We start from the raw sequence: 111,058 nt of genomic DNA on the forward strand, positions 1-111,058 counted from the left end.
TGTGGGAGGGGGCTTGCCCCCGATTGCAGTGGATCAGTCAACAGATACAGTGACTGTCCCACCGCTATCGGGGGCAAGCCCCCTCCCACATTTTTCAGCAGTGTGCTTTAGTTTTTCACCACTTCTTCAAGGGTGAAGCGGCCTAACGGGTTCTGCAGGAAGTTGCTCACATTCTTACGTGAGATGTTGATGTACGGGCTGTAGTACAAGTCGATCCAGTTCACATCCTGTTTCGCCAGTTTCTGCAATTCCACATACATCTGCTCACGCTTGACCGGGTCGGCCTCGATCCGTGCCTGGGCCACCAGGTCCTTGACCTTGTCGTTCCTGTAGCGGGTCATGTAGTTCTGGTTGGTGTCGTGGCCCAGCACGAAGGTGGTCTTCTGGTCCGGGTCGAGGATGTCGTTGGTCCAGTACATCACCGAAATATCGTATTCACCGTCCACCAGCATCTGCCAGCTCTGGGTCGGATCGACCTTTTGCAGGTTGGCGGTTACGCCGACCTTGGCTAACTGGTCCTTGATGATCACCGCAATCTGCTCGTCGGCTTCGTTGCCGGCGTTGACCACGTAGTTGAGCTTCAAGTCCTTCGCACCGGCCTGCTCCAGCAGCTTCCTGGCGGCGGTGGGGTCATACGGGCGCTGCAGGTTGTTGGCGTAGTGGTACAGCGAGCCCTTTGGAATGTAGGAATAGGCCACAGTGCCCTGACCGTAGGTGGCGGTCTTCACCAGCGATTGTTTGTCGATGGCCATGTCCAGCGCCTGGCGCACTTCCGGCTTGGCCAGCAACCCGTGGGCGTGGTTGATCAGCAGGTGATCTTCACGTGTGGACGGGTCGGCGTGGATCACCACGTTCTTGTCTTTCTTCAGCTCTTCAACCCGCGAGAACGGTACGAAGATCGCCGTGTCCAGCTCATTGTTCTGCACCATGCGCATGCGCGTGTTGTCGTCGGTAACGGAGACCCACTCCACGCCATCCAGGCTCACGTTCCTGGCCTGCCAGAAGTTCGGGTTCTTCTTCAGGATCACCCGATCGCCCTTGCGCCACTCGTCTACGGTAAACGCGCCGGACGTCACCGGGTTTTCCGAGTAGGCGTCTTCGCCCATCTTGGTCATGGCTTTTTCCGACAGGATCGACACCGTCGGCGACGCCAGTTGCGAGAGGAAGGCGACAGCCGGGGTTTTCAGCGTGACCACCAGGGTTTTCGGGTCCGATGCCTTGGCCGTGTTGATCAAGTTGAACGGATCAGCCCACAGCGAAGCCTTGTTGTCGCGGATACGCAGCAGGCTGAACGCCGCATCGTCGGCGGTAATGGCCGAGCCATCGGAGAACTTCGCGTCACGCAGTTTGAAGGTGTAAGTCAGGCCGTCCTTGGAGATATCCCAGCTTTCAGCCAGGCCCGGCTCCATCTTGGTGCCCAGGTTGTCCACGCGTACCAGGGTGTCGTAGACGTTGGCGAAGACCCAGGTGTCGCGGTTTTGCGCGCTTTTGATCGGGTCGAACGTGGTGCTGTCTTCACGGCAGCCGATGGTCAGGACACCGGCGGCCTGGGCGAAACCGGCGGTCAGCGACCAGGCGGTCAGTGTAGCGGCGGCGAGCAACTTCAAGTGGCGCGATTGCATGTCATAACTCCTTGTTCATGAATGGCAGGGATGGGTCAAAGCAAAGGTTCTTCAAGCACGCAACTGTACCGATGCTCGTGCAGGAAATGGGTCGGCGGCAACACCACGGAACACAGGGCGCGGGCATGCCGGCAACGCGGGTGAAAGGCGCAGCCTGTGGGCAGATTCAGTGGGCTCGGTGGTTCACCCGGCAAGGGTTCTGTCGGCAATGGCCGATGCGGATCGATCTCGGGAATCGCCTGGATCAACGCCGCCGTGTACGGATGACGTGGCGCCGTGAAGACCGCCTCCACCGGTCCTTCCTCGACAATCTTGCCCAGGTACATCACCGCCACGCGGTCACACAATCGGCGCACGATGGCCAGGTCATGGGCGATAAACAGGATCGCCAGGTTCATGCGCTGTTGCAGTTCCAGCAGCAGGTTGATGATCTGGCCCTGGATCGACACATCCAGCGCCGCCACGCACTCGTCGGCGATGATCAGGCGTGGCTCAACCGCCAGCGCCCGGGCAATGCCGACGCGCTGGCACTGGCCACCGCTGAGGGCGGCGGGTTTGCGACTGGCGAGTTCGGGGCGCAGGCCGACCAGGTCGAGCAGTTCATTCACACGAGCTGCAACCTGCTCTGGCGCGACTTTGCGCTGCACGCGCAGCACTTCGGCAATGGTTTCGCCGATGGTGTGGCGCGGGTTCAACGCAGCGTACGGGTCCTGGAAGATCATTGCGGTTTCATGCCGCAGACGAGTGATGTCGATGGCGCTGCCATGGGCCATGTCGATGCCGTCAAACAACACCTGGCCGGCGCTGATCGGGTTGAGGTGCAGGATGGCGCGGCCCAGGGTGCTTTTGCCGCTGCCCGACTCACCCACCAGTCCCAGGGTTTCACCCGCCGCCAGGTTCAGCGACACGCCGTTCACTGCCCTCACCCACTGCTTGTTCAACCCGAACACGCCGGTGCCGGACGCGGCAAACTTCACCTCAAGGTCCTTGATCTGCAACAGGCTCATGGCTGCGCTCCCAACGGGTAATGACAGGCGACCCGAGCACCGTCCGGCAAGACCTCGGTGCACAACGCGCCAACCTGCGGGCAACGCGGGTTGAACCGGCAACCGGCGGGTAATGCATCCAGCAACGGCGGTTGCCCGGGGATCGTGCGCAGCAAGGCGTGACCGCTGCTGTGGGCGGGCTGGCAATCGATCAGGCCGGCGGTGTAGGGATGCTGCGGTCGAGCCAGCAAGTCGTATTTGCTGCCGTGCTCGCACAGCCGCCCGGCGTACATCACGGCGATGGAATCACAGGTTTGCGCCACCACGCCGAGATCATGGGTAATCATGATGATCGACAGGCCGCGCTGGTCGCGCAATTCCATCAACAGCCGCAGGATTTGCGCCTGCACCGTCACATCCAGGGCGGTGGTGGGTTCGTCGGCGATCAGCACTTTCGGGTTGCAGCCCAGGGCGACGGCGATCATCGCGCGCTGGCGCATGCCGCCGGAAAACTCGTGGGGGTAGTTGTCGACCCGCGCCTGGGGATCGGGGATGCCAACCTGGCGCAACACGTCGATGGCCTGCAATCGCGCGTCTTTTTTCGACGCGCCTTGATGCAGGCGGATGCCCTCGGCAATCTGCTCGCCGATACGCATCAGCGGATCAAGGTGGCTGCTGGGGTTCTGGAAAATCATGCCCAGTTGGCCGCCGCGCACGGCGCGCATGCCAGCGTCATCCAATGCCAACAGGTCCTGGCCGGCCAGCCGCACCGAGCCGCCTTGCACGCGCAGGCTGGGCGATGGCAACAGGCGCATCAGGCCACGGCAGGCCATGGTTTTGCCCGAGCCGCTTTCCCCTACCAGGCCGAGGATTTCGCCTTCGGCCAGATCGAACGACACCCGCTCGACCAGGGTTACATCGCGCCCCGCATTGTTGGCGATGACACTGAGGTCGCGCACTTGCAGCAGGCTCATGAGCGGTCCCCCAACACTTGCGCCACGCCATCGGCCAGCAGGCTGAAGCCCATGGCCAGGGTCACGATGGCCAGCCCCGGAAAGGTGCAGATCCACCAGGCCGTGGTGATAAAGGCCTGCCCCTCGGCCACCATGGTGCCCCACTCGGCGGTCGGCGGTTGCACGCCCAGGCCCAGGTAGCTCACGGCGGCGCCATTGAGCAGCACCAGCACCGCGTCAGACATGGAAAACACAATCGAGCCGAACATCGCATTGGGCAGCAGATGCCGGAACAGAATGCGCCCGTGGCCAAAGCCCAGGCTCTTGGCGGCCAGGGCAAACTCGCTTTCCTTGAGCACCAGGATCTGCGAGCGGATCAGCCGCGCATACGACACCCAGCCCACCAGCGCCATGGCGATGTAGAAACTCTTCAAGCCCGGCCCGAGGATAGCCATGATCGCGAGCATCAGCACCAGGAAGGGAAACGCCAGGATCACGTCGATCACGCGCATGCAAACGCTGTCGAAGCGCCCGCCGATATAGCCCGAGACCGCACCGATGAAGGTGCCGATCATGAAAGGGAAGATCACCCCGACAATGGCCAGTTGCAGGTCGATGCGCGCGCCCCAGATCACCCTCGAAAGGATGTCTCTTCCGTAGTTATCCGTGCCAAACGGATGCATAAGGCTTGGAGCGAGCAAACTGAAATCAGGGTTCTGCGCAATCGGGTCATACGGTGCAATCCACGGCGCAAACAGCGCAAGCGCCAGCCACACCAGCAGGATCAACAGGCCCCACGCCGCCGTCAGCCGACCATTGCGCAAACCGAAACGCAGACGCAAGCGCCACGGGGCAATCAACGGGCGGCTGCTCATTGCATCTTCACCCGTGGGTCGAGGGCCACCGTCACCACGTCAGCGATGAAGTTGACCACCACCGTCGCGCAGGCCAGCACCATGGCCACGCCCTGCACCACCATGTAATCGCGGGTGAAAATGCCGCGCACCAGCAATTGGCCGATACCGGGAATGGCGAACAGGCTTTCGATCACCACCGTGCCGCTGATCAGCCAGCCGATGTTCACCGCCAGCAGGTTGACCGCCGGCACCAGGGAATTTGGCAACACATGCCGACGAAAAACGGCGGTTTCCGACAGCCCACGGGCGCGGGCCGCGGTCACGTGATCGGCCTGCAACTCCATCAGCATGCTCGCCCGCAGGTTGCGCACCAGCACCGCCGATAACGCCAGGGCAATCGTCAGGCACGGCAGCACCATGTGATGCGCCTTGTCCAGCCAGGTGCGGCCGTAGCCGGACACCGGAAACAAGCCCCACTGCACACTCAGCAACAGGATCAGCATCAAGCCCAGCCAGAACGCCGGCATGCCCAGGCCAACCGTGGTGAACACGCGGATCAGGTTGTCCGCCCAGCCGCCCTTGTTGCGTGCGGCCCAGGTCGCCAGCGGCACCGCGATCAGCAGCGCCAGCACCACGCTGCCCAGTACCAGCACCAGGGTGGGCTCGATGCGCGTGACAATCAGCTTGAGGGCGTCGACCTTGTACAGCAGCGATTGGCCGAGGTCGCCCTTGAGCAGGTTTTTCAGGAAGTAGAAGTATTGCTGCCACAACGGCTGGTCGAGGCCGTACTGGGCGCGGATCTTCAGCAAGGCATCCGGCGTGCTGCGCGAGCCCAGCAAGGCGCGCGCCGGGTCGCCAGGGATCGAGCGCACCAGCACAAAGGTGATCAGGCTGATGCCAAACAGCACCGGCAGCAACTGCAGCGGCCGGGACAGCACAAAACGGTAGCGCGCCAGGTTCATCCGTCAGCCTCGGTGACGCGAGAGGAAGTCCAGCAGCACCGGGAAATATGCCTGGGGCTCTTCATAAAACGGCATATGGCTGCTGTTGGGGAACACATGCAATTCGGCGTGCCGGGCCGCCATTTTCATGCGCATGGCGCAGGCCGGGGTGAGTTCGTCGTGCTGGCCGGTGGTGATCAGGATCGGCATCTTGAACGCGGCCATCTCGGGGAGGCGGTTCCAGTCCTTGAGGTTGCCGATGTAGAGAAACTCGTTGGGACCCTGCATGGTTTCGTAAGGGCCCATGTTCCAGTCGTCGAGAGAGCGCCTGACCGGTGCAGGCCACTCGTCCAGCCGGCACACGTGGCGATAGTTGAGCAAGGTAATCGCGGCCTGGTACTGCGGGTGGTCGAGGGTACCCATGGCTTCGTGACGTTGCATCATCGCCACGGTTTCGCTGCCGAGGGCACCGCGCAGGCGCTCCAGTTCCTGGGACAGGTGCGGAATGTCGCCCACGGTGTTTTCGAGGATCAGGCTTTTCAGCGCGTCGGGGTAATGGATCGCGTATTCGATGCCGAGCCAGCCGCCCCAGGAATGCCCGAGCAAATGCACGCGGCCCAGGCCCAGGGCCTGGCGCACGGTTTCGACTTCTTCGACATAACGGCGGATTTCCCACAGCGAAACATCGGTGGGTCTGGCTGATGCACCCGTGCCAAGCTGGTCGAATGCAACCACTCGCAGGTTATGCTCCTTGAGCCAGCCATGGGCGTCGCGCAAGTAGTCACACGGCAGGCCCGGCCCGCCGTTGAGGCACAGCAGCACCTCATCGCCTTCGCCGAAGCTGTAGACCACGAGGTTATGGCCATCGACTTGCACGTTGTACTGCTGGTCGGGGGCAATTTCACGCCACATGCATACATTCCTTGTGTTGTATCGGCCTGGCAGGTAGCGGCCGTTGATCGGCCAACACTACCGAGGATGCCGCGCGTCCATAACCTAGTATTTCTTATAGGTTTGGCCTGGCAGTCCTTCGCCGGGGCGTGGCATTCTACTTGCCGCAAGTCGAGATTCAAATGAAATCGGGAGCAGAACGGATGCTGGCCAAGCTGACTGCCTTAAATCACCGTCTGATGCCGGGCAGGAGCCTGGACGAGCAGATGGACAACACCTTTATCCTTGCCCAACAGTTGGGCTTCGACGCCTTGGTGTACGACTACACCCCGGTGCCGATCGACCAGGATGGCGCATTGATCACCCCCTCGGTGCTGCAACTGCGCAACACCCCGGCCGACTGGCATGCCTTGTGGTGCAGCGAAGGGTTCTACCAGATCGATCCGGTGCAACACCTGGCTCTGAGCCGGGTGTCGCCGTTCGTGTGGTCCTACGACGTCAAGGCCGACACCCCCCTGCAAAAGATCATCGATCCCTGCCACGCGCCGGTTTCATCCTACCTGCATGACCAGCAATTGACCTGCGGCGTCAGCGTGCCGATCCACCTGCCCCGTGGCGGCTTCGCCTCGCTGACCGGCCTGCGCACCGGCAACGCCCGCAGCGTGTTGAAGGATGCGCAGCAGACCTTGTCGGACTTCAGCCTGATTTCCCATGCCTTGCAGGAAGCGGCCTACCCACTGTTCAGCAAAGAGCTGCGCACTTACCCGCATATCCACCTGACCAAACGCGAACGTGAGTGCCTCAAATGGGCCGCCGAAGGCCTGACGGCGGCCGAAATTGCCACGCAATTGAGCCGTTCGCTGGCGGTGGTCACCCTGCACCTGGCTTCGGCCATGCACAAGCTGGGGGCCAAGAACCGCGTGCAGGCGGTAGTGCGCGCCACCCATTACCGGTTGCTGGAAGACTGACTCCCCGGCAAAACCTAGCTGTTTTGCTAGTTACCTAAATTTCTGCCACGCATTATCGTGTCCCTGATCCTTTTTTCAGAGCAGGGTACGAAATGGAATTCATCGAAAAAATCCGCGAAGGGTATGCGGCGTTTGGCGCCTACCAAACCTGGTACCGCGTCACCGGTGACTTGTCGAGCGGTCGCACGCCCCTGGTGGTTATCCACGGCGGCCCCGGATGCACCCATGATTATGTTGACGCGTTCAAGGACGTCGCCGCCAGCGGTCACGCGGTGATCCACTACGACCAGTTGGGCAACGGCCGCTCCACCCATCTGCCCGACAAAGACCCGTCCTTCTGGACCGTGGGCCTGTTCCTCGAAGAACTCGACAACCTGCTGGACCACCTGCAGATCAGCGATAACTACGCGATCCTCGGCCAGTCCTGGGGCGGCATGCTCGGCAGTGAACACGCGATCCTGCAACCCAAGGGCCTGCGCGCGTTCATCCCGGCCAACTCGCCGACCTGCATGCGCACCTGGGTCAGCGAAGCCAACCGCCTGCGCAAATTGTTGCCTGAAGGCGTGCATGAAACCCTGCTCAAGCACGAAGCCGTCGGCAACTACCAGGATCCGGAATACCTCGCCGCGTCGCGGGTGTTCTATGACCATCACGTATGCCGGGTCATCCCTTGGCCCGAGGAAGTGGCGCGCACCTTCGCCGCGGTCGATGCAGACCCGACGGTGTACCACGCCATGAGCGGCCCGACCGAATTCCATGTGATCGGCAGCTTGAAAGACTGGAAGTCCACTGGCCGCCTGTCGGCGATCAACGTACCGACGCTGGTGATCTCGGGTCGCCACGACGAGGCCACGCCGCTGGTGGTCAAGCCGTTCCTGGACGAAATTGCGGATGTGCGCTGGGCGCTGTTTGAAGACTCCAGCCACATGCCCCATGTGGAAGAACGCCAGGCGTGCATGGGGACTGTGGTGAAGTTTCTGGATGAGGTGTGTTCGGCACAATACAAAGTGCTCAAGGCCGGCTGAATGCTCAAGCTGGATGCATTCCAATTGTGGGAGGGGGCTTGCCCCCGATAGCGGTGTGTCAGGCGCCAATCACTCAGTTGATACACCGTCATCGGGGGCAAGCCCCCTCCCACATTCAGGCCTCGCTAGCCTCGGGTTTGGTGACCTTCCTAGGCACTTCCGCCACCAACGGGATCTCCCTGCCCTCGGCATCAAACAACTTGCCGCCCTTGAAGTAATCCCCATCACGCAGTTCCGACACATCGCGAAAGCACAAGCTGCGTTCGGTCCCCGCCACGAAAACCGACTGCTGGTCCGAATTGCCGGCGGTGAAATGGTTGAACGCCAGGTTCAGCAGGATCGCCATGATTGCCGACGAGCTGATCCCCGAGTGGAAAATGGTCGCGAACCAGCTCGGGAAGTGGTCGTAGAAGCTCGGTGCCGCAATCGGGATCATGCCAAAACCGATGGACGTGGCCACGATGATCAGGTTCATGTTGTTGCGATAATCCACCTTGGACAAGGTGCGGATACCACTGGCCGCCACGGTGCCAAACAGCACAATCCCGGCCCCGCCAAGCACTGAAGTGGGCACCGCCGCGATGACCCGGCCCATGAAGGGCAACAAACCGAGGATCACCAGGAACAGCCCGCCCGTGGCCACCACGAAGCGGCTCTTGACCCCGGTCACCGCCACCAGCCCGACGTTCTGGGCGAAGGCGCTCTGGGTGAACGAACCGAAGATCGGCGCGAACATACTCGACAGCATATCGGCGCGCAGGCCGTTGCCCAGACGCTTGGAATCGACTTTGGTGTCGATGATTTCACCCACCGCCAGAATATCCGCCGAGGTCTCGACCAGGGTCACCATCACCACGATGCACATGGAAATGATCGCGGCCACATGGAAGGTGGGCATGCCGAAATGGAAGGGTGTGGGGAAACCGAACATCGGCCCCTGGGTCACGCCGGAGAAGTCGGCCATGCCAAGGAACACCGCAATCACGGTGCCGATCACCATCGCCAGCAGGATCGACAAGCGCGAGATGGTCGCGCTGCCTATCTTGCTCAGCAGCAACACCAGCACCAGGGTCAACGCCGCCAGGCCGATATTGGACATGCTGCCGAAATCGGCGGCGCGGCTGTTGCCGCCCATGGCCCAGCGCGCGGCAACGGGCATCAGGGTCAGGCCGATGGTGGTGATCACAATGCCCGTTACCAACGGCGGGAAAAACTTGGTGATCCGCGAGAACACCGGGGTTATCAATAATCCGATAAACGACGCGGCCATTACCGCGCCAAGAATCGCCGGCACACCACCGGCGCCATCACTGCCGACAATCGCCACCATGGTTGCCACACCGGCGAACGACACGCCCTGCACCAGCGGCAACTGACAACCAAAAAACGGCAGGCCCAGGGTCTGCAATAGCGTGGCCAGGCCACCGGCGAACAACGACGCGGCGATCAGCAGGCCGATATCCGCCGGCGACAAACCCGCCGCCTGGCCGACGATCAACGGTACCGCGACGATGCCGCCGTACATGGTGAGCACATGTTGCAGGCCGTAAGCCATGTTGGCGGCGACGCCGAGATTCTCATCTTCTGGCCGCTGCGGTGACGCCTTCGGGATAGTCATGGTGAGGGGTTCTCTGTTTTTGTTGTGCGGCCACTGTATGCAATGTTTGGACTGGATGTCCATAGAGTTGTATACAATCAATCGAACAAGTTACCCTCCGTCGGCGTTACAAAAACAATCCGGCCGTGATGAGCCAGAACGCCAAAGGACCCATAACAATGAAAAAGGCACTACAGGGCGCAACCGTCGCACTCACCCTCCTCGGCGGCGGGGAGGCCGTCGCGGTGGAATGGATGAACAACAGCGCAGGGTTTCGCTACGGCCAGCAGTTCACCAACCCGAACAACCCCGACGAATTCAGCAAGCGCATCTACAGTTTTACCCACGCCAGCGGCTACCGGTACGGCAGCAATTTCCTCAACCTCGATGTGTTCCTGTCCGACAGCCGCGACCCGCGCAAGGGTACGGATCATGGCGGGAGCGAGGTGTATGCGGTGTACCGTCACCAGTTGTATGCATCGCGGGTGTTCGATGTGCCGCTGGGCACTGGCCTGGTCAAGGATTACGCGCTGACGTTGGGGTTCGATGCCAACCGCAACAACAACTTCGCCTCAGCCAGGAAGCGCGCCCTGGTGATAGGCCCGACCTTGAAGTTCAACACCGTCGGCGTGCTGGACCTGAGCCTGCTGTACTACAAGGAAAAGAACCACACCGGCATCCCCGGCGCGCAGGAGTCGAACCACACGTTCGACGATACCTACATGCTCAACCTGACGTGGATGCGCCCGTTCGAGATTGCCAATCATGCGGCGAAATTCCAGGGTTTCATGAATTATGTCGGGGAAAAAGGCGAGGACTATCACGGTCGCGACACCGCGCCGGAAGCCCTGATGCGCACCGCGCTGATGGTGGCGGTGCGACCGGGCAAAAGCGTCAAGCCGAACCTGTACCTGGGGGTGGGTTACGAGTATTGGCATAACAAATTCGGCGTGGATGGCGGCCGGGGTAGCCGCACATCGACGCCGACAGTGAACCTGGAAGTGACGTTCTAGGCGGCTGCCAGCTCCGAATCCTTGGCCTTGGGCCGCGCCAGCCAGTACCCCAGCACGGCCAACGGCGCGGTCGCCAGCATCACAATCACGGTAATCAGCAGTGGCTGGTCAATCATTGACGACACCAGCAGGCTGCTGAGAAAGCACAGGCCCAATTGCAGCGTATTTTGCAGCGCCGCCGCCTTGCCGGAGTTTTGCGCAAACGGCATCAGCGCGTTCGCCACGACGATGGGGTAACTGGCACCGTTGCACAGCGCCATCAGGCAGAACGGAATCAGCAAGGTGGTAAGGCTCGGCACGGTCAAGGTCGCGACCAGGTACAACGCCACCATGCTGATGCAATACGCCAGCAGCAGCCACGGCAACAGCGTCTTGCCCTGGAAGTGCTGCAAGGCGCTGCGACAGCTGTAGCCACCGACCAGGAACGCCAAGGTCGGCAGCACGTAGCTCAGGCCGATGTCATTCGGACTGTAGCCCATGCCGCCCAGGATGAAGGGCGACGCCGTCAGCCAGGCGAAGAAACTGGCCGAGCACGCGGCAAAAATCATGACATTGCCGGTAAACACGCGAGACGTCAGTAACTGTCCATAACCCAGGCGCGAAGGTTCGCCCTTCGCGGCCTGACGTTTCTGCGCAGTACGCAGGAACAACGTCGGCAACAACAGCAACAACGACACACCCAGCAATACGCCGAAGATCGCCTGCCAGCCGAAGTGACTCAGCACCATCGCGCCCAACAGCGGCGCTAAAGCCGGTGACAACGACATCAGCGGCATGATGCTGGCAAACACGCGATGGGCCTTGTCGGCCGGGTAGCGGTCGATCACCAGGGCTTGCCAACTGACGGCGGCGGCGCATACGCCAATGGCTTGGATAAAACGCAATGCCAGCAACTGAGGCGCCGTTTCGACCCAGAACATGCCCGCACAACCGAGCACAAACAGGCTCAGCCCGGCGAGCAGGATCGGCTTGCGCCCCAGGCGGTCCGACAACGGCCCCCATAACAACTGCCCGACCGCAAAGCCGGCGAGGAAGATGCTCAAGCTGGCGCCTACTGCACCGGCGCCAATCTGCAAGTGCTCGCCCATGGCGCCGAACGCCGGTAAATACATGTCCATGGCGAGGTAACCGAGCATGCTCAGCCCCGCCAGATACCCAGTGAAACCAAAAGAATTTTTCATTGAAGCCTTGTTGATCCTGCCATCAAACTATTTGCTGACTGCCGCCCATTATGAAGCTGACAGTTTTGCTGTGAAGCGATAATAATTGGATACTCTTATCAATAAATTTGAAGGCAACCGCCATGTGGTCCGAATATTCGCTGGACGTTGTCGATGCAGTCGCGCGTCATGGCAGCTTCAGCGCAGCTGCCCAGGAACTGCACCGGGTGCCGTCGGCCATCAGCTATACGGTGCGTCAGATCGAGGAATGGCTGGCAGTGCCGTTGTTTGTGCGGCGCCACCGGGACGTCGAGCTGACGCCGGCCGGCCGGCTGTTTATCGACGAAGCCCGTGGCGTGATGAAAAAAATGCTCGGCACCCGACGCCTTTGCCAGCAAGTGGCCAACGGCTGGAGTGGCCAGTTGAAGGTGGCGGTGGATTCCATCGTCAAACCCCAGCGCTGCCGACAGTTGGTCATTGATTTCTACCGGCAGTTTCCCGAGGTCGAGCTGTTGCTGGAATACGAGGTGTACAACGGCGTGTGGGATGCCCTGGCGGATGAGCGCACCGACATTGTGATCGGCGCCACCAGCGCGGTGCCGGTGGCCAGCCGCTTCACCTTTCGCGACATGGGGTTGTTGAATTGGCTGTGTGTGGTCAGTGCGCGCCACCCGTTGGCCCGCGTCGAAGGCTTGCTGAGTGACGATCAACTGAGGCCCTTCGCTTCGTTGTGCATGACCGATACATCGCGCAACCTGCCCAAACGCGACACCTGGACCCTGGATAACCAGCGTCGGCTGGTGGTGCCGAACTGGTCATCGGCCCTCGATTGCTTGCGTGACGGCCTGTGCGTCGGCATGGCGCCGGCGCATCAGGTGCTGCCGTGGATCGAGCGCGGGGAATTAGTGGCGCTGCAATTGAGCCGGCCGTTTCCTGCCAGCCCGTCGTGTGTGGCCTGGGCACAGGACAGGCTGTCCCCGGCCATGGCCTGGCTGCTGGAGTATCTGGGCGATACCGAAACCCTGAACCAGGAATGGCTCAACGGGCCTGATCCAGTAGCCGGGTAATGGCCCGCACGATCATCTCGACCTCCTTGGCAGCCAGGGTCAGCGGCGGCAGCAGCCGAATGACCTTGCCCCGCGTCACGTTGATCAGCAGGCCGTGTTCCTGGGCCGCGCGCTGGGCCAGGTCACGATAAGGGCTCGCCAGTTCGATCCCGATCATCAACCCCTGCCCACGAATCGCCAGGACGTGCGGGTGCTCACCCAGTTCCACCCGCAACCGCGCCAGCAAACGCTCGCCCTGTAGCGCCGCGTTCTGCAGCAAACCCTGTTCTTCGATGATGTCCAGCACGGTGCACCCCACGCGACACGCCAACGGGTTGCCGCCGAAGGTGCTGCCATGGCTGCCCGGCGTAAACAACTGGGCCACACCGGCCCGCGCCAGGCAGGCGCCGATGGGTACGCCGTTGCCGAGGCCCTTGGCCAGGGTCATCACGTCCGGGACGATGCCTTCATGCTGGAAGGCAAACCAGGCGCCGGTGCGCCCAATGCCGGTCTGGATTTCATCGAGCATCATCAACCAGCCATGGCGGGTGCAGTGATCACGCAGGGCTTTCAGGTAGCCCGGTGGTGCCGGCAGTACGCCGCTTTCACCCTGGATCGGTTCCAGCAGGACCGCGGCGATCCGCGCGCCAAACGTCTGGGTGATTGCCTCAAGCGCAGCCAGATCGCCAAAGCCCACCTTGAGAAAGTCCCCCGGCAAGCGCTGGAAACCCAGGCGTACCGACGGCCCGTCACTGGCAGCCATGGTGCCGAGCGTACGGCCGTGAAAAGCATTTTCCATCACCACCACCAACGGTTCTTCAATGCCTTTTTTCCAGCCATGCAGCCGCGCCAGTTTCAGCGCTGTTTCGTTGGCCTCGGCACCGGAGTTGTTGAAGAAGGCCCGGTCGAGGCCAGACAGTTGAGTCAGGCGTTGGGCCAGCCGTTGTTGCCAGTCGATGCTGTAGAGGTTGGAGGTATGCAACAACAAGCCAGCCTGCTCGCTGATGGCCGTCACCAACCTGGGGTGCGAATGGCCGACATTGGTCACCGCCACACCGGCCACCGCATCCAGGTATTCACGGCCCTGCTGGTCCCACAGGCGCGTGCCCAGGCCGCGGGTAAAGCTCAGCGCCAGGGGTTGGTAAGTGGTCATCAAGCAGGCAGCGGTCATGGTGCGGCTCCAGTGCATCGTTGTGATGGCTTCAGTATCGTTAGCCACCTGAGCTGGATAAACTGCACATTCCTGCAATGACTTTAAACCAGGGCTTGATAATGGATCTGTTCCAGGCAATGTCGGTGTACGTGAAGGTGGTCGAGACTGGCAGCATGACCGCCGCAGCCCAAGCCTGCGGGATGTCGACCACCATGGTCGGCAACCACTTGCGCGCGCTGGAACAACGCCTTGGCGTCAGCCTGCTCAAGCGCACCACGCGCAAACAGAGCCTCACGGAATTCGGCGGGCAGTATTACCAGCGCTGCCTGGAAGTGCTGGGCTTGGTGGCCGACTCCGAGCAACTGGCCGAACAAGCCCATAGCGATGTCCCCAAGGGCACCCTGCGCATCACCGCGCCCCCCGTATTCGGCACCGAACGCCTTACACCGGCCTTGAGCGAATTTTCCCGGCGCTACCCGCTGATCAACCTGTACGTGGTGTTGAGCAATGAGCGGATGGACTTGGTCGACAGCGGCTTCGACGTGGCGATACGTCTTGGCGAACTGGAAACATCGAGCCTGATCGCACGGCCCATGCAGGACTACACCCTCACCCTCTGCGCGTCACCTGCTTACCTGGCGCGACGCGGCACGCCTTCGACACCCGAGGACCTCAGGCAGCATGACTGCCTGGCGTTCGCCTACCCGGCAAATGACAATTGGCGCGACACCGAAAAACTCTGGCGCATGACCGACGATAGCGGCGAGGTGGAAGTGCCGGTGTCCGGCTCATTGACCATCAACAGCTCGCAAGGCTTGCGCCAGGCAGCCGTCAACGGCATGGGCATCATCATGCTGGCCGATGCCCTGGTACAACCGGACCTGGAGAGCGGCAAACTGGTGGCCTTGTTGACCACCTATCGACTGCCCAGTCGCCCCATGCATCTGCTCTACGGCCAGGACCGTTATCGCCTGCCCAAGCTGCGCGCCTTCGTGGATTTCGCCATGGAAAAGTGGGCGCGCTAGAAGCCCACGCCCAACTCACGCAACTGCGCCGCCGTGCGCGCGGCAGACACATGGTGAGTCCGCTGCCAGCCCAGAGCGATGGCCGCTTCGATATTGCCTGCAACGTTATCGATAAACACCACTTCAGAGGGCTGGATATCCGGCAACTGGACCCGTACCTGGCTGAGGCGGGCGTGGTAGATCAGGCTGCGGGTGCCTTCGGCCAGGAAGCGACCGGCGTCCTGCTCGGTGTTCCAGGCCTGGGTGCAGATGTGGTCGAGAAACCATTGTCGCTCGTGATCATCGGCAATCCGCTTGCGGTACAGGTGCTGCGGGCTCCAATCAAACAGGACACCGCCGAATCAAAGACCACTGCACGAATTGTCATACGCACCTCCCAATTAATGTGCTGCATCTGTCTCACACCGGTGACCTGCGTCGGCAAGTAAGCAGGCGTAGGACCGCTCCGATAATTTTCCGGCTCACGCACAACAGATATCGCTGCAACTCCCATGCATTCAGGCCTGAACCTTCCGTTGCAGATCGGCTTCATACAGCCTGTAGTACTTCTTTCCCCCCCCCCGCGCACAAAATGTCTCTAGTGTCGCTCTGTGTAATCGAGGGAATGCGCTGTTCCGAAAGGAATCATCCAACATGCCGATATAACATGACTTGGAGCAACTCAATGAGCGACATCATCTCCCCTGTCATTTCACCTTCCGCGCTAAGCCTGCACACACTGCTGGGCGCTCAAGCCACTCAGTCGAGCGGCACCGTCCACGCGGCGAACAGCTCGGTCATCGACGCATTTGAACGCGTCAAGGAGCAGACGGGAATAGTACCGAGCCACCTTGTTCCCCTGCAGAACATCGCAGCGGCCACCAATTCCATCATTGGCGTACGCCCTGTAGAAACCGTGGCTACCGGGTTGATAGCGGCCGGTCATCCCACCAAGGACTTTCATATCAAAGGAAAAAGTGCCAACTGGGGACCGCAAGCTGGCCTGATCTGTACAAACCAGGCGTTCAGCAAGCTTGAAAAATTCAAGGAGGACGCCCCAGCAAAAGTGACCACCGCCAATGAGCAAATCCAGGCATGCATTCGCGACGGGCACGCCGTTGCGGTCCCCTTGAAAATCTCGGGCGAGCGTATCGGCGAACTGATAAAACTCGGGCACATTGCCCAGTTGGCAACAAGGCCCCACGAAGAAGCACTGCGTTTCAGTGCCCAAGGGCCCAGTCAACAGCAGTATGCATTTGAAGGTAGACGCACATCTGCGTCAGAAGACAGCTACCTCATCACCCATAAGGGAGTACCGGTTGAAGTTCTGGCGAAACACGTCGGTGGCAAGGCGTTGACCGCCGATTATGACCTGCACATGGTGGCGCCTCACATCAGCGATTTTGGCCCCCAGGATACAATCCCGGTGCCCGATGTAGCGCACAGTGTTTTCACACAACGGATCGACAGCTACAGGCATCGACACCCAGTCGATGGCTGTTTTCAGTTGCCCGAAGCGCTGCGTGCAGACTATGAAAGCGCCGCCCGTTTCTATCAAAAGGAAGACCCCGACTTGGGTAACGCCACGCCACGGATAAAGCAGATGATAGCGTTGATCAATCATCGATTGGTCGGTAACGGAGAGCGGGTGGTACACCACAATGCGGACTCCGGCAGCCCGGCGACGGACGTCGAGGCCAACTACCCGGCAACTTTCTTTCTGCCAGTCAGACTGGGACGGTTCGATGAAATCTGCATGATCAACGACAGCCGAGACATGGCGGAGCTGGTCAAAACAGCCAAGGACAGCGGCTATCACGCTCCGGTGAATCCGCTTTGGGAAAAAGAAATAGTGAGCATCAGGCGTTCTGACTTCGTCAAAGCCCAAAGGCGGTTCAACCAAGGCTGAACACGCCGGGGCGCCAACAAAACAGCAGCCTCATAATAGGGTTATGGAGACTGCTGTCGGCCCAGATCGTTACGCCGAGATCAGACCGTTAATCTTCACGGTAGGATTCACGTCAGCCTCGTAGTCCACGCCGTCGATTTCAAAGCCGAACAAACGCAGAAACTCAGCCTTATAGCCGGCGAAATCGCTGATCTCGTTGACGTTTTCGTCGGTGACCTGGTTCCACAGGGCCGCCACGGCGTCCTGGACTTTCGGTTCCAGTTCGGCCAGGTCGGCACGCAGGCGGCCGTCGGCGTCGAGCTTCGGCTCCTTGCCGTACAGGCTGTCCTTGAACAGGCCATAGACCTGCTCGATGCAACCTTCGTGGGTGCCCTGTTCTTTCATCACTTTGAACAGCAGCGACAGGTACAGCGGCATGATCGGGATAGCGGAGCTGGCCTGGGTGACCACGGCCTTGAGCACCGACACGCGGGCGTCGCCCTTGAGCGCGGCGAGGTTGTCGCGCAGGGTCAGGACTTTCTTGTCGAGGTCTTTCTTGGCTTCGCCGATGGAGCCGTTCCAGTAGATGTCCTGGGTCAGCTTCTCGCCAAGGTAGGTGAACGCAGTGGTCTTGGCGCCTTCGGCCAGGACGTCGGCGTCACGCAGGGCGTCGATCCACAGCTGCCAGTCTTCGCCACCCATGACTTTGACGGTGCCGTCGATTTCTTCCCGGGTCGCTGGCTCCAGGGTGGTGTCGACCACAACGCCTTTGTCGGTGTTGATGCCACGCAGGGTCACGGCCTTGCCGATCGGCTTAAGGGTGGAGTTGTGCACCACGCCTTGCGGGTCGGTACGGCGAGGCGCGGCCAGGCTGTAGACGACCAGGTCGATTTTGCCGAGGTCTTTCTTGATGGTTTCGATGGTCAGGCGCTTGATCTCGTCGGAAAACGCGTCGCCGTTGATGCTCTTGGCGTACAGGCCTTTTTCGACGGCAAACTTCTCGAACGCGGCGCTGTTGTACCAGCCGGCGGAGCTCAACTTGCCTTCTTCGCCTTCTTTCTCAAAAAACACGCCCAGGGTGTCGGCGCCACAACCAAACGCGGCACTGATGCGCGCGGCCAGGCCGTAGCCGGTGGAAGCACCGAGGACCAGCACCTTTTTCGGGCCGCCTTCGATGACGCCGTGTTGGGTCACGTAGTCGATCTGTTCCTTGACGTTCGCTTCACAGCCAACAGGGTGAGCGGTCACACAGATGAAGCCACGAACCCGCGGTTTGATGATCATAAAATTTCTGCCTCTTCCAAGGTGCCGAAGGCCAGTGGTGGCCATTCAACTTCAATCGTACCGGTCTATGACGTCCAAAAAACCGAAGCGTCACGATAGTCGCAAATCTTCTGTTTACAAAATCCACTCCACACAGCGCTGCCGGGGTTAAAAACTGTGTAAAGCCTTCACAATTTCGCAATATTTAAAACGCCTGGCGGCCGGAGAAAGCCCTATCATAAGGACATTGTTTCATAATGTTTCATACCTCCGCATCTCGCGATGTCCAGAGGACTGGAACTCGTGCACCTTCCCCGCTGGAGTTGAGCTTCATGAGTGCGAGTGTCAACCGCAAGAAAATAGTCTCGACCGCCTGGATCTTCGGCGTGCTGCTGGTTATTTATTGCTTCCCGGTCACCACCCTGGTGTTCCTGGGCCTGGTGCTGGTGTGTGGCGTCTACGACTTTTTGCGCAATGGGTTGTACGACCGCACGACGATCAAGAAATACTTTATCGGCAGTGGCCGCAACACCTGGCTGCTGGCCCCGTTCAACACCCTGTTCGACCTGTTGAGTTCGCCTAACCGCCACGTCTACAAGATGGCCGACCTGCCACCCGCCTGGCGTGAAGACCTGCAACAGGTGATCAACGATGCCATGGCCCACAAGGACGAAATCATCGGCTACCTGGATGAGCGCATGGCCGAAAAGAAACGCGGCATGCTGTTCTTCCAGTGGTATGGCCAGCCCATCGAGACCGCCCTGGACATTCCGAGACTGCGCGAAAAACTGTCGTTCGTGAAGACCATCGGCGTGTCAGTGTTCAACGAAAACCGCTCGACCTCCTTCCACTTCGGCCCGCTGCGCATGATGTTCCGCGTGCTCTACAACATGGCCCCGGCACCGCATCACGAGGGCGTCTACATCCAGGTGGGCCGGCACAAACACTACTGGCATGACGACCCGCTGTTTATTTTCGATGACACGCTGATGCACGCGTCTTTCAACAAAAACGATGCCAAGCGTTACTGCCTGTTTATCGATATCGTGCGGCCGACCCCGGTGCCCCGGGTGCTCAACGCCGTGATCGCTGGGTTTGCCGGGATGGCCTTTACCCTGCGTCGGGTTTTCTACAAAAACTGGAAGCTGATTCAGTGAGTTCTGCGGCATGATGGTGCTGGACGGTATTTGCGCTGGGCCTTGCGCCTGAGGTAAATAACCGTCTCGTGCGACCGAATTCGGCGCCCATCATTCTCAAGCCATCGCGGCCCCTTGCCGGTGCGGTGGCTGCGCTTTCAAGGAATCAGAATGCCCCAACGTCAAGTCATCAATGCCTCCGTCAGCCCCAAGGGCAGCCTCGAAACCCTGTCTCAACGTGAAGTCCAGCAACTGAGCGAAGCCGGTACCGGCAGCATCTACACCCTGTTCCGCCAATGCGCCCTGGCGATCCTCAACACCGGCGCGCACATCGACAATGCCAAGACCATCCTCGACGCCTACAAAGATTTTGAAGTGCGCATCCACCAGCAGGACCGCGGCGTGCGCCTTGAACTGCTGAACGCTCCGGCAGACGCCTTCGTCGATGGCGAAATGATCGCCAGCACCCGTGAGATGCTGTTCAGCGCCCTGCGCGATATCGTCTACACCGAGAACGAGTTGGACAGCCAGCGCATCGACCTGAGCAACTCCCAGGGCATCACCGACTACGTGTTCCACCTGCTGCGCAACGCCCGTACGCTGCGCCCGGGTGTCGAACCGAAGATCGTGGTGTGCTGGGGCGGGCACTCGATCAATACCGAAGAATACAAATACACCAAGAAAGTCGGCCATGAACTGGGGCTGCGCAGCCTTGACGTGTGCACCGGTTGCGGCCCTGGCGTGATGAAAGGTCCGATGAAAGGCGCGACCATTTCCCACGCCAAGCAGCGGATTACCGGCGGGCGCTACTTGGGCCTGACCGAACCGGGCATCATCGCTGCCGAAGCGCCGAACCCGATCGTCAATGAGCTGGTGATCCTGCCGGACATCGAAAAACGCCTGGAAGCCTTCGTGCGTGTAGGCCATGGCATCATCATCTTCCCTGGCGGCGCCGGCACGGCCGAAGAGTTCCTGTACCTGCTGGGCATCCTGATGCACCCGGACAACCGCGACCTGCCGTTCCCGGTCATCCTCACCGGGCCGAAACACGCCGCGCCGTACCTGCAGCAGTTGCACGCATTCGTCGGCGCCACCCTGGGCGAAGCGGCGCAGGCACACTACCAGATCATCATCGACGACCCCGCCGAAGTGGCGCGCCAGATGACCGCTGGCCTCAAGGCGGTGAAGCAGTTCCGTCGCGAGCGCAACGACGCCTTCCACTTCAACTGGCTGCTGAAGATCGACGAAGGCTTCCAGCGCCCGTTCGACCCCACCCACGAAAACATGGCCAGCCTGCAATTGAGCCACGCCCTGCCGCCCCACGAACTCGCCGCCAACCTGCGCCGCGCGTTCTCGGGGATCGTGGCGGGTAACGTGAAGGACAAGGGCATCCGCCTGATCGAGCAGAACGGCCCGTATGAGATCCACGGCGACCCGGCCATCATGAAACCGCTGGATGAGTTGCTACAGGCCTTCGTCGCCCAGCACCGCATGAAGTTGCCGGGCGGCGCGGCGTATGTGCCCTGCTACCGCGTGGTGCAATAAGCTAGCGCTGTACCGCCACACATTTGATTTCCACCAGCAGGCCGGGGTGCGCCAGTTCGGACACCCCGATTGTGGTCCAGGCGCAATGCCCACGTGGAAACAGGCGGTTTTTCACTTCACGGAAAACCGCCATGTGCTGGCTCATATCGACGTGATAAGTGGTCATGTCCACCACATCGTCGAAGGTGCAACCGGCCTCTTCCAGCACCTGCCGCAGATTCTCCCAGGCCGCGACGAATTGCGCCTCGGGGTCCTCGATCACCGCCAATGCAGCCGTACGCCCGACCTGACCGGCGCAGTACAACGTCTTGCCCACCTTGACCGCGGGCACGTAGCCGGCGCGCTCGACGATTGAGTGCATGGAGGGAGGGATGATGAGCTGGCGGTCGGTCATGGCTTGTATCTCTTTAAGCCCGGCAGGCGGGCACAGTTGGGACTAGTGTTTTACCTGTTCCGACTAACCCACACCAGATGAGCACCCTATGGACCAACGGATATTGTCCTCTGTCATTCCTTACCCTAAGGTAAGGAATATCACGATGGAGATCTTCAACATGGCTATCGCTACACTCACCTCAAAAGGTCAAATCACCATTCCTGTCCAGGTCAGGACTGCCCTCGGCCTGGAAACAGGGGATCGGGTTGAATTCGTAGAAATGGAAGATGGGCAGTTTTCCATCATTGCCGCGAGCAAAACGGTGCATGACCTCAAAGGGTTGATCCGCAGCTCCGCCAGGGCCGTCTCCATCGAAGAGATGAACCAGGCCATCGCAGCGCAGGGGGCAAAAGCCGGATGATCGGGCTGGATACCAATGTGCTGGTGCGCTACATCACCCAGGATGATCCCGTTCAATCCGCCAAGGCATCCGATCTGATCGAATCATTGACCACTGCCTCGCCGGGCTTTATCAGCCTGGTTTCCATTGTGGAGTTGGTGTGGGTACTGCAAAGCTGCTACCAGTCGGCCAAAAGTGATGTGGTGATGGTACTGGAGACCCTGCTGCGCACCCGCGAATTGACCGTAGAGCATGCCGAGATCATCTGGCAGGCGCTGCGCAAGTTTGTGGCGAACAAGGCTGACTTTGCAGACTGCCTGATCGAGCGCTGCGCCCATGCCGCTGGTTGCGAGTACACGGCAACCTTCGACCTCAATGCGATCAAGACCACAGGCATGAAGCGACTGGCCTGAACCGCAGCATTGCGGCAGCGGGCGGGCTTTGATACAAACCGTTTTTTACCTTGATCGAGAGAAAGACCGACGTGCGCACGTTTCTACTCGCAGCCCTGGCTATGGCTCCCACTCTCGCCCTGGCCGATGCCATCACCTGGCCCGATCTGCCAAAAACCTGCTTCGTCAGCGGCCGCTCCGCCACCAGTGCGGATGTCGACAGCGGTTGCGCCGCCTTCCTGATCAATGTGAAAGGCCAGGCGGCGGGGACGCCGATCAAGCTGGATATTCCCCAATACGCGATGCATATCGACGAAACCACCGGCAAGGAAACCCCGGTGATCCTCATCCAGGCGGAGGAAAACGGCGAGGTCAAGGCCGTGGGCTATCGGGAACTGGGCACCGACCAACTCGGTGCCGCATTGTTGCGAGAGGTTCGGCTGCTGGGTACCCACAAGCCGATCTAACGCTACTGGCCAATGAAACCTGGCCTCAGCGAACCCAGCCACCACCCTGCCAGTGATACCCGTCATTACGCTGCACCCAATGCGGATGCACGTAGCGATAGCCTTCGCGTACCGGCTCCCAGTGACCATGTACAGCCACATATCGCGCGCCGTCCCAGCGCCAATAACCACGCGACCATATATAGCCGTAGCGTACGGGTGGCTCGACTTCGATCACCTGCACCGGCGGCGGTTGCGGCGCGATGACTTCCACATACTCATGTTGCACCGGCCTGCGCTCATGCACGACGCGCTCTTGAACACACCCGGATGCCGCGACGACCATGGCCGCCAATGCCCCATAACGTAGCCACATAGAAAAACCCTCGGACGCTGACGCCCAGTACCTGCACCGCTAGAAAATGCCCCCTTGTTGCAGCCTCGCTCCTGCTTGGCTCTGGAGTATTTTTAACAGGTGGCGTCTGTCAGGTTGCTGAACCTGAGGGCGTTGCGTTCATGAGGTAGACGAAAGGCCCGTCGGGTACATGAATGCTCAAACCGGACCGAAACGCGCCAGCACTGCCTCGACAAATCGCCGCAACTTGGCGGTGCGCTGCCGATTTGCGGTGTAGACCAGATGCATTGGCCGGCTCGGGGCCTCGAAGTCCGGCAGCACCTGTACCAACTCACCGCGGGCCATTGCCGTATGCAAAAAATCCTGGGGGCCGAGAACCACGCCAAAACCGTCCAGCGCCGCCGACATCAATGCCCGGCTTTCGTTGATCTGCAGGCGACTGGTCACCTGTACGCTGTACAGCGTCGAGCCTTGATGAAATATCCACGCGCGGTCCGCCGGGCGTGACCAGAAGGCATAGCCCAGGCATTCGTGACGTTCCAGGTCTGCCGGCACCTGCGGCGTACCCCGCGCAGACAGGTACGCAGGCGAAGCACAGACCACCAGGCGATAAGGCGCCAGTGGCCGGGCTGTCAGGCCGGTGGTCGCCAATGGACCGATCCGGAAGGCTGCTTCATAGCCCTCTTCCACTAGGTCGACGAAGCGATCCGTCAGGTGCAGGTCGATTTCCACGTCCGGGTTATCGCGCAGGAATGCAGTAATCAGTGGCATCAGGCTGTAGGAACCGAAGGTCACAGGCGCGGTGATCTTCAGCTTGCCACGCGGCGTGTCATTCATGATTTGCGCCAGCGAGTCCGCAGCTTCGGCCTCCGTAAGGATATGTTTGCAACGTTCGTAGTACGCGCTCCCCAACTCCGTGAGGCTTTGCCTGCGCGTGGTGCGATTGAGTAACCGCGCACCGAGGCGCTGCTCCAGCGCGGCAACGTGTTTGGCCACCATTTGCGCCGACATGTGCAAACGCTCGGCGGCGCGGGCGTAGGAGCCCAATTCGGCGGCGATCACAAAGGCATTCATGCTCGATAGACGGTCCATCATTCCCTACTCCCAGTAACAACACCCACGCCATAGTGCATATTTATCGACATTTGGTTGCCAATCATCATAGCGGCTTCCCCTTTATCAGGAGCAAGACCATGAAGATTGGCGTGATTGGAGCCGGTTTTATCGGGCGCGCCGTGGCACAGCGGGCACTGGCGGCCGGGCATGAAGTGATGTTGAGCAACTCTCGCGGCCCGCAGACCATGAGCAGCGTGGTAAGTGGCATACGCGGCGTCAAAGTGGGCAGCGCAGAAGATGCCGCACAGTTTGGTGACGTGGTGCTGGTGGCGATTCCGTTTGAACACTACCGAAAAGTCCCGGCGCAGTGGCTGGCAGGCAAGACCTTGCTCGACGCCAACAACTACTACCCGGAGCGCGACGGTCATTTCCCCGCGCTGGATCGATTTGAAACCACCACCAGCCGACTGCTCGCCGAACACTTCACCCACTCAAAGGTGATCAAAGTGTTCAACGCGATTTTCGCCGCGGACATTACCGATCATGCTCGCCCCCACGGCGCACCTGACCGTCGCGCATTGCCGGTGGCCGGCGACGATGCTGTCGCCAAAGCGCAGGTGATCACCCTGCTCGACGAGCTGGGCTTTGACGCCGTCGATGCCGGCAGCCTGGATGAAAGCTGGCGGTTCGAGCGGGCCAAGCCCGCGTACTGCGTGCCGCTGGACCAGCCCGGGCTGAAGGCGGCCCTGGCCGCGGCCGAGCGTACGGTCGAACTGCCGCCGGTCGACCGCGAGCACACCCGCGCTTAAACACCGCCCCACAAAAAAGCCCGCTGACCGTTACCGGTTCAGCGGGCTTTGTGCATCAGCCTGGCTTACAGCGCCAGATCAGACGCCGGCTTGCTCGGCTCAGCCGCGGGCTTGGCAGCCTCGGTGGCCTTGGGTGCAGCCATTTGCGGAATCACAGGCGGCGTAGGCAGTTGCAGGACTTCGGCGGTGTAGGCCCATTCCTTGGCAACCGCTTCCGGACTGTCGTTCAGCTTGGTACCGTAGCTCGGTACGATCTGGTGCAGCTTGGCCTGCCACTCAGGGGTCGCGACCTTGTCCTTGAACACTTTCTGCAACACGGTCAGCATGATCGGGGCCGCGGTGGACGCGCCTGGCGATGCACCCAACAGGCCTGCGATGGTGTTGTCGGCGGAGCTGACCACTTCAGTGCCGAGTTTCAGGACGCCGCCCTGCTCCTCGTCACGCTTGATGATCTGCACGCGCTGACCGGCTTGCCACAGGCGCCAGTCGGATTGCTTGGCGTTCGGGAAGTACTCCTGCAGCGCCTTGAAGCGGTCGTCGTCCGACAGCATCAGTTGGCCAGCGAGGTATTCGACCAGTGGGTATTCACGAATACCGACTTTGGTCATTGGCCAGATGTTGTGGGTGGTGGTGCTGGTCAGCAGGTCCAGGTACGAGCCTTCTTTCAGGAACTTGGTCGAGAAGGTTGCGAATGGGCCAAACAGGATCACGCGCTTGCCATCCAGCACGCGGGTGTCCAGGTGCGGAACCGACATCGGTGGCGCGCCAACCGAAGCCTTGCCGTAGGCCTTGGCCAGGTGTTGCTCGGCAACGGTTGGGTTATCGGTCACCAGGAACGAACCACCTACCGGGAAGCCAGCGTATTCCTTGGCTTCAGGAATGCCCGACTTCTGCAGCAGGTGCAGTGCACCGCCACCGGCGCCGATGAACACGAACTTGGCGTCGGTTTCGGTCTTGGTGCCGTCTTTCAGGTTTTTGTAGCTCACACGCCACGAACCGTCGGCGTTCTTGGTGATGTCCTGCACTTCGCTCGACAGTTTCAGGTCGAACTTAGGCGTGGTCTGCAGGTGAGCGACGAACTGGCGGGTGATCTCGCCGAAGTTCATGTCGGTGCCCAGCGGGCTCCAGGTGGCCGCGATTTTCTGGTTCGGGTCACGCCCTTCCATCATCAGCGGAACCCACTTGGCGATCTGCGCCGGGTCTTCGGAGTACTGCATGCCAGCGAACAGCGGGCTGGCCTTCAGGGCTTCGTAGCGTTTTTTCAGGAACTTGATGTTGTCATCGCCCCACACAAAGCTCATGTGCGGTGTGGTGTTGATGAACGAACGCGGGTCCTTCAGCACGCCTTGGCGGACCTGCCAGGACCAGAACTGACGGGAAATCTGGAACGCTTCGTTGATCTCGACCGCTTTCGGGATCTCAACGTTGCCGTTCTTGTCTTCCGGGGTGTAGTTCAGCTCAGCCAGGGCCGAGTGACCGGTACCGGCGTTGTTCCAGCCGTTGGAGCTTTCTTCGGCCACGCCATCGAGGCGCTCGACCATCTCCATCGACCAGTCCGGCTCCAGCTCGTTGAGCCAGACACCCAGGGTCGCACTCATGATGCCGCCGCCAATCAGCAGCACATCGACTTTCTTTGCCTCTTCCGCCTGAGCGGAGCTGATCCCCAGCGACAAAGCCAGCCCCAGCAGGGCAGTGTTTACTTTTTTAAACATCAGTAGCACCTATGATAAAACGCCATCCGCCCTACCGCCCCTGATCATGGGCAACCCTCCATCACGATGCGCCAGGCAACGCACCGCGGGGTTTGCACATTCACGAGAGGGCCGCAGGGTGGGCACACAAGGCCGACGTATCGACCTCACTGTTTATGTCCCTTCTGCGCTGACTTTTTATCATTATTGGCTTCAGCTACCTGGGCGACAGCCAACCGCCGGGACGTATACGGATGTACGTACCCAGGAGAGACTAGACCAGGACGGCGCGCAGAATATCACGGCAAACGGCGTTTATGCGCCGTTTGGCCAATTGACAGCTCTAAATCGCGGCTTTTAACCCGTCGATGTCAAGCGCGGCAGGCGCGACCAGGGGTCACAGGCCTGGAACTCTGACGCAAACGGCTGTTCTAGACACCTTTGCCGCCGCTTGCGTAGCATCAGCGGCTCTCCTTCGTGCGCTCCATCCAACCAGAGTTACCCATGACTATCCAGCAAAAACCCGGGCATGTGCTGCCCGCGCGCAGCGCCGCCAAAATGGAAGCGGCCATGGCCGTGGGCGCCTTCGCGATCGGCACCGGCGAATTCGCCATCATGGGCTTGATGCCCGACATCGCCCACAATCTGAATTTGAGTGAACCGCAAGTCGGCCACGCCATCAGCGCCTACGCCCTGGGCGTAATGGTCGGCGCCCCACTGCTGGCCATCCTCGGCGCCAAGTTGCTGCGCAAACATATGCTGCTGTTACTGATGGGCCTGTATGCGCTGGGCAACCTGGCCACCGCCTTCACCCCGACCTTCGGCTCGCTGGTGGCCTTCCGTTTTATCAGCGGCCTGCCCCACGGCGCCTACTTCGGCATCGCCGCCGTGGTCGCCTCGAGCATGGTGCCCAACGACAAACGCGCCGGCGCCGTGGCCCGCGTGATGATGGGCCTGACCCTGGCCATGCTGCTCGGCAACCCCATCGCCACCTTCCTCGGCCAACACCTGGGCTGGCGCTCGGCGTTTGCACTGGTCAGCGTGATTGCCCTGTGCACCCTCTTACTGGTCTGGCAATTCGTGCCCCATCGTCACGACGAACAACGCAGCGACCCGCGCAAGGAACTGCGCGCCTTCACCAAGCCGCAGGTGTGGATGGCATTGTCGATTGGCGCGATCGGGTTTGCAGGGATGTTCTGCGTGTTCAGCTACCTGGCGCCGACCATGCTGGAAGTGACCAAAGTCTCGCCGCAGTGGATTCCCTTCGGCCTCGCCGCGTTTGGCGTCGGCGGCATCATCGGCAACATCGCCGGCGGCAAGCTGTTCGACCGCCTGCAATTTCGCGCCGTGGGTTGGATCATGGTGTGGTCGATGGCCGTGCTGATCTTCTTCACCTTCGCCGCCAGTTCGCTATGGAGCGTGCTGCTGGGCATTGGCCTGGTCGGCACCATGATCGCCATGGCAGCTCCCCTGCAAATCCGCTTGATGGACATCGCCCACGAAGCCCCGAGCCTGGCGGCGGCGTCGAACCACGCGGCGTTCAACCTGGCGAATGCGCTGGGACCGTGGTTGGGCGGGATGGCGATTACAGCCGGGTATGGCTGGACCAGCACCGGCTACATCGGCGCCGCTACAGCGTTGATCGGCCTGGGCATCTACCTCATCGCCCGCCGCATGAAGGGCGGCCACTGACGCCACACTTCCCGATCCAATGAAGATCCAACTGTGGGAGGGGGCTTGCCCCCGATGGCAGTGGGTCAGTCAACACACTCACGACTGCCCACCACCCCATCAATCATCATGCAACAACCCCGCCCCATACTCCCCATAACTACTCCCCAACCCACCGCCGCTAAAATTCATCTTGGCGGCTTTGCTGGGGCTATGGTCCCCAAACGCCTGGCACCCGCCTGAAAAACAAGGGTCGCTGCTCACGCCGGAAGAACCCGACGAACAGGCACTCAACAGCAACGTACCCGCAACCATCACGACTTTGACGAGGTTCGAAATCATGGTTTCAGTTCCCTGTGGAATGGAGGCGCCGAGGTCCTCTCTTGAAGAGGATCGTAGCCCTCAAAAACGCCGGGAATGATGAAACTTTGCTGGGTGACAGGAGGGGTTCAGGTTGCCGGTTGGGTGTTCGGAGGGAGCACTGATTTGATCGATATAGGGATTGCGTGATTTGTTAGGCAATGGGTGGTCTGAGGGGCAAGCCGAAAGAAGAGTAGGAAGGTTTCCGCGAATGCCCTTAGACCAAATCGATAAAACCATGATGCTCTGAATTAAGGTTAGTAGCTTCTGGATACACCTCGCGACGACCTGCTGATTCAAGCCAACGATCCACAGTGTAGGATGCCCACAACCATCCACCTTCGAGGTCGCCATGACTAGAATCTCCCTAACCCTGCCGGAAGACCTGTCCAACTCTCTTGCCGACTTGGCCAAAAGCAACGGCCAGACTGCGACCTACCTGGCGATGGACGTTCTTCGCGACTACATCGAGCATGAAAAAACGCTGACCGCCCAGATCGAGTTGGCCGTGAAAGAAGCCGACCAAGGCAAATTCGCCACCGACGATCAAGTGGCGGCCATGCGCGCTAGGCGCTGGAGTCGGAAGGCGGGTTGAGTGGCTTGAAAAAACGCTCAAAAATCTAGAAGACGAAGCAAACTATATCGCCCTCGAAAATCCAACGGCTGCTGACGACTTCTCCGATGCCATTTTCGCCAGCATCGACAAACTGGCTCAATTTCCCTCTATGGGTCGTGAAGGCAGGGTCAAAAACACCCGTGAATGGGCAGTCCCCAATTGGTCATATCTGATTCCGTATCGGGTACGCGGTGATCGCCTGCAAATCCTCGGCGTATTCCATACACGGCAGCGTCCACGTTCGAAATGGTAGTGGACGCAAATCTCGGCTCCCCGACACCCAACATACATCCCTGATAAACTGCGCGCCATTCACCCCGCTGACTCAGACGCCCCAATGCCCCTACAAATCGCCCCACTCTCCCGCCGCTTCTCCGTCGCCCCGATGATGGATTGGAACTACTAATTCCAGCCGCCCCTAGATACATAGTGTTGCGACTCGCTAACAGTTCTCCGTACCACTTTCGTACCGCCGCACTGCTGTCCCCCTTCAAAAAATATCAAAAAGAACGGTCAAAACAATCTTACGGATGATCCGTTCAAACTCGCTGCTATGCTCTGCGAAACGCTACTTTTCGAGGAATATCCATGAGTGATCTTTTGAACGACAGCCCTCAGGCGCTTCAGTGGCTTGAAGAAGCCGAAAGGAGACACTCGTCGGGTGCCTTCGGGACGATTGCGCGATCGATAATATGGTCGGATGCACGCAGTGAGGATGGTGAGCTCCTACTGGACCTAAACCCCCATGAGCTAGTCACTAGCGTGAACGAGGCTCCGTTCACCCTTCTCCATAATCATGATCCTGGACAGCCAAAGGGTGAGGTCCTGGAAAGTGCCTATTTTCAGACAGCATCAGGCAGAGCATTTGTCGCTGCCATCCTGGGATACTACTTTGGGGGAAACATTCTATCTTTCAGAGATCTGAAGCTCGATTTCACATCCCCAGCGCGACCACCGTTGAATCTTCCCGACTTGCCTGGAGACGTAAGAATTGAAATTGCGGCGGACCCCAGAGACGTCGAAAATACATGGCTAGATGAAGCTACGAGTGACGCCCCAGTAAGAATCAAACGCACTGCCCTATCACATAATGGAGATGGCTCCTCCCACCAACTGATTCTTATAGGAATTGCGTTCGCCCTTCTCGTCGGGAAGCCCTTCGTTACAGCTTTTGCGAGCGAAGCAGGCAAGGATAGTTATTTTGCGATCCGCGGTTGGATACGAAAACTGCTGAGTAGAATTGCTGACCGCCATAACCCAATACTGGATTTCCATTCACACCATGATGGCTGCCAGGTGTCTTTCATTTTTCGAGGCAAAGACGTTAAAAAGCTCTACCAGGCACACGACGCCTTATCTGATGCGGCGTCTCAGGCTGCGCTCTTGGTCTCGAGGTTAAAAGCCATGGGATTGCCTAGCCGTCAACTTGTGTATGAGTTCGATAAAGAAGATCTCCAGTGGGCTCCATCATTTGCAGTTCTAGAAGATGATCGAATCCTCACGGACAATCTTGCGCTCATCTCGATAGAACATCTACCCGACCAGTTGAGCCTTGGTTTGACCAAAAAAAAATCACTGGTTTCAGATTCAAAAAATAAGATCAATCCAAAAATTTGACCACGTCTCTTCACTCGATTCGTGAGAATAGAGGTTACATCAAACAAGGCTTAGCCAGGCTTAAGCGATATTATAGCTATCAGACAAAGCTTTTTATTTCGCTGTTTTTTTTAAAAAAACGGTCTGCTGCCGAATTTCAAAACTGAAAAGGACGTCCTATGAGAGTAGAGCAGGAATACAAAAAAACAGGCTATTTCTGGTTGCCTGAAAGCGAAGAAAATAAGATCCCTGGGGTGCTAACAATAAGTGACGGGGGAAGAATTGAACTAGAAATTGTAGGTCACTTCAATGATGATATTCAGGCCGCAACAGATAACGAAGAAATCAGTCGAATAATTGGTCATGTGGAGGGTGACGGCCTGGTAACTCTTAATGACTGCTTTTATACCGTTAAAAATATTGCGTTTGGTGGCATATCTAAATCGAGGGTGCTAGTTCACCAAGTGCTGAGTGGCGCGGCATGGGAAAAAGACGAACCTGTAACGTTTAATACGCTTTCCTTTTCTGTTGATTGTTTGGATGAATGGGTCGGTTTAAGCGGCATAAAAGTAGATACTGACTGGAACAAAAATACAGCAACTATAACTTATAGTGCACCAGAAGATATAAGTCTAATGCTAGACAACGGACTGAAGCTCGAAATTCGCTTCGCGTATACCTTACCTGGCGCACCCAAGTTCACTGAGGCAAAAATCACCCAGCGTGCTTATTTTTGGCTAGAGTCGGACAAACTACTTAATCTTAGCGAGTTCACGACATTAGTTTTCAAAATTACAAATTTTATGTGTTTCGCAACAAATGAAATCGTCACGATAAAAAATCTCGTTGCAACATCGCGTGAGATTCAGTTCGACTCCAGTACAGAAAAGCAAAGTCCCGTCCCGATATCCATCTACTACCAAAGCATTCCGTTCGCTGAAAAAGCTCCTAAAAAAAACTGGCATGAAATGCTGTTCAACTACAGGACTATTTCGGATGATGCTGAGAAAGTACTGAACAAATGGCTAAATGCTTATGAAGATTTATCTCCTGCATTGAATCTATACTTTTCGACTAAAGCGGGGGCTCATAAATATCTTGACGGTAAGTTTTTAGCTTTGGCCCAAGGGCTCGAAACTTACCATAGGAGAACTAGCACTGAAACACTGATGGAACCGGTAACGTTTGATTTGTTGGTAGAGGGAATTCTTAAAACATGTCCCGCAGATCATGTTGAATGGCTGAGAGGGCGACTGGCGCATGGAAATGAAATTAATCTAGGTAAGAGGCTGAAAAAAATCATCGAACCTTTTAAAAAACACTTGGGAAGTGGCAGTGACAGAAGTAAATTTTTAAGAAAAATTGTTGATACACGGAATTATCTAACGCATTACAGTGAGGATTTAAAGGGTAAAGCTGCCAAGGGGATGGAGATGTGGGCTATTTGCCAGAGAATGGAGGTTGTTTTTAATCTGCACTTTCTTAAAGTTATCGGATTTACTGAAGATAAAATAGACTCGGTGATCGAGAACTCCCATCCTCTAAAAAGTAAATTGCGGGAAGTTTAGTGCTTTGATAGTTAGCACTCACCATCCCCATAGTGAATTTGCCGGTAGGTATTCAGAACGCGACCTATGTTCAATGGCCCCCACACCAAGCCCCGCTCCGGCGGTTTTTTTTGCGTTTGGTGGATACCAGGGGTCTGGTCTACCATTCTCTCTGACCATAACTGCTAAGGACGAGAGACGTGTCGCTACCCATCACCGCCCGGCAGATGAATGCGCTAAGGGCGCTGCAGCGCAAGGATCCGGATCTGGGCGAGTTGGCCACCGCCATCGCGCTGGCCTTCGATGCCACAATGATTGAGAACCCGCAGATGGCGCGCTTGATCCTGGAGAAGACCTGCCGGCGCCTGGTCGCTCAGGAACCCGGCAGTCAAGAAGCCATGATCCAGCACTTGGTGACATTCGGTAAGTTGAATTGCCTGACGCCCACGCAGGTCAGAGACTTTACCGATCGAGTCAGGAGGCACAGTTAATCATTCACAAAGGAATTCACGAAAAAGCACTGTGCGCCTAGTTGAGGGTCGCGCGGATTTCGTGTGGAGCTGTGAACGAATCTGAAACTGTGTACCACTTCCCCCCGTAAATCATCACTTCCATCGGGCCGAACCTATCACCACGCTGACGCTCTGGCTCAAGGCTCTTGTCGATCCAATCCCGACACCACTGACAAGCACATCTTAGCGGTGACAGCGATGTGCGAGAGAGCGTTCGCGCATGATCATTACGAGTGCATAAAGAAGCGCGCGCAGGCGCCGCGTGTATAGCGGTTGCGTTTTTTTGGGTTCGGCATCGGAAAAAGGTAAGACAAGCAATTTCAGCTACTGAATCGGCTATAACCCTTGATTTCTAAGGCTTTGAGGGTGAAGCAGAAAGGTAATATACAAGTAATAAATAGGTTATATAATTACTTCTATGAAAGGTAATATCAAAACAAGATAAAACTCTTTAAAATCAACAAGTTAATAAAGCATTACTTCATAAATTACTAAAAATAACTTACTCAAGTAATTCACGAACCCCAATGAATTCGGGGCTTCCAGGCGTTTGCCTACCACCATATTTCCTAATTACTCTTTTCCGACGCTTTTCCTGAAAACACCTACAAGCATCACCACCCCCCTTCAGCAATCCCCCTACCCTCGCAGGGTTCCGCAGGTTTCCCCCCCTCCCAAAACGCCAACCAGACGCCCAGCCGGAGCCGCCGAGAGTGGTCCGCAGGGGCGCAGAAAAAACGACCCATTTAGCCCGCAGGCGAGGTGGGGGGACGACGGCGCGCGCCGAGTGCTGAAACATGCCACTGCCCCAGTTGTAGCACGTCAGTGGCCCTCATGTAGCACGCCAACTCCCCGGCCTGGCAGCGGTGAGCCTGGGCCTGTCCTGGCTGCGACTGCTCGGTAGGCGGAAGATGCTGAAAGCCCCGTGTTTATTGGTCCACTCAGCCCCTTACGCTTGCCGTGACATCTATAAAATGCTATGTTGAAATGGGTTTTTTCACGCTGCGAAAGAGCAAACTTTCATCCTTCCCAGCTGACTTTTCCGGCCCAATCTCAGCCTCCCCCCTACAGCTCGTCGCCTCAAATCGCGTCATGACCAAACGTCATTTACTGTATGTGTATACAGTATTGGATTCGTACCCATGAACAGTGATGAAGACACCCTCGGATGGCTTGGTCTCCCCACCCCACTGCAGATGTACCGACAGCATTGCCGTCTTCTGGAGAACGAGATCCAGGAACTCAATTTGCAACTACGCAAAGCGCGAGCAGACGTTTTCGGTATCAGTCAAATGCTTCTCGAAACCCAGGCGAAGAACACTGAGTTTGCGGGGTATCTGCGGGAACGTGGGGCCGAAGCAGCAGCAATGCGTAAGCAAATCGCCGACCTGACCACATTGTCCAATGCGAGCAGGCGGGAGGCGGACGAGATGCGGCGCATCGTCAATGAAATGAGACCTCGGCCGACCACGATTGTCTAAGGTCAAACGGAAAGAAGGTTTGCCATGTGCGGAAGACTGTCGCAGTACCGGGGAATCCACGACTTTGTTGCGGCACTGAGCATGCCCAATGCCCTGGCAAACTCGGTGGGTGATCAGCCGATCGAGCGATACAACGTCGCCCCAACGACCCACGTGGCGTTACTACACCTGCAAGGCGAGCTGCTACACGCCGATCCTGTGCGATGGGGGTGGCGCCCGCATTGGGCGAAAGACCGGGCCGCGCCCATCAATGCACGTGTCGAAAAGGTTGCACACGGCCCGTTCTTTAGGGCGATCTGGCCACACCGTGCGATCACGCCTATCGACAACTGGTTCGAGTGGGTGGATGAAGGCGGAACGAAGAAACAGCCTTATCTGATCCGCAGGCGGGACGGGGCACCGATCTTGTGCGCAGCCATTGGCCAGCTACCAGATGCTGATGAAGGCCCCGGCGAGCATGACGGTTTTGTGATCATTACGGCCGATAGCGCTGGTGGCATGGTGGACATCCACGACAGAAGGCCCGTGGTACTTACACCCGACCTTGCCCGCGAATGGCTGGATCCGGCAACACCGAAGGAACGTGCCGAGCAGATGGTGTTGCACCAGGGCGAGCCGTCCGAAACCTTTGAATGGTTCAAGGTCAGCACCGCCGTGGGCAACGTGAGAAATAAGGACGCCAGCTTGATTGAACCCGTTCCTTAGAACAGCCCGCCGAAGGCATCGGGCTCCCAATTCATGATGATCAGCTCCCCGCTGACCTCGGCTTTCCCCTGCCGCTGATTAGCGGTGCTGTATCGGATGTCCACCGTTTCGAAGTGGAATCCATCAAACACACGCCGAATATCGGGGTGGTCGTTAATGCTGACCATCACCTTGCCCTTGCAGCGGCGCATAAAGTCGGCCATTCGCTCGTAGTTTTCAAAAGGAAAGTCCACTCCATAGCCTGCGGTCTGCCAGTAAGGCGGGTCCATGTAGTGGAAGGTATGCGGCCGGTCGTACCGCTCCGCGCATTCCAGCCACCCCAGGTTCTCAACGTAGGTACCCGACAGCCGTTGCCAGGCAGCAGACAGGTTCTCCTCGATCCGCAGCAGGTTGATGGCAGGGCCGGTGGTGGCTGTACCGAAGCTCTGCCCGCTGACCTTGCCGGCGAAGGCATGGTGCTGCAGGTAGAAAAACCGCGCGGCCCGCTGGATGTCGGTGAGTGTTTCCGGCCTGGTCATCTTCTGCCATTCGAACACCTGGCGAGAGCTGAGCGCCCACTTGAACTGCCGCACGAACTCTTCCAGGTGGTTCTGCACCACGCGATATAAAGTCACCAGGTCGCCGTTGATGTCATTGAGGACTTCAACCGGCGCGGCCTGGGGCCGCATGAAGTAAAGCGCGGCGCCGCCGGCAAAGACTTCGACGTAGCATTCATGGGGTGGGAACAGCGGAATTAGACGATCTGCCAGGCGACGCTTGCCGCCCATCCACGGGATTATCGGTGTGCTCATAAGTGATCCTTGTTTCGACAATTGGATTCGCTTAGGCTTCGCACCCCCTGCGCAGTGGGGCGAGGCCTTGGTTGGAGCACTCGGCTGGTTCGAGTGTTTCAGCGTCGAACCGGTGTTGACGCACCGGTTCGTCGCCTCGTTTGCTGCGCAGGGGGTTTAGGCCCCCACGGGAATTTCATAGGGCTTGAAGCGCACGACCTCCTCCCCGAGCCAGTCATTCACCTGCGCCATACGCGCCTGAATCGGCTCCAGTTCATTGGCTGCATAGATCTGCGCCGCCTCCCTAATCGATCCAAACCCACCCGCGTTCTGCGGCACGATGCCCATCAACTGCGGCGGAATGCGCAAGCTGGCCAGCACGTCGTCGCGGGTCTGGTTTTTGATCGAGTTGAATTCGTCCTTCGCCGTAACTTCACTGACTGGGATGATCTGCAACCCATCCTTTTTACCGTTTGGCGAATAGACGAACAGATTACGGAAGTTGCCAGGCCCCTTGGAGTCCTTCAGCGCCTTGCGCAATGAGTCGACATCCGCTTCGTTCTGCGCGGCGTCGGTCATGTAGAGAATGAAGCCGGCGTGACTGCCGTTCTCGTAATACTTGCGGCGGAACAGCGTGGCCGACTCATTCAGCAACGCCGACTGCAAGGCGCTGATCCACTCGGGCAGGCCGTACACCTCCTGGTGCAGATCCGCTTCCCGCAGATGAAAAACGGTGCCCGGTTCAAACTCATGCTCCTCTTTCCAGCCCTGGACCATGAACTGCCGCCCGTCCTTGCCCGAGCGCATGTACTTCGCCAGCGGCGGTACCAACTCGCGCACCGGGCCGAGCATCGAACGCCGCCCTTCCAGATAGCCATTGCCCAGGCACAGGAAGTCCAGGGCGAACTGTTCGAACGCTGCCCGCGACAACAGCCGGTGCGGGATAAACGTCTTGCTCAATAAGTTGCGCTTGAACATCAGCCCCGAATGCAGATGCACACTGGAACCCACCGACCGCGCCAGGCCATCCAACGAAAGCGGCGGTTCGTACCATCGCCCGTTAAACCAGCACTCCAGATAATCGAAAACCTCCCGGCCGCTCAGCACCGGTGACGGGTCGCCAAAACTGAACGCTTCCATCTTAGTGTCACTGCGCGGGATAAAGTCCTGTGTCGCCACGATGGGCGTATGGGCCAACTGCTTGGTATTTCTGCGGCGGTTCGACATCAAAAAATCTCCATCCGCCCGGTGTTGGCAGTGGTCTGCCCCTCCAGCGGTTCGTTGTGCAATGCGTGAAAGAGCGCCCACGCCAAGTCGGCGTGGCCGGTGTTGTCGTTGCGGCCGGCGGTGTAGGTGAATTGGCGACCGCCTGCGGTGATGGTCTTGCGGATCGCCATCAACGACTGCGCCATGTCGGTCCAGCCGGCGTCGAACTCCAGCCGGCCCCGGTGGATCACGTCGTAGGCCTTCAGCACCAGGCGAGTCTTGACCTCCGGCGAATAGCTGAACGTGGTGACATTGGGGAAAAATTGGCGCACCAGCTGCGCCACGCCGCTACCGAGACCGGTGACGTCAATGCCGATGTACGTCACCCAGTAGCGATCGCATACGGCCTTGATCACACTCGCCTGCGCCGCGAAGTCCATGCCTCGGAATTGATGACGCTCCAGTACCCGGAATTTGCCCCCTGGTACCAAAGGAGGTGCGACCACCACCAGGCCCGAGCAATCGCCGGTTTCCGCCGGGTCATATCCCACCCACACCTGGCGGTCGCCGAACGGCCGCATCGCAAACGGCTTGTAGTCCTCGGCCCACTCGACCCAGCTGTCGACCATGCAGGGCTGCAACACCGTCAGCGGGAAAATGCTCGCGCCGTCGTCGACGAATTCGCACATGAGCAGGTTGGCGAATGCTTCCGGGCTGTACTCCCGCCGCAACTCTTCAATGTCGAACAGGTCGCAACCGCCCTGCTCCGCGTCGAGGATGGTGACAATCTGTCGCCACAACCGGTCCTCACAGAACCTACCCTGCTGGAGCGCCCCGTGGGATACGTCGACTTTAGTGTGCTGAGCCGCCGGCTTGCCCTTGTTGAAGCGCTCGCCCGTCCAGAAAGTGTAGGCCTCATGGGCCATGGTCGACGGCGTCGAGAAGTAGGTTTTGCGCCACTTCTTGTGCATCGCCATACCCGATGCAACCTTGTTCAGCTCCTCAAACTTGAACGTCCAGAAGAATTCGTCGAAGTAGAAATTGCCGTGGTAGCCCTGAGCCGTACGCGCGTTGGTACCGAGAAAAAACAATTCGGCGCCGTTCGGCAGCACGATGGGATCACCGGTCAGCTCGACGCCGATGACCTCACGGGCAAACGCCTGGATGTACCCACGGAACAGGTAGGCCTGATTCTTCGACGCCGACAAGAAAATCTGATTGCGCCCGGTTTCCAGCGCATCAATAAAAGCCTCTCGGGCGAAGTAGTAAGTGGCGCCGATCTGCCGGCTTTTGAGGATGACGCGGGTGCGCTGATTGCCCGCCCGGTGCCAGTCTTTCTGGTAGTCGAAACACCCATCGATAAACGCTTCGCGCAGCAGCTCGATCTGGTCTTCGCTGATGTCGTTTTTCGGGGTCTTTTTCTTCGGACCTTCGTTGCGTTTTGCGAGGTTGGGGTTGAGTTCGGTTTCGGTACCGCCACCCTGGAAGCGCTGGATGCGAGCCTGTCGCTCCAACTGCCGGTGCAGCAGGTCGATCTCTTTGAAGTCCCCGCCGCTCTTGCCTTCCTTGAACCAACTTTAAACGCGCTTCCAGCGCCCCACCGATTCGCTCGACGTTATCCGCCCGGTCCCACTCGTCGCGGGCTTTCCAGCTGTGTAGCGTTTTTTCCTTTTCGCCCGTAGCCTCGGCAATCTCGCAGATACGCCAACCCATCCAATACAGAAACTTGGATTGGCGTCGGGGATCGATTGGGAGCAGTTCAGTCGTAGTCATGGCCGCGATGCTGCCGCCCAGGCCTGAGAGTCAGTAGCGCCGCCCCTTGTAGCCCCGCTCTCTACAATCCCGACACGTTGCCGCAACTCGCGCGCGTCACGACCATGCCCCTCATTGCAACGCACTTAGCGCCCAACGCATTGAGGATTCCCGGCATGAAGAAATTCCGCAGTAATTGGTTCCGCGTCGCCGTCGAGGGCGCTACCTCTGACAAGCGCACCATCAAACGCAGTTGGCTGGAACAGGCGGCGAAGAACTTCAATCCAGCCACCTATGGTGCTCGCATCTGGCTGGAGCACTTCCGTAGCCTGCTGCCCGACAGCCCTTTCAAGGCCTACGGTGACGTGCTCGCGGTCAAGACCGAGGAAGTGGAAATCAACGGCCAGAAGAAGCTGGCCCTGTTCGCCCAGGTCGAGCCGACGCCCGATCTGATCGCCATGAACAAGGCCAAGCAGAAGATTTACACCTCGATCGAAATCGACGACAGCTTCTCGGACACCGGCGAGGCCTACATCGTCGGCCTGGCGGTGACCGACTCCCCGGCCAGCCTGGGCACCGATGTACTGTCTTTCTCCGCGCAGAAGCCAGAATCCAGCCCATTCAAAGACCGTCATTACTCCGCGACGTCGATGTTCACCGAGGCAGTGGAAACCGAGCTGCAGTTTGAAGAAATCGAAGACAAGCCCAGCCTCGGCGCACAACTCTTCAGCAAAGTGCAGGCACTGCTCGGCGGCAAACAGGCGAAGGACGACGCCGAGTTTGCCCAAATCGGCCAGGCCGTCGAAGCGATTGCCGATCACGTCAAGGATCTGCCCGATCAGTTGGCTGCCGAGAAGAAATTCTCCGGCGAACTGAACACCAAGGTTGAGCAGCTCAGCAAAGACCTGACCGACCTGAAAACCACCCTCGGCAAAACCCAAGACCACTCCCAAACCCAGCGCCCACCGGTAACCGGCGGCGGCAACCAAGCCCTGGCTGAGTTCTGACCTGCGGCCTACACCGCCCAGCCCACTATCGGAGACACCCATGCGTAACGACACTCGAAAACTCTTCACCGGCTACCTCAGCCAGGTCGCACTGCTCAACGGCGTTGAATCGGCCACCGCCACATTCAGCGTCGACCCAACCATCCAGCAGCGCCTGGAAACCAAGATTCAGGAGTCGAGCGAGTTCCTGACCAAGGTCAACGTAATCGGCGTCGATGAACAGGAAGGCGAAAAGGTCGGCCTGGGCGTAGGTGGCACCGTTGCCAGCCGCACCAACACCAACGTCAAAAAGCGTGAGCCGCGCAGCATCGGCACTCTGTCGAGCGATAAGTACAAGGCCGAGCAGACCGACTTCGATACCTTCGTCAGCTACAAACAGCTCGACGCCTGGGCCAAGTTCCCGGACTTCCAGACCCGCCTGTCCAGCGCCATCGCCCAACGTCAGGCGCTCGACCGTATCCAGATCGGTTTCTACGGCGTTTCGGCCGCAGAACAAACCGACCGCACCGCGCACCCGCTGCTGGAAGACGTCAACATCGGTTGGCTCCAGCAGTACCGCACCCACGCACCCGACCGTGTGCTGAAGGAAGGCGCCGTCGCCGGCAAGATCACCATTGGCAAAACCGGTGATTTCAAGAACATCGACGCCCTGGTCTACGACGCTATCCAGTTGCTCGACCCTTGGTACCGCCGCAACCCTGGCTTGGTGGTGCTGACCGGCCGCGAGCTGGTCCATGACAAGTTCCTGGCCCTGGTCAACAAAGACCAAGACGCGACCAACACCCTGGCGAGCGACCTGATCATCTCGCAACGCCGCGTCGGTGGTTTGCCGCTGTATGAGGTGCCGTACATCCCCGAAGGCACGATCCTCATCACCACCTTCGCCAACCTGTCGGTGTACTGGCAGATCGGCGGTCGCCGCCGCTACCTCAAGGAAGAGCCGGAGTGGAACCGCATCAGCAACTTCGAATCGTCGAACGAGGCCTATGTGGTCGAGGAATACGGCCTGGGTTGCCTGCTGGAAAACATCACCCCAGTCGAAGAAGCAGGCAGCGAGGGTTAATCCCATGGCACTCAGCATCGCCCAAGCCCACCAGCGCCGCGCACGCGCGGCCATGGAGGCAGCGAAAACGGCACCGCAGCAATCAATGGCGGGTGCCACCGCCTACGAGCATCAGCTGAATCAGTTGCTCCAGGACCGGCTACGCCTGAAGGCAATTCAGTCCACCGCCGCCAAGGAAGCGCTCAAGCCGCAGCTATTGCCTCAGTACGTCCCTTATGTCGAAGGCGTACTTGCAGGCGGCAACGGCGCTCAGGACGACGTCTTAACCACCATTATGGTTTGGCGGATCGACGCCGGTGAATACGCCGGTGCGTTGGACATCGCCGACTACGTGCTCAAGCACAAGCTGATCATGCCCGACCGTTTCGAGCGCACCACCGGTTGCCTGGTCGCGGAAGAAATCGCCACCGCAGCACTGAAAGCGCAAAAAACCAACGACACGTTCGACCTGAGCATCTTGCATCGCACCGTTGAGCTGACCGACGACGAAGACATGCCTGACCAGGCCCGCGCCAAGCTCTACCTGGCAACGGGCCGTGCCACGGTGCATGGCATCACGGCTGAAGAACCCGGCCAGCCGGGGCAGATTCAGGCCGGTATCGACTTGCTCAAGCGCGCGATCGAGCTGCATGACAGCTGCGGCGGCAAGAAAGATTTGGACGGCGCCGAGCGCCTCCTGAAAAAACACGCTGCCACTGGCAGCTAACCGAGCGTCCCCACGCACCCCGCCGGCTCGGGGCGGATCGGCCAGGCCGCTCCTCCTGAACGTGAAGCCCCGACCACCGGCGATCTATTTTTGAGTGCCGTTTCATGAGCGCATTTGTAGCCAGCGGCCCAGTTACCGGCGGCCATATCAACACCGACCCTTTCTGGCCCTCAATCGATCTTGAGCAGCTGCGCGCCACTCTGCGCATCGACAACAGCGTTACTCCAGCCCGCCTGGAAACTGCAGTAATCGCCGCAGCGATCAACCTCAACCGTGAGCTGAAGTCGTGGAAAGCCACTCAACTGGCTGCTGGCTACGCAACGTTGGCCGACGTACCCGACGACAAGATCAACGACGTTTCGGTCCAGGCTCACCTGTACCGCCGTGCGATCGAGGCCGGTACCGGCGCCGAAGTCTGCGAGCGCTACCGCGACTACAGCGCGACCAACACGGGTAGCGACAAAGCCGAAGAAACTACCCCAACCATCGACGACTACCGCCGCGACCTGCGCTGGGCCGTCCGTGACTTCCTCGGGATCAGCCGCACCACCGTGGAGCTGATTTGATGCCCGTCGCCATCCGCACCATTCAAAACGACACCGTCGACGCTCTCTGCTGGCGGTACTACGGCCGCACTGCCGGCGTCACCGAGGCCGTGCTTGATGCCAACCCAGGCCTGGCCGACTACGGCCCAATCCTGCCGCAAGGCCTTACCGTCAACATGCCCGAAGCCCAAACCAGCGCGCCCCAGCGGCAGATGGTGCAGCTATGGAATTGACCCCCTGCATCCAAGGAAACCCACACCATGGCTGATCCGACTTCCAGCGCTGTGACCGGCCTGCTTATGGGCCTGGGCCTGGCAACCGTGACGCCGATCATCGACGGCGAGGCGCTGTTCGGAGCGATCCTCGGCGCATGGCTGGTAACCAGCACCAAGCACGACCTCAAGGTCTGGCAGCGGCTGGGCTCACTGTTCTTGTCCGCCGGTGTGGGCTACCTGTTTGCGCCTATGGCTTTGCAAGTACTCCCGTTTATCACCAGCGGCGGCGGTGCATTTCTCTGCGCCCTGGTGGTCATCCCGATCAGCATCAAGCTGATGGTGTGGGTAGAAAAAGCGGACATCTGGGACATCTGGCGTCGCATCAGAGGGGGCAGCTGACATGCCTAGCATCGAACTGGCCGTGCAATTGATCACGGCAATTGCCTACCTGCTGAGTGCACTGCGACTGGCCTGCTACAGCCGAGGCGAGGCTCGGTACCGTCGCAGCATCTCTCTGCTTGCCAGCCTGTTTGGCTCAGCGCTGTGCATCTGCGGCCTGGAGATCCTGTTATATCGCCAGCCCACAAGCCTCTGGCAAGCCGTCTCGATCGTGCTGCTGTGCACCCTGATTTTCCGTTCACGCGGCAACGTCGCCGCCCTGTTGAGGCCCAGCGCATGACCACCACCCTTCGCCACGGCGACCGCTCGCAAGCGGTGCTGATGCTACAAAAGAACCTCAACAAGCACGGCGCCAACCTGGTACCGGATGGGCACTACGGCGACGCTACCGAAGCTGCCGTCCGCGCCTACCAGGTTAAAGTCGGCCTGGTCGCCGACGGTATCGCCGGCACCAAGACCCAAACCAGCCTGGCCGGTGGCGACTGCGGCCAGCTACTGCGCAACAACGACCTGGTGGCCGCAGCCGAACGCCTCGACGTGCCGCTGGCTAGCATCTACGCAGTCAATGAGGTGGAGTCCAAGGGCAAGGGCTTCCTCGACAATGGCAAGCCGGTGATTCTGTTCGAACGCCACATCATGTACCGCCAGCTCGCTACGGCTCGCCATGCCGGCGATGACACAGCGGAACTCAAACGTCATGCCGACCAGCTCGCCGCCGCCAACCCAGCCCTGGTCAACCCGAAACCCGGCGGATATATCGGTGGCACCGCCGAACACCAGCGCCTGGCCATGGCTCGCCTGATCGACGACACAGCCGCCCTGGAGTCAGCTTCCTGGGGAGCCTTTCAGATCATGGGGTTCCACTGGAAGCGCCTCGGCTACGCCAATGTGCAGGCCTTCGTCGCGGCAATGACTACCGGCGAGTCGCAGCAGCTCGACGCTTTCACGCGATTTATCGAAACCGACCCGGCTTTGCACAAGGCGCTCAAGGCCCGCAAGTGGGCCGAATTCGCCCGCCTCTACAACGGGCCGGATTATCTGCGGAATCTCTACGACACCAAGCTCCAGCGCGCCTACGAACGGCACGCCAGCCGCGAATGCGGACAAGGGGTGGCGGCATGATCGACTTTGAAGCGGTGCAAAAATTACGCGTGCAAGACGGTGACCTGCTGGTAGTGCCCGATTCGACTGAACAAGCCGACATGGAGCGGCTGGCCGAGTGCATCCAGTTGATGAACAACGCCAGGGCGGTGATTGTGCGCGGTCCCATCCAGCATCTCGATGCTGCCCGCATGAACAAACTTGGCTGGTACCGCGCGTGAGCATGCTGCGCCAGGTGCTTTACGGCATCGCCTTGCTCGGGGCCTTGGGGCTGCTGATCTGGGTTCAGGAAACCCGCATTGACGTCGCCAAAGGCAAAACCGAGCTGGCAAAAGCTGCGGCCAAGACCGCCCGCGAAGACGCTGACCGCAACCTTGCAACGGCCAACACCCTCACCGAGACCCTGAAACAGGAACGTGACGCACAGAGCCAACTGCGCAGCCTGCAGGACCAACTGCGTCTGGGCCTGGCAAAGCGTGAGCGAACCATAGAGGAGCTGAAACGTGAAAACGACGATCTACGAAACTGGGCTGCTCAGCCTTTGCCTGACGCTGCTCGCCGGTTGCGCGAGCGCCCCGCCCTCACCGGCGCCGCAGCTTATCAAGACTGGCTGTCCGGCCGTGGTGCCGTGCGTGCTACCGGCGACCAGCCCACGCAGTAACGGCGACCAACTCACCGACCAGGACCGCGCCGAAGCCGCCTGGGCCGATTGTGCCGCCCAGGTCGACATGGTCTACAAACACCAACAGGCCAACCCATGAACAAGCCCGAAAGCCTGCGCGCTCACCTCCTGGCCACCGTCGCCGATTTTAAGCACGACCCCGACCGTCTGTTGATATTCATCGACAACGGCAAGGTCCGTTGCACCGCCGCACACACCCTGTCGTTTGAGTACAGCTTTGATCTGCAGATCATCCTCACCGAGTTCGCCGGCCACCCTGACAGCGTGTTCCTGCCCGTTCTTGCTTGGCTCAGCGTCAACCAGTCCGAGCTGCTGGAGAACCTGAATAAGGTCAGCGATGGCATACAGTTTGAAGCCGACATCCTCGACAAGAACAAAGTGGACCTCAGCATTACCCTGGCGCTGACAGAGAAAGTTGTTGTCGGCAAAGATGACCAGGGCAATACCACCGTGAAGCACCCGAACGAACCGCAGTACGTGGTGGGCTATCTCGATCCGAACTGGAAGCCTGGTGCGCACGGGAACACCAGTGAGTGGAGAGTGCCGGATGGCGAATAGCCTGGAGGCGCTGGAGACCTGGGCGGCGGTGCTGCTGGATAGGCTGGAGCCAGGGGAGCGCAGCAAACTGGCCCGGAGCATTGGGCAGGAGCTGCGCCGTAGTCAGCAGAAACGGGTGATGGCGCAGGAGAATCCGGACGGTAGTAAGTACGCACCTCGTAAGCATCGGGACCTGCGAGGTAAACAGGGACGGGTTAAGCGAAAGCTGGCGATGTTTAGGAAGCTGCGGACTGTTTCGTATCTGAGAGTTCGGGGCGATAGCAATGCTGTGACGTTAGGCTTCACCGGGCGGATTGCCCGGATTGCCAGAGTTCACCAGTATGGTTTGAAGGATCGCGCGGAACGTGGCGCTCCCAATATTCGCTATGAGCAGCGGGAGATTTTAGGGTTTACCCAAGTAGACCTCGACCTCATCCGCGATGGACTCCTAGCTCACCTGACCACCTGAACCTTTCTTTTTGAGAAATGGCCTTTCTTTTAACTCCATAGCTACCCCCTCATAGCCTGGAAATATCTTCGCAGGACCATAACCAAAGCCCCTTAGCTGTGAAGCAAGCTCGATAGACTGAGACTTTGGCAGTGTCAACTTAACAAACATATTTTCACTAACATTGTTAGTCCACCCATTCAAAAAACTTTCCAGCAATTCGTCTAATGGGCGTCTATCGACACGCGGAAGCTCCTTAATTTCACCCGATGAGATGGTATTTACTCCAGGAACTTTACTTGCCCAATGTGTAAACAACCCACTCTGCGCAGCCAGGTTAGGATTGCCACCGTAATGGGTATTGACCAATTTCAAAGGAAAGTCAGTCCCAAGATTCTCCAGCATGCCGACTGTTCTGGCATTCAGCCCCCATATACACAGATCCCCCTCAAGTTCTTGACTGGGTCGCGATGCAAAATACGCGGCAACAAAGGGATCATATGTCCAATCTAATAAACGTGTGGGCACCCCGTGGTGCTGCGCAATTGCGGCAACTTCTAACATATCGTCAGGCAACCATTTGTCACCATCAATCCACGCTGACATAGTGCTGAAGTCAACTTTTTGATGAAGCTGTTTACGCAAACGATCCGATATAGGTACGTGGAGGCCGCGAGCGTCAGCCATTCTGTAAAAATCTCGAATCAGCTGGTATTCCACATAAGCCAGCGAAAAGTCGTTGTCGTTAGTCGATCCAGTAATTGAAGCGTACGCTAATGAGTAATCCCAGATATCTTCCTTCGGAGAAACACGGAGCGAGGTAGGGACCAACTGGTAACGGGAGTTTGAATGACCTCTAAATATGTAGCCGTCCAGCTCCAAATTGCTCGACCACGGAGTAAGTGCATTTAAAAAATCTCGGGCCGTTTCAAAGCGATGTTCGACAATATAACTGGCCACAACAAATCCTTTTTTTGGATGGACACAAATTCTTGTAAGCCTCACACCTACAAGCTCTTAACTCTTACGAGCGCGCGCGAAACTCTACACCATCGGCGCTATGAACGACTTCGCCGCCCTCTCCCGCATGCTCGAAAACCTCATCCGCTTCGGCGTCATCGCCGCCGTGCAGATGGAGCCCCCGCGCGTGCAGGTAAAAACCGGTGCACTGACCACCGCCTGGCTGCCATGGCTCGCCCTACGCGCCGGGTCTGACCAGGAATGGGACCCGCCCACCGAGGGCGAACAGGTAATCCTGTTCAGCCCATCCGGCCAACTCGCCAACGGCGTCGTCGTAACCGGTCTGTTCAGCGACCACATCCCCGCCAACGGCAACCGCGCCGGCCTGCACCGCCGAACCTACGTCGACGGGGCGGTGATCGAATACGACAGCGTCGCCCACCATCTGAACGCCACCTTACCCGACAGCGGCACAACCAGCCTGGTTAGCAAGGGCGGGATCAACATCATCGGGCCGATCAATCACCAGGGCGATTACAACCAAACCGGCAACCAGAACGTGGTCGGCCTTGTGACCGTTTCCGAAGACGTGGTCGCGGCCAACATCAGCCTGGTCAACCACCTGACCACGGGCGTCAAGCACGGCGACGATCAATCAGGTAAGCCAATATGAACCGAGAAACCGGCGCCGCCATCAGCGAACTGGACCACATCGGCCAGAGCATCACCGACATCCTCACCACCCGCATCGGCACGCGCGTAATGCGCCGCGAATACGGCAGCCTGCTGCCCGAGCTGGTCGACCATCCCTTCAACGACGCCACGCGCCTGCGGGTTTACGCGGGCACGGTCATGGCGCTGATGCGCTGGGAACCCCGTATCAGCCTCAGCCGCGTACAGTTCATCGGCGCGAACCTGCAAGGGCAGTCGGCGCTGGAGCTGGAAGGCTCCGTCGTCGACAGTAATGAACCGTTGAGCCTAAGCGTGCCGCTGCAAATGGGTGGCAGCGTATGAATTCCTTTGCCGCGATTGACCTCAGCCAACTCCCCGCGCCGCAGATCGTCGAGCAGATCGACTTCGAGTTGATCCTGGCCGAGCGCAAGGCCTACATGATCAGCCTGTGGCCGATCGAGGAACAGGCGCAGATTGCCGCCCGCCTTGAGCTTGAATCAGAGCCCCTGACCAAGCTGCTGCAGGAGAACGCCTACCGCGAAACCATCTGGCGTCAGCGCGTGAACGAGGCCTCCATTGCCAACCTGCTGGCCCTGGCGAAAGGCCCGGATCTGGACCAATTGGCCGGCAACTTCAACGTCCAACGTCTGGTGGTTCAGGAAGCCAAGCCCATGGCCGTCCCACCCGTCGCACGGATTATGGAAAGCGACGACAGCTTGCGCGAACGGGCGCAGATGTCGTGGGAAGGCCTGAGCACCGCCGGCCCGCGCCAGAGCTACATATTCCACGCCCGTGGGGCTGACGGCCGTGTTGCCGACGCCACAGCAGAAAGCCCGTCTCCCGCCGTGGCGGTGGTGACCGTTCAATCCTTGCTCGGCGACGGCACAGCATCGCCCGACCTGGTCGCCGCCGTTCAAAAACATCTGAGCGACGATGACCGCCGGCCCGTGGCCGACAGGTTGACCGTGCAAAGCGCGCAGATCATCCGCTACCCGGTCAAAGCCAAGCTGTACCTGCTGACCAGTGGCCCCGAGTCGGAGCCGATCCTTGCCGCCGCCGAACAAAGGTTGCTGGCCTACGTCCACCAACGTCGACGCCTGGCAATGGAAGTATCCGAATCGGCCCTGCACGCCGCGTTATTCGTCGAGGGCGTGCGCAAGGTTGAGCTGGAGGACTGGGTCGATATCGTCGCCACCAAAGCCCAGGCGCCCTACTGCACCGGCGTCACCCTAACGCGGGGTGCTGAATAATGGGCGCCCAACGGCTGCTGCCGAATAACTCAGTGCCGCTTGAGCTGCACGCAGCACAGGCGCTCGCAGAGATCCAGCGCGTACCGATCCCGCTGAGAACGCTCTGCAACCCGAACACCTGCCCGGTGGTGGCACTGCCCTACCTGGCCTGGGCCTTCTCCGTCGACCGTTGGGACAGCAACTGGACGGAAGCCACCAAGCGCGCCGCCATCCGCTCATCCCGCTACATCCACGCGCACAAGGGCACCATCGGCGCTCTGCGCCGCGTGGTCGAGCCGCTGGGCTACCTGATCGAGGTGGTGGAATGGTGGCAGACCGTGCCGGAAGGCGTGCCCGGCACCTTTGCCTTGAAGGTCGGCGTGCTGGACACCGGTATCACCGAGGAAATGTACCAGGAGCTGACCTGGCTGATCGATGACGCCAAACCCCTCACCCGCCCCCTGACCGGCTTGGCTATCAGCCTGGAAAGCACCGGCACCGTGTACATCGGGGCCTGTGTGTACGAAGGCGACGAACTCAGCGTTTACCCACCGACCCAGCGCGATATCGACGTCAGCGGCGTGTACCGCATCGGTGGCCGCGAACACCATATCGACACGATGGACATCTACTCATGACCGATCAAAACAGCCAGTTCTTCGCGATCCTTACCGCCGTAGGCGAAGCCAAACAAGCCAACGCAGACGCTCTGGGCGTGCCCTGGACGTTCGCGCAGATGGCCGTGGGTGACGCCAACGGCACCGACCCTATCCCAAGTCGCACTCAGACCAAATTGATCAACGAGCGCCGTCGTGCACCGTTGAATCAGGTAAAGGTCGACCCGAACAACGCCAGTGTGATCATCGCCGAACAGATCATTCCCGAGAGCGTCGGCGGTTGGTGGGTGCGCGAGATCGGGCTGTACGATGCAGCGGGTGATCTAGTTGCCATTGCCAACTGCGCACCGACGTACAAACCGCTTCTTGCTCAAGGTTCAGGGCGGACTCAGGTGATCAGGATCAACCTGATCGTGAGCAGTACGAGCAACATCGAGCTGAAAATTGATCCGTCGGTGGTACTCGCAACGCGAGAGTACGTTGACGTAAAGGTTGCAGAAGAAATTGGCAAGCTCGACTTAAAACAGTCCGTCGTCGTTGCAACCCTCAATAGCGTCGCACTGGGCGGCCTACAGACCATTGATGGCATTGCCTTGGAACCGGGCGCGCGCGTGCTGGTGAGAAAGCAGCAGACCGCGAGTCAGAATGGCATATACATCGCGGCAACAGGCCAATGGTTAAGGTCGCCTGACGCGGATACCAACGCAAAAGTGACCTCTGCGCTGACGGTAGGAGTTGAACGCGGTGATACGTACGCCGATACAGTTTGGACATTGACCACTGACGGCCCTGTTGTGATTGGCACCACAGCACTTAATTTCGAACTGCTATCAGCCACAGCGAAGGACGTTGCAGGCGTCTTCAGGAGCGTAACGGTCGATAAATTCGGTCGGGTTCTGGCTGGCACCTCTCCAAACACCCTGGCGGGTTACGCCATCGAAACGGCCAGCAAAGCCGAAGCTGAAGCTGACGAAGTGACCGAAAATACAAAGCCGGCCACCATGCTGAACGTTTTCCAGTTCTTCAGGAAACGCTGGGTTGAAGCGACGGAAAGCAAATCAGGCGTTCAGGCCAACGCGAAAGACGAGGACATGGATGAAGGCACCACCGACGCTCGAACCGTCACTCCGCTGAAGCTGGCACACCGCCTGGCAAAGGTACTTGTTCAAGCCACCGAGGCGGTAGCAGGGTTGGCCAAAGTCGCGAGTCAAAGCCAGGTTGACCAGGGCATTGATGATGCAACGATGGTTACACCGAAGAAGTTACGCGCAGGCTTCCGAGTCTCGTTGGCAGTCAACGGCTATATCTACTTCCCCAGCTGGATGGGGGGCCTGGTCTGGCAATGGGGAAATCGAACCTTCACCTCAGGAACCTCGGCAGCTTTTGCTGTGCCATTTCCTGTTGAGTGCCTAATTGCCTGGGCTCTACCGAATTCCATTGTCGGCGGGAGTCCCAGTTCAGTTGCAGCGAACGTTCAGTCGCTGACAACAACGTCCATGATCCTGAGCTGGTCGGCCGGCGGGACCTATTCTTTCTTCTGGTTCGCATTGGGGCGCTGACATGTCAAAAATTTATGCTGTATTCAATGACGATGGGCTGTTTCAACACATGCTTTTCCGGGGCGTACATGCCATCCCGAAAGGTGCGGTCGAGATCAGCGACGAGTTATCGGCGCGCATTCTCCAGCAACCTGACTCGATCTGGCGGATTGATGGAACTGGCGCGATTACCGCTACCGATCCCGAGTCGATTCCACCCACCCGCGAACAGATCGAGGCACTGCGCCTACGGTCGTATTCTGATCCCCTCACAGGTTCGGATCGCTACTTTGCTGAAGCTCAGCGTATGCAAGTGATGAACGAGCCAGGCTGGGAGGCCGTCCGTGCTGCCGGTGTAGCCCGATTCGAAGAAATCCAGGCTCAGTATCCTTGGGATTCGGCCAACGACGCCCTGTAATCCACCCAGCTACAAACCGCGCCGCTCGCCCATCCGGCGCGCGCGCGGCAGCCTGTGCACTGTCATTCCATCACAGCGCAGGCAACCACCCATGGCCGGTTCAGACTATCTCCACGGCGTGCGGGTTCTCGAACTCAACGACGGCACCCGCCCCATTCGCACCATCGCAACCGCAGTCATCGGCCTGGTATGTACGGCTGAAGATGCGGACCCGCTTGCTTTCCCGCTGGACACTCCCGTCCTGCTGACCAACGTGCAAACTGCCATCGCCAAAGCCGGCGTCAAAGGCACCCTGGCGAAGAGCCTTCAAGCCATCGCCGACCAAACCAAGCCCTACACCATCGTGGTGCGAGTGAAAGAAGGTGCAGACGAAGCCGCCACCACTAGCGCCCTGATCGGCACCACCACCGCCGACGGCAAGTACACCGGCATGAAAGCCTTGCTCGCCGCCAAGGCCCGTGTGGGCATGACACCACGCATACTCGGTGTGCCAGGCCTCGACAGCCAACCGGTGGCCACCGCCCTGGTATCGATTGCCAAGGACCTACGCGCCTTCGCCTACGTCAGTGCGTGGGGCTGCAAAACCAAGGAGGAGGTGGTCGCCTACCGCGAGAACTTCGGCGCCCGTGAGGTCATGGTGATCTGGCCGGAGTTCCAGAACTGGGACACGGTCACCAGCGCGACCGTCACCGCGTCGGCAGTAGCCCGTGCGCTGGGCCTGCGGGCGCTGATCGACAAAGACATCGGCTGGCACAAGACCATCTCCAACGTCGCGGTCAACGGCGTGACAGGCATCAGCGCCGATGTGTTCTGGGATCTGCAAAACCCAGCCACTGACGCCAACTACCTCAACAGCAACGAGGTCACCACTCTGATCAATGAGGGTGGCTTCCGCTTCTGGGGCAGCCGCACGTGCAGCGACGATCCGCTGTTCGCGTTTGAAAACTACACCCGCACCGCGCAGATCCTCGCCGACACCATGGCCGAGGCGCACATGTGGGCCATGGACAAGCCACTGCACGCGTCCCTGGTCAAAGACATCATCAACGGGATCAACGCCAAGTTCCGCGAGCTGGTCGCCCAGGGCTACCTGATCGGCGGCAGCTGCTGGTACCCGGAAGACATCAACGATAAAGACACCCTCAAGGCCGGCAAGCTGACCCTCGACTACGACTACACCCCCGTGCCGCCCCTGGAGGACCTCACCCTGCGTCAGCGCATCACCGACCGCTACCTGATGCAGTTCGCCGCCGCCGTCAACGCTTAAACCGGGCCTCCCCGCGAGGGGAGTTAACCCTGCGCCATAACCCCGGAGAACACCGCCATGGCCCTGCCCCACAAACTGAAACACCTCAACCTGTTCAACGACGGCGGTAGCTACACCGGCAAAGTGAAGACCGTCACCCTGCCCTCCCTGGGCCGAAAAATGGAAGCGTATCGAGGCGGCGGCATGAGCGGTCCGGTCAAGGCTGACCTGGGTTTCTCCGACGACGGCATTCAGCTGGAGTGGAAGCTCGGCGGGCTCGACCTGGTCGTGCTCAAGCAGTTTGGCGCGGTCAATGCGTCCGGCGTTGCGTTGCGCTTCGCTGGCTCGTTCGAACAAGACGACACCGGTGAAGTCAGCGCGGTGGAGATCACCGTACGCGGCCGTCACGAAACCATCGAGATGGGCGATGCTCAGCCGGGTGAAGACACCGAGCACTCCATCACCACCACCTGCAGCTACTACAAGCTGACTGTCGACAACGAAGACATCATCGAAATCGACCTGCTGAACTTCATCGAGAAGGTCGGCGGCGTCGACATGCTGGAGAAACACCGCAACGCCATCGGCCTTTGATCGCCGGCATCGATCGCTAACCCCACTCATCATCAGGAGCTTTACCCATGAAAACCGAAACCACCGAACAGCCCGACGTCAAACCACTGGCCGACGACAACACCGTCACCCTCGACACACCGATCCGCCGTGGCACCACCAGCATCGACAGCATCACCTTGCGCAAGCCCAACTCGGGCGAGCTGCGCGGCGTCAGCCTGGCAGATCTGCTGCAGATGGACGTCAACAGTTTGATCAAGGTGGTGCCACGCATCAGCAGCCCTTCCCTGACTGCCATCGAAGTTACGTCGATGGACCCGGCGGACCTGGTCGCGCTCAGCACGAAAATCACCGGTTTTTTGCTACAGAAATCGGCGAAGACGGATGCATCCCTCGTTGCGTAGAAGAAGCAATGGCCGATCTGGCCGTGGTTTTTCACTGGGCACCGGCTGACATGGATCAGTTGGGCCTACAAGAACTGATGGACTGGCGCGAGCGTGCCAGGGTGCGGAGTTCCACTGATGGCAAATGATCTGCGGCTAAAGGTGGTGCTGGACGCTATCGATAAAGCCACCCGCCCGTTGAAGCAAATCAACAATGGCAGCCTGGAGACCGCCCGCGCGCTCAAGGCTGCCCGCGACCGCCTGAAGGAACTCAACACCCAGCAGAAAGACGTCAGCGCCTGGCGAACTCAACGCGCCGCGTCTGAAATGACAAGTGCAGCCCTCACTGCCGCCCGCGAAAAAGTAAAAGCCCTCAGCCAGCAATTTGCTGCCACCGGCGCGCCGACCAGGGCTATGACCCGGGAGTTTCAAGCAGCGGTGCGCGAGGCCAAAAAGCTCAAGCAGCAGCATCAGCAACAAAGCGTGCAACTGCAAGGTCTGCGCTCAAAGCTCTACGACGCAGGCATCAGCACCAAGAACCTGGGTTCCCACGAACGCCAACTGCGTGAGCAAATCACCGCTACCAACGCCAGTATCAGCGCCCAAGGCAAGCGCATGACGGAACTGACCGCCCAGCACAAGCGCGCGGCGATTGCCCGTGGAAGTTACGACAAAGGCAAGCAGCTAGCAGGTAGTGCCGCAGTGGCCGGAGGCTCCAGCCTGGGCGTGGCGTACGCTGCCAGCCGCCCAATCATTGGGGTGGTCAAGGAATACGTCGATTTCGAAAGCGCCATGATGGGCGTCGCCAAGCAGGTCGACGGCGCACGGGACAACAACGGCAAGCTCACCGCCACCTACTACGAATTTGCGGACGCGATTAAAGCGGCCAGCAACGAAATGCCGATCGCCACCACCGAGTTTGCTGCCTTGGTTGAAGCCCAGGCGCGCGCCGGTATCCAGGGCAAGGAAAACCTGCTGACCATGGCGAAGGTGTCGGCCACCGCTGCCGTGGCCTTCGACCTGCCGGCGGAACAGGTCGGCGAGGACATGGGCCGTATCGCCGGCTTGTACAAAGTGCCGATCAAGAACATCTCAGCACTCGGTGACGCGCTCAACTACCTGGACGACAACACCCGCTCCAAAGGCGGCGACATCATTGAAACCCTGACCCGCATGAGCGACGTGGCCGACAAGCTCGACTACCGCAAGGCGGCGGCACTGGGCAGTACCTTTCTGTCCCTCGGCTCAGCACCAGAAGTGGCCGCGAGCGCTTCCAGGGCCATGGTTCGCGAACTGTCCATCGCCACCATGCAGAGCAAGAAGTTTCAGGAAGGCATGGCCATGGTCGGCCTTGACTCAAAAGCCGTCCAAACCGGCATGAGCAAGGACGCCATGGGCACGTTGATGGGTGTCCTTAACCGCATCAAGAAACTGTCGCCTGAGCAGCAGACAGAGGTGTCGACGCGGATTTTCGGTAAAGAATTCGGCAAGGACGCGGGTAAGCTGGTCAACAACCTGGACGAGCTGAAACGTCAGCTCGACCTGGTCAATGACGCAGCCGCCAATGGCTCTATGCAACGCGAAATGGATATCCGCGCCGACGCGATCGAAGGTCGCTGGCAGGTCCTGCAAAACAAACTGGTCAACACAAAGAGCGGCGCAGGTGAGTCGGTGCGGGCCACGATGGTCGATGTAATGGATGCCATTGGCGGCGTGTTGGACAAGGTCAATGGATGGGTCAAAGCCAACCCAGAGTTAACCGCGACTCTGTTGAAGATCGTCGCCAGTGTGGTGGCGTTGTCAGCCGTTTTCGGCGGGCTCGCCCTCACACTCGCCGGCATTCTGGGACCGTTCCTGTTCCTACGGTTCGGTCTGGCTATGTTCGGTCTGCGTCTGCCTGGCGTCATCGGTATTTTCAAGGTATTCGGCACGGTGCTGCGAACGCTGGGCGGCATTCTGATCGGCCCGCTCGTAACCGCGCTTCGCACCGTAAGCATCGCATTGTGGGGGTTATCGGCCAATCCGATTGTTCTGGTCATTGCCGCCGTCGTCGCGGCATTGGCGGGTGGTGCATACCTGATCTACAAGAACTGGGACGCGGTGAAGAACTACTTCGCCAACGCATGGACGGAGATCAAGACTGGGTTCGACGGCGGGATCATCAGCATCATCAACACGTTGGCAAATTTCAGCCCCATCGGCCTGATTTACCAGGCCTTCGCCGGAGTGTTGAGTTACCTGGGTGTGGATCTGCCCAACCGCTTTACCGAGTTCGGCAACATGATCGTCAACGGCCTGGTCAACGGGCTGATGGCAGGACTGGGCAGCGTCAAAACGGCGATCAGCTCAATCGGCGACGCCAGCATTGGGTGGTTCAAGGAAAAGCTCGGCATCCACAGCCCATCACGCGTATTCGCCGAACTGGGCGGGTTCACCATGGCGGGCCTGACCCAAGGTCTTGAAGTTGGGCAAAAAGGCCCGCTGGACGCCCTGAGCAGCATGACCAAGCAAATGACCGCCGCCAGCACGCTTGCTCTGGGTACAACTGCCATGCCTGCGTTTGCCGTCGACACAAAGCCGCCGATCAGTGGCGCGGCGCCGACAGTCGTTTACGACAGCCACGACGTTTACCAAATCGACGTCGCTGCTGGGCCTGGCACAGACATGCAAAGCCTGGAAAAAAGCCTGCGCGCCATCCTCGCCCGCATCGAAAACGAAAAGAAAGCGCGTCAGCGCAGCAAACTCTCTGACCTGGAATAACCACCATGATGATGGCCCTCGGCATGTTCGTGTTCAGCCTCAGAACCGCCGCCTACCAGGAACTACAGCGCCAGACCGATTGGCGACACGCCAGCAACAACCGGATCGGCGCCGCTCCCGCACGGCAGTTCGTGGGCCGTGGCGATGACGCCATCACCCTCCCCGGCATCATCTTCCCCGAGTTGGCCGGCAGCGCGCTCAGCCTGGACGCCATCCGCCTGATGGCAAACACCGGTAAGGCCTGGCCCATGGTCGAGGGCACCGGGCGAATCTACGGGCTGTGGGTAATCGAAAGCCTGAGCGAGACCAAGACCATTTTTTTCAGCGACGGCACCCCACGGCGCATTGAATTCACCCTGAGCCTGAAACGCACCGACGATGACCGCATCGACCTGCTCGGCGCCGGTACCAGCATCGGCGTCAACATACTGCGAGGCCTGCTGTGATCGAGTCCGTCATATCCAAGGTCACCGGCTACCTGCGCAACACCGCCGAACGTTACGTCCGCGACGCAGCTTACCCGGTGCCAGCGTTCCGGCTCACCGTCGACGGCCTGGACATCGCCCAGTTGATCAGCCCGCGGCTGATGAGCCTGGAGCTGACCGACAACCGCGGCGTGGAGGCCGACCAGCTCAGCATCACCCTCAGCGACCACGACGGCCTGCTGACCATCCCGCCCAAGGGCGCGGTGCTGCGGTTGTGGTTGGGCTGGAGCGACACCGGCCTGGTGGACAAAGGTACCTACACCGTCGACGAAACCGAACACAGCGGCGCGCCAGACGTGCTCAGCATCCGCGCTCGATCAGCAGACCTGCGCAAGGGCCTCAAAACCAAACGCGAACGCAGCTGGAGCAACACCACCCTCGGCGACGTCCTGGGCGATATCGCCATCGGCAACGGCCTGACCGCCACCATCGCCGGTGCACTCGACGGGTTGCCTATCCTGCAGCTCGACCAGGCAAACGAGTCCGACGCTAACCTGATCAGCCGACTGGGTGAAGAATTCGACGCGGTGGCCAGCGTCAAAGCTGGCTGCTTGTTATGCCTACCGGCGGGCGGCGGCAAGACCGCCAGCGGCATGGACCTGCCCCACATCGTCCTCACCCGCGAGGACGGTGACCAACACCGCTACCTGCAAGCCGACCGCGACAGCTACGACGGAGTGCGCGCCTATTACTACGACGTGAACAGCGCCAAGAAACAGGAGGCCATTGCCGGCAGCGGCGACAACCTCAAAGATCTGCGCCACACGTACAGCGACCAACAGTCAGCCCTGCGCGCGGCACGGGCGGAGTTTCGGCGGTTGCAGCGCGGCAGTGCCACGCTCAGTTACACCCTGGCGATGGGGCGGCCGGATCTGATCCCCGAGCTGACGTACACGCTCCAGGGCGTGAAAGCGGAAATTGACGAGATCATTTGGTACGGCGGGAATGTACAGCACAGTTTAAGCGCGGACGGTGGCTACACGGTCAGCCTAGAGCTGGAGAGCAAGTTGCCGGAGGACAACGTCGAGGACCTGGCGGAAGAGAACAAGGGCGATTACACAGGAATAATCGCGCACTACCGCGACCAGAAAACCGGGAAGGAGAAGACGATTACGGCGGGGGATCAGGCGAAGCCGAGGCGGTTGCGGTGGTTGTATGCCAGTGAGAAGACAGCCAAGCGGGCAGTGGATCGTGAGTGGAAAAAAGCTCAGGCCGACAAACAGGTATAAACCCCGGAGCCAGTCCGGGGTCTGCTCTCGACTTACTCAGGTGCCTGGGCGAAGACCTCCAACAGCCGCAGCACATCTTTCTGACGCTGGGGGCTGATTGACCTGAACATAATCAGCAACATCACTTCCTGATCGCTAAGGCAGTTCGCATCTACGACTTGCACCTGGCTTTCCGATACACCGCTGTTCTCCATCATGCGAATACTCCTTTCACACGCAACGGGGACTCGGCGCCTACATGGCGCCGTTAAAGTTTCCCGGGGAACAGCTAATTTCCATCACGTTTTGCTGTGTCATCGGAGCATCAGCAAAAAAATTATTTGTTTTGTTACGTCACTGCGCCGGCTTGAACGGGGGCAATGTCATGTACACGCCGTTCTCACCCCAGCCTTGTAAGTTGCCCTTAGCATCGACAACGTAATGCTCGTTGAAGTCGCTTTCGGGATCGTCAAGACGCAGCCCACCATCCGGCAGTTTCTTGCCTACATAGTGCTCGGTATTTTTCCCACCGCTGGCAAAGACAGAATCGAGCAGATATTTGTCGTTCTGCTTGTACAGCACCATCACATGCCCCAGCGCACCGTCCTGCATCCAACTACCGATTCTGGTCGGGTACGCCTTCAAATCCAGAGCCTTCAACGCTTGGTAATCATTGGCGCTCAAGCCGATCAGCGAGGATCTATAGTCAGGATCGAAACTGGCGTTGGCCCAGTAAGCACCGTCAGATTGCCCTTCGACGCGGAACCCGATGAAGGTTTTTTCAGCCTTGAATTTAGTATCAGCGCGAACGGCTTTTGCTACGTCAGCAAGTTCAGTGTCATTGAGGCGACGGGGCAACAACACCTCGACCTTGCGAGGCCGTCCCTCGCGAAATTCGTCTTTAGTGATGGTGTAAGTGGAGGGCAAAACGGAACTTTGAGCAGGCTTTTCCGCAGGCGGTGCCTTGTCGGCAGGTTTGTCCTTATCGCCACCTGAACACATCGTGACAGCGCCAGCGATGATGACCAGCAGGATCAAAAGCCCGAATACCTGCTGCCCGACAGTCACTCCTGGATTTTTTACGCCGCAGCTTGGGCAGACCTTTGCGGTGGCGTCGACTGTGTGCTTACACGACTTACAAGGCTTCAACGCCATTGTTCTACTCCCTTAACTTCCATGAAAAAGCCGACCATCTTGGTCGGCGTGAGATATCCAATTCAACGCCTATTCAGTTGCCGACCTTTTTGCCGCTAGCACCCGCGACACTGGCGAACGCTGAAGCCATGCGCAGCAAAACCTGCCGGTCAGCATCGGTCACTTGCTCATACATCCCAATGAACTCAAGCACCTCGGCGGAGATGCTATCGGCAGCCTGTGGTTTGCGCTCTCCAGTCACCACGTAAAGGATATCGACGCCTTTGCCCGCTACCGCAGCTAGGTAGTTTGCGTCCGGGCTCCGATCGCCCTTTTCGTAGTTGTACTGACTATTTTTGGAAGCCCCAGCAACGGCTGAAAATTCAGTCTGGCTGAACCCCAAACGTTCCCTTTCCTCTTTGAGGCGGTCACCAATTCCCACATTCGTCTCCATCAAGACTTGACGATCCCACAAACATGGGAAATACTTCACACGTCATCACACGAAACCACACGAAACGAGACTATGCCGAACGCATCCCCCATCGAGCAAGCATGCCAAGAGGCCCGTGATCGTCTCGCACGTCTCGGAATCTCGGCCAAAGACTGGGCAGAAAAAAATGAATTCAACCCTTCGACCGTCTACGCAGTTTTGAACGGACAGAAAAAGTGCTTGCGCGGTGAGGCTCACCGCGCGGCCGTTCTACTCGGAATCAAAGACGGCGTTATTACAAACTAGGGCCTCTGGCTCCAAGGGGAAACCAGAAGATGAAACGCCCAGTTCTAGACAGCAGAAAGAGCGTCGTTATGGCCGTCATCGGCGCCTATCCAGGTGGTCGGGAATACGCCTCGGCAGACCTCGGGATGCCAATCAAAAAGTTCGACAACCAAGCCTACGAGAACGCCGGCAGCCGCCCACTGGCCGACGAACACATCCACCGTCTTGAGCAAGTCGCCGGCACCACGTTCCTGGCTGACTACATCGCCTCAATGTACGGCGGCATGTTTGTACCGCTGAGCCTCCCGGAGAACCTGGATAACGTGGAGTTGTACAGCCGCTCGCTCAAGGCCTCGGCCAAGCGCGGCAAGGTCGATCAGATTATGTCTGCCGCCCTTGACGATGGGGTCATCGAAAGACGTGAAGCCGACGCGATCATCGCCGCCCTGCTCACCTACATGTCCGCTCGCTACGCCGAGGTGTTCGCGACCATCCAGCTGTACAGCCAGGGAGCTGTCTAGTGAGTACTTACAAACTGGTCTGTCCCCACTGCCACGGCCGCATGCGCATTCGCACCAGCGAAGGCCAGCACATTTTCCTGCGTATCACCTACATGCAATGCACCAACGAAGCGTGCGGCTGGGCGGTGCGTGCTGAATTTCAGATGACCCACGAACTGAGCCCCAGCGGCATGCCCAACCCAGCTGTAAAGCTGCCCGTTGCGGACGTGGTCATTCGTCGCCAGGCAATGAAAACAGCCAACAATCAGCCCGATCTGTTGGACGAACTGGAAATGGAGCGCGCGTGATGAACCTCGATCAACAGACTCATGACTACCGCAGCAGCATGCAACAAGCTGCTTTCGCCTACCTGAAACGCCATGAAGCAGAACACCTGGTGGATTCCGATCTTTTGTTTGATCGCTGCATCCACCACCTGACCCTTGCGTTGGAAGTGCCTGTGTTCATGGCGCCTAAGCTTGTTCACAACGCTTGGACTGAACTGCAGATGATCAAAAAGCGCCGTTGGATTGGCGTCGACTGGGCCACTGGGGCTGATAGCACCCGCGTCCACCTGGTGGACGTTCTGGCAGATCAACGCTTCCCGGTCCCAGCTCGCTTTCTGCCGCAGAAAATGCTCGACCAGCGCAGCACCGAACACAAGCCACACCCTCAGTAACGCTCCCTTTTACCCCCCCTGCCCTGCCCCGTTACCAATGGGTTTGGGTGAGCTTTGCCCGCAATCCGAGGTGGACCATGGAAATCGACATTGCCATCACCGCAAAACTGCCACGCGACCAGGCCGAGGCACTGCTCGTTGAGCTGCGTGCGCAGTACGCGGTGCTGTTCAACGAGCATTGGTATGACGACCGTTTCCGCATGATCCCCGAGGGTTTGCGGCACGGCTCGTTGCTGGTGGCCTTCCCTGGGTTGGCTGCACGGAAAAGCCTGATAGGCGCCCTTAAACACAGTCTCGGCGAAGTGAAGTAAGCCCCGATGAAAATGGAATACGAACTGCGCGCCGACATCCTGGACCGCCTGAAATCCGATTACGGTTTCAAGCACAAGGCCGGCCAATACATGCGGGAAGGCAAGTGCCCCGCCTGCAACAAAAAAGAGCTATACGCCTTCCACGATGCGCCATGGGTTATTCGCTGTGGCCGTGGCAAGTGCGGCCAAACCTGGCACGTTAAAGAGATATATGAGGACCTGTTCAACGATTGGAGCGCTCGCGCGCCGGCCACCGAGCAACATCCTAACGCCACAGCCCGCGCTTACCTGGAGTTCGCCCGTGGCTTTCGCTTCGACGTCATTCAGGGCTGGTTCACCCAAGACTCCTATTTTTCCACCGAGCTGAACGAAGGCAGCGCCACCGTGCGTTTCGCACTCGACAAAGGTGGATATTGGGAGCGGCTGATTGACCGTCCGCACCGCTTTGGAAAGATGAAAGCCCGTTTCAAACCCGGCGACAGTCCGCGTGGCGTGTGGTGGTGCCCGCCCTGTGTCGAGTTGCTGGATGTCAAAGAGCTGTGGATTGTCGAGGGCATCTTTGACGCCATCGCCCTGGTGCACAACGGCATTGCCGCTGTCTCGGCTATGTCATCCGGTGCGTATCCAGAAGAGTCCCTGAAAGAGCTGGCCCGTCAACGCGGTGGCAAGCTGCCCAAACTGATTTGGGCCTTGGACAACGAGCCAGGCGCACACCGTTACACCAAACGCTGGGTACGCCAGGCGCGCGCCCTGGGTTACGTCTGCGAAGCGGCACAAATCCCCCAGGCTGACAGCCGCAAGGTTGATTGGAACGACTTGCACCAGCGCTGGCAGTTTGTCGACGGCGACGAGCAACGCACCAAGCAAATCGAAAAAGACCTACGTGCAGCCCGTTATCACGGCGACCTGCTGCTGGCCGAAAGCGCGTCGGAAAAAGGCGTGCTGATGTATGACTGGAGCGAGCGCCACGAATTTTTCTTCGGATTCGAAAGCCGGATGTACTGGTTCAAAATGGACTTGGAGAAATTCCACAAGGCCATGCAAGCGCTGGAGTCTTCCGAGCGCCAGGAAGACCAGTTGCTCAGCGACAAGCAGCGTCGTGACAAGGCCCTACGTCAGTGCGGCGGCGTGGTCGAAATCGCGAACTGCTACCCCCAAGCCCTGTACTTCCAGCGTAACGAAGTAACCGACGAATCCTGGTACTACTTCCGCGTGGACTTCCCGCACGACGGTGGGAGCGTCAAAAACACCTTCACCGGTGGCCAGGTCGCCGCCGCTAGCGAGTTCAAGAAACGCCTGCTCAGCATGGCCGCAGGCGCTGTATTCACCGGTAGCGGGCAGCAGCTCGACAAGATCATGAAAGACCAGCTCTATGGCCTGAAAACCGTAGAGACCATCGACTACGTGGGCTACAGCAAGGAACACGGCGCCTACGTGTTCGGCGACCTCGCCATGCGCAACGGCGTGGTCAGTCAGGTCAATAAGGAAGACTTTTTCGAGTTCGGCAAGCTGCGCCTGAAGACGCTGCAGAAGTCGATCGCAATGCACATCCAGCGCGATGCCAAGCAGTACCGGAGTGATTGGCTGCCAATGCTGTGGTTGTGCTTCGGCGCCAAAGGCGTTGTCGCCCTGGCTTTCTGGTTTGGCTCATTGTTCGCCGAGCAGATCCGCGCACAGTACAAATCCTTTCCCTTCCTAGAAGTCACGGGCGAAGCCGGCGCCGGTAAAACCACGCTGCTGATGTTCCTGTGGAAACTGTTAGGCCGTGAGTACGAAGGCTTTGACCCATCTAAATCAACCCGTGCGGGCCGCCAGCGCGCCATGGGCCAAGTGTCCAACATGCCGGTGGTGCTCATTGAGGGTGACCGAAACGAGCCGGATAAAGCCCACGCCAAAGGCTTCGACTGGGACGAGCTGAAAGACTTTTTCGGCGGCGGCACCCTGGGCACCAAAGGTATGAAAACCAGCGGCAACGAGACCTACGAGCCGCCGTTTCGAGGGACCATCGCAATCAGCCAAAACGCCGACGTCAGCGCCTCTGAAGCGATCCTGACCCGGATTATCAAAACCCACTTTGCACGCCCGGACGTGACCACAGAGAGCCGTGCAGCGGCAGACAATCTCAACCTGATCCCGGTGGAGCAACTCAGCCATTTCCTGCTGATGGCCGTGCGTGCCGAAGGCCAGATCATGGCGAAATTTGCCGAACGGGTTCTGGTGCACGAACAACACCTGCGCAAGCTCAAGGAAATCCGCGTCGAACGGATCATCAAGAACCACAGCCAGATCATGGCCCTGGTGGACTGCCTGTGCCTGATTTGCCCTCTGAGCGAAAACCAACGGATCACAACCCACCAGGCCCTGACGGTCATGGCTTTGGAGCGCCAGTCTGCGATCAGCGCAGACCATCCGCTGGTGGCTGAATTTTGGGAAGTCTACGAGTACCTCGAAAGCCTGGGCGATGGCCCGCAGGTCAACCACAGCACCGACCCCAAGTTGATCGCCATCAACCTCAACGAGTTCGCCGAGCTGGCCAGCATTCATCGCCAGAACCTGGCCGACCTCAAGACCTTGCGCTCCCTTCTGACAGAGAGCCGAAGCCGAAAACTGTTGGAAACCAACAAGTCCACGTACAGCGCGGTCCGCGCCTCACAAGCCGCCGGCAATGCCTTGTTCAACAAACCATTAACTGTGCGCTGCTGGGTGTTCAAGAGCGCGTAGTTACTGAGCTGACTCAGTGAGGGAATGACCATGAAATGGGCAGTAAAACGAAACAGAGACGGGCAAGTGCAACAGAACTGCTGGATCACCGACAACGGTTACACCGTCGCCGAGTGCCGGTTACCTGAGTCGCGCTACCCAGTGACTCGACCAGGTGGAGAACTGCCGTTCGCTTATGCAAGGGACCGAGAAGAAGTCGTCGCGATCATTGAGCACGACATGGCCGACCAAGCCTGAAACCACAACAGGGGCTGCAACCCCTCGGCATCAACCACCCAAAGGAGAAGCACCATGCACGTACAAGTCATCACCGGTGACGGCCAACAGGGCGAAACCAACCGTCTTCGGCACCTGAAAGAGCTGAAGGACTGGTTTAACGAATCCGGGAAAATTGTTCACGCCGAAGCCTACGACCCAGCCGGACTGGTCGCGATCCTTGAGGTTCGTGCGGTAAGCGACAAAGAAATTCTGGTGTTGGAGTGCAGCCGGGATCAGATCCAGGCAGTGCTGGAATGGCAGTCGGCAACGGATGAAGTTGTTGAGTTTGAAAACCTGCTGCTGCACCTGGTGCGGAAGCAAAACCCAACCGGCGAAAGCCAGTAAGAAGGTGGTGCCGAGGGGCTGCAACCCCTCGACACCGACCACCCAAAGGAGAAGCACCATGCAAGTGAATCAACCCCAAGGCGGCACCGCAGAGGCTACCACAACCGCGTTGGCTGTCGGCGACAAGGTCAGTTACGTCGCCATCAGTGGCGGTGGTCGTAGCTACCGTTTCAGCGCCCGCAAAGCCGTGATCGAGGCGATCACTGACGATATCGCGACTTTGCGCAGTGCAAATGGCCGAACCACCACACAGCCGCTAAGCAAATTGACACCTGCCGGCCAGCCCAATGCGCTGACACGCATGCTTATGGGAGGGGAGTGATCATGGCTAACTACTTCTATAAGTCCAGCGCGCCAGCAACCGTCGGCATTGTTCGGAGCTTTTACGTCATGAAGGACTCTCTCAGCGCTCAACTAATCGCGCTGGGCGTGCATTTCGGCGGCAAGGTCGCACCAATGCGTGATGTCGACTCCCACTTCGCAGGCGGCGTGAAACTCAACGGCGGTGCCGAGCTGGATGTGCACTGGTGCCGTCCTGATGACCATGGCTATCGGACACTGCGCACTGCTGCCAAGCCTGAAAAAGGCATATCGAAAGAAGAACGAGCTGCCATCCGGGCGGAACATGAACGTCTTGTCGCGCTGTGGAACGAGCATTGCCCAGCACGCTTGAGCACCACCGAATACTGGGATCGACTCGGCGTGAATAGCGGCAGCCTTTGGCTGTGTGGCGGCGTCAAGTTTGAACTCGATGGCACCGCCTACTTCCTCCTGGGATTCCAGATCAACAAAGCCGAACACGATGCCCAAATCGCAGCTGGCCAACCATCAAGCGGATGGATCGACGGTGCAGTTGAGATTCTAGCCAGCGAATACGAAACCGCACGCCTCGCAAAGCTGAAGGCAATTGAGGTGGCAAATGCCTGAAAACGTCAGCCAAGAGCGCGAGCGGCCGACTATGGCAAGCCACCGGCTCGATCTGCCGAGTCGCTGCGATATCTGCGGCAAGGCCCGCTCCACCCGCAAACACCAGACCTGTAGCCGTATCCGCCAACAGCGCAAATCAGCGGAGTGGGCTGCATACATGGCCGAGCGTGAAGCGGCCAAACAAAACAAACCGCGCCGATACGCGCACTGATACCCAACACAGGCGGGAAACGGGGAGCTGCAACTCCCCCACCGCTTGAAAGGAGAAGCACCATGCTTAAACGCACCCTCACCCACTTCCACCTCTGCTGCGGCCTGGGCAGCGGCGCCGCCGGCTTCAGCGATTCCAAACCCGTGCTGGGCCCAGTGCAAGCAGAATGGCGCTGTCTCGGCGGCGTCGACGTCGACCCCGCAGGCCTGCGCGACTTCCAGATGATGACCGGCGTACCTGGCACGCTGATGGATCTGTTCACCCGCGAGCAGTTCACCGCATTCCACGGCCAGCAGCCACCCACCGGGTGGAAAGAGGCAACCGCCGAGGATCTGCGCCGCGCCGCCGGCAACGAAGACCCGGACGCCGTGTTCATCAGCAGCCCGTGCAAAGGGGCCTCTGGCCTGCTGTCCGAAACAATGAGCCAAACGCCCAAGTACCGGGCGCTCAACGAACTGACACTGCGCTGTGTGTGGCTGATGTGCGAAGCCTGGAAACACAACCCGGTGAAGTTAATCGTGTTCGAGAACGTGCCGCGCCTGGCGACCCGTGGCCGCTACCTGCTGGACCAGATCACCAAGCTGCTCAGGCACTACGGTTACGCGGTGGCTGAAACCACCCACGACTGTGGTGAAATCGGCGGGCTCGCCCAAAGCCGCAAACGCTTCTTGCTGGTGGCCAGGCACGTCGAGAAGGTGCCGGCGTTCCTGTACGAACCGGAAAAGCGCAGCCTGCGCGCCGTTGGTGACGTGTTAAGCCGCATGCCGCTGGCCGGCGATATCGATCAGGCGGGGCCTATGCATCGGGTTCCAGCGTTGCAGTGGAAAACGTGGGTCCGCCTGGCCCTGGTTGAGGCTGGGAAGGATTGGCGCAGCCTGAGCCGTTTTGCGATTGAGGACGGTTACCTGCGCGACTTCGTGATCGTGCCGGAATATCGCGCCGGTTATATGGGTGTGCATGACTGGCAGGACACCGCCGGCACAGTCGCCGGTCGGTCGAGCCCGACCAATGGAAAATTCTCGGTTGCCGACCCTCGCCCCACCAGCAAGTTCGAATACACCCAATACGGCGTGCTACCTTACAGCCGCCACTGCGGCGTGGTCACCGGCCAACGTAGCCCAGGACAAGGGACGTTCAGCGTTGCAGATCCACGCATGAGCGGCGAGCGGCACAACAACGTATTCCGGGTAGTTCGTAACGACCAAGCTGCCGGCACTGTTACCGCAGGGCACGGCCCCAGCTCCGGCGGGCAGGCAGTGGCTGACCCTCGACAACCGTCCAAGGGCTTCGGCAAGTACCTGGTCACCGACTACAGCAAGCCGGCGGGAACCGTCATCGCCGGCAGCACCACAGGGCAAGGCGCTTTCGCAGTGGCAGATCCTGCCTACAAAAACTGGCACCCGAACGCCAGCACGCAAAAGCTGCGGATCACGCCCTGGTGCGAAAGCGCCAAGACAGTGACCGGCTCGCAGCAGGTTGCCAGCGGCGCGTTGTCGATCGCAGACCCACGCCCGGGCATGTCACGCACCAAGGGCGACGCGTACCTGACTGGCGGGCATTACGGTGTAGTCGACTACAACACTCCGGCCGGCGCCGTTTCAGCCAGCGCCTGCCACGACAACGGCCGGTGGTCGGTTGCAGACCAGCGCATGCCAGCGCCGAATGACCGGCTGACCTGCATGATCACCAGCCTCGACGGCACCTGGCACCGCCCTTTCACCACCCTGGAGCTAGCCGCGCTGCAATCGCTGTTTGATCCAGAAGATCACTGGTCAGCAGATCCGCAGACCGCGCATGAAATTGAGCGGATGCAGCGCGTCCGCAAGATCGAACAGGCGGGAGTCTTCCGGCTGGACGGCATCAACGACGGCCACCACCGGGAGCGGATTGGCAACGCGGTGCCGCGCGCGGCGGCAAAGGCGATGGCCGACGTGTTCGGCATGACGCTGCTGCTTTCCGAGGCGGGTGAGACGTTCATGCTCAGCAACGTGTCGATTTGGGTGCAGCCGGTGGCGATTGCGCTGAGCGTGGCTCAGCAGGAGGTTGGCGTATGACCGTATTCCTGTTGCTTTACCTGTGTGCGGACGCGACACGGACGGATTGTCAGGTTGTGAAGGCTGATAGCTGGAACGGGCCGCAGGCCCACGAGCAATGCACCGACGTCGTACCACGATTGACCGAGGCACTGACTGCGCCCAACCGAAAGCGGCATCGGTTCGTTTGTGAAATCCAGGGGGACGGGGCCAAACCCGCAGAATATAAGGCTCTGCCTGCGTCCATTCATCAATCATTTCGGATGTGAGGGGGGGGTAACCAATGACGATTACATCACCGGTCATCCGTTACCACGGAGCCAAGTTCCGGCTCGCACCGTGGGTGCTGCAACACTTCCCACGGCACACTTGCTACGTCGAGTCATTCGGTGGCGCCGCCGGCGTGCTGATGCAGAAGGCCCGATCATATGCCGAGGTCTACAACGACCTGGACGGCGACATCGTGAACCTCTTCCGAGTGCTGCAGGATCAAGATTCCCGATCGGGACTTGTTGAACGCCTTGTGTTCACACCTTATTCGCGGGAAGAATTTGAGTTGTCGTGGGAGCCTTGCACCGATCCGATAGAACGCGCCCGCCGAACGATCATCAGGGCTCAGATGGGTTTTGGCTCTGCCGGAGCGACAAAGGGAGTCACGGGTTTTCGTATTGACACCAAACGCCAATACGGCACAGCCCAGTCACTCTGGGCGAGCTACCCAGATCAACTTGCAGAGGTTGGTCAGCGACTGAGCGGCGTCTTGATCGAGAACAGGCCGGCGATCGAGGTTGTTAGGGCACATGACGGGCCGCAGACTCTCCACTACGTTGACCCACCCTACGTGCACGACACCAGATATAAAGGCGCATCCAGCGGCCGGTACTACAAGCACGAAATGGATGACACCGCACACCGCGAGTTGCTCGCTGTTTTGCTCGAGCTGGAAGGGATGGTGGTCCTGTCTGGTTACCCAAGTGATCTGTATGCCGAGCTGCTGCCTGGCTGGGCCAGTTATGGCACTTCCGCCCGTATCAGCGCTGGGCGCGGCTCCGCGACCCGTACTGAATGCATATGGGTCAACCCTTACTGCCACAGTCAGTTAAATCGCCTGTCTCTGTTTGGAGAAGTTTGATGAATACAGCCTTCATTCTCATGGCCCAGTACGACGGCCAGGCGATTATCCCGCTGGAGCTAGTGTGCCGGGACTACTTCACGCATCTGACGCCGGAGATGTTTCAGCGCAAGGTGATGAGCGGTCAGATCAAGCTGCCCATCACCCGCCTGGAAGGTAGCCAGAAGTCGGCCAAGGGCATCCACCTCACCGACTTTGCTGCCTACCTTGACCTACAGCGCGCAGCAGCCGTGAAAGAACACAACCAGCTCAACGGGATAAAACACGCCTTTTGAGCCACTTCTCTGATGCGGCGCCCAGTTGGACGGGCGCCCTCAGTATTTTCTCGTGCCATTCCCAGCCAACATAGCGGTCACCCTTGCCACGCAGATGGGTGTAGCGTCGCATTGAATTCCAATCCCGGTGGCCGGACACACTTGCCACACGCGGGATATCCCAATCCATTTCAAACAGGCGGCTTACGCCTTCATGGCGAAGGTCATGGAAGTGCAGGTCCGCAATCTCCAGAAACTTGCAGGCTTTGGCCCAGGACGTGGAGATGGATTCAGGGCTGTAGGGGAAGATGTCTTCGCCGACCTTCGGCATGGTCTGTAGGATCTGCCACGCCTCGTCCGGCAGGTAGCACCACACGTCGTTGCCGATCTTCTGGCCGGGGTTCTTCATGTCGCGCACCAGCACTCGCTGACCAGGTTCGTCGACGTCGGCCCAGCGGATACGGGTTATTTCATCCAGCCTTCGCGTAGAGAACAGGGCAAAGCCCACGACCTTGAGCATATTGATGACGGTTGGGCGCCGCGCCTGCATGGCCTGGTAGTGCGTGAGTACCTTGTCCAGCTCGTCCAACGTCGGCCTGCGGTCGCGCTCGCGGCTTTTTAGGTTGTAGCCCAACTTGCGCAGCACCCGGCGGGCGCCGCCCATGGCGAGCGGATCCACCTGGTAGCCCCAGGCGTCTTTGGCGATCGCCAGGACGGCGCCGAGGTGCGCCAGATCGTTGCCGGCGGTTTGCGGCTGGACGCCGCCGCCCTCGCGGCTCATCCGAAACAGGGCAAAGTCGACCAGGCATTGAGTGGTGACGTCGATATCGTTTAGTTGGCCAATGTCCATCTTGCCGATGGCTTCAAGCGTGGCCTTCTTGGTTTTGCCCAGCGGCCGGGCCTTTCCCACTTCCAACAGGTACTGGTCGATCATGTCTTTGACGGTGACGCCCTTCCGGCTGGCCCGCTCGATCGCGCCAGGCTGGTCCAGCTCCGACTCACGCTTGCGTGTCCACGCCTGGGCGGCCTGTTTCCGGGCGAAGGTCTGGCTCTCTTGGTAGACTTGCACTCCGTCGCGTTTGATGCGGATTTGAGCCGTGTAGCTCACAGTCCCATCCGCCAGTTTTCTTGCCCTGATAGTCGCCATATCGAAAGTGGTACGCGTCAGTTTTGAGGTGGTACATCGTACCACCGAGCCTTCAAAAACGCCTGAAAACGCCCTAAAACTCGTCAAGAACACGTTGAGTAAAATGCTATATAAACAGAGCTTTAGCCCAGCAGAATCAAGCCCCGGACTGTCTCGGCGCTTTAGCGTTGCACCTATGATGGACTGGACCGACCGCCACTGCCGGTTCTTCCTGCGCCTGCTCTCCAAGCACGCGCTGCTCTACACCGAGATGGTCACCACTGGTGCGATCCTTCACGGCGACCACGACCGTTTCCTGCGCCACAATGAAGCCGAGCACCCGCTGGCCCTTCAGTTGGGCGGTAGTGTTCCGGCTGATCTGGCGGCTTGCGCCCGTATGGCCGAGGCCGCTGGCTACGACGAGGTGAACCTGAACGTCGGTTGTCCCAGCGACCGGGTGCAAAACAACATGATCGGCGCGATCCTGATGGCGCATCCTGCCCTGGTTGCCGATTGTGTGAAGGCGATGCGTGACGCGGTGTCGATTCCGGTGACGGTGAAGCACCGCATCGGCATCAATGGCCGGGACAGCTACGCCGAGCTGTGTGATTTCGTCGGGACTGTGAAGGACGCGGGCTGCACCAGTTTTACCGTGCATGCGCGGATTGCGATTCTGGAAGGGCTGTCGCCGAAGGAGAACCGTGACATTCCGCCGTTGCGTTATGACGTGGCGGCGCAGTTGAAGCGGGATTTCCCTGAGTTGGAGTTTATTCTCAACGGCGGGATCAAGACGCTGGATCAGTGCCATGAGCATTTGCAGACGTTTGATGGGGTGATGCTGGGGCGGGAGGCTTATCACAATCCGTATTTGCTGGCGGAGGTGGATCAGCAGTTGTTTGGCAGTGAGGCGCCGGTGATCAGTCGGGCTGAGGCGCTGGTTCAGTTGCGGCCGTATATTGCGCAGCATTTGGCGAGGGGTGGTTCGATGCACCATATCACTCGGCATATTCTGGGGTTGGGTACCGGTTTTCCGGGGGCGCGCAAGTTCAGGCAGTTGTTGTCGGTGGATATTCACAAGGCGAGTGATCCGCTGGCGTTGCTGGATCAGGCTGGGGCTTTGCTGGAAGGGCGGTAAGTCCGTTCAAGTCTGGGGGGGACTGGTCTGCCGCTATCGGGGGGCAAGCCCCCTTCCACCTTTGAATTGTGGTGATCATGCGGGAATTGGGTTGAACCTGTCGGCAGTTTTGGCCTCCTATTTAGCACCAAGACAAGGCATTCAAACGGCCGTTTTCAGGTTGTTGCCCTCGCAAACGATCGAACGCATTTGCGCCCTTGAGCGCCTGCCGGTGCTCGGGTAATGTCATCAGACCCACAGGACAGAGCACGCCCATGACTTCCAAGCTGGAACAACTCAAGCAATTCACCACTGTCGTAGCCGATACCGGCGATTTCTCCACCCTCGCCAAGCTCAAGCCGCAAGACGCCACCACCAACCCTTCCCTGCTGCTCAAGGCCGCTTCGATCCCGGGCTACGCCAAGTTGCTGGATGAGTGCGTGCAGGACTGCAACGGCGATGTGGGCCTGGCCAGCGACCGGTTTGCGGTGGCGGTGGGTCAAGAGATTCTCAAAGTGGTGCCAGGCCGTATTTCCACTGAGGTGGACGCCCGACTGTCGTTCGACGAAGACGCGATTCTCAAGCGTGCGCATCGCCTGATCGACCTGTATGACAAAGCCGGCGTTGGCCGTGACCGCGTGCTGATCAAGATCGCCTCCACCTGGGAAGGCATCCGCGCGGCGGAGAAGCTGGAAAAAGAAGGCATCCAGACCAACCTGACGCTGCTGTTCTCCTTCGCCCAGGCCGTGGCCTGTGCCGAAGCCGGTGTGTTCCTGATCTCGCCGTTCGTGGGCCGTATCTATGATTGGTACAAGAAGGCCAACGGCAACGACTACACCGGTACCGAAGACCCGGGCGTGCAGTCGGTGACGCGCATTTACAACTACTACAAGGCCAATGGCTACAAAACCGTGGTGATGGGCGCGAGCTTCCGTAATCTGAGCCAGATCGAGGAGTTGGCCGGTTGTGATCGCCTGACCATCAGCCCGGACCTGCTGGAGAAACTGGCGGCGGATGAGGGCAAGCTGGAGCGTAAGCTGTCGCCGGGGCATGCCGGTGAAGCGCGCGTGCATCTGACTGAAGCGCAGTTCCGTTGGGAGTCCAACGAGGATGCGATGGCGACTGAGAAGCTGGCGGAAGGGATTCGTCAGTTTGCTCGGGACCAGGAGAAGCTGGAGGCGTTGCTGACTGCCAAGTTGTAAGGCAGGCAGCGGCAAAAAGGGCGGTTCCCTCGCGGGTACCGCCCTTTTTTGTGCTCAGCCGATCTGAAGCCTGTCTTACTTCAATGTGGGAGGGGGCTTGCCGCCTCCCACATTTGGAATGCATTCAACCCAGGAGGTCAGTGGCGCTCAAGGGCGTTGACGAGGTCGTGGAAGGCTTCGCGGTTGGAATCATTCAAGCCCATCAGGATCTTGTGCGCTTCCAGCACCTTGACCCGCACCACTTCCTCGGACTGGTCCTGGGACGGCAGGTCGGTGAGGCATTCCGGGCATGGGATCGGGCGGTCAACGATGTTGAACACCTGGTCGAAGCCCATGGACTGCAACAGGCGGGTGATGTCTTCGTGGGTGGTGACGACGGTCGGCAACAGGCCGACCTTCTGCCGAGACAGAATGGACAACTTGGCCAACAGGCCCAAGGTGGTGCTATCGATGCTGCGGGTTTCGGTCAGATCGATCACGATCGCCGAGAAGTTCAGCGCTGTGAAGATCCGCTCAATCGTCGCATCCAGCGCCGAACACAAGGTCAGGCGCACTTCACCGACAAACTTCAGGACGAAGGTCCCGTCTTGCTCGGCGAATTGGATTCTTCCGGTACTCATCAAAGATTCCTGCTCAACACCAATAGGGCGATATCATCCGGCATCTCCCCCAGCGTGGCCAATCCAAAAACCTGCCGCAGGCCATCCAGGCTGCCGCCCGCCGACTTGACCTTTTGGGGCAAGGCGGCTTCTTTCTCTTTGAGTGTAGGCTCTGGAAGCAGGTCCAGGATGCCATCAGACATCAGCGTCAGGCTGAACGTCGGCGGCAGCTCCAGGATGTGGTCTTCGTAGGTCGCTTCATTGAACAAGCCTACGGGCAGGCCACGCCCTTCCAGGTAACGCACACTGTCAGGAGTGTATAAAACAGGCATCGGCAGGTGACCGCCGATGCTGTAGGTCAAAAGACCGGTTTCTTCATCGATCACTCCGCCGACCATCGTCACGTGCTTGCCCAGCTTGCAACTGATCAGGCCTCGGTTGATGTGACCCAGCACCTCGGAGGGGGTGAACTCCGGCAAGGTGCCGTTGCGCTTGGATTCGAACAGCAACCGTGTGGTCATGAACTTCAGCAACACGGTGACAAAAGCCGAGGAAGCACCGTGGCCGGACACATCGGCCAGGTAGAACGCGACACGCCGCTCGTCGACGCGAAAGTAGTCGACAAAATCACCCGACAGGTACAGCGACGGGATGATCTGGTGGGCGAACTGGAATTCGTCGATGGTCCACGGGCTGACCGGCAGCATGTTCATCTGTACCTGGCGCCCGGCATTCTGGTCTTCCTGGAGCAGGTTGAGGCTGGCTTCGAGTTCGCGGTTGGCGGTTTCGAGCTTTTCGCGGTAGCGCTGGTTTTCAACCAACAGGCGCGCCCGGTCCAGCGCACGGCGCACTGAGTGCTCCAGCACTGCCAGGTCTTCCAGGGGCTTGATCAGGTAATCGGCAGCGCCCAGGCGTAACGCTTCGACGGCATCGTTCATCACGCCGGCACCGGACACGACAATCACTGGCGTCTGCGGGGCGAGCTCGGTCACCTGGCGAATCAGCTCGAGGCCGCCCATCTGGGGCATACGCAAGTCGCAGATCACGAGGTCGGGCTGGTCGCGCTCGAACACCTGGAGACCCTGTTGGCCATTGCTGGCCTGCAGGACGCTGAAGCCACTGTCTTCCAAATAGGCCGCGAGGCTCGCGCGCACTACTTCGTCGTCATCGATTATCAGCAGCGTGGCACTGGTTTTTTGCATGTGGGCAAACGGCGCCAGAATTAGGTTGGCGTAGGTGGCGCGACAATGGCCGGGCTCACGTACTGGATTCGCTTTCTAGCCTCTCTGTCCTACAAAGCATTGGGATTTTTCCCATGCACAATGGTAAAGCAGAGGTGCCCTTCTAAGGCGCAGACGGTACTCCCATCCGTCAGGGGTTTCAAGCTCATGCCGATGGTCGCCGAGCGTCTTTACACCGCAAATCACCGGGAGTTATAAGAACAGGCACGACCACAACACAAAGAAAGGATGGAACCCATGAGCGAACACGAGCGCGACTACGCCGAAAAACGCGATTTCATCCGCATGCGTGTGGATGCCGATGTGTCTCTGATCCACGCAGGGCAAGAGATTGCCGGGGTTTGCGTGGACCTTTCCAGCTCCGGCATGCAGGTGCAGGCGCCGCGCCAGTTCAACACCGGCGACCTGTTGACCGTGCGCATCGACTCGGAGCACGCCGCGCTGAAGGGCCTGGAGGCGGACACCGAGGTGGTGTGGACCAAAACCACCGGCGAAGACCAGCACCTGGGCCTCAGGATCCTGAAAATGCGCTGAAAACCGCGCACAAAAAAGGCGACCGCCGGGGTCGCCTTTTTCATGTCAAAACATAACGGCTTAGAAGTCGTCGACGACCTTGCCGTCCTTGACCTTGAACTCGCGGTTCTGCAGGTACGCGTTACGGATAAAGGTGTATTTGTCACCGGTGATCAGCTTCTCGCTGTCAAGCAGGCTGGCACGGGTATCGACGATGTTCAGGCCGAAGGTGCTGTTGCGCCAGCCGATATCGTTCATGTAGCGATACGGCTGGGTGTAGCTGTCCACATACTTGGACGGCGCGTCACGCAAGGTGCTTGGGCCCAGCAGCGGCAGCATTACGTAAGGGCCGCTGCCGACACCCCAGTAGCCGAGGGTCTGGCCGAAGTCTTCATCACTGCGTTGCAGCCCCATTTTGGTGCCTACATCGATGAAGCCCAACACGCCGAAGGTGGTGTTTACCAGCAAACGGGCCGTATCTACACCAGCTTTATGGGGCTTGAGCTGCAGCACGTTATTGGCCAGGTTGCCGACATCGCCGATGTTGCGGAAAAAGTTGTGAACGCCATCCTGGACGAATTGCGGGGTCACGAACTGGTAACCCTGGGCCAATGGCTTCAGTGCGTAGGTATCAACGGTGTCGTTGAAGGTGAAGATCGGGCGGTTGACGCTTTCCCATGGATCGTCTTCCGAAGCTGCCTGTGCGGCGAACGGCGCCAGAAAGATAGTGGCACACACCGACAGCTGAGCGAAATAGTGGCTCCAGCGCATAGCTTTTGCTCCTTGAATGGTCTGTCATGGGCGCTATGCCCTGAATAAGGCGGTCAGTATATGCCGGAAGTCGCCAATTAGGCAGCTGCTAGGAAACGTCTGATTCAAAATGCACAAAATTCCTACAATCAACCCGACTGTCATCGGCCTGTCATGGTGCGTGGATAGCGTTAGCGCTATTTCAGGGATGTCGACATGCCCCACGCCGAGATAGCCATCGCCAGCGCCCCCGCCTTGACCGCCGTTCTGTTTGGCCTGAGTGGCTGTCTGGTGGACTTCGGTTCCCGGGCCCGTACCGACTCCCAGGCCCCCGACTCCCAAGCCACACCGGGTGCGCTGAAAATCTTGCGCAGCCTCAAGGAACAAGGCGTGCCCTGCGCCTGGCTGGATGAACTCCCCCCCGCCGTCACCATGCCGTTGGCCGCCACGCTACCCAACTGGGTCAAGGCGGCATCGCCCTCCTCCATTCGCTGGCCGGCACCCCATGCCTGCTGGCAAGCCTTGATGGAGCTGAACATCGAACGCCTGGAAGGCTGCGTACTGGTCAGCGGCGAACCGCGCCTGCTGCAATCGGGCCTTAACGCCGGGTTGTGGACCATCGGCCTGGCCTCCTGCGGCTCGCTGTGCGGCATGGCACCCGAGCAATGGCAGGCCCTGAGCGAGCCGGAACGCGAGCTCAAGCGCGGCAAGGCCACCCTCGCGCTGTACGGGCTGGGCGTACACTCGGTGATCGATCACCTGGGCGAGCTCGGCACCTGCCTGGCGGACATCAGCCTGCGCCAGCTCAAAGGCGAGAAGCCCTGACACGGATCATGCACAGTCGACGCCAGTGGATTAATCTACAGGCTAGCCCGTAGACCTTTCTCGGCGTGCCGCGGTCTATGCCAGTGCCTATCGATAAAAGGAAACACATCATGCCTGATCGCAAAAAACTGGAAGACCAGGTCGAAATCCTGCGCGGGCAGTTGGAACAGCAACCGCCGCTGTCGGAAGAAAAACGTGAAGCACTGGAGGCCTTGATTGCCAAGTTCGAGTTGCAACTTGAGCTGGAACCGGCCACCCAGACACCCAGTATTTCCGACGATGTGAATAAAGCGGCCATAGAGTTCGATGCTGAACACCCGGCCATTTCCGGGGCACTGCGCAATATCATGAACACGCTGGGCAGCATGGGAATCTAATCTGCCCGACATGTGGGAGGGGGCTTGCCCCCGATAGCAGAGGTTCAGACACAGGTTCTGTGACTGACACTCCGCCATCGGGGGCAAGCCCCCTCCCACATTTATCTTGCAATAAGCCTACTGACGGGCCAGGCGCACGTTGTGGAACGCCACATCTTCAGTACTGCGATACGGGTTGATATCCAACCCACCCCGCCGCACATAGCGCGCATACACCGTCAATCTTTCCGGCTTCAGCAAGCGCTGCAGGTCCAGGAAGATGCGCTCCACGCACTGTTCATGGAAGTCCGAGTGCTGGCGAAAGCTCACGATGTATTCCAGCAGGCTGGCGTGTTCCAACGCGTGACCACGGTACTCCACCACCACGCTGCCCCAGTCGGGTTGACTGGTGACCGGGCAGTTGGATTTGAGCAGGTGACTGTGCACGCTTTCTTCGACGATGCGCGAGTCATCGCAACGCAGCAGCTCCGGGCGCGGGTGCTCGTAGTTGCTGACGCTGATATCCAAATCATCGATGCAAACGCCCGGCAGCGCCATCACGCCTTCGGCCTCGATCTCGGCCAGGCTGCGGATGCGCACGCTCACCGGTTTACCGGCTGCGGTGCTGAGGTCTGTGCGCAGGGTGGCTTCCAGGCTGGCCGTATCGGCAAACGCGGTCTGGTTCAGCGAGTTGAGGTACAGCTTGAACGACTTGGACTCGATGATGTTCGGCGAGTCGGCCGGGATGCTGAATTCGCCGATGGCCACCACCGGCTTGCCCGACGGCAGCAACCAGGACAGTTCGAAGCAGTTCCAGAAATCCACGCCCTTGTACGGCAGGGTCTCGGCGCTCAGGCCCAGTTCGGCCCATTTGGCGGCGCGTGGAATCGGGAACAGCAACGACGGGGTGTAGGTGGAGATGTATTCACTGGACTTGCCCAGCGGCGAATGTTCGGCTGCGGGATGCATGGCGGAAACCTGGCTAAATAAACCGCGCCAGTCTACCAGCCTTTGCCCCCGCGCCTAAGCGCCAGCGGATCAATCGATGTTGAGTTTGCCGACCATGCCCGCCTGGTAATGCCCCGGCAGGTTGCAGGCAAACTCAAGGCCCGTGGCCTGGGTGAACGTCCAGGTCAGCTCGGCGGTTTTACCGGGCTCGACCAATACGCTATTGGGATCGTCATGCTTCATCGCACCATGGCCCATGGCGCCGTGGTCCATGTTGCCCATGCCGGTGGACGTGAGCATACCGCTGGCCTGCATCTGTAACATTTCCTTCTGGTGCTCGGCATGCATCGCCGCGTCACCCAGGTTGAATTCGTGGAGCAACTGCCCTTTGTTGACCAGTACAAAGCGCACCGTCTCACCGGCTTTTACATCCAGGGACTTGGGCGAAAAGGAAATGTCCTGCAGGGTCACTTCCACGGTACGCGTGGCCTTACTCGCCGGTGCAGCTTCACCGAACGCATAGGTATGGGCGCCATCGGCCATCGCCTCAACACTCAACGCCAACAGGCAACCCGCCAACAACAAGGGTGTACGCAACGCCATCTGTTTTCTCCAAAATGTGTGACCAGGCAGGGGAACACTCTAAGAATGCGCCGCTGCCAGCCAGCTGACTGCTAGATTACAACTTTGTCAGGTTGCCCTCCTGCCCTGGCACCCAAGGTATAAAGCCGTCGTCCATCGTTGCCAAGAGCCGCCCATGAAACTGCTGATCGTCGAAGACCAACCCAAAACCGGCCACTACCTGCGCCAGGGCCTGGCCGAGGCAGGGTTTACCACCGAATTGGTGGCTGACGGCACCAGCGGCCAGCACCTGGCATTGACCGGTGACTACGACCTGCTGATCCTCGATGTGATGCTGCCGGGCCGGGATGGCTGGCAGATCCTCCAAGCCGTGCGCAGCGCCGGCCTGGATATCCCGGTGCTGTTCCTCACCGCCCGCGATGCCGTGGAAGACCGCGTGCACGGCCTGGAACTGGGCGCCGACGACTATCTGGTCAAGCCGTTCGCCTTTTCCGAGCTGCTGGCCCGCGTGCGCAGCCTGTTGCGCCGGGGCGGCAGCACACCGCAGGAAACTGCGCTGCAATTGGCCGACCTGCGCCTGGACCTGATCCGCCGCCGCGTCGAGCGGGACGGACAGCGCATCGACTTGACCGCCAAGGAATTCTCACTGCTGGAACTGCTGCTGCGGCGCCAGGGCGAAGTGCTGCCCAAATCGCTGATCGCCTCCCAAGTGTGGGACATGAACTTCGACAGCGACACCAACATCATCGAAGTCGCCATCCGCCGCTTGCGCCTGAAAGTCGACGATAACTTCCCCAACAAACTGATCCACACCGTACGCGGCATGGGTTATGTGCTGGAGGAGCGGGTCAATTGATCAAGCGCCTGTCCCTGGCCAGCCGCCTGGCGTTGCTGTTTGCCGCCTGCACAGCGGTGGTGTCGTTGATTGCCGGCGTGCTGTTCAACCGTGCCAGCGAAGCGCACTTCATTGAGCTGGACCAGCAACAGCTCGACAGCAAGCTGGTCGCGCTGCGCAGTACGTTGCAGGGGGTCGACTCACGGGAAGCGCTGGCCCAGCGTGAAGCGCAATTGCGCGCCGAACTCAGTCGCCAGCCCGACCTGACCCTGCGTATCACCGCGGCCGGCCAACGCTGGCTGGACGATGCACCCAGCATCGACTTGCCCGCAGCGCCCGGCCTGCACAGCCTGCAAAACGCCGACACCGACTACCGTGTCTACAACGCGCCGCTGAGGGCTGACCAGCCGGATTCGCCGCAACTGACGCTGATGCTCGATATCACCCACCATCAACATTTCCTGCAACGCATGCAGCATCTGATCTGGCTCACCGTCGGCCTGTCAGCCCTGGCCACTGCCCTGCTCGGCGCATGCGCCGCTCGCAGCGGGTTGCGTCCGTTGCGGCGCATGGGCGAAGTGGCCGCCAGTGTGTCGGCCCATTCCCTGACCCAGCGCCTGCCCCAGCAACATATGCCGGTGGAACTGGCCGAGTTGGCACAGGACTTCAACGCCATGCTCGGTCGTCTGGAAGACGCGTTCCAACGTCTCTCGGCGTTCTCCGCCGACATCGCCCACGAACTGCGCACGCCGCTGTCGAACCTGCTGACCCAGACCCAGGTCATCCTCACCCAGCCGCGGCCGCTGGAGGATTACCGCGAGGCGCTGCACAGCAACCTGGAAGAGCTGCAATGGATGGCGCAACTGGTCAACGACATGTTGTACCTGGCCAAGGCGGATCATGGCTTGCTGATGCCCAAGCGCGAGCCGTTGGCGCTGGCTGATGAAGTGGATGCGTTACTGGAGTTTTTCACGCTGCTGGCGGAGGACAGGCAAATCAGCCTGGTTCGCGAGGGCACGGCCCATACGACGGGCGACCGTGGGATGTTGCGGCGGGCACTGTCGAATCTGCTGGATAATGCGCTGCGGTTCACCCCGCAAAGTGGCCAAGTGCGTGTGCGTATGGAAGATGGGGTGAGGCTTTCAGTCGAAAACACCGGGGGCGGTATTCCAACCGAGTTGCTGCCAAGATTGTTTGACCGATTCTATCGGGCCGACCCGGCGCGGCATGAAGGCAGTAGCGAGCATGCGGGGCTGGGGTTGGCGATTACCCAATCGATTGTGCGGGCGCATGGGGGGAGGATTTATTGTGAATCCGGGGCGGGATGGACACGGTTTGTGATCGAGTTGCCTGCTGGAGATTGATGCAAGCTGTACCGGCCCTATCGGGGGCAAGCCCCCTCCCATATTTGAATGTATTCACAGATCAAAGTGTGGGAGGGGGCTTGCCCCCGATGGCGGTCTTGAATATTACGAATATCTCAGCGCATGCGCCGGCTCAATCTTCGCCGCCCGATACGCCGGGTACAGCGTCGCCAAAAAGCTCAACACAAACCCCGCCGTGCAAATCAGCACCACATCCCCACCCTGCAGTTCCGAAGGCAGGTTGCTGACGAAATACACGTCCGAACTGAAGATATGCTGCCCGGTGACCCGCTCCATCCAACCCACCAGTTCACTCACATTCAACGCCGCAATCACGCCCAATACGCCACCGATCAAGGTGCCGACGATGCCGATCACCGTGCCCTGCACCATGAAGATCGCCATGATCTGTCGTGGCGTGGCGCCAATGGTGCGCAGGATCGCAATGTCCGCGCCCTTGTCGTTCACCACCATGATCAAGGTGGCGATGATGTTGAATGCCGCCACGGCGACGATCATCAGCAACAGCAGACCGATCATGGTCTTTTCCATCTTCATCGCGCTGAACAGACTGCCCTGGGTGTGAGTCCAGTCATCGGGCTTGTAGCCGCTGCCCAGGCTGGCGGCGATATCCGCCGAGACCTTGGGTGCCGCGTACAGGTCTTTCACCGCCAGGCGCACGCTTTGCACCTGGTTTGGCTGCCAGTGCTGGATCTCGGCAGCGTCGGCCATGTGGATCATGGCCATGGAGCCATCCAGTTCGGCACCGACCTTGAAGATCCCCACCACGTTCAAGCGCTGCATGCGTGGGGTGATGCCACCCGGCGCAGTGCTGATTTCCGGCACGATCAGGGTCAGCTTGTCGCCCACATTCAGGCGGAAACGCCGGGCAGTGATTTCGCCGACCACGACGCCGAATTCGCCGGGTTTGAGGTCATCCAGTTTGCCCTGCACGATATGCTGGGCCACGATCGACACCTTGCCTTCCTGCGCCGGGTCGATGCCGCTGATCTCGATCGGCTGCATCGCGCCTTTGTAGGAGAACATGCCGTCCATCTGTGTGAATGGTACCGCTGCGGTGACTTCCGGGTTCTTCATCGCGGCGGCGGCCACGGGTTGCCAATTATCGATCGGGTTCACACCGACGATGGTGGCATGGGGCACCATGCCGAGGATGCGTGAGCTCATTTCGCGTTGGAAGCCGTTCATCACCGACAGCACCACGATCATCGCCAACACGCCCAGGGCGAGGCCGATCATCGAGGTCATCGAGATAAACGAGACAAAACGGTTGCGGCGCTTGGCGCGGGTATAGCGCGTGCCGATGAAAATCGATAACGGTCTGAACATTCGCTTGCACCGCCTGAAAAAATGAAAAAGCCCGGCGCATGAAGCACCGGGCTTGAAACGGGTCAGATGGCGACCAGGTGACCTTCCTGCAGGTGCAGCACGCGGTCCATCTGGCGGGCCATGCTCATGTCATGGGTCACCACCAGGAACGCAGTGCGCATCTGGGTGCTCAGTTCCAGCATCAAGTCCTTGATGCCCTGGGCCGTGTGGGAGTCAAGGTTGCCGGTAGGCTCGTCGAGCATCACCAGGCCCGGGTTGTTCACCAGGGCACGGGCGATTGCCACACGCTGGCGCTCGCCGCCGGACAGTTCGGCCGGCTTGTGCTCCAGGCGATGACCGAGGCCGACGCGCTCCAGCAGGGCCTTGGCGCGCTGGCGGGCTTCCGGGATCGCGGTCTTGCCGATCAGCAGCGGCATGCACACGTTTTCCAGGGCGGTGAATTCCGGCAACAGGTGGTGGAACTGGTACACAAAACCGAGCGAGCGGTTGCGCAGTTGGCCACGGGCCTTTTCGCCGAGGGCCGAGAGTTCTTCACCGGCCAGCCATACGCTGCCCTGGGACGGCGTATCCAGGCCGCCCAGCAGGTTCAGCAAGGTACTTTTGCCGGAACCGGAACTGCCGACGATCGCCACGCGCTCGCCCGGGTGCAGCTCAAGTTGCAGGTTGGACAGCACCACCACCGACTCCGGACCTTCCTCATAGGATTTGCCCAGGTTGCGGCAGCTCAGGATTGCTTTTTCACTCATGCCCGATTCACTCATAACGTAAGGCCTGTGCTGGCTGGGTACGCGCCGCGCGCCAGGCTGGATACAGGGTGGCAAGGAAACTCAGGACCAACGCCGCGCCGCCTACCATCAACACGTCCTGGGCCTGCACCTGGGACGGCAAGTAGTCGATGAAGTAGACGTCGGCGTTGAGAAACTTGTGACCGATCAGGGTTTCGAGGCCGGCGATGGCGGCACTCACGTTCAGCGCGGCCAGAATGCCGACCGCCGTGCCGATCAAAGTGCCGACCACGCCGATCACGGTGCCCTGCACCATGAAGATCGCCATGATCTGCCCCGGCGTGGCACCGAGTGTGCGCAGGATGGCGATATCGCCCTTCTTGTCGTTCACCACCATCACCAGCGTGGAGATGATATTGAAGGCGGCCACGGCGACGATCAGCAGCAACAGCAGGCCGATCATGGCTTTTTCCATGCGGATGGCCTGGTAGAGGTTGCCGTGGGTACGCGTCCAGTCGCGGGCGTAGTACTGGCTGTCGCCCAAATGCTGGGCGATTTCCCACGAGGTGCGCGGTGCGTCGAACAGGTCGTTGAACTTCAGGCGCAGGCCCTGCACCTGGTCCGACTGCCAGCGGTGCAGGCGGGCCAGGTCGGTAAGGTTGGTCAGGCCGAGGTAGCCGTCGATCTCGCCGGCGCCGACGTGGAAGGTGCCCACCACGGTAAAGCGCTTCATGCGCGGGAACATGCCGGCCGGGGTCACGGTGACTTCCGGCGCGACGAAGGTCAATTTGTCGCCCAGGCCCACGCCCAGCTTGGCCGCCGCCTTGTCGCCGATCACGATGCCGAACTCGCCGGGCGCCAGGTCATCGAGTTTGCCCGACAACATGAACTTGTCGATGATCGACACATTACGTTCCTGGGCCGGGTCGATGCCATTGAGCAGGATCTTCTGCACCTTGCCGTCGTTGGTCAGCAACCCTTGCATCTGGGTAAACGGCGCAACGGCCAGTACCTTGGGGTTCTGCTTGACCTTGGCGGCCAGGCTTTGCCAGTCGCTGATGGGCGCATCGCCCTCGATGGTGGCGTGGGGCACCATGCCCAGCACGCGGGTGCGCATCTCATGATCGAAGCCATTCATCACCGACAGCACCACGATCATCACGACCACGCCCAAGGCGAGCCCGATCATCGAGGTCAAGGAAATGAACGACACAAAATGATTGCGACGCTTTGCACGGGTATAACGCGTGCCGATAAATACGAAGAGAGGTCTGAACATGTCGGGGCTTGTTCGGAGGAAAAGAAGACGTCCCGGTGGCGGGGTCTGGTAAGCAGCTTTACACTCAGACCATTAACGCTACTTGGGGTTCGCCATGTCGACATTAGATGAAGAAGAGCGCCGCGAATACTACCGTATCGCCGACATGATCGCACTCCAAATCAAAAGCCTGTCTGCCCCCGAGGCGGCGAGCAAGGAAGTGTTGCTGGATGATTCGCCGCTGTTCAATCTGCTCAGCGAACTGCACCTGAGCGAATTCGAGGCCCAGCACCTGTTGCGCCAGATCAATGAGAAAGATCGCAGCCTGGCCGCGTTCCTCAAAGTACAGAACAAACGCCTGGACCTGCTCAGCCAGATCATGGCGCGCGGCCTGCTGGATGAAGTCGGCGCGCCGCAGCCGGTGATCATTTCCGAAGGCGGTATCGACTTCCAACACCCCACGCCCCTGTCGCCCGGTGCGCACCTGGCGGTCAAGCTGGTGCTGATGCCCCAGGCACTTGGCCTGCTGCTGCGCGCCCGCGTCACCCATTGCGATCCCAAGGGCACAGGTTTTGACGTGGGCACGGAATTCGAAGCCATGACCGACGCCCAACGCCAATTGCTGGCGCGCTATATCCTGCAGAAACAGGCGCAGGAACGGCGCCTGGCGCGGGAACAGAGCGACGCCCAGGACACCTGAATTCGTATTACCCCGCCAGCAGACCTGGCGCATAGGAGCAACTGTGACCCTGATTTACGGCCACCGCGGTGCCAAAGGCGAAGCACCGGAAAACACCCTGACCAGCTTCCAGGAATGCCTCAAGCACGGCGTACGCCGCTGCGAACTGGACTTGCACCTGTCCATGGACGGCGAGTTGATGGTCATCCACGACCCGACCCTCAAGCGCACCGCCGACCGGCGCGGCAAAGTCGTCGAGTATTCGGCGGCCGACCTGGTGAAGATGGATGCGCGCAAAGGCGGCCCGGGTTGGGTCAAGCCCTGCCCGATCCCACGCCTGGAAGAACTGTTCGAGAAGTGCGACTTCGATCACTGGCAACTGGAAGTCAAAAGCGCCTCGCGCACCCGAGCCGCCACCACCGTGTTGGCGATCCGCGAAATGGCCGTGCGCTTTGGCCTGATGGACAAAGTCACCGTCACCTCAAGTTCGCGGGAAGTATTGAAAGCAGCGGTTGAGCTCACACCCGACTTGTCACGCGGGCTGGTTGCCGAATACGCCTGGCTCGACCCGCTGAAGGTCGCGCAGAACTATGGCTGTGAGATCCTGGCGTTGAACTGGACGCTGTGCACCCCTGAGCGACTGGAAAAAGCCCAGCGCCAGGGCTTGCACGTGTCCGTGTGGACGGTCAACGAACCCGCGCTGATGCGCAGGCTCGCCGACTTCGGCGTAGATAGCCTGATTACAGACTTTCCCGGTTTGGCCACTGCCACCCTCGGGAATTACTGAAATCGGTCTCCCCGGCCGGCTCAGGCCACCGGCCGGAGCCGCTCAAAAAAGCCGGTTGAGGCCGTCGTAGGCCGCTACCCGATAGGCTTCGGCCATGGTCGGGTAGTTGAACGTGGTGTTGACGAAGTACTTGAGGGTATTGAGCTCGCCCGGCTGGTTCATGATCGCCTGGCCGATGTGCACGATCTCCGACGCCTGGTAGCCGAAGCAATGCACGCCGAGTACCTCAAGGGTTTCACGGTGGAACAGAATCTTCAGCATGCCTTGCGGCTCGCCGGCGATCTGCGCACGCGCCATGCTCTTGAAGAACGCCTTGCCCACTTCGTAAGGCACCTTGGCCTTGGTCAGTTCGTGTTCGTTCTTGCCGATCGAGCTGATCTCGGGAATGGTGTAGATCCCGGTCGGCACGTCGTTCACGTAGCGCCAACTGCCATTGTCGACAATGCTGCCTGCCGCCGAACGGCCCTGGTCATGGGCGGCACTGGCCAGGCTCGGCCAGCCGATCACGTCACCGGCACCGTAGATGTTCGCCACGCAGGTGCGGTAGTTCTCGTCCACTTCGATCTGGCCACGGCTGTTGACCTTGACCCCGATGTTTTCCATGCCCAGCTTGTCGGTGTTGCCGGTACGGCCGTTGCACCACAGCAAGGCATCGGCCTTGATCTTCTTGCCGGACTTGAGGTGCAGGATCACGCCGTTGTCCAGGCCTTCGACGCGCTCGTACTCTTCGTTGTGGCGTACAGTGATGTTGTTGTTGCTGAAGTGGTAGCTCAACGCCTGGGAGATTTCCGAGTCGAGGAAGCTCAGCAACTGGTCGCGGTTGTCCACCAGCTCCACCAGTACGCCCAGGCCGCTGAAGATCGACGCGTATTCACAGCCGATCACGCCGGCGCCGTAGATGATCAGTTTGCGCGGGGTGTGGCCCAGGCTCAGGATGGTGTCGCTATCGTAGATACGCGGGTGGTGGAAATCGATGTCCGCCGGGCGATACGGGCGCGAACCGGTGGCGATGATGATGTGCTTGGCCACCAGCTTTTCGACAACGCCGTTGGGGCAGACCACTTCGATGGTTTGCTCGTCGGCAAAGCTGCCGGTGCCGAAGAACAGGTCGACGCGGTTACGGGCGTAGTAGCCGGTACGCGACGCGACTTGCTTGGAGATGACTTTCTCGGCGCTTTTCAGCACGTCCGGGAACGAGAACCAGCGTGGTTCACCAATGGCCCGGAACATCGGGTTGGTGTTGAATTGCATGATCTGGCGCACGGAGTGACGCAACGCCTTGGACGGGATGGTACCCAGGTGGGTGCAGTTACCGCCGACCTGGCGACGGCTATCGACCATCGCCACCTTGCGCCCAGCTTTGGCAGCGTTCATCGCCGCACCTTCTCCAGCCGGGCCGGAACCCAGTACCACCACGTCGTAGTTGTAGACAGCCATGCGTACTCCTCAGAACAGGCCAGGCGTACGGTTGGACGCCTGGCTAAATCATGCCGCGGCCAGCGGTCATGAAGGACAATTTGGCTCAAGTGTGTGAACCGGGGCACAGTCTATATAAGGCTCAACGCCGCGAACATTAACCCTTGGTCGCGTCGTAGGCCAGCAATGCCTTTACTACACAGCGCAGATTATCCCTGAACCCTGTCGCTGCCGGAAAATGAATTAACCTGTAGCCACGGATCTTTTCGGGACGCGCCATTATGCGGCATCTGGTTTTCGGTTTAATGCTGATGTTGTCGATCGCCGCACAGGCCAATGAGCCGAATCGACTCAGGCAGGCCGACTTTCCGGCACACTCCCAGGCATTGGTGCTGAAAAACCAGACGGTGCTCACGTACCTCTGGGCGGATGTGTATGCGGCCGCGCTGTACGCCCCGCCGGATTTGAACGCCAAGCAGGCCTGGGACCAACAGGCAGCACTGCGCCTGACGCTGTATTACTTTCGCGACATCGACCGCAACGACGTGATCAAGGCCGCCAACACCACACTGGCGCGCCAGCACATCAGCGACCGCTTGAAATCCGAAGTGGACAAACTGCATGCCGTCTTTCGCAACATCCATAGCGGTGATCGCTACGCACTGGATTTTCGACCCGGACGCGGCTTGGACCTGGAAATCAATGGCGAAGTGTTGTTCAGCAGCAGCGATAATGAGCTGGCGAAGGCTTACCTGGGGGTCTGGTTAGCGCCCAAGGGCTTGTCGGAGAGGTTGCTGGAATGAAGGCGTGTATTGTCTGGACTGACGTCATCGGGGCAAGCCCCCTCCCACACTGGACCGCATTCACCCTGCAGGAATGCGGTTTAAATGTGGGAGGGGGCTTGCCCCCGATGAGGCCCTTCCAGCCACAAAAAAGCCCCGAACCAGTCGGGGCTTTTCATTCAACGCAAATGCTTAACGCGGGAACGCCGGCGGGTTGACCCCAGCCATGTCTTCCATCACGCGAACCACCTGGCAGCTGTAGCCGAACTCGTTGTCGTACCACACGTACAGGACAACGCGGTTGTCCTGGGTAATGGTCGCTTCGGCGTCCACCACACCGGCGTGGCGCGAGCCTACGAAGTCGGTGGAGACCACTTCCTGCGAGTTGACGAAGTCGATCTGCTTGTGCAGGTCCGAGTGCAGCGCCATGTAGCGCAGGTACTCGTTCATCTCTTCACGGGTGGCGGCTTTCTCAAGGTTCAGGTTGAGGATGGCCATGGACACGTTCGGCGTCGGCACGCGGATCGCGTTACCGGTCAGCTTGCCGGCCAGCTCAGGCAGGGCCTTGGCTGCAGCGGTGGCAGCACCGGTCTCGGTGATCACCATGTTCAACGCGGCGCTACGGCCACGGCGATCGCCCTTGTGGAAGTTGTCGATCAGGTTCTGGTCGTTGGTGTACGAGTGAACCGTCTCGACGTGGCCGTTGACGATGCCGAACTTGTCATTCACCGCCTTCAGCACCGGCACGATGGCGTTGGTGGTGCAGGACGCGGCGGACACGATCTTGTCGTCAGCGGTGATGTCAGCGTGGTTGATGCCGTGAACGATGTTCTTCAGCTTGCCCTTGCCAGGCGCGGTCAGCACAACGCGGTCGATACCCGGGCAGGCCAGGTGCTGGCCCAAGCCCTCGGCGTCACGCCATACACCGGTGTTGTCCACCAGCAGGGCGTCCTTGATGCCGTACTGGGTGTAATCCACCTCGGACGGGTTCTTCGCGTAGATCACCTGGATCAGGTTACCGTTGGCGGTGATGGTGTTGTTTTCTTCATCGATGACGATGGTGCCGTTGAACGGACCGTGTACCGAATCGCGACGCAGCAGGCTTGCACGCTTGGTCAGGTCGTTCTCGGCGCCTTTGCGCACCACGATGGCACGCAGGCGCAGGCCGTCGCCGCCACCGGTTTTTTCGATCAGGATGCGTGCCAGCAGACGGCCGATACGACCGAAGCCGTACAGCACCACGTCGGTACCTTTGCGGGCCGCGGCATTTTGCTGGCCAACCACATCGGCCATTTCTTCACGCACGAACTGCTCGGCGGTACGGCCGGCGCCTTCCTTGCGGAATTTGTAGGCCAGCTTGCCCAGGTCTACCGAGGCCGCGCCGAGCTTGAGCTCGCTCATGGCTTTAAGCAGTGGGAATGTTTCGTGGACGGAGAGTTCGCTGTCGTCCGCAGAGCGATGGCGTGCAAAGCGGTGCGCTTTGAGAATCGCGATGACGGACTGGTTGATCAGGCTGCGGCCATAGATCGAGCTCACCACATTGTTATTGCGGTACAGCTGACCGATAAGCGGGATCATCGCTTCTGCGAGTGCTTCACGGTCGATCCATTCACCAAGACACTGGTCGGGCTTCTGAGTCACGGGAACCTTCCACATGTAGGGGCTGAAAAAAGGGGCTACATTATGCCGCCCGACCGCCCTCGGAGCAATGCGCGCGCCACAACAAAAACCCCTTGCCAAAAAATACCGCCCCGCTACAGCCCAGTAAATACGCGGGTTCCAGAAGGCCACCAGTTGGGAGAGCAGGCCAACTTGTCCGTAACCCTCCTAAACAATCGCGTATTTCGGCACTACATATTGAGTCAAAACGCGCCATTGTTTGTCTTAGCCACTACATTTCCCGCAAACCGTAATAGGCTCAGTCAGAAACTGACAGGCGGCACCTTGGGCCGTTACAATTACCGACTTTGTCGCAACGCTTGGAGCTCAACCTTCCGTGCCCGTTCTGCGTCTACCGCTACTCCCTGCCGAGGCAGGTAAACAGCATTGGGGCAACCTGCCCGGTGCCGCCCTGAGCCTGGCCATCGCCGAGGCTGCCAGCGCAGCCAAGCGCTTTACCCTGCTGCTCACCGCCGACAGCCAAAGCGCCGAACGGTTGGAGCAGGAGCTGAGCTTCTTCGCCCCCGATTTGCCGGTGCTGCATTTCCCCGACTGGGAAACCCTGCCCTACGACCTGTTCTCGCCGCACCAGGACATCATCTCCCAGCGCATCGCCAGCCTGTACCGCCTGCCGGAACTGGCCCACGGCGTGCTGGTGGTGCCGATCACCACGGCACTGCATCGCCTGGCGCCGACCAAGTTCCTGCTGGGCAGCAGCCTGGTGCTGGATGTCGGCCAGAAGCTCGATGTGGAGCAGATGCGCACGCGCCTGGAAGCCAGCGGCTACCGTTGCGTCGATACGGTATACGAGCACGGTGAGTTCGCGGTGCGCGGTGCGTTGATCGACCTGTTCCCGATGGGCAGCAAACTGCCCTATCGCATCGACCTGTTCGATGACGAAATCGAAACCCTGCGCACCTTCGACCCGGAGAACCAGCGCTCCATCGACAAAGTAGACTCGATCAAGCTGCTGCCGGCACGGGAATTCCCGCTGCAAAAAGACGCGGTCACCCGCTTCAAGGCGCGCTTTCGTGAACGCTTCGACGTGGACTTCCGCCGCTGCCCGATCTTCCAGGACCTGAGCAGCGGGATTACCCCGGCCGGTATCGAGTACTACCTGCCGCTGTTCTTCGACGAAACCTCCACCCTGTTCGACTACCTGCCACAAGACACCCAGGTGTTCTCGCTGCCCGGTATCGAACAAGCGGCGGAAAACTTCTGGAACGATGTGCGCAACCGCTACGAAGAGCGCCGCGTCGATCCATCGCGTCCTTTATTGCCGCCCGCCGAGTTGTTCCTGCCGGTAGAAGACTGCTTCGCCCGCCTGAAAAACTGGCCACGCGTGGTCGCCAGCCAGCAGGATGTGGAAAAAGGCGCCGGCCGCGAGCGCTTCCCGGCAGGAATGCTGCCGGACCTGGCGATCCAGGCCAAAGCCACGCAACCGTTGGAAGCGCTGTCCAACTTCCTCGGTGACTTCCCGGGCCGTGTGCTGTTCACCGCCGAATCCGCTGGTCGCCGAGAGGTGCTGCTGGAGCTGCTGGAACGCCTGAAGCTGCGCCCGAAAACCGTCGACAGCTGGCCGGATTTTGTGGCGAGCAAAGACCGCCTGGCGATCACCATCGCGCCACTGGACGAAGGCCTGCTGCTGGACGATCCAGCCTTGGCATTAATTGCCGAAAGCCCGCTGTTCGGCCAACGCGTGATGCAGCGCCGCCGCCGTGAAAAACGCGCCGACGCCAACAACGACGCGGTGATCAAGAACCTGACCGAGCTGCGCGAAGGCGCGCCGGTGGTGCATATCGACCATGGCGTCGGCCGTTACCTGGGCCTGCAGACCCTGGAGATCGACAACCAGGCCGCCGAATTCCTCACCATGGAATACGCCGAGGGCGCCAAGCTCTACGTGCCGGTGGCCAACCTGCACCTGATCGCCCGCTACACCGGCAGCGACGACGCCCTGGCGCCGTTGCACCGCCTGGGCTCCGAGACCTGGCAGAAAGCCAAGCGCAAGGCCGCCGAACAGGTGCGCGACGTCGCCGCCGAGCTGCTCGACATCTACGCCCGCCGCGCTGCCCGCGAGGGTTATGCATTCGCCGACCCGAAAGCTGACTACGCCACCTTCAGCGCCGGCTTCGCCTTTGAAGAAACCCCAGACCAGCAAACCACCATCGAAGCGGTGCGCGCCGACATGCTCGCGCCCAAGCCGATGGACCGCCTGGTCTGCGGCGACGTGGGCTTCGGCAAGACCGAAGTGGCGATGCGCGCCGCCTTCATCGCAGTGCATGGCGGCAAACAGGTGGCGATCCTGGTGCCCACCACCCTGCTCGCCCAACAGCACTACAACAGCTTCCGCGACCGCTTTGCCGATTGGCCGGTGACCGTCGAAGTGATGAGCCGCTTCAAATCAGCCAAGGAAGTGAATGCTGCCGTCGCCGACCTGGCCGAAGGCAAGATCGACATCGTGATCGGCACGCACAAGCTGCTGTCGGATGACGTGAAGATCAAGAACCTGGGGCTGGTGATCATCGACGAAGAACACCGCTTTGGTGTGCGCCAGAAAGAACAGCTCAAGGCCCTGCGCAGCGAAGTCGACATCCTCACCCTCACCGCCACGCCGATTCCGCGTACGCTGAACATGGCGGTGTCCGGCATGCGCGACCTGTCGATCATCGCCACGCCGCCGGCACGTCGCCTGTCGGTGCGCACCTTCGTGATGGAGCAGAACAAAAGCACGGTCAAGGAAGCGCTGCTGCGCGAACTGCTGCGCGGCGGGCAGGTTTATTACCTGCACAACGATGTGAAAACCATCGAGAAATGCGCCGCCGACCTGGCCGAGCTGGTGCCGGAGGCGCGTATCGCCATCGGCCATGGGCAGATGCGCGAGCGCGAACTCGAGCAAGTGATGAGCGACTTCTACCACAAGCGCTTCAACGTGCTGATCGCCTCGACCATCATCGAGACCGGGATCGACGTGCCGAGCGCCAACACCATCATCATCGAGCGCGCCGACAAGTTCGGCCTGGCACAGCTTCACCAGTTACGCGGCCGCGTCGGACGCAGCCACCACCAGGCCTATGCCTATCTGCTGACGCCACCGCGCCAGCAAATCACCGGCGATGCGGAAAAACGCCTGGAAGCGATCGCCAACACCCAGGACCTGGGCGCCGGTTTTGTGCTGGCCACCAACGACCTGGAAATCCGTGGCGCCGGCGAACTGCTGGGCGATGGCCAGAGCGGGCAGATCCAGGCGGTGGGTTTCACCCTGTATATGGAAATGCTTGAGCGTGCGGTGAAAGCCATCCGCAAGGGTGAGCAACCGAACCTCGATCAACCATTGGGCGGCGGCCCGGAGATCAACCTGCGCTTGCCTGCGTTGATTCCCGAGGACTACCTGCCGGATGTGCACGCACGGCTGATCCTGTACAAACGCATCGCTTCGGCCACCGACGAAGAAGGCCTCAAGGACCTGCAGGTGGAGATGATCGACCGCTTCGGCCTGTTGCCCGAGCCGACCAAGAACCTGGTGCGCCTGACCCTGCTCAAATTGCAGGCCGAGCAACTGGGGATCAAGAAGGTCGACGCCGGACCGCAGGGCGGGCGCATCGAATTCGAGGCGCAGACCCCCGTGGACCCATTGGTGCTGATCAAGCTGATCCAGGGCCAGCCCAACCGCTACAAGTTCGAAGGGGCTACGCTGTTCAAGTTCATGGTGCCGATGGAACGCGCCGAAGAACGTTTTAACACCTTGGAGGCGCTGTTCGAGCGCCTCATCCCGAAATCTGCTTGAAGGACGCCCGAATGCGCCTGTTCCGCATGTTGAGCCTGTTGTTGGTGGTCGCGGCACCTGCGGCGTTCGCCGACAGCCCGTACCAGGTGGAAATGATCCTGGTGCGCCAGAACGCCGAACCGGTGATCAACAGCCGCGCCGCCCCGGAAAACTGGGATGCTGGCGCCGCGCGCCTGGGCGACCGGCTGAGCCCGCCGCGCCTGTCCAACATTGTCGATAAGCTGCGCGCCGACTCCACCTACACGGTGCTGCTGCATAAGGCCTGGGAACAGAACCTGGGCGAGCAGCCGGTCAAGGTCGCCATCACGGACGGCCAGGAGCAGTTCGGCCAGTTCCCCATCGAGGGCGTGCTGAGCCTGCAACTGGGGCGTTTTACCGATATCGATGCGAACTTCTGGATCAACCAGTTCGACGCCAACGGCAGCGTGATCGCCAGCGAACACCTGAGCCAGACCGACGTGCGCACCAAGAACAACCAGCTCAACTACCTGGACGGCGGCCACCTGGCGTTGCTGATCAAGATCACCTCGCTGACCGCCAAGCCCCCCAGCGCACCACCGCCCGACCTGCAGGACTGATCCATCGCCATGCCCCTGACGTCGTCGCTGACCAAACCCCTGGCCCCTTCGTGGGCCAATCGCTTTAAAGAGCAGAGCCTTGAGCGCGGGCGGCGTTATGCCCTGGAGAACCGGGTGCGCATCGTCGAATCCGGCGACAGCACCATCATCGCCAGTTGCGAAGGCTCAGGCGGCAACGTCTACCGGCAGACCATTTCGCTGCGCGAATCGGCCAAAGGCACGTTGATCCTGGTGGACAGCCGCTGCACTTGCCCGGTGCGCACCAACTGCAAACACATCGCGGCGGTATTGCTCAAGGTCCAGGAAACCCTGGCCTTCCCCGCTGCCGCCCAGGACGCAGAACTGCTGGAAAAACTCCAGGCAGTCCTGGAAAACCGCGCGGTGTTGCCGCAGGTGGTCATGGAGGATGTGGTGCCGGTGCCGCGCCTGTGGATGGCCAGCGTGGAGTTCAGCGCGTTCGAACCACGCAACGGCAAGATGCAGCGCTATATCCAGCACAGGGCGGCGCTGTCGTTCAACTATTTGGGCAACTATGTCAGCGGGCAGAAAAACACTGACATCATCGTGCGCCAGGACACCCAGAGCCTGCGCATCAAGCGCCATCCCGAGCTGGAACAGCCGTACCGCGAGCAACTGCGCCTGCTGGGCTTCAAGATCGCTACGCGCCAGAGCAAAGCCCTGCCTGAGAGCGCCGGGGAACTGTTCGAGATGGTCAATGACAGTGCCTGGCTGACCTTCACCCTCAATGCCACGCCGACCTTGCGGGCCGAAGGCTGGGAGCTGCTGATCGATGATGATTTCGGCTTCGACCTGAGCGCCGTCGATGACTGGTACGCCACGGTAGATGAAGGTCCGGAGCGTGATTGGTTCGATCTGGAGCTGGGGATCATCGTCAACGGCGAGCGACTGAGCCTGTTGCCGATCCTGCTGAACCTGATGCGCTCCCACACCGAGATCCTCAACCCGGAGAAGCTGGCGCGGCGTCGCGATGATGAGCTGATCCTGGTGAATATCCCTGGCCTGCCCAATGGCCACGGCCCCATACAAGTGGCGTTGCCCTATGGCCGACTGAAACCGGTGCTGGCCACCCTCGGTGAGTTTTATCTACAGGAAGCCGGCACCACCACGCTGCGCCTGGCAAAGGCTGATGCAATCCGCCTTAACCCGCTGGAAGACCTGCCGCTGCAGTGGGAAGGCGGCGAAAAGATCCGCAACTTCGCCCAACGCCTGCGGGACATCAAGGATTTCACCTGCGTGGCGCCCGAAGGGCTGAACGCGACCCTGCGTCCATATCAACTGGAAGGCTTGAGCTGGATGCAGTCGCTGCGCCAGCTTGATGTGGGCGGGATACTTGCGGATGACATGGGCCTGGGCAAGACCCTGCAGACCCTGGCGCATATTCTCACTGAAAAGAACGCCGGGCGCCTGGATCGCCCCTGCATGGTGGTGATGCCCACCAGCCTGATTCCCAACTGGCTGGACGAAGCGGCGCACTTCACGCCGCAACTCAAAGTGATGGCGTTGTATGGCGCAGCCCGCAAGAAACATTTCGCGAACCTGCAGGACTATGACCTGCTGCTGACCACCTATGCACTGCTACCCAAGGACATCGACCAGCTCAAGGCCCTGCCCCTGCATGTACTGATCCTCGATGAAGCCCAGTACATCAAGAACCCGTCCAGCAAGGCGGCCCAGGCGGCACGCGAACTGAATGCGCGGCAGCGCCTGTGCCTGAGCGGTACGCCATTGGAAAACCACCTGGGTGAGCTGTGGTCGTTGTTCCACTTCCTGCTGCCGGGCTGGCTGGGTGACGTAAAAAGCTTCAACCGCGATTACCGCGTGCCCATCGAAAAGCGCGCCAGCGACGTACGACTGCAGCACCTCAACGGTCGGATCAAACCCTTCCTGTTGCGCCGCACCAAGGAACAGGTGGCCACTGAGCTGCCGCCCAAGACCGAGATCATCCATTGGGTCGACCTCAACGAGGCCCAGCGTGACGTGTACGAAACCATGCGCCTGGCCATGGACAAGAAGGTCCGCGACGAGATCACCCGCAAGGGCGTGGCACGCAGCCAGATCATCATTCTTGAGGCGCTGCTCAAGCTGCGCCAGGTGTGCTGCGACCTGCGCCTGGTCAACGACGCCACCCTGCCCGCCCGTGGCAGCAGCTCGGGCAAGCTCGATAGCTTGATGGAAATGCTTGAGGAGTTGTTTGAGGAAGGTCGGCGGATCCTGCTGTTTTCCCAGTTCACCTCAATGTTGAGCCTGATCGAAGTCGAGCTGAAAAAGCGCGGTGTTGCCTACGCCTTGTTGACCGGCCAGACGCGGGACCGGCGCACGCCGGTGAAGGATTTCCAGAGCGGCAAACTACAGATTTTCCTGATCAGCCTGAAGGCCGGCGGTGTGGGCTTGAACCTGACCGAAGCCGACACGGTGATCCATTACGACCCCTGGTGGAACCCGGCGACGGAGAACCAGGCGACTGACCGTGCGTATCGCATCGGCCAGGAGAAGCCGGTGTTCGTCTACAAGATGATTGCCCGGGGCACGGTGGAGGAAAAAATCCAGCACCTGCAAAAGGAAAAGTCCGACCTGGCGGCAGGTGTGCTGGATGGCCGTACGACCGGGGATTGGCAGTTGGGCAACGAGGATATAGAAGCGCTGTTTGCGCCGTTGCCCAACAAACAGGAAAAGCGCTGACAGCTCGATCGCCATCGGGGGCAAGCCCCCTCCCACATTTGACCGCAGTCGTCATGTGGGAGGGGGCTTGCCCCGATGGACTCGACGCAATGTTCAGCCGATCAGCTGAGCATCCCGCAACGCAGTCAGCGCCGCCAACCAACGCGGATCCTGCTTGTACTCGGTCGAAGCAACCGCCTGCCCACGCATGCGCGCAATGCGCACCGATGGCGTGACCTTCATGCGCTGCGCCGCACTCAGTGCCAACTCAGCCGCCGCGCGATCATTGCACACCAGTCCCATGTCGCAACCGGCCGTCAACGCGGCCTCGATGCGGCTGGCAGCATCACCGACCACATGCGCCCCCGCCATGGACAGGTCATCGCTGAAAATCACCCCATCGAACTGCAACTCGCCGCGCAGGATGTCCTGCAACCAGCGGCGCGAGAAGCCGGCTGGCTGGGTGTCGACTTGCGGGTAGATGACGTGCGCGGGCATCACAGCCGCCAGTTGCTTACTCAGGCGTGCGAAAGGCACCAGGTCATTGGCGCGAATCTGTTCCAGGCTACGCTCATCATTGGGAATGGCGACGTGGGAATCGGCCTCGGCCCAGCCGTGACCGGGGAAGTGCTTACCGGTGGCGGCCATGCCGGCGCTGTTCATCCCACGGATGAATGCACCCGCCAGCACGGTGGCCCGCTCGGGGTCGCCCTCGAAGGAACGGGTGCCGACCACGGCGCTGCGCTGATAATCCAGGTCCAGCACCGGGGCGAAGCTCAGGTCCAGGCCCACGGCCAGTACTTCGGTGGCCATGATCCAGCCGCACTGCTCGGCCAGGTACTCTGCATTCGGGTTATCCGCCAAGGCACGCATGGCCGGCAGGCGCACAAAGCCCTGACGCAGGCGCTGTACGCGACCGCCTTCCTGGTCGACCGCCAGTAGCAGGTCTGGGCGCACGGCACGAATCGCCGCACTCAGCTCGCGTACCTGGCGTGGGTGCTCGATATTGCGCGCAAAAATGATCAGGCCACCCACCTCAGGCTGGCGCAGCAGGTGGCGATCCTCGGCCGTGAGCCAAGTGCCGGCAACGTCGACCATCAAAGAACCTTGCAGGGCAGCAGTCATAAACCTTCCTTATAAAACGCACACAACCCGTTGCCCCCACCAGGCACAGTGAGCACAACAGGTTGCGAGTAAATAGCTGAATTCGGCATGGGCCGCTAGCTTAGCGGATGCAGGCGGCTGCGCACACCCGGGTGGCTCAAACCTTGGCGGGGCTTGGCGCGGATTTGCTGCGCGGACGTAATTGGGCGGCAGCCATCGTCGGGTCGGTCACACCGGTTTCAGCACGCATACCGGCGGCCAGGAACGGCACCATCAGGCGCATGACCTGTTCAATAGAGGTGTTGACGCCGAAATCAGTCTCGGCAATCGCCCGCAGCGCCTTGATCCCCGACATGCTGAACGCCGCAGCTCCGAGCATGAAATGCACGCGCCAGAACAGTTCAATCGGTGGAATACGCGGAGCGGCCTCGTTGACCAGCAACATATAGCGACGAAATACCTTGCCGTACATGTCCTCCAGATAGCGCCGCAAGTGACCCTGGCTCTGGCTGAACGCCAGGCCGAGCAGGCGCATGAAGATCGACAGGTCGTTGCCGCTGCGCGGTTGAACCACCAATGCTTGTTCAACGAGGATTTCCAACAGCTCTTCGAGTGTCGGCTTGTGGTCGGTCTTGCCCTGGCGACGCTCGAGTTCACGGTCGAGACTGGCGCAGAACGGCCCCAGGAAGCGCGAGAACACCGCCTGGATCAGGGCTTTTTTTGAGCCGAAATGATAGTTCACTGCTGCGAGGTTGACGCCAGCCTTGCTGGTGATCAGCCGCAATGAAGTTTCAGCAAATCCTTTTTCCGCGAACAATTGCTCGGCAGCATCGAGAATGCGTTCAACGGTTTCCGACTGGGCCATGGCTACTCCGCCTGACAAACACTTGTTTGAAACATACGTTTCAGGGTGTGTCTTGTCAAGCCTGCGAGTTCGCTTTCCGGCCGGGCAGTCATGTATTTCATCGCTATTTAATCACATCTCTATTGATCTGTAGGCAGCGCTATCTCGGGCCTGTGGGAAGCATCAGGGATGACCGTCCAGCGGAGGGCTGGAAAAGGATGATTGCCAAGCGCAGTTCACTGTATATAATCCCAGTCACTGTATAAAAAGACAGAGCGATCAACATGCTAAAACTGACGCCACGCCAAGCTGAGATTCTGGCTTTTATCAAGCGCTGCCTCGATGACAACGGCTACCCGCCGACACGAGCAGAGATTGCGCTGGAACTGGGTTTCAAGTCCCCCAACGCCGCCGAGGAACACCTCAAGGCCCTCGCTCGCAAAGGCGCGATCGAGATGACCCCCGGTGCCTCACGCGGTATTCGCATCCCTGGCTTCGAGGCCAAGGCCGACGAATCGACCCTGCCGATCATCGGCCGCGTCGCCGCCGGTGCGCCTATCCTGGCGCAGCAGCACGTCGAGGAGTCCTGCAACATCAACCCTACCTTCTTCCATCCGCGCGCCGACTACCTGTTGCGGGTCCATGGCATGAGCATGAAGGACGTGGGCATCTTCGACGGCGACCTGTTGGCCGTCCACACCACCCGCGAAGCCCGTAATGGCCAGATCGTCGTTGCCCGTATCGGCGACGAAGTCACCGTCAAACGCTTCAAGCGCGAAGGCAGCAAGGTCTGGCTCCTGGCCGAGAACCCTGAGTTCGCCCCGATTGAAGTGAACCTGAAAGATCAGGACCTGGTGATCGAAGGCTTGAGCGTCGGCGTCATTCGCCGCTAAAGGAGGCATCATGCAGCTCGTCCACACCCCACAACACACACAACTGTCGCTGTTCGAGGCCTTCATGGCCCAACCCCTTGCGCCCATCCTCAAGGAAACGATCGAAGCGCCCTGGAGCGCGGAGCCTGAGGCGTTCAGTGAATTGTCGTTGCGCGGTGCAGCGGGGAGCTGCCTGAGCCTGCTGGCGCCGATCCTTCGCGAATTGAGCGAAGAGCAGGACGCCCGCTGGCTGACTCTGATCGCCCCGCCCGCAAGCCTGACCCAGGCCTGGCTACGGGACGCTGGCCTCAACCGCGAGCGCATCCTGCTGCTTCAACCACGCGGTACGCAAAGTGCCCAGCAGTTGACCTGCGAAGCCTTGCGCCTGGGTCGTAGCCATACGGTAGTGAGCTGGTTGAACCCGCTGAATGCCAGCGCCAAGCAGCAACTGATCAGCGCTGCACGTACGGGCGATGCCCAGAGTTTGAATATTCGATTGGGCTGAAATCACAGGCCTTGCCTGTGATATGCGAGCGTCTGCTGTGAGCGGGCTTCTGTGGCGAGCGGGCTTGCCCCGCGCTGGGCTGCGAAGCGGCCCCAAAACCAGGCACCGTGGAATACCTGATATACCGCATTAAATCCATCTAGGACTGCTTCGCAGTCCAACGCGGGCCAAGCCCGCTCACCACAGCAAGCCCGCCCGCCACAGAAGCCCGTTCAACGCAGAAGCCAACTCACCACAACAAACCCGGTCATTGTAAAAACCGACCTGTCATCTGGGCTCAATGAAGAACCCGCGGCCCGTCTTCTTTCTCCGGTTCGCCTTCTGCCAGGCGACCTGCCATCTGCACACCCACGCTCAACATGGCTTTAGCCACTTCCACGTGCTGGCCCTGCAAGAACACCTTGGCATCCTCGGAAAAATCCAGAATGACCAGAGAACCTTCGTCCTCTGCCCGGCGCAGCTCGATTCGGCCGTCAGGCAACTCAACAATTTCCAGAAAGGACGTCGGCATAAAAGTCTGTTCTCCACGAAAGGCCGGGATTATATCAGTCATCCACCCAGCCTCGCAGAGGATCTGAACAGGTTTCTTGACAGCTTGATGAATGGTCGCCGCCCAATTCCTACAGGATGATCAACATTCATTAAGGCCTTCACGAAAGCGCAGCGCCATCTTTTTCAATTCCTGGCGCCAGCCTTCCAGCTCTTCCCGGCTCAACGGCTTGGGCTCTTCCTCTTCCACTGCAACCGCCACGATCAGCGGCTGGGTCACATCCCCCTTGGGCACATGGGGAATGCGCGGCGGCTGGAACATATCGGCATGCGCCTTGAGCAAGCGTGCGATCCAACTGTCGGGGCTTTGCGCCATTTCCACCAGCTCAGCCAGCTCAGGAATCGCCATGGTGTCCAGCACTTCGCGATTCATGATCATTTCCGCACGGGGCGAACCGGCCTGGGGCAGGCGGTAAAACCCGGCGATTTCATGACACAGGCCCAGCAAGGCGCCATACAGGTGGAACAACGCCGCTTCACGCCCCGCCTGGACCAGCGCAATGGCATTCATCTCTTTCCCTTCCTCGGCACGGCCAAGGGCTTCCAGGGACAAACCCGCGAAGTAAATTTTCTGATTGGTACGGGTATAGAGTTCGTAGGCCATGACGGCAATCTCCACAACGAATAAACGTGATGCTGGCTGAACAGTGTTACGGATCAGCCGAGCCTACTGCAAGTGCAATAAACCGCCGCTTATGCGGGTCAAAAGTCGACTTTCAGAACCAAACAGACCCAAATGAGGAAGGGGGCAAGCCCCCACCCTCATTTGGGTCTTCAGCGCATCCGCCGGATCAAGCGCCCTGGCGTTTATCCTCGACCTTCCACTTGCCGCCGTCATAGAACGCTTTCCAGCCAGTCGGCTTGCCGTCCACTTCGGACTGCACGTACTGCTCCTTGGTCTTGCGGCTGTAGCGGATCACGGCTGGGCGACCATCCGGGTCCTTCTTCGGCGCTTCGCACAGGAAGTGGTACTTCGGATCGATCTCGTCCTTGTGCGGCACGATTTCCAGCACCAGCGGCGCACGGGTCTCGCGGTTCTTAGGGAACTGACTGGCGGCCAGGAACAACCCCGAAGCACCGTCACGCAGGATGTAGGTGTCGTTGACCTTTTCGCACTTGAGCTCCGGCATCTTCACCGGGTCCATCTTCGGCGGCGCCGCATCACCGCTTTTCAGCAGCTTGCGGGTGTTCTTGCAGGTCGGATTGGTACAGCCGAAGAACTTGCCGAAACGGCCGGTCTTGAGCTGCATCTCGCTGCCGCACTTGTCACATTCCAGGCTCGGACCTTCATAGCCCTTGATGCGATAGGTGCCCTCTTCGATCTCGTAGCCGTTGCAATCCGGGTTGTTACCGCAGATGTGCAGCTTGTGTTTCTCGTCAAGCAGGTAGGCGTCCATCGCCGTACTGCAGATCGGGCAGCGGTGCTTGCCACGCAGTACCAACGACTCGGACTCGCCCTCGTCATCGGCCGCGATTTCGTCGCCCGGCACCAGGTTGACGGTGGCCTTGCAGCGCTCTTTCGGCGGCAGGCTGTAGCCCGAGCAACCGAGGAAAACGCCAGTGGACGCAGTACGAATCTGCATCGGCCGACCACAGGTCTGGCACGGAATGTCGGTCATCACCGGCTGGTTGGCACGCATGCCACTCTCAGGGCTTTCGGCCACTTCGAGTTTCTTCTTGAAGTCGCCGTAGAACTCGTCCAGCACGTTTTTCCAGTCACGCTCGCCCTGGGCCACGTCATCGAGGTTCTCTTCCATCCCGGCGGTGAAGCCGTAGTCCATCAGGTTGGAGAAGCTCTCGGACAGACGCTCGGTGACGATGTCGCCCATCTTTTCCGAATAGAAACGACGGTTGTGCAGCGCCACGTAGCCGCGGTCCTGGATGGTGGAGATGATCGCCGCGTAGGTCGAAGGACGACCGATGCCGCGTTTTTCCATCTCTTTGACCAGGCTGGCCTCGGAGTAGCGCGCCGGCGGCTTGGTAAAGTGCTGGGACGGGTCGAGCTTGATCAGCTTCAGCGTATCGCCCTGGGCCATGTCCGGCAGCACGTCATCATCGCCCGGCTTGGCGATCTGCGGCATCACACGGGTATAGCCGTCGAACTTGAGGATACGGCCCTTGGCACGCAGCTCGAAGTCGCCAGCGCCCACACTCACGGTGGTGGACAGGTATTGCGCCGGCAGCATCTGGCAGGCCAGGAACTGGCGCCAGATCAGCTCGTAGAGGCGCTCGGCGTCGCGCTCCATGCCGCTCAGCTTGGCGGGCGTGGTGTTGGCGTCGGAAGGACGAATCGCTTCGTGAGCCTCCTGTGCGCCTTCCTTGCTGCTGTAGACGTTCGGCTTCTCCGGCAGGTACTTCTTGCCGAATTCGCTTTCAATATAGGTACGCGCCATGGCGACCGCGTCCACCGACAGGTTGGTGGAGTCGGTACGCATATACGTGATGTAGCCGGCTTCGTACAAGCGCTGGGCCATCATCATGGTCTTCTTCACACCGAAGCCCAGGCGGTTGCTCGCGGCCTGTTGCAGGGTGGAGGTGATAAACGGCGCCGACGGCTTGCTGCTGGTCGGTTTGTCTTCACGCTTGACAATGCTGTAGCTGGACGCCTTGAGCTTTTCCAGCGCGGCCATGGCCTGGGCTTCGTTCAGCGGCTTGAAAGCCTCGCCTTTCTCACGGGCCACTTCAAAGCGCACGTTGGCGCCCTTGGCGGTGCCGAGGTCTGCGTGGACTTCCCAATATTCTTCGGGGATGAACGCACGGATCTCGCGCTCACGCTCCACCACCAGCTTCACCGCAACCGATTGCACTCGGCCGGCAGACAGGCCACGAGCAATCTTCGCCCACAGCAGCGGCGAGACCATGTAACCCACCACGCGATCGAGGAAGCGACGCGCCTGCTGGGCGTTGACCCGGTCGATGTCCAGCTCGCCCGGCTTGGAGAAGGCTTCCTGGATAGCTTTCTTGGTGATTTCGTTGAACACCACGCGCTTGTAGCGGCTGTCATCACCGCCGATGGCTTCCCGCAGGTGCCAGGCAATGGCTTCCCCTTCGCGGTCCAAGTCCGTCGCGAGATAGATGGTGTCAGCATCCTTGGCGAGCCGGCGCAGCTCTTCGATGACCTTTTCCTTGCCGGGAAGGATTTCGTACTTGGCCTTCCAGCCATGTTCCGGGTCCACCCCCATACGCGAGACCAGCTGCTTGCGCGCTTTCTCTTTAGGGGTGAGCACCGGACCTTCGCCCGCAGCCGCCTTGCCGCGCTTGGCGGCTGGCTCCTTGCTGGCGCTAGCCGAACCGCTGGTGGGCAGGTCTCGGATATGGCCGATACTCGACTTCACCACGTACTCGTTGCCCAAGTACTTGTTGATGGTCTTGGCCTTAGCCGGGGATTCCACAATGACCAGCGATTTGCCCATGGATCGGAAAATTCCTGAATTCGAGAAGTGAAAGGCAGTTGGCGCCTGTCGCGGCAACGCTATATATAGTGGCAACAAGGTGAGGTCAAGCGCAGCAGTCTGCGCGACCTGCCGTTATTGCCCTGAAAAAAGACTGGGTTCGGCCTGGACCAAAGCAAAGCGCGGGACCTGCTCGCCGTCAACTTCGACGGTCTCCAGGAACATGCTCAACGGGCGCACCCAAAAGCCGTAATCGCCATACAGAGCTTGATAGAACACGACTTCTTCTGCGGTCTCGGAGTGGCGCGCCACACTGAAAACACGGTACTGCGGACCTTTATAATGTTGATAGAGCCCTGGTTCGACTTTCATGCTCTGGCCCTCTTACAAAATTTGTTGAAAAAAAATATTAAAAATTCCAAAAAACAAAAAACCGGGGCACTGGGCCCCGGCTTCCGTCACCCCAACGCTTAGACGCGTTCGAAGACGGTGGAAATGCCTTGGCCGAGACCAATGCACATGGTTGCAACCCCGAGGTTGCCGCCATTTTGCTTCATCACGTTAAGCAAAGTGCCAGAAATCCGCGCACCGGAGCAACCGAATGGGTGGCCCAGGGCAATCGCGCCGCCGTGCAGGTTAACCTTCTCATTCATCTTGTCGAGTACTTTCAAATCTTTCAGCACTGGCAGGGCCTGTGCGGCGAAAGCTTCGTTGAGCTCGAAGAAGTCGATGTCGTTGATGGTCAGGCCCGCGCGCTTCAAGGCTTTTTGTGTGGCCGGTACTGGACCATAGCCCATGATTGCCGGGTCCACACCCGCCACCGCCATCGAACGGATCACGGCCAGCGGCTGGATACCCAGGTCCTGGGCACGCTGCGCCGACATCACGATCATGCATGAGGCACCGTCCGTGATTTGCGACGAGGTACCGGCTGTCACGGTGCCGCCCTTTGGATTGAAGGCCGGCTTGAGCGCCGCCAGGCTTTCCAGGGTGGTGTCCGGACGAATGGTTTCGTCGTAGTCGAACAGTTTGAGGAAACCGTTCTCGTCGTAGCCGTTCATCGGGATGATTTCATCCTTGAACTTGCCTTCCACGGTCGCCTTGTGGGCCAACTGGTGGGAGCGCAGGCCGAACGCGTCCTGGGCTTCGCGGGTAATGCCGTGCATTTTGCCGAGCATTTCCGCGGTCAGGCCCATCATGCCCGAGGCTTTTGCCGCGTACAGCGACATGTGCGGGTTAGGGTCGACGCCGTGCATCATGCTGACGTGGCCCATGTGCTCCACGCCACCGACTACGAACACATCACCGTTGCCGGTCATGATCGCCTGGGCGGCGGTGTGCAGCGCGCTCATCGACGAACCGCACAAGCGGCTGACGGTCTGGCCGGCAGCAGTATGCGGGATCTGGGTCATCAACGACGCCATGCGCGCGATGTTCCAGCCCTGCTCCAGGGTCTGGTTGACGCAGCCCCAGATCACGTCCTCGACTTCGTTCGGGTCGACCTTGACGTTGCGTTCCAGCAATTTGCTGATCAGGTGCGCCGACATGTCTTCGGCACGGGTGTTGCGGTGCATGCCGCCCTTGGAGCGGCCCATCGGTGTGCGACCGAAGTCGACAATCACCACGTCTCTTGGATTCAAGCTCATAAATATTCTCGCTCTAGTCGTCTGGGCGCTTAACCGAAGAAGCTCTGGCCGTTCTTGGCCATTTCACGCAGCTTCGCGGTCGGGTGGTACAGCGGGCCCAGATCAGCGTATTTGTCAGCCAGGGCAACGAACTCGGCCACACCGATGGAATCGATGTAGCGCAGTGCACCACCACGGAATGGAGGGAAACCAATACCGTACACCAGGCCCATATCGGCTTCGGCGGCGGTTTCTACGATACCGTCTTCCAGGCAACGCACGGTTTCCAGGCACAGGGCGATCATCATCCAGTTGATGATGTCTTCGTCGGACACCTCACGCTGCTCGTAGATGACCGGTGCCAGCACTTCGTGCACGGACGGGTCGGCCACTTTCTTCTGCTTGCCCTTCTTGTCCGCCTCGTAGGCGTAGAAGCCCTTGCCGTTCTTCTGGCCCAGGCGCTTGGCCTCGTATAGCGCGTCGATCGCCGAGCGGCGGTCGTCTTTCATGCGGTCCGGGAAGCCTTCAGCCATCACGTCGCGGCCGTGGTGGCCAGTGTCGATGCCGACCACGTCCATCAGGTACGCCGGGCCCATCGGCCAGCCGAATTTTTCCATGACCTTGTCGATGCGCACGAAGTCCACGCCAGCGCTGACCAACTTGGCGAAACCACCGAAGTACGGGAACAGCACGCGGTTGACCAGGAAGCCCGGGCAGTCATTGACTACGATCGGGTTCTTGCCCATTTTCTTGGCGTAGGCAACGGTAGTGGCCACGGCCAGCTCGCTGGACTTCTCGCCACGGATCACTTCCACCAGCGGCATCATGTGCACCGGGTTGAAGAAGTGCATGCCGACGAAGTTTTCCGGACGCTTGAGGGCCTTGGCCAGCAGCGAGATGGAAATGGTCGAAGTGTTGGACGCCAGGATAGTGTCGTCTTTGACCTGGGCTTCCACTTCAGCCAGTACGGCTTGCTTGACCTTCGGGTTCTCGACAACCGCTTCGACCACCAGGTCGACATGGCCGAAATCACCGTAGGACAGCGTAGGACGAATGCCGTTGAGCACTTCAGCCATCTTCGCTGCGGTCATACGACCTTTGTCCACACGACCGACCAGCAGCTTGGCGGCTTCCGCCAGACCTTGTTCGATGCCGTGCTCGTTGATGTCTTTCATCAGGATCGGCGTGCCTTTGGACGCCGACTGATAGGCGATACCGCCGCCCATGATACCGGCGCCGAGTACGGCAGCCTGTTTCACGTCGCGGGCGATTTCGTCGTAGGCCTTGGCCTTCTTCTTCAGTTCCTGATCGTTCAGGAACAGGCCGATCAGGCTCTGGGCCGCCGAGGTCTTCGCCAGTTTGACGAAGCCCGCCGCTTCCACTTCCAGGGCCTTGTCGCGCCCAAAGTTCGCGGCTTTCTGGATGGTCTTGATCGCTTCAACCGGCGCTGGGTAGTTCGGGCCGGCCTGGCCAGCCACGAAACCCTTGGCGGTTTCGAACGACATCATCTGTTCGATGGCGTTGAGCTTGAGTTTTTCCAGTTTCGGCTGACGTTTGGCCTTGTAGTCAAACTCGCCGCTGATGGCGCCCTTGATCAGGTTCAGTGCGGCTTCGGCCAGCTTGTTCGGAGCGACAACTGCGTCGACGGCACCGACTTTCAGGGCGTCTTCAGCCTTGTTTTCCTTACCGGCGGCGATCCACTCGATGGCATTGTCGGCACCGATCAGGCGCGGCAAACGTACGGTGCCGCCAAAACCTGGGTAGATGCCCAGCTTGACTTCGGGCAGGCCGATCTTGGCAGTGGCGGACATGACGCGGAAGTCTGCCGCCAGGCACATTTCCAGGCCGCCGCCCAACGCGATGCCGTTGATGGCAGCGACGGTCGGTACGTTGAGGTCTTCGAAATCGCTGAAAATCTTGTTGGCTTCGAGGTTGCCAGCCACCAGCTCGGCATCGGGCAGCTTGAAGTTGTCGACGAATTCGGTGATGTCAGCGCCGACGATGAACACGTCCTTGCCGCTGGAAACGATCACGCCCTTAACCGAAGCATCTGCTTTGATGGTGTCTACGGCCTGACGCAATTCATTCAGGGTTAGACGGTTGAACTTGTTGACGGACTCACCCTTGAGGTCGAATTTCAATTCGACGATGCCACTTTCAAGAGCCTTAACCGTGATGGCTTTACCTTCGTAAATCATCAACTGATCTCCACGATATGGAAGCTGAACAGTACACATTGGACGCTGGCCTATGGGTTGGACATTGATGAAATCGTCAATGTTCACGCCAATCCGCCAGGCACACCCGCCAATGCGATAGTCGGGATTCTGTATGAGTCGTCTGACAGACAAACGCTCAATTCATACGCCCGTTTGATTTGGGTACGCCACCTTCATCCAATTCCGGGCAATTGTCAATCGCTCCAAAGGCTAGGAAAAACGCGACTTTCCAGTCAGTTCAGAACCTCACGCCCACGCCCGCGCATTATCAATATTTGAATATTCACGAAATCAATAATAGAAAAGATGTGGGAAAAGGCTGTACAGAATGAGATATGCGACTAGGCTAGCCGCAACCAACGATTTACCGGCCTGCCTGGCCAACTCCAGCCCGATGATGACTGTCGGGCTTTTTATTGCCTGCGATTCAGGCCAACGCCTTGAGCAGCGCATCGATATCCTTCAACACGCTCGCCTCGCCCTTCTCGCCCCAATACAAGGCGATCATCTGCTTGTCTGCCTCGACCTTGTAGACGTTGGCCGGCAGCGTCGCAAAATGCGGCAACAACTTTTCATCGACGCACACTTCGCGCCATTGATTGACCCACACACCTGGATCCAACTGCCAATAACACCATATCGCCGGCGTGCTGCCGCGTCGTGGCCGACAGTACTGCGCGCAAGGGCTCGGCGGCTCCTGCTTGAGCCAGTGCGGCCACTCCTGGGGCGCCAATTGCATGGCCAGGCCGATACGGCGCGCCTCCATGCGCAGGGCCATGCGCCCGCTCTGGTGGCGCGACGGGCGCAACCATGCCAGGGGGCTCAGCAGCACCACAAGGATTGACACCACTATCCAGACCGTCATATGTGTACTCCCGAATTTACAGATGAGCGGATTTGATCTGACGCAACCCCATCCGCTTGAAAGCAGCCATACTGAATCTATTGCAGTCCCCCTGGAGGAACGCCTCATGCCCTACCAACATATTCTGGTCGCTGTCGATCTGACCGAAGAGTGCGATCCAGTGATCAAGCGCGCGCAGGAATCTGCATTGGCCAATGGTGCGGTGCTGTCGCTGGTGCATATCGTCGAGCCCATGGCCATGGCCTTTGGCGGTGACGTTCCGATGGACCTTTCCCAGTTGCAGCAACAACAATTCGACCAGGCCAAGGAGCGTCTGGACCGCTTGATTCTCAAGTACCCGCACCTGAAAAAGGAAGACTGCCACCTGACCTACGGCCAACCGCGCCAGGAAATCCACCACCTGGCCAAGGAAAAAGGTTGTGATCTGATCGTGGTCGGCAGCCATGGCCGTCATGGGCTCGCATTGCTGCTAGGCTCCACGGCCAACGATGTACTGCATGGTGCGCCATGCGATGTGCTGGCGGTGAAGCTGCTCAAAAGCTCGTAAGACCAACAGGGGGTTTGCCCCCTGCCACATTTTGAATCGCATTTCATATGAAAAACCCGGTGTTCATCCAAATGAACACCGGGTTTTTCAATGCATTTGGATCAATCAGGCATCCAACTCAGCCCAACGCTCGACCAACACTTCCAGCTCCTGGTTCAGTTTCTCCAGGGAAGCGATGACCTCGGCGGTTTCCGCCGCCGGACGCAGGTAGAACCCCGCGTCAGCCATTTGCGCTTCTACCGCGGCAATCTGCTGTTCCTTGGCATCGATATCACCCGGCAAGGCTTCCAGCTCACGCTGCAGCTTGTAGCTGAGTTTCTTCCTGGTCGCCGGCGCAGCGTCCTGGGCCGGTGCAGCAGCAGCGACCACCGGGGTCACGACGGCGGAGTTCAAGTCGGCTTTGCCGGACTTGCTCTCGGTCACGCCCAGCAATCGCGGGGAACCGCCCTGGCGCAGCCAGTCCTGGTAACCACCGACGTATTCACGCACCTTGCCCTCACCTTCGAAGACCAGGGTGCTGGTAACCACGTTGTCGAGGAATGCCCGGTCGTGGCTCACCATCAGCACGGTGCCGTTGAAGGTCAGCAGCACTTCTTCCAACAGTTCGAGGGTTTCCACGTCGAGGTCGTTGGTCGGTTCGTCGAGGACCAGCAGGTTGGCCGGCTTGCTGAACAGCTTGGCCAGCAGCAGGCGCGCACGCTCACCACCGGACAAGGCTTTCACCGGGGTACGCGCACGCTGCGGGCTGAACAGGAAGTCGCCCAGGTAGCTGAGCACGTGACGGCTCTGGCCGTCGATATCGATAAAGTCGCGGCCTTCGGCGACGTTGTCGATCACGGTTTTTTCCAGGTCCAACTGATGGCGCAACTGGTCGAAGTAGGCCACGTCGATCCGCGTGCCCTCCTCCACTTTACCGCTGGTCGGCTGCAGGCCGTTGAGCATCAGCTTGAGCAAGGTGGTCTTGCCGGTGCCGTTGGCGCCCAGCAGGCCGATACGGTCACCGCGCTGCAGGACCATGGAGAAGTCCTTGATCAGGAACGGGCCGTCCGGGTGATGGAAGCTGACGTTCTCCAGCACCATCACCTGCTTGCCCGACTTGTCGGCGGTGTCCAGTTGGATATTGGCCTTGCCGGTACGCTCGCGACGCTCGCTGCGCTCGACACGCAGGGCTTTAAGGGCGCGTACGCGGCCTTCGTTACGGGTGCGGCGGGCCTTGATGCCCTGGCGGATCCAGACTTCTTCCTGGGCCAGTTTCTTGTCGAACAGCGCGTTGGCGGTTTCTTCGGCGGCCAGCGCGGCTTCCTTGTGCACCAGGAAGCTGGCGTAGTCGCCGTTCCAGTCGATCAGGCCGCCACGGTCCAGTTCCAGGATGCGCGTTGCCAGGTTCTGCAGGAAGGAACGGTCGTGCGTGATGAACAGCACGGCGCCCTGGAACTCCTTGAGGGCTTCTTCCAGCCAGGCAATCGCGCCGATGTCCAAGTGGTTGGTCGGTTCGTCGAGCAGCAGCAGGTCCGGCTCGGACACCAACGCCTGGGCCAGCAGCACGCGACGACGCCAGCCGCCGGACAACTCGGCGAGGGTCTTGTCCGCCGGCAGTTGCAGGCGACTCAGGGTACTGTCGACCAATTGCTGCAAGCGCCAGCCATCACGAGCTTCCAGGTCTTGCTGGACGTGCATCAGCTTGTTCAGGTCATCTTCGGTGACACAGTTCTGTGCCAGGTGATGGTATTCGGCGAGCAGTGCGCCAACGCCGTCGAGGCCTTCGGCAACCACGTCGAACACTGTCCGTCCGTCGGCCACCGGCAATTCTTGCGGCAATTCGCCGATCTTGAGGCCCGGCGCGCGCCATACGGAGCCGTCATCGGGCTTCTGATCGCCCTTGACCAGCTTCATCATGCTGGATTTGCCGGTGCCGTTGCGGCCGATGATGCACACCCGCTCACCACGGGCGATCTGCCAGGACACCTTGTCCAACAACGGCATGGCGCCGAAAGCAAGGGACACATCGCTGAATTTGAGCAGGGTCATACGCTTCTCCAAAAACTGGGCGCGCATTCTACCTGAGTTAGGGGCTGAGGCGGCCGGGATTTTCTCAGTCGACATACTCTGAGAGACATTTCCGAGGAACTTGAACGAAGCGGCGGTCAAAGCTTTCATCGGCGTCAGGCAAAAGGCTAAGCTAGGGGCAATCAGTGTCGGCGGCGCCGGCACTTGTCCAGATTCCTCTGCACGGACGTCTCATGCGCAGTCGCCTTTTCAACTTTTTATCTTGTCTGCTTCTTTCCGCCACCGCCGTCCAATCCGCCCAGGCCGTGGACCTCACCACCCAACGTCAATATTACGATGAAGCCAAACGCGCCCTGGCCAAGGGCGATACAGGCCCGTACATGCAATACAGCCAGGCCTTGGCCGACTACCCGCTGACGCCCTACCTGGCCTACGACGAACTGACCGCTCGCCTGAAAACCGCGAGCAACCAGGAAATCGAGCAATTCCTCGCCAAAAACGGCGACCTGCCCCAGGCCAACTGGATGAAACTGCGCTGGTTGCGCTGGTTGGCCGAGCGCGGCGACTGGC

At 59.7% G+C, this 111,058-nt stretch carries 118 protein-coding genes and 3 pseudogenes (1 of these 121 running past the window's edge); 77 read left to right on the forward strand and 44 right to left on the reverse strand.

What is annotated here, in order from left to right; genetic code table 11:
• Window positions 1-107: 107 nt before the first annotated feature.
• Genes BM110_RS00270 through BM110_RS00295 form a run of 6 tightly spaced genes read right to left on the reverse strand, consistent with a single transcriptional unit; the run spans window position 108 to window position 6,271 of the window.
• Window positions 108-1,622, reverse strand: coding sequence for an ABC transporter substrate-binding protein (locus tag BM110_RS00270; protein WP_092247541.1), 1,515 nt, complete (start codon window positions 1,620-1,622; stop codon window positions 108-110).
• A gap of 35 nt (window positions 1,623-1,657) precedes the next feature.
• On the reverse strand, window positions 1,658-2,629 hold the full coding sequence (locus BM110_RS00275; protein WP_093511871.1) for an ABC transporter ATP-binding protein: 972 nt from the start codon (window positions 2,627-2,629) through the stop codon (window positions 1,658-1,660).
• Entirely contained in the window at window positions 2,626-3,582 is a 957-nt protein-coding gene (locus BM110_RS00280; RefSeq protein ID WP_092247538.1) for an ABC transporter ATP-binding protein, read from the reverse strand. The genes BM110_RS00275 and BM110_RS00280 overlap by 4 nt, the downstream gene beginning before the upstream one ends.
• A complete protein-coding gene (locus BM110_RS00285) occupies window positions 3,579-4,436 on the reverse strand; it encodes an ABC transporter permease (protein ID WP_092247535.1) in 858 nt (285 codons plus the stop codon). The genes BM110_RS00280 and BM110_RS00285 overlap by 4 nt, the downstream gene beginning before the upstream one ends.
• Window positions 4,433-5,380 (reverse strand): ABC transporter permease, encoded by a 948-nt coding sequence (locus BM110_RS00290; protein ID WP_092247532.1) that lies wholly within the window; start codon window positions 5,378-5,380, stop codon window positions 4,433-4,435. The genes BM110_RS00285 and BM110_RS00290 overlap by 4 nt, the downstream gene beginning before the upstream one ends.
• 3 nt (window positions 5,381-5,383) lie before the next feature.
• On the reverse strand, window positions 5,384-6,271 hold the full coding sequence (locus tag BM110_RS00295; RefSeq protein ID WP_071489053.1) for a proline iminopeptidase-family hydrolase: 888 nt from the start codon (window positions 6,269-6,271) through the stop codon (window positions 5,384-5,386).
• 182 nt (window positions 6,272-6,453) lie between these two features.
• Between BM110_RS00295 and BM110_RS00300 the strand changes: the two genes are divergently transcribed.
• Both BM110_RS00300 and BM110_RS00305 read left to right on the forward strand, forming a co-directional pair.
• Window positions 6,454-7,218, forward strand: coding sequence for a LuxR family transcriptional regulator (locus BM110_RS00300; RefSeq protein ID WP_071489052.1), 765 nt, complete (start codon window positions 6,454-6,456; stop codon window positions 7,216-7,218).
• Between the two features lie 92 nt (window positions 7,219-7,310).
• Window positions 7,311-8,243, forward strand: a complete 933-nt coding sequence (locus BM110_RS00305; RefSeq protein ID WP_092247523.1) for a proline iminopeptidase-family hydrolase — start codon at window positions 7,311-7,313, stop codon at window positions 8,241-8,243.
• Window positions 8,244-8,358: 115 nt separating this feature from the next.
• Here the strand turns inward: BM110_RS00305 and BM110_RS00310 are convergent, their stop codons facing one another.
• The gene (locus BM110_RS00310; RefSeq protein ID WP_092247648.1) at window positions 8,359-9,861 is read right to left on the reverse strand and encodes a nucleobase:cation symporter-2 family protein; all 1,503 of its coding nucleotides are present in this window, start codon (window positions 9,859-9,861) and stop codon (window positions 8,359-8,361) included.
• A gap of 158 nt (window positions 9,862-10,019) precedes the next feature.
• Between BM110_RS00310 and BM110_RS00315 the strand changes: the two genes are divergently transcribed.
• Entirely contained in the window at window positions 10,020-10,853 is an 834-nt protein-coding gene (locus BM110_RS00315) for a nucleoside-binding protein (protein WP_093126464.1), read from the forward strand.
• Here BM110_RS00315 and punC read toward each other — a convergent pair.
• The gene (gene punC / locus BM110_RS00320) at window positions 10,850-12,034 is read right to left on the reverse strand and encodes a purine nucleoside transporter PunC (protein ID WP_071489049.1); all 1,185 of its coding nucleotides are present in this window, start codon (window positions 12,032-12,034) and stop codon (window positions 10,850-10,852) included. The two genes, BM110_RS00315 and punC, sit on opposite strands and share 4 nt — an antisense overlap.
• 122 nt (window positions 12,035-12,156) lie before the next feature.
• On the opposite strand from punC, the gene punR reads away from it, so the two are divergent.
• Window positions 12,157-13,080 carry a DNA-binding transcriptional activator PunR gene (gene punR, locus BM110_RS00325; RefSeq protein WP_093511874.1) on the forward strand — a complete coding sequence of 308 codons (924 nt, stop codon included), beginning with the start codon at window positions 12,157-12,159 and terminating at the stop codon, window positions 13,078-13,080.
• On the opposite strand, the gene BM110_RS00330 is transcribed toward punR, so the two are convergent.
• On the reverse strand, window positions 13,052-14,230 hold the full coding sequence (locus BM110_RS00330; protein ID WP_071489047.1) for an aspartate aminotransferase family protein: 1,179 nt from the start codon (window positions 14,228-14,230) through the stop codon (window positions 13,052-13,054). The two genes, punR and BM110_RS00330, sit on opposite strands and share 29 nt — an antisense overlap.
• A 101-nt stretch (window positions 14,231-14,331) precedes the next feature.
• On the opposite strand from BM110_RS00330, the gene BM110_RS00335 reads away from it, so the two are divergent.
• A complete protein-coding gene (locus BM110_RS00335) occupies window positions 14,332-15,237 on the forward strand; it encodes a LysR family transcriptional regulator (protein ID WP_071489046.1) in 906 nt (301 codons plus the stop codon).
• On the opposite strand, the pseudogene BM110_RS29690 reads toward BM110_RS00335, so the two are convergent.
• Window positions 15,234-15,604 (reverse strand): annotated as a pseudogene (locus tag BM110_RS29690) (hypothetical protein). The gene BM110_RS00335 and the pseudogene BM110_RS29690 overlap by 4 nt on opposite strands.
• Window positions 15,605-15,901: 297 nt before the next feature.
• Between BM110_RS29690 and BM110_RS00345 the strand changes: the two are divergent.
• Entirely contained in the window at window positions 15,902-17,125 is a 1,224-nt protein-coding gene (locus tag BM110_RS00345) for an anthrax toxin-like adenylyl cyclase domain-containing protein (RefSeq protein ID WP_093511876.1), read from the forward strand.
• Between the two features lie 69 nt (window positions 17,126-17,194).
• On the opposite strand, the gene fabV is transcribed toward BM110_RS00345, so the two are convergent.
• The gene (gene fabV / locus BM110_RS00350) at window positions 17,195-18,388 is read right to left on the reverse strand and encodes an enoyl-ACP reductase FabV (RefSeq protein WP_092247508.1); all 1,194 of its coding nucleotides are present in this window, start codon (window positions 18,386-18,388) and stop codon (window positions 17,195-17,197) included.
• Between the two features lie 311 nt (window positions 18,389-18,699).
• Between fabV and BM110_RS00355 the strand changes: the two genes are divergently transcribed.
• Window positions 18,700-19,524, forward strand: a complete 825-nt coding sequence (locus BM110_RS00355; protein WP_093511878.1) for an aspartyl/asparaginyl beta-hydroxylase domain-containing protein — start codon at window positions 18,700-18,702, stop codon at window positions 19,522-19,524.
• 150 nt (window positions 19,525-19,674) lie between these two features.
• Window positions 19,675-21,048, forward strand: a complete 1,374-nt coding sequence (gene ppnN / locus BM110_RS00360; protein WP_025856956.1) for a nucleotide 5'-monophosphate nucleosidase PpnN — start codon at window positions 19,675-19,677, stop codon at window positions 21,046-21,048.
• Window position 21,049: 1 nt separating this feature from the next.
• Here the strand turns inward: ppnN and BM110_RS00365 are convergent, their stop codons facing one another.
• On the reverse strand, window positions 21,050-21,442 hold the full coding sequence (locus tag BM110_RS00365) for a RidA family protein (RefSeq protein ID WP_093126445.1): 393 nt from the start codon (window positions 21,440-21,442) through the stop codon (window positions 21,050-21,052).
• A gap of 145 nt (window positions 21,443-21,587) precedes the next feature.
• On the opposite strand from BM110_RS00365, the gene BM110_RS00370 reads away from it, so the two are divergent.
• From BM110_RS00370 to BM110_RS00380, 3 genes are all read left to right on the forward strand, one after another.
• Complete coding sequence (locus BM110_RS00370) at window positions 21,588-21,845, forward strand: AbrB/MazE/SpoVT family DNA-binding domain-containing protein (protein ID WP_093126441.1); 258 nt, start codon at window positions 21,588-21,590, stop codon at window positions 21,843-21,845.
• Window positions 21,842-22,237 (forward strand): PIN domain-containing protein, encoded by a 396-nt coding sequence (locus BM110_RS00375; protein ID WP_092247496.1) that lies wholly within the window; start codon window positions 21,842-21,844, stop codon window positions 22,235-22,237. Before BM110_RS00370 ends, BM110_RS00375 begins: the two co-directional genes overlap by 4 nt.
• Window positions 22,238-22,338: 101 nt before the next feature.
• Window positions 22,339-22,683 carry a hypothetical protein gene (locus BM110_RS00380; RefSeq protein ID WP_071489039.1) on the forward strand — a complete coding sequence of 115 codons (345 nt, stop codon included), beginning with the start codon at window positions 22,339-22,341 and terminating at the stop codon, window positions 22,681-22,683.
• A gap of 25 nt (window positions 22,684-22,708) precedes the next feature.
• Here BM110_RS00380 and BM110_RS00385 read toward each other — a convergent pair whose 3' ends face one another.
• Both BM110_RS00385 and BM110_RS00390 read right to left on the reverse strand, forming a co-directional pair.
• A complete protein-coding gene (locus BM110_RS00385) occupies window positions 22,709-23,038 on the reverse strand; it encodes a YXWGXW repeat-containing protein (RefSeq protein ID WP_093511880.1) in 330 nt (109 codons plus the stop codon).
• A 177-nt stretch (window positions 23,039-23,215) separates the two neighbouring features.
• On the reverse strand, window positions 23,216-24,112 hold the full coding sequence (locus BM110_RS00390; protein ID WP_093511882.1) for a LysR family transcriptional regulator: 897 nt from the start codon (window positions 24,110-24,112) through the stop codon (window positions 23,216-23,218).
• Between the two features lie 83 nt (window positions 24,113-24,195).
• On the opposite strand from BM110_RS00390, the gene BM110_RS00395 reads away from it, so the two are divergent.
• A complete protein-coding gene (locus BM110_RS00395; protein ID WP_371914782.1) occupies window positions 24,196-24,882 on the forward strand; it encodes an NADPH-dependent F420 reductase in 687 nt (228 codons plus the stop codon).
• A 65-nt stretch (window positions 24,883-24,947) separates the two neighbouring features.
• Here BM110_RS00395 and mqo read toward each other — a convergent pair whose 3' ends face one another.
• Window positions 24,948-26,594 carry a malate dehydrogenase (quinone) gene (mqo, locus tag BM110_RS00400; RefSeq protein WP_071489036.1) on the reverse strand — a complete coding sequence of 549 codons (1,647 nt, stop codon included), beginning with the start codon at window positions 26,592-26,594 and terminating at the stop codon, window positions 24,948-24,950.
• Window positions 26,595-27,077: 483 nt separating this feature from the next.
• Between mqo and BM110_RS00405 the strand changes: the two genes are divergently transcribed.
• Window positions 27,078-28,265, forward strand: a complete 1,188-nt coding sequence (locus tag BM110_RS00405) for an MFS transporter (RefSeq protein ID WP_093511884.1) — start codon at window positions 27,078-27,080, stop codon at window positions 28,263-28,265.
• 99 nt (window positions 28,266-28,364) lie between these two features.
• Here BM110_RS00405 and BM110_RS29695 read toward each other — a convergent pair whose 3' ends face one another.
• Window positions 28,365-28,586 carry a hypothetical protein gene (locus BM110_RS29695; RefSeq protein WP_093511886.1) on the reverse strand — a complete coding sequence of 74 codons (222 nt, stop codon included), beginning with the start codon at window positions 28,584-28,586 and terminating at the stop codon, window positions 28,365-28,367.
• A gap of 370 nt (window positions 28,587-28,956) precedes the next feature.
• On the opposite strand from BM110_RS29695, the gene BM110_RS00415 reads away from it, so the two are divergent.
• The 7 genes from BM110_RS00415 to BM110_RS00445 all read left to right on the forward strand — a co-directional run bounded on the left by BM110_RS00415 (window position 28,957) and on the right by BM110_RS00445 (window position 35,061).
• Entirely contained in the window at window positions 28,957-29,199 is a 243-nt protein-coding gene (locus BM110_RS00415) for a CopG family ribbon-helix-helix protein (RefSeq protein ID WP_093511888.1), read from the forward strand.
• Window positions 29,150-29,473 carry a type II toxin-antitoxin system RelE/ParE family toxin gene (locus BM110_RS00420; RefSeq protein WP_093511890.1) on the forward strand — a complete coding sequence of 108 codons (324 nt, stop codon included), beginning with the start codon at window positions 29,150-29,152 and terminating at the stop codon, window positions 29,471-29,473. The genes BM110_RS00415 and BM110_RS00420 overlap by 50 nt, the downstream gene beginning before the upstream one ends.
• Before the next feature lie 335 nt (window positions 29,474-29,808).
• Window positions 29,809-30,837: a hypothetical protein gene (locus tag BM110_RS00425; protein WP_093511891.1), complete on the forward strand. Its 1,029-nt coding sequence runs from the start codon at window positions 29,809-29,811 to the stop codon at window positions 30,835-30,837.
• Window positions 30,838-30,995: 158 nt separating this feature from the next.
• Window positions 30,996-32,384, forward strand: coding sequence for an ApeA N-terminal domain 1-containing protein (locus tag BM110_RS00430; protein ID WP_093511893.1), 1,389 nt, complete (start codon window positions 30,996-30,998; stop codon window positions 32,382-32,384).
• A gap of 179 nt (window positions 32,385-32,563) precedes the next feature.
• Window positions 32,564-32,854, forward strand: coding sequence for a hypothetical protein (locus tag BM110_RS00435; RefSeq protein ID WP_093511895.1), 291 nt, complete (start codon window positions 32,564-32,566; stop codon window positions 32,852-32,854).
• Between the two features lie 1,163 nt (window positions 32,855-34,017).
• Window positions 34,018-34,356, forward strand: coding sequence for a hypothetical protein (locus tag BM110_RS00440; protein WP_093511897.1), 339 nt, complete (start codon window positions 34,018-34,020; stop codon window positions 34,354-34,356).
• A 24-nt stretch (window positions 34,357-34,380) separates the two neighbouring features.
• Complete coding sequence (locus tag BM110_RS00445) at window positions 34,381-35,061, forward strand: SOS response-associated peptidase family protein (RefSeq protein WP_093511899.1); 681 nt, start codon at window positions 34,381-34,383, stop codon at window positions 35,059-35,061.
• Here BM110_RS00445 and BM110_RS00450 read toward each other — a convergent pair.
• The 3 genes and pseudogenes from BM110_RS00450 to BM110_RS00460 form a co-directional block, all read right to left on the reverse strand.
• Entirely contained in the window at window positions 35,058-35,852 is a 795-nt protein-coding gene (locus tag BM110_RS00450) for a DNA adenine methylase (protein WP_093511901.1), read from the reverse strand. The genes BM110_RS00445 and BM110_RS00450 overlap by 4 nt on opposite strands.
• Window positions 35,853-36,008: 156 nt before the next feature.
• On the reverse strand, window positions 36,009-37,058 hold the full coding sequence (locus tag BM110_RS00455; protein WP_093511903.1) for a phage portal protein: 1,050 nt from the start codon (window positions 37,056-37,058) through the stop codon (window positions 36,009-36,011).
• A pseudogene (locus tag BM110_RS00460) lies at window positions 37,058-38,810 on the reverse strand (terminase ATPase subunit family protein). The gene BM110_RS00455 and the pseudogene BM110_RS00460 overlap by 1 nt, the downstream one beginning before the upstream one ends.
• Window positions 38,811-38,965: 155 nt before the next feature.
• On the opposite strand from BM110_RS00460, the gene BM110_RS00465 reads away from it, so the two are divergent.
• The 13 genes and pseudogenes from BM110_RS00465 (at window position 38,966) to BM110_RS00520 (ending at window position 45,513) form a co-directional block, all read left to right on the forward strand.
• Window positions 38,966-39,796, forward strand: coding sequence for a GPO family capsid scaffolding protein (locus BM110_RS00465; protein ID WP_093511905.1), 831 nt, complete (start codon window positions 38,966-38,968; stop codon window positions 39,794-39,796).
• A gap of 40 nt (window positions 39,797-39,836) precedes the next feature.
• The gene (locus BM110_RS00470; protein WP_093511907.1) at window positions 39,837-40,859 is read left to right on the forward strand and encodes a phage major capsid protein, P2 family; all 1,023 of its coding nucleotides are present in this window, start codon (window positions 39,837-39,839) and stop codon (window positions 40,857-40,859) included.
• A 4-nt stretch (window positions 40,860-40,863) separates the two neighbouring features.
• Complete coding sequence (gene gpM, locus BM110_RS00475; RefSeq protein WP_093511909.1) at window positions 40,864-41,565, forward strand: phage terminase small subunit; 702 nt, start codon at window positions 40,864-40,866, stop codon at window positions 41,563-41,565.
• Window positions 41,566-41,669: 104 nt separating this feature from the next.
• The gene (locus BM110_RS00480) at window positions 41,670-42,131 is read left to right on the forward strand and encodes a head completion/stabilization protein (RefSeq protein ID WP_093511911.1); all 462 of its coding nucleotides are present in this window, start codon (window positions 41,670-41,672) and stop codon (window positions 42,129-42,131) included.
• A complete protein-coding gene (locus BM110_RS00485) occupies window positions 42,131-42,343 on the forward strand; it encodes a tail protein X (RefSeq protein ID WP_093511913.1) in 213 nt (70 codons plus the stop codon). The genes BM110_RS00480 and BM110_RS00485 overlap by 1 nt, the downstream gene beginning before the upstream one ends.
• A 27-nt stretch (window positions 42,344-42,370) precedes the next feature.
• A complete protein-coding gene (locus tag BM110_RS00490) occupies window positions 42,371-42,724 on the forward strand; it encodes a putative holin (protein ID WP_093511915.1) in 354 nt (117 codons plus the stop codon).
• A gap of 1 nt (window position 42,725) precedes the next feature.
• Window positions 42,726-43,004, forward strand: a complete 279-nt coding sequence (locus BM110_RS00495) for a phage holin family protein (RefSeq protein ID WP_093511917.1) — start codon at window positions 42,726-42,728, stop codon at window positions 43,002-43,004.
• Complete coding sequence (locus tag BM110_RS00500; protein WP_093511919.1) at window positions 43,001-43,846, forward strand: N-acetylmuramidase domain-containing protein; 846 nt, start codon at window positions 43,001-43,003, stop codon at window positions 43,844-43,846. The genes BM110_RS00495 and BM110_RS00500 overlap by 4 nt, the downstream gene beginning before the upstream one ends.
• Window positions 43,843-44,046: a hypothetical protein gene (locus BM110_RS00505; RefSeq protein ID WP_093511921.1), complete on the forward strand. Its 204-nt coding sequence runs from the start codon at window positions 43,843-43,845 to the stop codon at window positions 44,044-44,046. The genes BM110_RS00500 and BM110_RS00505 overlap by 4 nt, the downstream gene beginning before the upstream one ends.
• Complete coding sequence (gene lysB / locus BM110_RS29700) at window positions 44,043-44,486, forward strand: Rz-like lysis system protein LysB (RefSeq protein WP_093511923.1); 444 nt, start codon at window positions 44,043-44,045, stop codon at window positions 44,484-44,486. The genes BM110_RS00505 and lysB overlap by 4 nt, the downstream gene beginning before the upstream one ends.
• A pseudogene (gene lysC, locus BM110_RS29675) lies at window positions 44,401-44,586 on the forward strand (Rz1-like lysis system protein LysC); the annotation flags it as partial. The gene lysB and the pseudogene lysC, both read left to right, overlap by 86 nt.
• Window positions 44,583-45,065, forward strand: a complete 483-nt coding sequence (locus BM110_RS00515) for a phage tail protein (RefSeq protein WP_093511925.1) — start codon at window positions 44,583-44,585, stop codon at window positions 45,063-45,065. The pseudogene lysC and the gene BM110_RS00515, both read left to right, overlap by 4 nt.
• Entirely contained in the window at window positions 45,055-45,513 is a 459-nt protein-coding gene (locus BM110_RS00520) for a phage virion morphogenesis protein (protein ID WP_093511927.1), read from the forward strand. Before BM110_RS00515 ends, BM110_RS00520 begins: the two co-directional genes overlap by 11 nt.
• Here the strand turns inward: BM110_RS00520 and BM110_RS00525 are convergent.
• Complete coding sequence (locus BM110_RS00525) at window positions 45,493-46,452, reverse strand: FRG domain-containing protein (protein WP_175538831.1); 960 nt, start codon at window positions 46,450-46,452, stop codon at window positions 45,493-45,495. The two genes, BM110_RS00520 and BM110_RS00525, sit on opposite strands and share 21 nt — an antisense overlap.
• 100 nt (window positions 46,453-46,552) lie before the next feature.
• On the opposite strand from BM110_RS00525, the gene BM110_RS00530 reads away from it, so the two are divergent.
• The 13 genes from BM110_RS00530 to BM110_RS00590 all read left to right on the forward strand — a co-directional run bounded on the left by BM110_RS00530 (window position 46,553) and on the right by BM110_RS00590 (window position 57,602).
• The gene (locus BM110_RS00530; protein ID WP_093511931.1) at window positions 46,553-47,125 is read left to right on the forward strand and encodes a phage baseplate assembly protein V; all 573 of its coding nucleotides are present in this window, start codon (window positions 46,553-46,555) and stop codon (window positions 47,123-47,125) included.
• Window positions 47,122-47,466, forward strand: coding sequence for a GPW/gp25 family protein (locus tag BM110_RS00535; RefSeq protein ID WP_093511933.1), 345 nt, complete (start codon window positions 47,122-47,124; stop codon window positions 47,464-47,466). Before BM110_RS00530 ends, BM110_RS00535 begins: the two co-directional genes overlap by 4 nt.
• Window positions 47,463-48,374, forward strand: a complete 912-nt coding sequence (locus BM110_RS00540) for a baseplate J/gp47 family protein (protein ID WP_093511935.1) — start codon at window positions 47,463-47,465, stop codon at window positions 48,372-48,374. The genes BM110_RS00535 and BM110_RS00540 overlap by 4 nt, the downstream gene beginning before the upstream one ends.
• Window positions 48,374-48,991: a phage tail protein I gene (locus BM110_RS00545; protein ID WP_093511937.1), complete on the forward strand. Its 618-nt coding sequence runs from the start codon at window positions 48,374-48,376 to the stop codon at window positions 48,989-48,991. The genes BM110_RS00540 and BM110_RS00545 overlap by 1 nt, the downstream gene beginning before the upstream one ends.
• Window positions 48,988-50,529, forward strand: coding sequence for a phage tail protein (locus BM110_RS29705; protein WP_256575326.1), 1,542 nt, complete (start codon window positions 48,988-48,990; stop codon window positions 50,527-50,529). The genes BM110_RS00545 and BM110_RS29705 overlap by 4 nt, the downstream gene beginning before the upstream one ends.
• 1 nt (window position 50,530) lies before the next feature.
• Complete coding sequence (locus BM110_RS00555; protein ID WP_093511939.1) at window positions 50,531-50,926, forward strand: hypothetical protein; 396 nt, start codon at window positions 50,531-50,533, stop codon at window positions 50,924-50,926.
• A 91-nt stretch (window positions 50,927-51,017) separates the two neighbouring features.
• A complete protein-coding gene (locus tag BM110_RS00560) occupies window positions 51,018-52,193 on the forward strand; it encodes a phage tail sheath protein (protein ID WP_093511941.1) in 1,176 nt (391 codons plus the stop codon).
• A gap of 57 nt (window positions 52,194-52,250) precedes the next feature.
• Window positions 52,251-52,766: a phage major tail tube protein gene (locus BM110_RS00565; protein WP_078049800.1), complete on the forward strand. Its 516-nt coding sequence runs from the start codon at window positions 52,251-52,253 to the stop codon at window positions 52,764-52,766.
• Window positions 52,767-52,813: 47 nt separating this feature from the next.
• Complete coding sequence (locus BM110_RS00570; RefSeq protein WP_093511943.1) at window positions 52,814-53,149, forward strand: phage tail assembly protein; 336 nt, start codon at window positions 52,814-52,816, stop codon at window positions 53,147-53,149.
• 8 nt (window positions 53,150-53,157) lie between these two features.
• Window positions 53,158-53,277, forward strand: coding sequence for a GpE family phage tail protein (locus tag BM110_RS00575; protein ID WP_017477242.1), 120 nt, complete (start codon window positions 53,158-53,160; stop codon window positions 53,275-53,277).
• Window positions 53,267-55,888, forward strand: coding sequence for a phage tail tape measure protein (locus BM110_RS00580; protein WP_093511945.1), 2,622 nt, complete (start codon window positions 53,267-53,269; stop codon window positions 55,886-55,888). The genes BM110_RS00575 and BM110_RS00580 overlap by 11 nt, the downstream gene beginning before the upstream one ends.
• A gap of 5 nt (window positions 55,889-55,893) precedes the next feature.
• On the forward strand, window positions 55,894-56,334 hold the full coding sequence (locus BM110_RS00585) for a phage tail protein (RefSeq protein ID WP_093511948.1): 441 nt from the start codon (window positions 55,894-55,896) through the stop codon (window positions 56,332-56,334).
• A complete protein-coding gene (locus tag BM110_RS00590) occupies window positions 56,331-57,602 on the forward strand; it encodes a phage late control D family protein (RefSeq protein WP_093511950.1) in 1,272 nt (423 codons plus the stop codon). Before BM110_RS00585 ends, BM110_RS00590 begins: the two co-directional genes overlap by 4 nt.
• A 32-nt stretch (window positions 57,603-57,634) precedes the next feature.
• On the opposite strand, the gene BM110_RS29510 is transcribed toward BM110_RS00590, so the two are convergent.
• From BM110_RS29510 to BM110_RS00600, 3 genes are all read right to left on the reverse strand, one after another.
• Window positions 57,635-57,799: a hypothetical protein gene (locus BM110_RS29510; protein WP_175538832.1), complete on the reverse strand. Its 165-nt coding sequence runs from the start codon at window positions 57,797-57,799 to the stop codon at window positions 57,635-57,637.
• 136 nt (window positions 57,800-57,935) lie between these two features.
• A complete protein-coding gene (locus BM110_RS00595) occupies window positions 57,936-58,736 on the reverse strand; it encodes a zinc ribbon domain-containing protein (RefSeq protein ID WP_093511952.1) in 801 nt (266 codons plus the stop codon).
• Between the two features lie 73 nt (window positions 58,737-58,809).
• A complete protein-coding gene (locus BM110_RS00600) occupies window positions 58,810-59,157 on the reverse strand; it encodes a helix-turn-helix domain-containing protein (protein ID WP_093511954.1) in 348 nt (115 codons plus the stop codon).
• Between the two features lie 84 nt (window positions 59,158-59,241).
• On the opposite strand from BM110_RS00600, the gene BM110_RS00605 reads away from it, so the two are divergent.
• The 14 genes from BM110_RS00605 (at window position 59,242) to BM110_RS00675 (ending at window position 68,825) form a co-directional block, all read left to right on the forward strand.
• A complete protein-coding gene (locus tag BM110_RS00605) occupies window positions 59,242-59,454 on the forward strand; it encodes a DNA-binding protein (RefSeq protein WP_092231667.1) in 213 nt (70 codons plus the stop codon).
• 29 nt (window positions 59,455-59,483) lie between these two features.
• Window positions 59,484-59,954, forward strand: a complete 471-nt coding sequence (locus tag BM110_RS00610; protein ID WP_093511956.1) for a YmfL family putative regulatory protein — start codon at window positions 59,484-59,486, stop codon at window positions 59,952-59,954.
• Window positions 59,954-60,241: an Ogr/Delta-like zinc finger protein gene (locus BM110_RS00615; RefSeq protein WP_065945746.1), complete on the forward strand. Its 288-nt coding sequence runs from the start codon at window positions 59,954-59,956 to the stop codon at window positions 60,239-60,241. Before BM110_RS00610 ends, BM110_RS00615 begins: the two co-directional genes overlap by 1 nt.
• Window positions 60,241-60,612, forward strand: a complete 372-nt coding sequence (locus tag BM110_RS00620) for a hypothetical protein (RefSeq protein ID WP_093511958.1) — start codon at window positions 60,241-60,243, stop codon at window positions 60,610-60,612. Before BM110_RS00615 ends, BM110_RS00620 begins: the two co-directional genes overlap by 1 nt.
• A gap of 77 nt (window positions 60,613-60,689) precedes the next feature.
• The gene (locus BM110_RS00625) at window positions 60,690-60,923 is read left to right on the forward strand and encodes a hypothetical protein (RefSeq protein ID WP_093511960.1); all 234 of its coding nucleotides are present in this window, start codon (window positions 60,690-60,692) and stop codon (window positions 60,921-60,923) included.
• A 6-nt stretch (window positions 60,924-60,929) separates the two neighbouring features.
• Window positions 60,930-63,644, forward strand: a complete 2,715-nt coding sequence (locus BM110_RS00630; RefSeq protein ID WP_175538833.1) for a toprim domain-containing protein — start codon at window positions 60,930-60,932, stop codon at window positions 63,642-63,644.
• 30 nt (window positions 63,645-63,674) lie between these two features.
• Window positions 63,675-63,881 (forward strand): hypothetical protein, encoded by a 207-nt coding sequence (locus tag BM110_RS00635; RefSeq protein WP_093512594.1) that lies wholly within the window; start codon window positions 63,675-63,677, stop codon window positions 63,879-63,881.
• Window positions 63,882-63,935: 54 nt separating this feature from the next.
• Complete coding sequence (locus BM110_RS00640; protein ID WP_093511962.1) at window positions 63,936-64,247, forward strand: hypothetical protein; 312 nt, start codon at window positions 63,936-63,938, stop codon at window positions 64,245-64,247.
• Window positions 64,248-64,305: 58 nt separating this feature from the next.
• Window positions 64,306-64,569, forward strand: coding sequence for a hypothetical protein (locus BM110_RS00645; protein ID WP_093511964.1), 264 nt, complete (start codon window positions 64,306-64,308; stop codon window positions 64,567-64,569).
• Window positions 64,570-64,571: 2 nt separating this feature from the next.
• On the forward strand, window positions 64,572-65,174 hold the full coding sequence (locus BM110_RS00650) for a hypothetical protein (protein ID WP_093511966.1): 603 nt from the start codon (window positions 64,572-64,574) through the stop codon (window positions 65,172-65,174).
• Window positions 65,167-65,385 carry a hypothetical protein gene (locus tag BM110_RS00655; protein WP_093511968.1) on the forward strand — a complete coding sequence of 73 codons (219 nt, stop codon included), beginning with the start codon at window positions 65,167-65,169 and terminating at the stop codon, window positions 65,383-65,385. Before BM110_RS00650 ends, BM110_RS00655 begins: the two co-directional genes overlap by 8 nt.
• A gap of 62 nt (window positions 65,386-65,447) precedes the next feature.
• The gene (locus BM110_RS00660; RefSeq protein ID WP_093511970.1) at window positions 65,448-67,439 is read left to right on the forward strand and encodes a DNA cytosine methyltransferase; all 1,992 of its coding nucleotides are present in this window, start codon (window positions 65,448-65,450) and stop codon (window positions 67,437-67,439) included.
• Between the two features lie 262 nt (window positions 67,440-67,701).
• Window positions 67,702-68,550 carry a DNA adenine methylase gene (locus BM110_RS00670; RefSeq protein WP_093511974.1) on the forward strand — a complete coding sequence of 283 codons (849 nt, stop codon included), beginning with the start codon at window positions 67,702-67,704 and terminating at the stop codon, window positions 68,548-68,550.
• Complete coding sequence (locus BM110_RS00675) at window positions 68,550-68,825, forward strand: pyocin activator PrtN family protein (protein WP_093511976.1); 276 nt, start codon at window positions 68,550-68,552, stop codon at window positions 68,823-68,825. Before BM110_RS00670 ends, BM110_RS00675 begins: the two co-directional genes overlap by 1 nt.
• On the opposite strand, the gene BM110_RS00680 is transcribed toward BM110_RS00675, so the two are convergent.
• Entirely contained in the window at window positions 68,800-69,951 is a 1,152-nt protein-coding gene (locus tag BM110_RS00680; RefSeq protein ID WP_093511978.1) for a site-specific integrase, read from the reverse strand. The genes BM110_RS00675 and BM110_RS00680 overlap by 26 nt on opposite strands.
• Before the next feature lie 103 nt (window positions 69,952-70,054).
• Here BM110_RS00680 and dusA point away from each other — a divergent pair, with 103 nt between their 5' ends.
• Together dusA and tal are read left to right on the forward strand one after the other, a co-directional pair.
• Window positions 70,055-71,065: a tRNA dihydrouridine(20/20a) synthase DusA gene (dusA, locus tag BM110_RS00685; protein WP_093511980.1), complete on the forward strand. Its 1,011-nt coding sequence runs from the start codon at window positions 70,055-70,057 to the stop codon at window positions 71,063-71,065.
• Window positions 71,066-71,319: 254 nt separating this feature from the next.
• Entirely contained in the window at window positions 71,320-72,246 is a 927-nt protein-coding gene (gene tal, locus BM110_RS00690; protein WP_093511983.1) for a transaldolase, read from the forward strand.
• 137 nt (window positions 72,247-72,383) lie between these two features.
• Here the strand turns inward: tal and rssC are convergent, their stop codons facing one another.
• Both rssC and rssB read right to left on the reverse strand, forming a co-directional pair.
• Window positions 72,384-72,866, reverse strand: a complete 483-nt coding sequence (rssC, locus tag BM110_RS00695) for an anti-sigma factor antagonist RssC (RefSeq protein ID WP_003218919.1) — start codon at window positions 72,864-72,866, stop codon at window positions 72,384-72,386.
• Window positions 72,866-74,047: a two-component system response regulator RssB gene (gene rssB, locus BM110_RS00700; RefSeq protein ID WP_027604216.1), complete on the reverse strand. Its 1,182-nt coding sequence runs from the start codon at window positions 74,045-74,047 to the stop codon at window positions 72,866-72,868. The genes rssC and rssB overlap by 1 nt, the downstream gene beginning before the upstream one ends.
• 276 nt (window positions 74,048-74,323) lie before the next feature.
• Here rssB and BM110_RS00710 point away from each other — a divergent pair, with 276 nt between their 5' ends.
• Window positions 74,324-74,620 (forward strand): PilZ domain-containing protein, encoded by a 297-nt coding sequence (locus tag BM110_RS00710; protein ID WP_092247417.1) that lies wholly within the window; start codon window positions 74,324-74,326, stop codon window positions 74,618-74,620.
• Window positions 74,621-74,680: 60 nt separating this feature from the next.
• Here BM110_RS00710 and BM110_RS00715 read toward each other — a convergent pair whose 3' ends face one another.
• Complete coding sequence (locus tag BM110_RS00715) at window positions 74,681-75,370, reverse strand: MlaA family lipoprotein (RefSeq protein WP_092247414.1); 690 nt, start codon at window positions 75,368-75,370, stop codon at window positions 74,681-74,683.
• Between the two features lie 195 nt (window positions 75,371-75,565).
• Here BM110_RS00715 and BM110_RS00720 point away from each other — a divergent pair, with 195 nt between their 5' ends.
• Entirely contained in the window at window positions 75,566-76,174 is a 609-nt protein-coding gene (locus tag BM110_RS00720; protein ID WP_093511985.1) for an HAD superfamily inactivated hydrolase PcrP, read from the forward strand.
• A gap of 110 nt (window positions 76,175-76,284) precedes the next feature.
• Window positions 76,285-76,551, forward strand: a complete 267-nt coding sequence (locus BM110_RS00725) for a DUF4404 family protein (RefSeq protein WP_071489024.1) — start codon at window positions 76,285-76,287, stop codon at window positions 76,549-76,551.
• A 117-nt stretch (window positions 76,552-76,668) separates the two neighbouring features.
• Here BM110_RS00725 and queF read toward each other — a convergent pair whose 3' ends face one another.
• Window positions 76,669-77,499 carry an NADPH-dependent 7-cyano-7-deazaguanine reductase QueF gene (gene queF, locus BM110_RS00730; protein ID WP_093511987.1) on the reverse strand — a complete coding sequence of 277 codons (831 nt, stop codon included), beginning with the start codon at window positions 77,497-77,499 and terminating at the stop codon, window positions 76,669-76,671.
• 69 nt (window positions 77,500-77,568) lie between these two features.
• Window positions 77,569-78,081, reverse strand: a complete 513-nt coding sequence (locus BM110_RS00735; RefSeq protein WP_093511989.1) for a copper-resistant cuproprotein CopI — start codon at window positions 78,079-78,081, stop codon at window positions 77,569-77,571.
• A gap of 154 nt (window positions 78,082-78,235) precedes the next feature.
• Between BM110_RS00735 and BM110_RS00740 the strand changes: the two genes are divergently transcribed.
• Both BM110_RS00740 and BM110_RS00745 read left to right on the forward strand, forming a co-directional pair.
• The gene (locus tag BM110_RS00740) at window positions 78,236-78,916 is read left to right on the forward strand and encodes a heavy metal response regulator transcription factor (protein WP_058424549.1); all 681 of its coding nucleotides are present in this window, start codon (window positions 78,236-78,238) and stop codon (window positions 78,914-78,916) included.
• Window positions 78,913-80,259: a heavy metal sensor histidine kinase gene (locus BM110_RS00745; protein WP_093511991.1), complete on the forward strand. Its 1,347-nt coding sequence runs from the start codon at window positions 78,913-78,915 to the stop codon at window positions 80,257-80,259. The genes BM110_RS00740 and BM110_RS00745 overlap by 4 nt, the downstream gene beginning before the upstream one ends.
• 105 nt (window positions 80,260-80,364) lie before the next feature.
• Here the strand turns inward: BM110_RS00745 and BM110_RS00750 are convergent, their stop codons facing one another.
• From BM110_RS00750 to BM110_RS00760, 3 genes are all read right to left on the reverse strand, one after another.
• A complete protein-coding gene (locus BM110_RS00750; protein WP_093511993.1) occupies window positions 80,365-81,609 on the reverse strand; it encodes a lipoprotein-releasing ABC transporter permease subunit in 1,245 nt (414 codons plus the stop codon).
• Window positions 81,610-81,671: 62 nt separating this feature from the next.
• Window positions 81,672-82,355 (reverse strand): lipoprotein-releasing ABC transporter ATP-binding protein LolD, encoded by a 684-nt coding sequence (gene lolD, locus BM110_RS00755; protein ID WP_017477213.1) that lies wholly within the window; start codon window positions 82,353-82,355, stop codon window positions 81,672-81,674.
• Window positions 82,356-82,362: 7 nt separating this feature from the next.
• The gene (locus tag BM110_RS00760) at window positions 82,363-83,613 is read right to left on the reverse strand and encodes a lipoprotein-releasing ABC transporter permease subunit (RefSeq protein ID WP_093511995.1); all 1,251 of its coding nucleotides are present in this window, start codon (window positions 83,611-83,613) and stop codon (window positions 82,363-82,365) included.
• 94 nt (window positions 83,614-83,707) lie between these two features.
• Here BM110_RS00760 and BM110_RS00765 point away from each other — a divergent pair, with 94 nt between their 5' ends.
• Both BM110_RS00765 and BM110_RS00770 read left to right on the forward strand, forming a co-directional pair.
• Window positions 83,708-84,292, forward strand: coding sequence for a PilZ domain-containing protein (locus BM110_RS00765; protein WP_071489018.1), 585 nt, complete (start codon window positions 83,708-83,710; stop codon window positions 84,290-84,292).
• A 43-nt stretch (window positions 84,293-84,335) separates the two neighbouring features.
• Entirely contained in the window at window positions 84,336-85,058 is a 723-nt protein-coding gene (locus BM110_RS00770; protein WP_016975274.1) for a glycerophosphodiester phosphodiesterase, read from the forward strand.
• Between the two features lie 42 nt (window positions 85,059-85,100).
• Here BM110_RS00770 and sthA read toward each other — a convergent pair whose 3' ends face one another.
• Entirely contained in the window at window positions 85,101-86,495 is a 1,395-nt protein-coding gene (gene sthA, locus BM110_RS00775; protein ID WP_016975273.1) for a Si-specific NAD(P)(+) transhydrogenase, read from the reverse strand.
• 260 nt (window positions 86,496-86,755) lie between these two features.
• Here sthA and BM110_RS00780 point away from each other — a divergent pair, with 260 nt between their 5' ends.
• Complete coding sequence (locus BM110_RS00780) at window positions 86,756-87,277, forward strand: chalcone isomerase family protein (RefSeq protein WP_093511997.1); 522 nt, start codon at window positions 86,756-86,758, stop codon at window positions 87,275-87,277.
• A gap of 171 nt (window positions 87,278-87,448) precedes the next feature.
• Here the strand turns inward: BM110_RS00780 and BM110_RS00785 are convergent, their stop codons facing one another.
• On the reverse strand, window positions 87,449-88,912 hold the full coding sequence (locus BM110_RS00785; RefSeq protein ID WP_071489016.1) for a glyceraldehyde-3-phosphate dehydrogenase: 1,464 nt from the start codon (window positions 88,910-88,912) through the stop codon (window positions 87,449-87,451).
• A 340-nt stretch (window positions 88,913-89,252) separates the two neighbouring features.
• Here BM110_RS00785 and mfd point away from each other — a divergent pair, with 340 nt between their 5' ends.
• From mfd to BM110_RS00800, 3 genes are read left to right on the forward strand one after another with little or no spacing between them, the layout of a single operon-like run.
• Window positions 89,253-92,702 carry a transcription-repair coupling factor gene (gene mfd / locus BM110_RS00790; RefSeq protein WP_093512000.1) on the forward strand — a complete coding sequence of 1,150 codons (3,450 nt, stop codon included), beginning with the start codon at window positions 89,253-89,255 and terminating at the stop codon, window positions 92,700-92,702.
• Between the two features lie 11 nt (window positions 92,703-92,713).
• Window positions 92,714-93,280, forward strand: coding sequence for a CsiV family protein (locus BM110_RS00795; protein WP_093512002.1), 567 nt, complete (start codon window positions 92,714-92,716; stop codon window positions 93,278-93,280).
• A gap of 9 nt (window positions 93,281-93,289) precedes the next feature.
• The gene (locus BM110_RS00800; RefSeq protein ID WP_092247384.1) at window positions 93,290-95,980 is read left to right on the forward strand and encodes a DEAD/DEAH box helicase; all 2,691 of its coding nucleotides are present in this window, start codon (window positions 93,290-93,292) and stop codon (window positions 95,978-95,980) included.
• Between the two features lie 93 nt (window positions 95,981-96,073).
• On the opposite strand, the gene nagZ is transcribed toward BM110_RS00800, so the two are convergent.
• Complete coding sequence (nagZ, locus tag BM110_RS00805) at window positions 96,074-97,084, reverse strand: beta-N-acetylhexosaminidase (protein WP_093512004.1); 1,011 nt, start codon at window positions 97,082-97,084, stop codon at window positions 96,074-96,076.
• 136 nt (window positions 97,085-97,220) lie between these two features.
• A complete protein-coding gene (locus BM110_RS00810) occupies window positions 97,221-97,928 on the reverse strand; it encodes a TetR/AcrR family transcriptional regulator (protein WP_071489011.1) in 708 nt (235 codons plus the stop codon).
• A gap of 263 nt (window positions 97,929-98,191) precedes the next feature.
• Between BM110_RS00810 and lexA the strand changes: the two genes are divergently transcribed.
• Both lexA and sulA read left to right on the forward strand, forming a co-directional pair.
• On the forward strand, window positions 98,192-98,800 hold the full coding sequence (gene lexA, locus BM110_RS00815) for a transcriptional repressor LexA (RefSeq protein ID WP_003172575.1): 609 nt from the start codon (window positions 98,192-98,194) through the stop codon (window positions 98,798-98,800).
• A gap of 10 nt (window positions 98,801-98,810) precedes the next feature.
• Window positions 98,811-99,284 (forward strand): SOS-induced cell division inhibitor SulA, encoded by a 474-nt coding sequence (gene sulA / locus BM110_RS00820; RefSeq protein ID WP_071489010.1) that lies wholly within the window; start codon window positions 98,811-98,813, stop codon window positions 99,282-99,284.
• 277 nt (window positions 99,285-99,561) lie between these two features.
• On the opposite strand, the gene BM110_RS00825 is transcribed toward sulA, so the two are convergent.
• The 7 genes from BM110_RS00825 to BM110_RS00855 form a co-directional block, all read right to left on the reverse strand.
• Entirely contained in the window at window positions 99,562-99,795 is a 234-nt protein-coding gene (locus BM110_RS00825) for a hypothetical protein (RefSeq protein WP_010212068.1), read from the reverse strand.
• Window positions 99,796-99,915: 120 nt separating this feature from the next.
• Window positions 99,916-100,437, reverse strand: a complete 522-nt coding sequence (locus tag BM110_RS00830; RefSeq protein WP_092247378.1) for a DUF6586 family protein — start codon at window positions 100,435-100,437, stop codon at window positions 99,916-99,918.
• A gap of 187 nt (window positions 100,438-100,624) precedes the next feature.
• Window positions 100,625-103,246: a type I DNA topoisomerase gene (gene topA, locus BM110_RS00835; RefSeq protein WP_092247375.1), complete on the reverse strand. Its 2,622-nt coding sequence runs from the start codon at window positions 103,244-103,246 to the stop codon at window positions 100,625-100,627.
• Between the two features lie 114 nt (window positions 103,247-103,360).
• A complete protein-coding gene (locus BM110_RS00840; RefSeq protein WP_092247372.1) occupies window positions 103,361-103,597 on the reverse strand; it encodes a DUF1653 domain-containing protein in 237 nt (78 codons plus the stop codon).
• 98 nt (window positions 103,598-103,695) lie between these two features.
• Complete coding sequence (fadA, locus tag BM110_RS00845) at window positions 103,696-104,871, reverse strand: acetyl-CoA C-acyltransferase FadA (RefSeq protein WP_016975260.1); 1,176 nt, start codon at window positions 104,869-104,871, stop codon at window positions 103,696-103,698.
• A gap of 29 nt (window positions 104,872-104,900) precedes the next feature.
• Window positions 104,901-107,048, reverse strand: a complete 2,148-nt coding sequence (gene fadB, locus BM110_RS00850; RefSeq protein WP_093512006.1) for a fatty acid oxidation complex subunit alpha FadB — start codon at window positions 107,046-107,048, stop codon at window positions 104,901-104,903.
• A gap of 448 nt (window positions 107,049-107,496) precedes the next feature.
• Window positions 107,497-107,934, reverse strand: coding sequence for a hypothetical protein (locus BM110_RS00855; protein WP_071489006.1), 438 nt, complete (start codon window positions 107,932-107,934; stop codon window positions 107,497-107,499).
• A gap of 106 nt (window positions 107,935-108,040) precedes the next feature.
• Here BM110_RS00855 and BM110_RS00860 point away from each other — a divergent pair, with 106 nt between their 5' ends.
• Window positions 108,041-108,481: a universal stress protein gene (locus BM110_RS00860; RefSeq protein WP_092247369.1), complete on the forward strand. Its 441-nt coding sequence runs from the start codon at window positions 108,041-108,043 to the stop codon at window positions 108,479-108,481.
• 105 nt (window positions 108,482-108,586) lie between these two features.
• On the opposite strand, the gene BM110_RS00865 is transcribed toward BM110_RS00860, so the two are convergent.
• Window positions 108,587-110,509 carry an ATP-binding cassette domain-containing protein gene (locus BM110_RS00865; protein WP_092247366.1) on the reverse strand — a complete coding sequence of 641 codons (1,923 nt, stop codon included), beginning with the start codon at window positions 110,507-110,509 and terminating at the stop codon, window positions 108,587-108,589.
• Between the two features lie 212 nt (window positions 110,510-110,721).
• Here BM110_RS00865 and BM110_RS00870 point away from each other — a divergent pair, with 212 nt between their 5' ends.
• Window positions 110,722-111,058: the start of a transglycosylase SLT domain-containing protein gene (locus tag BM110_RS00870; protein WP_071489003.1), read on the forward strand. Its footprint extends 1,592 nt past the window's final position; 337 of the gene's 1,929 nt are visible here — the first part of the coding sequence; it begins with the start codon at window positions 110,722-110,724; its stop codon lies beyond the right edge, outside the window.

The organism is Pseudomonas sp. NFPP28 (assembly GCF_900115535.1).
GTDB lineage: Bacteria > Pseudomonadota > Gammaproteobacteria > Pseudomonadales > Pseudomonadaceae > Aquipseudomonas > Aquipseudomonas extremorientalis.

What these genes read in the sequence shown, in the direction of transcription:
- BM110_RS00270 (WP_092247541.1), bottom strand. Translation starts at nt 1,622, where the DNA reads ATGCAATCGCGCCACTTGAAGTTGCTCGCCGCCGCTACACTGACCGCC.
- BM110_RS00275 (WP_093511871.1), bottom strand. Translation starts at nt 2,629, where the DNA reads ATGAGCCTGTTGCAGATCAAGGACCTTGAGGTGAAGTTTGCCGCGTCC.
- BM110_RS00280 (WP_092247538.1), bottom strand. Translation starts at nt 3,582, where the DNA reads ATGAGCCTGCTGCAAGTGCGCGACCTCAGTGTCATCGCCAACAATGCG.
- BM110_RS00285 (WP_092247535.1), bottom strand. Translation starts at nt 4,436, where the DNA reads ATGAGCAGCCGCCCGTTGATTGCCCCGTGGCGCTTGCGTCTGCGTTTC.
- BM110_RS00290 (WP_092247532.1), bottom strand. Translation starts at nt 5,380, where the DNA reads ATGAACCTGGCGCGCTACCGTTTTGTGCTGTCCCGGCCGCTGCAGTTG.
- BM110_RS00295 (WP_071489053.1), bottom strand. Translation starts at nt 6,271, where the DNA reads ATGTGGCGTGAAATTGCCCCCGACCAGCAGTACAACGTGCAAGTCGAT.
- BM110_RS00300 (WP_071489052.1), top strand. Translation starts at nt 6,454, where the DNA reads ATGCTGGCCAAGCTGACTGCCTTAAATCACCGTCTGATGCCGGGCAGG.
- BM110_RS00305 (WP_092247523.1), top strand. Translation starts at nt 7,311, where the DNA reads ATGGAATTCATCGAAAAAATCCGCGAAGGGTATGCGGCGTTTGGCGCC.
- BM110_RS00310 (WP_092247648.1), bottom strand. Translation starts at nt 9,861, where the DNA reads ATGACTATCCCGAAGGCGTCACCGCAGCGGCCAGAAGATGAGAATCTC.
- BM110_RS00315 (WP_093126464.1), top strand. Translation starts at nt 10,020, where the DNA reads ATGAAAAAGGCACTACAGGGCGCAACCGTCGCACTCACCCTCCTCGGC.
- punC (WP_071489049.1), bottom strand. Translation starts at nt 12,034, where the DNA reads ATGAAAAATTCTTTTGGTTTCACTGGGTATCTGGCGGGGCTGAGCATG.
- punR (WP_093511874.1), top strand. Translation starts at nt 12,157, where the DNA reads ATGTGGTCCGAATATTCGCTGGACGTTGTCGATGCAGTCGCGCGTCAT.
- BM110_RS00330 (WP_071489047.1), bottom strand. Translation starts at nt 14,230, where the DNA reads ATGACCGCTGCCTGCTTGATGACCACTTACCAACCCCTGGCGCTGAGC.
- BM110_RS00335 (WP_071489046.1), top strand. Translation starts at nt 14,332, where the DNA reads ATGGATCTGTTCCAGGCAATGTCGGTGTACGTGAAGGTGGTCGAGACT.
- BM110_RS00345 (WP_093511876.1), top strand. Translation starts at nt 15,902, where the DNA reads ATGAGCGACATCATCTCCCCTGTCATTTCACCTTCCGCGCTAAGCCTG.
- fabV (WP_092247508.1), bottom strand. Translation starts at nt 18,388, where the DNA reads ATGATCATCAAACCGCGGGTTCGTGGCTTCATCTGTGTGACCGCTCAC.
- BM110_RS00355 (WP_093511878.1), top strand. Translation starts at nt 18,700, where the DNA reads ATGAGTGCGAGTGTCAACCGCAAGAAAATAGTCTCGACCGCCTGGATC.
- ppnN (WP_025856956.1), top strand. Translation starts at nt 19,675, where the DNA reads ATGCCCCAACGTCAAGTCATCAATGCCTCCGTCAGCCCCAAGGGCAGC.
- BM110_RS00365 (WP_093126445.1), bottom strand. Translation starts at nt 21,442, where the DNA reads ATGACCGACCGCCAGCTCATCATCCCTCCCTCCATGCACTCAATCGTC.
- BM110_RS00370 (WP_093126441.1), top strand. Translation starts at nt 21,588, where the DNA reads ATGGAGATCTTCAACATGGCTATCGCTACACTCACCTCAAAAGGTCAA.
- BM110_RS00375 (WP_092247496.1), top strand. Translation starts at nt 21,842, where the DNA reads ATGATCGGGCTGGATACCAATGTGCTGGTGCGCTACATCACCCAGGAT.
- BM110_RS00380 (WP_071489039.1), top strand. Translation starts at nt 22,339, where the DNA reads ATGGCTCCCACTCTCGCCCTGGCCGATGCCATCACCTGGCCCGATCTG.
- BM110_RS00385 (WP_093511880.1), bottom strand. Translation starts at nt 23,038, where the DNA reads ATGTGGCTACGTTATGGGGCATTGGCGGCCATGGTCGTCGCGGCATCC.
- BM110_RS00390 (WP_093511882.1), bottom strand. Translation starts at nt 24,112, where the DNA reads ATGATGGACCGTCTATCGAGCATGAATGCCTTTGTGATCGCCGCCGAA.
- mqo (WP_071489036.1), bottom strand. Translation starts at nt 26,594, where the DNA reads ATGTTTAAAAAAGTAAACACTGCCCTGCTGGGGCTGGCTTTGTCGCTG.
- BM110_RS00405 (WP_093511884.1), top strand. Translation starts at nt 27,078, where the DNA reads ATGACTATCCAGCAAAAACCCGGGCATGTGCTGCCCGCGCGCAGCGCC.
- BM110_RS29695 (WP_093511886.1), bottom strand. Translation starts at nt 28,586, where the DNA reads ATGATTTCGAACCTCGTCAAAGTCGTGATGGTTGCGGGTACGTTGCTG.
- BM110_RS00415 (WP_093511888.1), top strand. Translation starts at nt 28,957, where the DNA reads ATGACTAGAATCTCCCTAACCCTGCCGGAAGACCTGTCCAACTCTCTT.
- BM110_RS00425 (WP_093511891.1), top strand. Translation starts at nt 29,809, where the DNA reads ATGAGTGATCTTTTGAACGACAGCCCTCAGGCGCTTCAGTGGCTTGAA.
- BM110_RS00430 (WP_093511893.1), top strand. Translation starts at nt 30,996, where the DNA reads ATGAGAGTAGAGCAGGAATACAAAAAAACAGGCTATTTCTGGTTGCCT.
- BM110_RS00440 (WP_093511897.1), top strand. Translation starts at nt 34,018, where the DNA reads ATGAACAGTGATGAAGACACCCTCGGATGGCTTGGTCTCCCCACCCCA.
- BM110_RS00445 (WP_093511899.1), top strand. Translation starts at nt 34,381, where the DNA reads ATGTGCGGAAGACTGTCGCAGTACCGGGGAATCCACGACTTTGTTGCG.
- BM110_RS00450 (WP_093511901.1), bottom strand. Translation starts at nt 35,852, where the DNA reads ATGAGCACACCGATAATCCCGTGGATGGGCGGCAAGCGTCGCCTGGCA.
- BM110_RS00455 (WP_093511903.1), bottom strand. Translation starts at nt 37,058, where the DNA reads ATGTCGAACCGCCGCAGAAATACCAAGCAGTTGGCCCATACGCCCATC.
- BM110_RS00465 (WP_093511905.1), top strand. Translation starts at nt 38,966, where the DNA reads ATGAAGAAATTCCGCAGTAATTGGTTCCGCGTCGCCGTCGAGGGCGCT.
- BM110_RS00470 (WP_093511907.1), top strand. Translation starts at nt 39,837, where the DNA reads ATGCGTAACGACACTCGAAAACTCTTCACCGGCTACCTCAGCCAGGTC.
- gpM (WP_093511909.1), top strand. Translation starts at nt 40,864, where the DNA reads ATGGCACTCAGCATCGCCCAAGCCCACCAGCGCCGCGCACGCGCGGCC.
- BM110_RS00480 (WP_093511911.1), top strand. Translation starts at nt 41,670, where the DNA reads ATGAGCGCATTTGTAGCCAGCGGCCCAGTTACCGGCGGCCATATCAAC.
- BM110_RS00485 (WP_093511913.1), top strand. Translation starts at nt 42,131, where the DNA reads ATGCCCGTCGCCATCCGCACCATTCAAAACGACACCGTCGACGCTCTC.
- BM110_RS00490 (WP_093511915.1), top strand. Translation starts at nt 42,371, where the DNA reads ATGGCTGATCCGACTTCCAGCGCTGTGACCGGCCTGCTTATGGGCCTG.
- BM110_RS00495 (WP_093511917.1), top strand. Translation starts at nt 42,726, where the DNA reads ATGCCTAGCATCGAACTGGCCGTGCAATTGATCACGGCAATTGCCTAC.
- BM110_RS00500 (WP_093511919.1), top strand. Translation starts at nt 43,001, where the DNA reads ATGACCACCACCCTTCGCCACGGCGACCGCTCGCAAGCGGTGCTGATG.
- BM110_RS00505 (WP_093511921.1), top strand. Translation starts at nt 43,843, where the DNA reads ATGATCGACTTTGAAGCGGTGCAAAAATTACGCGTGCAAGACGGTGAC.
- BM110_RS00515 (WP_093511925.1), top strand. Translation starts at nt 44,583, where the DNA reads ATGAACAAGCCCGAAAGCCTGCGCGCTCACCTCCTGGCCACCGTCGCC.
- BM110_RS00520 (WP_093511927.1), top strand. Translation starts at nt 45,055, where the DNA reads ATGGCGAATAGCCTGGAGGCGCTGGAGACCTGGGCGGCGGTGCTGCTG.
- BM110_RS00530 (WP_093511931.1), top strand. Translation starts at nt 46,553, where the DNA reads ATGAACGACTTCGCCGCCCTCTCCCGCATGCTCGAAAACCTCATCCGC.
- BM110_RS00535 (WP_093511933.1), top strand. Translation starts at nt 47,122, where the DNA reads ATGAACCGAGAAACCGGCGCCGCCATCAGCGAACTGGACCACATCGGC.
- BM110_RS00540 (WP_093511935.1), top strand. Translation starts at nt 47,463, where the DNA reads ATGAATTCCTTTGCCGCGATTGACCTCAGCCAACTCCCCGCGCCGCAG.
- BM110_RS00545 (WP_093511937.1), top strand. Translation starts at nt 48,374, where the DNA reads ATGGGCGCCCAACGGCTGCTGCCGAATAACTCAGTGCCGCTTGAGCTG.
- BM110_RS29705 (WP_256575326.1), top strand. Translation starts at nt 48,988, where the DNA reads ATGACCGATCAAAACAGCCAGTTCTTCGCGATCCTTACCGCCGTAGGC.
- BM110_RS00555 (WP_093511939.1), top strand. Translation starts at nt 50,531, where the DNA reads ATGTCAAAAATTTATGCTGTATTCAATGACGATGGGCTGTTTCAACAC.
- BM110_RS00560 (WP_093511941.1), top strand. Translation starts at nt 51,018, where the DNA reads ATGGCCGGTTCAGACTATCTCCACGGCGTGCGGGTTCTCGAACTCAAC.
- BM110_RS00565 (WP_078049800.1), top strand. Translation starts at nt 52,251, where the DNA reads ATGGCCCTGCCCCACAAACTGAAACACCTCAACCTGTTCAACGACGGC.
- BM110_RS00570 (WP_093511943.1), top strand. Translation starts at nt 52,814, where the DNA reads ATGAAAACCGAAACCACCGAACAGCCCGACGTCAAACCACTGGCCGAC.
- BM110_RS00575 (WP_017477242.1), top strand. Translation starts at nt 53,158, where the DNA reads ATGGCCGATCTGGCCGTGGTTTTTCACTGGGCACCGGCTGACATGGAT.
- BM110_RS00580 (WP_093511945.1), top strand. Translation starts at nt 53,267, where the DNA reads ATGGCAAATGATCTGCGGCTAAAGGTGGTGCTGGACGCTATCGATAAA.
- BM110_RS00585 (WP_093511948.1), top strand. Translation starts at nt 55,894, where the DNA reads ATGATGATGGCCCTCGGCATGTTCGTGTTCAGCCTCAGAACCGCCGCC.
- BM110_RS29510 (WP_175538832.1), bottom strand. Translation starts at nt 57,799, where the DNA reads ATGATGGAGAACAGCGGTGTATCGGAAAGCCAGGTGCAAGTCGTAGAT.
- BM110_RS00595 (WP_093511952.1), bottom strand. Translation starts at nt 58,736, where the DNA reads ATGGCGTTGAAGCCTTGTAAGTCGTGTAAGCACACAGTCGACGCCACC.
- BM110_RS00605 (WP_092231667.1), top strand. Translation starts at nt 59,242, where the DNA reads ATGCCGAACGCATCCCCCATCGAGCAAGCATGCCAAGAGGCCCGTGAT.
- BM110_RS00610 (WP_093511956.1), top strand. Translation starts at nt 59,484, where the DNA reads ATGAAACGCCCAGTTCTAGACAGCAGAAAGAGCGTCGTTATGGCCGTC.
- BM110_RS00620 (WP_093511958.1), top strand. Translation starts at nt 60,241, where the DNA reads ATGAACCTCGATCAACAGACTCATGACTACCGCAGCAGCATGCAACAA.
- BM110_RS00625 (WP_093511960.1), top strand. Translation starts at nt 60,690, where the DNA reads ATGGAAATCGACATTGCCATCACCGCAAAACTGCCACGCGACCAGGCC.
- BM110_RS00630 (WP_175538833.1), top strand. Translation starts at nt 60,930, where the DNA reads ATGAAAATGGAATACGAACTGCGCGCCGACATCCTGGACCGCCTGAAA.
- BM110_RS00635 (WP_093512594.1), top strand. Translation starts at nt 63,675, where the DNA reads ATGAAATGGGCAGTAAAACGAAACAGAGACGGGCAAGTGCAACAGAAC.
- BM110_RS00640 (WP_093511962.1), top strand. Translation starts at nt 63,936, where the DNA reads ATGCACGTACAAGTCATCACCGGTGACGGCCAACAGGGCGAAACCAAC.
- BM110_RS00645 (WP_093511964.1), top strand. Translation starts at nt 64,306, where the DNA reads ATGCAAGTGAATCAACCCCAAGGCGGCACCGCAGAGGCTACCACAACC.
- BM110_RS00650 (WP_093511966.1), top strand. Translation starts at nt 64,572, where the DNA reads ATGGCTAACTACTTCTATAAGTCCAGCGCGCCAGCAACCGTCGGCATT.
- BM110_RS00655 (WP_093511968.1), top strand. Translation starts at nt 65,167, where the DNA reads ATGCCTGAAAACGTCAGCCAAGAGCGCGAGCGGCCGACTATGGCAAGC.
- BM110_RS00660 (WP_093511970.1), top strand. Translation starts at nt 65,448, where the DNA reads ATGCTTAAACGCACCCTCACCCACTTCCACCTCTGCTGCGGCCTGGGC.
- BM110_RS00670 (WP_093511974.1), top strand. Translation starts at nt 67,702, where the DNA reads ATGACGATTACATCACCGGTCATCCGTTACCACGGAGCCAAGTTCCGG.
- BM110_RS00675 (WP_093511976.1), top strand. Translation starts at nt 68,550, where the DNA reads ATGAATACAGCCTTCATTCTCATGGCCCAGTACGACGGCCAGGCGATT.
- BM110_RS00680 (WP_093511978.1), bottom strand. Translation starts at nt 69,951, where the DNA reads ATGGCGACTATCAGGGCAAGAAAACTGGCGGATGGGACTGTGAGCTAC.
- dusA (WP_093511980.1), top strand. Translation starts at nt 70,055, where the DNA reads ATGCTATATAAACAGAGCTTTAGCCCAGCAGAATCAAGCCCCGGACTG.
- tal (WP_093511983.1), top strand. Translation starts at nt 71,320, where the DNA reads ATGACTTCCAAGCTGGAACAACTCAAGCAATTCACCACTGTCGTAGCC.
- rssC (WP_003218919.1), bottom strand. Translation starts at nt 72,866, where the DNA reads ATGAGTACCGGAAGAATCCAATTCGCCGAGCAAGACGGGACCTTCGTC.
- rssB (WP_027604216.1), bottom strand. Translation starts at nt 74,047, where the DNA reads ATGCAAAAAACCAGTGCCACGCTGCTGATAATCGATGACGACGAAGTA.
- BM110_RS00710 (WP_092247417.1), top strand. Translation starts at nt 74,324, where the DNA reads ATGAGCGAACACGAGCGCGACTACGCCGAAAAACGCGATTTCATCCGC.
- BM110_RS00715 (WP_092247414.1), bottom strand. Translation starts at nt 75,370, where the DNA reads ATGCGCTGGAGCCACTATTTCGCTCAGCTGTCGGTGTGTGCCACTATC.
- BM110_RS00720 (WP_093511985.1), top strand. Translation starts at nt 75,566, where the DNA reads ATGCCCCACGCCGAGATAGCCATCGCCAGCGCCCCCGCCTTGACCGCC.
- BM110_RS00725 (WP_071489024.1), top strand. Translation starts at nt 76,285, where the DNA reads ATGCCTGATCGCAAAAAACTGGAAGACCAGGTCGAAATCCTGCGCGGG.
- queF (WP_093511987.1), bottom strand. Translation starts at nt 77,499, where the DNA reads ATGCATCCCGCAGCCGAACATTCGCCGCTGGGCAAGTCCAGTGAATAC.
- BM110_RS00735 (WP_093511989.1), bottom strand. Translation starts at nt 78,081, where the DNA reads ATGGCGTTGCGTACACCCTTGTTGTTGGCGGGTTGCCTGTTGGCGTTG.
- BM110_RS00740 (WP_058424549.1), top strand. Translation starts at nt 78,236, where the DNA reads ATGAAACTGCTGATCGTCGAAGACCAACCCAAAACCGGCCACTACCTG.
- BM110_RS00750 (WP_093511993.1), bottom strand. Translation starts at nt 81,609, where the DNA reads ATGTTCAGACCGTTATCGATTTTCATCGGCACGCGCTATACCCGCGCC.
- lolD (WP_017477213.1), bottom strand. Translation starts at nt 82,355, where the DNA reads ATGAGTGAAAAAGCAATCCTGAGCTGCCGCAACCTGGGCAAATCCTAT.
- BM110_RS00760 (WP_093511995.1), bottom strand. Translation starts at nt 83,613, where the DNA reads ATGTTCAGACCTCTCTTCGTATTTATCGGCACGCGTTATACCCGTGCA.
- BM110_RS00765 (WP_071489018.1), top strand. Translation starts at nt 83,708, where the DNA reads ATGTCGACATTAGATGAAGAAGAGCGCCGCGAATACTACCGTATCGCC.
- sthA (WP_016975273.1), bottom strand. Translation starts at nt 86,495, where the DNA reads ATGGCTGTCTACAACTACGACGTGGTGGTACTGGGTTCCGGCCCGGCT.
- BM110_RS00780 (WP_093511997.1), top strand. Translation starts at nt 86,756, where the DNA reads ATGCGGCATCTGGTTTTCGGTTTAATGCTGATGTTGTCGATCGCCGCA.
- BM110_RS00785 (WP_071489016.1), bottom strand. Translation starts at nt 88,912, where the DNA reads ATGTGGAAGGTTCCCGTGACTCAGAAGCCCGACCAGTGTCTTGGTGAA.
- BM110_RS00795 (WP_093512002.1), top strand. Translation starts at nt 92,714, where the DNA reads ATGCGCCTGTTCCGCATGTTGAGCCTGTTGTTGGTGGTCGCGGCACCT.
- BM110_RS00800 (WP_092247384.1), top strand. Translation starts at nt 93,290, where the DNA reads ATGCCCCTGACGTCGTCGCTGACCAAACCCCTGGCCCCTTCGTGGGCC.
- nagZ (WP_093512004.1), bottom strand. Translation starts at nt 97,084, where the DNA reads ATGACTGCTGCCCTGCAAGGTTCTTTGATGGTCGACGTTGCCGGCACT.
- BM110_RS00810 (WP_071489011.1), bottom strand. Translation starts at nt 97,928, where the DNA reads ATGGCCCAGTCGGAAACCGTTGAACGCATTCTCGATGCTGCCGAGCAA.
- lexA (WP_003172575.1), top strand. Translation starts at nt 98,192, where the DNA reads ATGCTAAAACTGACGCCACGCCAAGCTGAGATTCTGGCTTTTATCAAG.
- sulA (WP_071489010.1), top strand. Translation starts at nt 98,811, where the DNA reads ATGCAGCTCGTCCACACCCCACAACACACACAACTGTCGCTGTTCGAG.
- BM110_RS00825 (WP_010212068.1), bottom strand. Translation starts at nt 99,795, where the DNA reads ATGCCGACGTCCTTTCTGGAAATTGTTGAGTTGCCTGACGGCCGAATC.
- BM110_RS00830 (WP_092247378.1), bottom strand. Translation starts at nt 100,437, where the DNA reads ATGGCCTACGAACTCTATACCCGTACCAATCAGAAAATTTACTTCGCG.
- topA (WP_092247375.1), bottom strand. Translation starts at nt 103,246, where the DNA reads ATGGGCAAATCGCTGGTCATTGTGGAATCCCCGGCTAAGGCCAAGACC.
- BM110_RS00840 (WP_092247372.1), bottom strand. Translation starts at nt 103,597, where the DNA reads ATGAAAGTCGAACCAGGGCTCTATCAACATTATAAAGGTCCGCAGTAC.
- fadA (WP_016975260.1), bottom strand. Translation starts at nt 104,871, where the DNA reads ATGAGCTTGAATCCAAGAGACGTGGTGATTGTCGACTTCGGTCGCACA.
- fadB (WP_093512006.1), bottom strand. Translation starts at nt 107,048, where the DNA reads ATGATTTACGAAGGTAAAGCCATCACGGTTAAGGCTCTTGAAAGTGGC.
- BM110_RS00855 (WP_071489006.1), bottom strand. Translation starts at nt 107,934, where the DNA reads ATGACGGTCTGGATAGTGGTGTCAATCCTTGTGGTGCTGCTGAGCCCC.
- BM110_RS00860 (WP_092247369.1), top strand. Translation starts at nt 108,041, where the DNA reads ATGCCCTACCAACATATTCTGGTCGCTGTCGATCTGACCGAAGAGTGC.
- BM110_RS00865 (WP_092247366.1), bottom strand. Translation starts at nt 110,509, where the DNA reads ATGACCCTGCTCAAATTCAGCGATGTGTCCCTTGCTTTCGGCGCCATG.